The sequence below is a fragment of the Streptomyces sp. NPDC000941 genome, from assembly GCF_053599555.1.
This window is the reverse complement of sequence record NZ_JBSFMM010000001.1, coordinates 1-113,736: the sequence shown is the minus strand read 5'-3', so window position 1 is coordinate 113,736 and position 113,736 is coordinate 1. Positions and strand designations below refer to the sequence as shown.

The 113,736-nt window shown below is 70.4% G+C and carries 96 protein-coding genes, 6 pseudogenes and 1 riboswitch (1 of these 103 only partly in view); of the genes and pseudogenes, 54 read left to right on the top strand and 48 right to left on the bottom strand.

From position 1 onward, the window contains the following. Together ACWDSL_RS00510 and ACWDSL_RS00505 are read right to left on the bottom strand one after the other, a co-directional pair. Positions 1-1,529: the 5' portion of a M4 family metallopeptidase gene (locus tag ACWDSL_RS00510; RefSeq protein ID WP_450480291.1), read on the bottom strand. It extends 121 nt beyond the left edge of the window; only the first 1,529 of its 1,650 coding nucleotides appear in the window; the start codon lies at positions 1,527-1,529; its stop codon lies beyond the left edge, outside the window. Between the two features lie 319 nt (positions 1,530-1,848). Further along, complete coding sequence (locus ACWDSL_RS00505) at positions 1,849-4,083, bottom strand: M4 family metallopeptidase (RefSeq protein WP_450480290.1); 2,235 nt, start codon at positions 4,081-4,083, stop codon at positions 1,849-1,851. 411 nt (positions 4,084-4,494) lie between these two features. Between ACWDSL_RS00505 and ACWDSL_RS00500 the strand changes: the two are divergent. Then, a pseudogene (locus ACWDSL_RS00500) lies at positions 4,495-4,864 on the top strand (mycothiol transferase). A gap of 19 nt (positions 4,865-4,883) precedes the next feature. On the opposite strand, the gene pepE reads toward ACWDSL_RS00500, so the two are convergent. Continuing rightward, positions 4,884-5,612 (bottom strand): dipeptidase PepE, encoded by a 729-nt coding sequence (gene pepE / locus ACWDSL_RS00495; protein ID WP_450480177.1) that lies wholly within the window; start codon positions 5,610-5,612, stop codon positions 4,884-4,886. An 88-nt stretch (positions 5,613-5,700) separates the two neighbouring features. Beyond that, complete coding sequence (locus ACWDSL_RS00490; protein WP_450480175.1) at positions 5,701-6,528, bottom strand: IclR family transcriptional regulator; 828 nt, start codon at positions 6,526-6,528, stop codon at positions 5,701-5,703. Positions 6,529-6,770: 242 nt separating this feature from the next. Between ACWDSL_RS00490 and ACWDSL_RS00485 the strand changes: the two genes are divergently transcribed. Genes ACWDSL_RS00485 through ACWDSL_RS00470 form a run of 4 tightly spaced genes read left to right on the top strand, consistent with a single transcriptional unit; the run spans position 6,771 to position 10,860 of the window. Continuing rightward, positions 6,771-7,733 carry a DUF1177 domain-containing protein gene (locus ACWDSL_RS00485; protein ID WP_450480173.1) on the top strand — a complete coding sequence of 321 codons (963 nt, stop codon included), beginning with the start codon at positions 6,771-6,773 and terminating at the stop codon, positions 7,731-7,733. 22 nt (positions 7,734-7,755) lie between these two features. Next, entirely contained in the window at positions 7,756-9,426 is a 1,671-nt protein-coding gene (locus ACWDSL_RS00480; protein WP_450480171.1) for an OPT family oligopeptide transporter, read from the top strand. A gap of 43 nt (positions 9,427-9,469) precedes the next feature. Continuing rightward, positions 9,470-10,225, top strand: coding sequence for an AroM family protein (locus ACWDSL_RS00475; protein ID WP_450480169.1), 756 nt, complete (start codon positions 9,470-9,472; stop codon positions 10,223-10,225). After that, complete coding sequence (locus tag ACWDSL_RS00470) at positions 10,222-10,860, top strand: aspartate/glutamate racemase family protein (protein WP_450480167.1); 639 nt, start codon at positions 10,222-10,224, stop codon at positions 10,858-10,860. Before ACWDSL_RS00475 ends, ACWDSL_RS00470 begins: the two co-directional genes overlap by 4 nt. On the opposite strand, the gene ACWDSL_RS00465 is transcribed toward ACWDSL_RS00470, so the two are convergent. The 3 genes from ACWDSL_RS00465 to ACWDSL_RS00455 form a co-directional block, all read right to left on the bottom strand. Next, positions 10,857-12,551 carry an ATP-binding protein gene (locus tag ACWDSL_RS00465; RefSeq protein WP_450480165.1) on the bottom strand — a complete coding sequence of 565 codons (1,695 nt, stop codon included), beginning with the start codon at positions 12,549-12,551 and terminating at the stop codon, positions 10,857-10,859. The two genes, ACWDSL_RS00470 and ACWDSL_RS00465, sit on opposite strands and share 4 nt — an antisense overlap. Positions 12,552-12,995: 444 nt before the next feature. Beyond that, complete coding sequence (locus ACWDSL_RS00460; RefSeq protein ID WP_450480163.1) at positions 12,996-13,526, bottom strand: hypothetical protein; 531 nt, start codon at positions 13,524-13,526, stop codon at positions 12,996-12,998. Positions 13,527-14,047: 521 nt separating this feature from the next. Next, entirely contained in the window at positions 14,048-14,698 is a 651-nt protein-coding gene (locus ACWDSL_RS00455; RefSeq protein WP_450480161.1) for a TetR/AcrR family transcriptional regulator, read from the bottom strand. Positions 14,699-14,892: 194 nt separating this feature from the next. On the opposite strand from ACWDSL_RS00455, the gene ACWDSL_RS00450 reads away from it, so the two are divergent. Further along, a complete protein-coding gene (locus ACWDSL_RS00450; protein WP_450480159.1) occupies positions 14,893-15,663 on the top strand; it encodes an NADPH-dependent F420 reductase in 771 nt (256 codons plus the stop codon). Between the two features lie 60 nt (positions 15,664-15,723). On the opposite strand, the gene ACWDSL_RS00445 is transcribed toward ACWDSL_RS00450, so the two are convergent. Genes ACWDSL_RS00445 through glgX form a run of 3 tightly spaced genes read right to left on the bottom strand, consistent with a single transcriptional unit; the run spans position 15,724 to position 21,943 of the window. Then, on the bottom strand, positions 15,724-17,598 hold the full coding sequence (locus tag ACWDSL_RS00445) for an ABC transporter ATP-binding protein (RefSeq protein WP_450480157.1): 1,875 nt from the start codon (positions 17,596-17,598) through the stop codon (positions 15,724-15,726). Beyond that, the gene (locus ACWDSL_RS00440) at positions 17,595-19,427 is read right to left on the bottom strand and encodes an ABC transporter ATP-binding protein (protein ID WP_450480288.1); all 1,833 of its coding nucleotides are present in this window, start codon (positions 19,425-19,427) and stop codon (positions 17,595-17,597) included. The genes ACWDSL_RS00445 and ACWDSL_RS00440 overlap by 4 nt, the downstream gene beginning before the upstream one ends. A gap of 35 nt (positions 19,428-19,462) precedes the next feature. Next, complete coding sequence (gene glgX, locus ACWDSL_RS00435; RefSeq protein WP_450480155.1) at positions 19,463-21,943, bottom strand: glycogen debranching protein GlgX; 2,481 nt, start codon at positions 21,941-21,943, stop codon at positions 19,463-19,465. A gap of 358 nt (positions 21,944-22,301) precedes the next feature. On the opposite strand from glgX, the gene ACWDSL_RS00430 reads away from it, so the two are divergent. From ACWDSL_RS00430 to ACWDSL_RS00410, 5 genes are all read left to right on the top strand, one after another. Further along, a complete protein-coding gene (locus tag ACWDSL_RS00430) occupies positions 22,302-23,555 on the top strand; it encodes a L,D-transpeptidase (protein WP_450480153.1) in 1,254 nt (417 codons plus the stop codon). Between the two features lie 109 nt (positions 23,556-23,664). Beyond that, on the top strand, positions 23,665-24,432 hold the full coding sequence (locus tag ACWDSL_RS00425) for an enoyl-CoA hydratase/isomerase family protein (RefSeq protein WP_450480151.1): 768 nt from the start codon (positions 23,665-23,667) through the stop codon (positions 24,430-24,432). A 369-nt stretch (positions 24,433-24,801) separates the two neighbouring features. Further along, positions 24,802-25,302, top strand: coding sequence for an ATP-binding protein (locus ACWDSL_RS00420; protein WP_450480149.1), 501 nt, complete (start codon positions 24,802-24,804; stop codon positions 25,300-25,302). 456 nt (positions 25,303-25,758) lie between these two features. Then, positions 25,759-26,388 (top strand): N-acetylmuramoyl-L-alanine amidase, encoded by a 630-nt coding sequence (locus ACWDSL_RS00415; protein ID WP_450480147.1) that lies wholly within the window; start codon positions 25,759-25,761, stop codon positions 26,386-26,388. 64 nt (positions 26,389-26,452) lie between these two features. After that, positions 26,453-26,668, top strand: coding sequence for an EF-hand domain-containing protein (locus ACWDSL_RS00410; RefSeq protein ID WP_089511039.1), 216 nt, complete (start codon positions 26,453-26,455; stop codon positions 26,666-26,668). Between the two features lie 60 nt (positions 26,669-26,728). Here the strand turns inward: ACWDSL_RS00410 and ACWDSL_RS00405 are convergent, their stop codons facing one another. The 3 genes from ACWDSL_RS00405 to ACWDSL_RS00395 all read right to left on the bottom strand — a co-directional run bounded on the left by ACWDSL_RS00405 (position 26,729) and on the right by ACWDSL_RS00395 (position 28,793). Further along, complete coding sequence (locus ACWDSL_RS00405; protein ID WP_450480145.1) at positions 26,729-27,037, bottom strand: hypothetical protein; 309 nt, start codon at positions 27,035-27,037, stop codon at positions 26,729-26,731. 45 nt (positions 27,038-27,082) lie between these two features. Beyond that, a complete protein-coding gene (locus ACWDSL_RS00400; RefSeq protein ID WP_450480144.1) occupies positions 27,083-27,637 on the bottom strand; it encodes a glycoside hydrolase family 25 protein in 555 nt (184 codons plus the stop codon). Positions 27,638-27,854: 217 nt separating this feature from the next. Continuing rightward, positions 27,855-28,793 (bottom strand): UbiA family prenyltransferase, encoded by a 939-nt coding sequence (locus ACWDSL_RS00395; protein WP_450480142.1) that lies wholly within the window; start codon positions 28,791-28,793, stop codon positions 27,855-27,857. Positions 28,794-29,663: 870 nt separating this feature from the next. On the opposite strand from ACWDSL_RS00395, the gene ACWDSL_RS00390 reads away from it, so the two are divergent. Together ACWDSL_RS00390 and ACWDSL_RS00385 are read left to right on the top strand one after the other, a co-directional pair. Then, positions 29,664-29,912: a hypothetical protein gene (locus ACWDSL_RS00390; protein WP_450480140.1), complete on the top strand. Its 249-nt coding sequence runs from the start codon at positions 29,664-29,666 to the stop codon at positions 29,910-29,912. A 336-nt stretch (positions 29,913-30,248) separates the two neighbouring features. Then, a complete protein-coding gene (locus tag ACWDSL_RS00385; RefSeq protein ID WP_450480138.1) occupies positions 30,249-30,446 on the top strand; it encodes a hypothetical protein in 198 nt (65 codons plus the stop codon). 282 nt (positions 30,447-30,728) lie between these two features. Here ACWDSL_RS00385 and ACWDSL_RS00380 read toward each other — a convergent pair whose 3' ends face one another. After that, on the bottom strand, positions 30,729-30,953 hold the full coding sequence (locus tag ACWDSL_RS00380) for a hypothetical protein (protein WP_450480136.1): 225 nt from the start codon (positions 30,951-30,953) through the stop codon (positions 30,729-30,731). After that, the gene (locus ACWDSL_RS00375) at positions 30,950-31,111 is read right to left on the bottom strand and encodes a hypothetical protein (protein WP_450480134.1); all 162 of its coding nucleotides are present in this window, start codon (positions 31,109-31,111) and stop codon (positions 30,950-30,952) included. The genes ACWDSL_RS00380 and ACWDSL_RS00375 overlap by 4 nt, the downstream gene beginning before the upstream one ends. A gap of 162 nt (positions 31,112-31,273) precedes the next feature. On the opposite strand from ACWDSL_RS00375, the gene ACWDSL_RS00370 reads away from it, so the two are divergent. Both ACWDSL_RS00370 and ACWDSL_RS00365 read left to right on the top strand, forming a co-directional pair. Beyond that, positions 31,274-32,110 carry a helix-turn-helix domain-containing protein gene (locus ACWDSL_RS00370; RefSeq protein ID WP_450480132.1) on the top strand — a complete coding sequence of 279 codons (837 nt, stop codon included), beginning with the start codon at positions 31,274-31,276 and terminating at the stop codon, positions 32,108-32,110. Beyond that, positions 32,094-32,318 carry a DUF397 domain-containing protein gene (locus ACWDSL_RS00365; RefSeq protein ID WP_450480130.1) on the top strand — a complete coding sequence of 75 codons (225 nt, stop codon included), beginning with the start codon at positions 32,094-32,096 and terminating at the stop codon, positions 32,316-32,318. The genes ACWDSL_RS00370 and ACWDSL_RS00365 overlap by 17 nt, the downstream gene beginning before the upstream one ends. A 120-nt stretch (positions 32,319-32,438) precedes the next feature. Here ACWDSL_RS00365 and ACWDSL_RS00360 read toward each other — a convergent pair. Beyond that, positions 32,439-32,624, bottom strand: a pseudogene (locus ACWDSL_RS00360) (tetratricopeptide repeat protein); the annotation flags it as partial. Positions 32,625-32,943: 319 nt separating this feature from the next. On the opposite strand from ACWDSL_RS00360, the gene ACWDSL_RS00355 reads away from it, so the two are divergent. From ACWDSL_RS00355 to ACWDSL_RS00345, 3 genes are read left to right on the top strand one after another with little or no spacing between them, the layout of a single operon-like run. After that, the gene (locus tag ACWDSL_RS00355; RefSeq protein ID WP_450480128.1) at positions 32,944-34,197 is read left to right on the top strand and encodes an RNA-guided endonuclease InsQ/TnpB family protein; all 1,254 of its coding nucleotides are present in this window, start codon (positions 32,944-32,946) and stop codon (positions 34,195-34,197) included. A gap of 33 nt (positions 34,198-34,230) precedes the next feature. Continuing rightward, a complete protein-coding gene (locus tag ACWDSL_RS00350) occupies positions 34,231-34,431 on the top strand; it encodes a Scr1 family TA system antitoxin-like transcriptional regulator (protein WP_450480126.1) in 201 nt (66 codons plus the stop codon). Then, on the top strand, positions 34,428-34,517 hold the full coding sequence (locus ACWDSL_RS00345; protein WP_450480286.1) for a DUF397 domain-containing protein: 90 nt from the start codon (positions 34,428-34,430) through the stop codon (positions 34,515-34,517). The genes ACWDSL_RS00350 and ACWDSL_RS00345 overlap by 4 nt, the downstream gene beginning before the upstream one ends. A 78-nt stretch (positions 34,518-34,595) precedes the next feature. Here the strand turns inward: ACWDSL_RS00345 and ACWDSL_RS00340 are convergent, their stop codons facing one another. Then, on the bottom strand, positions 34,596-36,581 hold the full coding sequence (locus tag ACWDSL_RS00340; protein ID WP_450480124.1) for a heavy metal translocating P-type ATPase: 1,986 nt from the start codon (positions 36,579-36,581) through the stop codon (positions 34,596-34,598). Positions 36,582-36,694: 113 nt separating this feature from the next. On the opposite strand from ACWDSL_RS00340, the gene ACWDSL_RS00335 reads away from it, so the two are divergent. Together ACWDSL_RS00335 and ACWDSL_RS00330 are read left to right on the top strand one after the other, a co-directional pair. After that, on the top strand, positions 36,695-37,099 hold the full coding sequence (locus tag ACWDSL_RS00335; protein ID WP_450480122.1) for an ArsR/SmtB family transcription factor: 405 nt from the start codon (positions 36,695-36,697) through the stop codon (positions 37,097-37,099). 116 nt (positions 37,100-37,215) lie between these two features. Then, the gene (locus tag ACWDSL_RS00330; RefSeq protein ID WP_450480120.1) at positions 37,216-37,782 is read left to right on the top strand and encodes a Uma2 family endonuclease; all 567 of its coding nucleotides are present in this window, start codon (positions 37,216-37,218) and stop codon (positions 37,780-37,782) included. Between the two features lie 8 nt (positions 37,783-37,790). On the opposite strand, the gene ACWDSL_RS00325 is transcribed toward ACWDSL_RS00330, so the two are convergent. After that, on the bottom strand, positions 37,791-38,168 hold the full coding sequence (locus tag ACWDSL_RS00325) for a TraR/DksA family transcriptional regulator (protein ID WP_450480118.1): 378 nt from the start codon (positions 38,166-38,168) through the stop codon (positions 37,791-37,793). A 347-nt stretch (positions 38,169-38,515) separates the two neighbouring features. Here ACWDSL_RS00325 and ACWDSL_RS00320 point away from each other — a divergent pair, with 347 nt between their 5' ends. After that, entirely contained in the window at positions 38,516-39,019 is a 504-nt protein-coding gene (locus ACWDSL_RS00320; RefSeq protein WP_450480116.1) for a hypothetical protein, read from the top strand. 8 nt (positions 39,020-39,027) lie between these two features. Here ACWDSL_RS00320 and ACWDSL_RS00315 read toward each other — a convergent pair whose 3' ends face one another. Beyond that, positions 39,028-41,004, bottom strand: a complete 1,977-nt coding sequence (locus ACWDSL_RS00315; RefSeq protein WP_450480114.1) for a heparinase II/III domain-containing protein — start codon at positions 41,002-41,004, stop codon at positions 39,028-39,030. Positions 41,005-41,120: 116 nt separating this feature from the next. Between ACWDSL_RS00315 and ACWDSL_RS00310 the strand changes: the two genes are divergently transcribed. Then, positions 41,121-43,187, top strand: a complete 2,067-nt coding sequence (locus ACWDSL_RS00310) for a DUF2264 domain-containing protein (RefSeq protein WP_450480112.1) — start codon at positions 41,121-41,123, stop codon at positions 43,185-43,187. Between the two features lie 83 nt (positions 43,188-43,270). Here the strand turns inward: ACWDSL_RS00310 and ACWDSL_RS00305 are convergent, their stop codons facing one another. Beyond that, a complete protein-coding gene (locus ACWDSL_RS00305; protein WP_450480110.1) occupies positions 43,271-44,374 on the bottom strand; it encodes a substrate-binding domain-containing protein in 1,104 nt (367 codons plus the stop codon). 251 nt (positions 44,375-44,625) lie between these two features. Between ACWDSL_RS00305 and ACWDSL_RS00300 the strand changes: the two genes are divergently transcribed. From ACWDSL_RS00300 to ACWDSL_RS00275, 6 genes are all read left to right on the top strand, one after another. Then, complete coding sequence (locus ACWDSL_RS00300; protein ID WP_450480108.1) at positions 44,626-45,645, top strand: hydroxyacid dehydrogenase; 1,020 nt, start codon at positions 44,626-44,628, stop codon at positions 45,643-45,645. Between the two features lie 196 nt (positions 45,646-45,841). After that, on the top strand, positions 45,842-47,083 hold the full coding sequence (locus ACWDSL_RS00295; RefSeq protein ID WP_450480106.1) for an ABC transporter substrate-binding protein: 1,242 nt from the start codon (positions 45,842-45,844) through the stop codon (positions 47,081-47,083). Continuing rightward, positions 47,080-48,105, top strand: a complete 1,026-nt coding sequence (locus ACWDSL_RS00290) for a carbohydrate ABC transporter permease (RefSeq protein ID WP_450480104.1) — start codon at positions 47,080-47,082, stop codon at positions 48,103-48,105. Before ACWDSL_RS00295 ends, ACWDSL_RS00290 begins: the two co-directional genes overlap by 4 nt. Then, complete coding sequence (locus ACWDSL_RS00285; RefSeq protein WP_450480102.1) at positions 48,102-48,947, top strand: carbohydrate ABC transporter permease; 846 nt, start codon at positions 48,102-48,104, stop codon at positions 48,945-48,947. The genes ACWDSL_RS00290 and ACWDSL_RS00285 overlap by 4 nt, the downstream gene beginning before the upstream one ends. A gap of 10 nt (positions 48,948-48,957) precedes the next feature. Then, positions 48,958-49,692 carry a YesL family protein gene (locus ACWDSL_RS00280; protein ID WP_450480100.1) on the top strand — a complete coding sequence of 245 codons (735 nt, stop codon included), beginning with the start codon at positions 48,958-48,960 and terminating at the stop codon, positions 49,690-49,692. A 661-nt stretch (positions 49,693-50,353) separates the two neighbouring features. Next, a complete protein-coding gene (locus tag ACWDSL_RS00275) occupies positions 50,354-51,970 on the top strand; it encodes a hypothetical protein (RefSeq protein WP_450480284.1) in 1,617 nt (538 codons plus the stop codon). Between the two features lie 12 nt (positions 51,971-51,982). Here the strand turns inward: ACWDSL_RS00275 and ACWDSL_RS00270 are convergent, their stop codons facing one another. The 8 genes from ACWDSL_RS00270 to ACWDSL_RS00235 form a co-directional block, all read right to left on the bottom strand. Further along, complete coding sequence (locus ACWDSL_RS00270; RefSeq protein ID WP_450480098.1) at positions 51,983-54,121, bottom strand: hypothetical protein; 2,139 nt, start codon at positions 54,119-54,121, stop codon at positions 51,983-51,985. Positions 54,122-54,495: 374 nt separating this feature from the next. Further along, positions 54,496-55,596 (bottom strand): hypothetical protein, encoded by a 1,101-nt coding sequence (locus ACWDSL_RS00265; protein ID WP_450480096.1) that lies wholly within the window; start codon positions 55,594-55,596, stop codon positions 54,496-54,498. Further along, positions 55,589-56,020, bottom strand: a complete 432-nt coding sequence (locus tag ACWDSL_RS00260) for a hypothetical protein (protein WP_450480095.1) — start codon at positions 56,018-56,020, stop codon at positions 55,589-55,591. Before ACWDSL_RS00260 ends, ACWDSL_RS00265 begins: the two co-directional genes overlap by 8 nt. Then, positions 56,017-57,402 carry an RAMP superfamily CRISPR-associated protein gene (locus ACWDSL_RS00255; RefSeq protein ID WP_450480093.1) on the bottom strand — a complete coding sequence of 462 codons (1,386 nt, stop codon included), beginning with the start codon at positions 57,400-57,402 and terminating at the stop codon, positions 56,017-56,019. Before ACWDSL_RS00255 ends, ACWDSL_RS00260 begins: the two co-directional genes overlap by 4 nt. Then, on the bottom strand, positions 57,399-58,736 hold the full coding sequence (locus ACWDSL_RS00250; protein ID WP_450480091.1) for a type III-B CRISPR module-associated Cmr3 family protein: 1,338 nt from the start codon (positions 58,734-58,736) through the stop codon (positions 57,399-57,401). The genes ACWDSL_RS00255 and ACWDSL_RS00250 overlap by 4 nt, the downstream gene beginning before the upstream one ends. A 17-nt stretch (positions 58,737-58,753) precedes the next feature. Next, positions 58,754-59,338 (bottom strand): RAMP superfamily CRISPR-associated protein, encoded by a 585-nt coding sequence (locus ACWDSL_RS00245; RefSeq protein WP_450480089.1) that lies wholly within the window; start codon positions 59,336-59,338, stop codon positions 58,754-58,756. Beyond that, complete coding sequence (locus ACWDSL_RS00240; protein ID WP_450480087.1) at positions 59,335-60,825, bottom strand: Cas10/Cmr2 second palm domain-containing protein; 1,491 nt, start codon at positions 60,823-60,825, stop codon at positions 59,335-59,337. Before ACWDSL_RS00240 ends, ACWDSL_RS00245 begins: the two co-directional genes overlap by 4 nt. Beyond that, complete coding sequence (locus ACWDSL_RS00235; protein WP_450480085.1) at positions 60,822-62,843, bottom strand: hypothetical protein; 2,022 nt, start codon at positions 62,841-62,843, stop codon at positions 60,822-60,824. Before ACWDSL_RS00235 ends, ACWDSL_RS00240 begins: the two co-directional genes overlap by 4 nt. A 652-nt stretch (positions 62,844-63,495) precedes the next feature. Here ACWDSL_RS00235 and cas6e point away from each other — a divergent pair. Next, positions 63,496-64,158, top strand: a complete 663-nt coding sequence (cas6e, locus tag ACWDSL_RS00230; RefSeq protein WP_450480083.1) for a type I-E CRISPR-associated protein Cas6/Cse3/CasE — start codon at positions 63,496-63,498, stop codon at positions 64,156-64,158. Between the two features lie 326 nt (positions 64,159-64,484). On the opposite strand, the gene ACWDSL_RS00225 is transcribed toward cas6e, so the two are convergent. From ACWDSL_RS00225 to gcvT, 6 genes are all read right to left on the bottom strand, one after another. Further along, positions 64,485-65,039 (bottom strand): Uma2 family endonuclease, encoded by a 555-nt coding sequence (locus ACWDSL_RS00225; protein ID WP_450480081.1) that lies wholly within the window; start codon positions 65,037-65,039, stop codon positions 64,485-64,487. A gap of 312 nt (positions 65,040-65,351) precedes the next feature. Next, positions 65,352-65,642 carry a hypothetical protein gene (locus tag ACWDSL_RS00220; protein WP_450480079.1) on the bottom strand — a complete coding sequence of 97 codons (291 nt, stop codon included), beginning with the start codon at positions 65,640-65,642 and terminating at the stop codon, positions 65,352-65,354. Positions 65,643-65,991: 349 nt separating this feature from the next. Next, the gene (locus tag ACWDSL_RS00215; protein WP_450480077.1) at positions 65,992-67,386 is read right to left on the bottom strand and encodes an L-serine ammonia-lyase; all 1,395 of its coding nucleotides are present in this window, start codon (positions 67,384-67,386) and stop codon (positions 65,992-65,994) included. A gap of 93 nt (positions 67,387-67,479) precedes the next feature. Further along, on the bottom strand, positions 67,480-68,745 hold the full coding sequence (gene glyA, locus ACWDSL_RS00210; RefSeq protein ID WP_450480075.1) for a serine hydroxymethyltransferase: 1,266 nt from the start codon (positions 68,743-68,745) through the stop codon (positions 67,480-67,482). A 24-nt stretch (positions 68,746-68,769) separates the two neighbouring features. Next, entirely contained in the window at positions 68,770-69,150 is a 381-nt protein-coding gene (gene gcvH, locus ACWDSL_RS00205) for a glycine cleavage system protein GcvH (protein ID WP_450480073.1), read from the bottom strand. A 137-nt stretch (positions 69,151-69,287) separates the two neighbouring features. After that, complete coding sequence (gcvT, locus tag ACWDSL_RS00200) at positions 69,288-70,409, bottom strand: glycine cleavage system aminomethyltransferase GcvT (RefSeq protein WP_450480071.1); 1,122 nt, start codon at positions 70,407-70,409, stop codon at positions 69,288-69,290. 159 nt (positions 70,410-70,568) lie between these two features. After that, a riboswitch (glycine riboswitch) is annotated at positions 70,569-70,679 on the bottom strand. Between the two features lie 262 nt (positions 70,680-70,941). Between gcvT and ACWDSL_RS00195 the strand changes: the two genes are divergently transcribed. Then, positions 70,942-71,634: an AAA family ATPase gene (locus ACWDSL_RS00195; RefSeq protein ID WP_450480069.1), complete on the top strand. Its 693-nt coding sequence runs from the start codon at positions 70,942-70,944 to the stop codon at positions 71,632-71,634. A gap of 28 nt (positions 71,635-71,662) precedes the next feature. Here the strand turns inward: ACWDSL_RS00195 and ACWDSL_RS00190 are convergent, their stop codons facing one another. Further along, positions 71,663-73,000, bottom strand: a complete 1,338-nt coding sequence (locus ACWDSL_RS00190) for a hypothetical protein (protein WP_450480067.1) — start codon at positions 72,998-73,000, stop codon at positions 71,663-71,665. A 237-nt stretch (positions 73,001-73,237) separates the two neighbouring features. Here ACWDSL_RS00190 and ACWDSL_RS00185 point away from each other — a divergent pair, with 237 nt between their 5' ends. The 9 genes from ACWDSL_RS00185 (at position 73,238) to ACWDSL_RS00145 (ending at position 83,382) form a co-directional block, all read left to right on the top strand. After that, the gene (locus tag ACWDSL_RS00185) at positions 73,238-74,059 is read left to right on the top strand and encodes an enhanced serine sensitivity protein SseB (RefSeq protein ID WP_450480065.1); all 822 of its coding nucleotides are present in this window, start codon (positions 73,238-73,240) and stop codon (positions 74,057-74,059) included. 144 nt (positions 74,060-74,203) lie between these two features. Then, positions 74,204-74,980 carry an enhanced serine sensitivity protein SseB C-terminal domain-containing protein gene (locus ACWDSL_RS00180; protein ID WP_450480282.1) on the top strand — a complete coding sequence of 259 codons (777 nt, stop codon included), beginning with the start codon at positions 74,204-74,206 and terminating at the stop codon, positions 74,978-74,980. Positions 74,981-75,295: 315 nt separating this feature from the next. After that, positions 75,296-76,300 carry an ABC transporter permease gene (locus tag ACWDSL_RS00175; RefSeq protein ID WP_358628632.1) on the top strand — a complete coding sequence of 335 codons (1,005 nt, stop codon included), beginning with the start codon at positions 75,296-75,298 and terminating at the stop codon, positions 76,298-76,300. Positions 76,301-76,434: 134 nt separating this feature from the next. Next, a complete protein-coding gene (locus ACWDSL_RS00170; RefSeq protein WP_450480063.1) occupies positions 76,435-78,201 on the top strand; it encodes an ABC transporter substrate-binding protein in 1,767 nt (588 codons plus the stop codon). Between the two features lie 155 nt (positions 78,202-78,356). Beyond that, entirely contained in the window at positions 78,357-79,331 is a 975-nt protein-coding gene (locus ACWDSL_RS00165; protein ID WP_450480061.1) for an ABC transporter permease, read from the top strand. Further along, on the top strand, positions 79,328-80,545 hold the full coding sequence (locus ACWDSL_RS00160; protein WP_450480059.1) for an ABC transporter ATP-binding protein: 1,218 nt from the start codon (positions 79,328-79,330) through the stop codon (positions 80,543-80,545). The genes ACWDSL_RS00165 and ACWDSL_RS00160 overlap by 4 nt, the downstream gene beginning before the upstream one ends. 20 nt (positions 80,546-80,565) lie before the next feature. After that, the gene (locus ACWDSL_RS00155; RefSeq protein WP_450480057.1) at positions 80,566-81,639 is read left to right on the top strand and encodes an ABC transporter ATP-binding protein; all 1,074 of its coding nucleotides are present in this window, start codon (positions 80,566-80,568) and stop codon (positions 81,637-81,639) included. Between the two features lie 87 nt (positions 81,640-81,726). Continuing rightward, the gene (locus ACWDSL_RS00150) at positions 81,727-82,386 is read left to right on the top strand and encodes a trimeric intracellular cation channel family protein (RefSeq protein WP_385615663.1); all 660 of its coding nucleotides are present in this window, start codon (positions 81,727-81,729) and stop codon (positions 82,384-82,386) included. A gap of 120 nt (positions 82,387-82,506) precedes the next feature. Further along, positions 82,507-83,382 (top strand): SRPBCC family protein, encoded by an 876-nt coding sequence (locus ACWDSL_RS00145; protein WP_450480054.1) that lies wholly within the window; start codon positions 82,507-82,509, stop codon positions 83,380-83,382. A 75-nt stretch (positions 83,383-83,457) separates the two neighbouring features. Here ACWDSL_RS00145 and ACWDSL_RS00140 read toward each other — a convergent pair whose 3' ends face one another. After that, entirely contained in the window at positions 83,458-83,733 is a 276-nt protein-coding gene (locus ACWDSL_RS00140; RefSeq protein WP_385631973.1) for a heavy-metal-associated domain-containing protein, read from the bottom strand. 226 nt (positions 83,734-83,959) lie between these two features. On the opposite strand from ACWDSL_RS00140, the gene ACWDSL_RS00135 reads away from it, so the two are divergent. Together ACWDSL_RS00135 and ACWDSL_RS00130 are read left to right on the top strand one after the other, a co-directional pair. Beyond that, entirely contained in the window at positions 83,960-84,907 is a 948-nt protein-coding gene (locus ACWDSL_RS00135; protein WP_450480052.1) for a hypothetical protein, read from the top strand. Between the two features lie 231 nt (positions 84,908-85,138). Next, positions 85,139-86,998: pseudogene (locus ACWDSL_RS00130) on the top strand (glycoside hydrolase family 9 protein); the annotation flags it as partial. A gap of 116 nt (positions 86,999-87,114) precedes the next feature. Here ACWDSL_RS00130 and ACWDSL_RS00125 read toward each other — a convergent pair. Continuing rightward, positions 87,115-88,902, bottom strand: a complete 1,788-nt coding sequence (locus ACWDSL_RS00125; RefSeq protein WP_450480050.1) for a DUF6055 domain-containing protein — start codon at positions 88,900-88,902, stop codon at positions 87,115-87,117. Between the two features lie 133 nt (positions 88,903-89,035). Between ACWDSL_RS00125 and ACWDSL_RS00120 the strand changes: the two genes are divergently transcribed. From ACWDSL_RS00120 to ACWDSL_RS00090, 7 genes are read left to right on the top strand one after another with little or no spacing between them, the layout of a single operon-like run. Beyond that, positions 89,036-89,476 (top strand): S26 family signal peptidase, encoded by a 441-nt coding sequence (locus tag ACWDSL_RS00120; protein ID WP_450480048.1) that lies wholly within the window; start codon positions 89,036-89,038, stop codon positions 89,474-89,476. Next, positions 89,473-91,305: a BTAD domain-containing putative transcriptional regulator gene (locus ACWDSL_RS00115; protein WP_450480046.1), complete on the top strand. Its 1,833-nt coding sequence runs from the start codon at positions 89,473-89,475 to the stop codon at positions 91,303-91,305. The genes ACWDSL_RS00120 and ACWDSL_RS00115 overlap by 4 nt, the downstream gene beginning before the upstream one ends. Positions 91,306-91,365: 60 nt before the next feature. Beyond that, on the top strand, positions 91,366-91,566 hold the full coding sequence (locus tag ACWDSL_RS00110; RefSeq protein ID WP_450480044.1) for a hypothetical protein: 201 nt from the start codon (positions 91,366-91,368) through the stop codon (positions 91,564-91,566). Positions 91,567-91,569: 3 nt separating this feature from the next. Beyond that, positions 91,570-92,112 carry a MauE/DoxX family redox-associated membrane protein gene (locus ACWDSL_RS00105; protein ID WP_450480042.1) on the top strand — a complete coding sequence of 181 codons (543 nt, stop codon included), beginning with the start codon at positions 91,570-91,572 and terminating at the stop codon, positions 92,110-92,112. Next, positions 92,109-92,618, top strand: a complete 510-nt coding sequence (locus tag ACWDSL_RS00100; RefSeq protein ID WP_450480040.1) for a hypothetical protein — start codon at positions 92,109-92,111, stop codon at positions 92,616-92,618. Before ACWDSL_RS00105 ends, ACWDSL_RS00100 begins: the two co-directional genes overlap by 4 nt. Then, the gene (locus ACWDSL_RS00095) at positions 92,615-94,459 is read left to right on the top strand and encodes an ABC transporter ATP-binding protein (protein WP_450480038.1); all 1,845 of its coding nucleotides are present in this window, start codon (positions 92,615-92,617) and stop codon (positions 94,457-94,459) included. Before ACWDSL_RS00100 ends, ACWDSL_RS00095 begins: the two co-directional genes overlap by 4 nt. A gap of 38 nt (positions 94,460-94,497) precedes the next feature. After that, entirely contained in the window at positions 94,498-94,941 is a 444-nt protein-coding gene (locus ACWDSL_RS00090; protein WP_450480037.1) for a spore-associated protein A, read from the top strand. 96 nt (positions 94,942-95,037) lie between these two features. Here the strand turns inward: ACWDSL_RS00090 and ACWDSL_RS00085 are convergent, their stop codons facing one another. Continuing rightward, positions 95,038-95,610: a rhodanese-like domain-containing protein gene (locus ACWDSL_RS00085; RefSeq protein ID WP_450480035.1), complete on the bottom strand. Its 573-nt coding sequence runs from the start codon at positions 95,608-95,610 to the stop codon at positions 95,038-95,040. Between the two features lie 83 nt (positions 95,611-95,693). Between ACWDSL_RS00085 and ACWDSL_RS00080 the strand changes: the two genes are divergently transcribed. Continuing rightward, positions 95,694-95,981, top strand: coding sequence for a metal-sensitive transcriptional regulator (locus tag ACWDSL_RS00080; RefSeq protein ID WP_014174404.1), 288 nt, complete (start codon positions 95,694-95,696; stop codon positions 95,979-95,981). Between the two features lie 18 nt (positions 95,982-95,999). On the opposite strand, the gene ACWDSL_RS00075 is transcribed toward ACWDSL_RS00080, so the two are convergent. The 3 genes and pseudogenes from ACWDSL_RS00075 to ACWDSL_RS00065 all read right to left on the bottom strand — a co-directional run. Continuing rightward, a complete protein-coding gene (locus ACWDSL_RS00075) occupies positions 96,000-96,746 on the bottom strand; it encodes a sulfite exporter TauE/SafE family protein (RefSeq protein ID WP_450480032.1) in 747 nt (248 codons plus the stop codon). Continuing rightward, positions 96,743-97,012 (bottom strand): annotated as a pseudogene (locus ACWDSL_RS00070) (rhodanese-like domain-containing protein); the annotation flags it as partial. The gene ACWDSL_RS00075 and the pseudogene ACWDSL_RS00070, both read right to left, overlap by 4 nt. A 123-nt stretch (positions 97,013-97,135) precedes the next feature. After that, positions 97,136-98,491, bottom strand: a pseudogene (locus ACWDSL_RS00065) (MBL fold metallo-hydrolase); the annotation flags it as partial. A gap of 225 nt (positions 98,492-98,716) precedes the next feature. On the opposite strand from ACWDSL_RS00065, the gene ACWDSL_RS00060 reads away from it, so the two are divergent. Continuing rightward, positions 98,717-100,444, top strand: coding sequence for a right-handed parallel beta-helix repeat-containing protein (locus tag ACWDSL_RS00060; RefSeq protein ID WP_450480030.1), 1,728 nt, complete (start codon positions 98,717-98,719; stop codon positions 100,442-100,444). A 94-nt stretch (positions 100,445-100,538) separates the two neighbouring features. Further along, positions 100,539-101,744 carry a helix-turn-helix domain-containing protein gene (locus ACWDSL_RS00055; protein WP_450480029.1) on the top strand — a complete coding sequence of 402 codons (1,206 nt, stop codon included), beginning with the start codon at positions 100,539-100,541 and terminating at the stop codon, positions 101,742-101,744. Between the two features lie 38 nt (positions 101,745-101,782). Here ACWDSL_RS00055 and ACWDSL_RS00050 read toward each other — a convergent pair whose 3' ends face one another. From ACWDSL_RS00050 to ACWDSL_RS00030, 5 genes are read right to left on the bottom strand one after another with little or no spacing between them, the layout of a single operon-like run. Then, positions 101,783-104,491 (bottom strand): carbohydrate-binding protein, encoded by a 2,709-nt coding sequence (locus tag ACWDSL_RS00050; protein ID WP_450480027.1) that lies wholly within the window; start codon positions 104,489-104,491, stop codon positions 101,783-101,785. Next, positions 104,488-106,236, bottom strand: coding sequence for a DUF2264 domain-containing protein (locus ACWDSL_RS00045; RefSeq protein WP_450480025.1), 1,749 nt, complete (start codon positions 106,234-106,236; stop codon positions 104,488-104,490). Before ACWDSL_RS00045 ends, ACWDSL_RS00050 begins: the two co-directional genes overlap by 4 nt. Beyond that, complete coding sequence (locus tag ACWDSL_RS00040; RefSeq protein ID WP_450480023.1) at positions 106,233-107,099, bottom strand: carbohydrate ABC transporter permease; 867 nt, start codon at positions 107,097-107,099, stop codon at positions 106,233-106,235. The genes ACWDSL_RS00045 and ACWDSL_RS00040 overlap by 4 nt, the downstream gene beginning before the upstream one ends. Positions 107,100-107,112: 13 nt before the next feature. Then, positions 107,113-107,979, bottom strand: a complete 867-nt coding sequence (locus ACWDSL_RS00035) for a carbohydrate ABC transporter permease (RefSeq protein WP_450480021.1) — start codon at positions 107,977-107,979, stop codon at positions 107,113-107,115. Then, complete coding sequence (locus ACWDSL_RS00030; protein WP_450480019.1) at positions 107,976-109,286, bottom strand: extracellular solute-binding protein; 1,311 nt, start codon at positions 109,284-109,286, stop codon at positions 107,976-107,978. Before ACWDSL_RS00030 ends, ACWDSL_RS00035 begins: the two co-directional genes overlap by 4 nt. Positions 109,287-109,395: 109 nt before the next feature. Here ACWDSL_RS00030 and ACWDSL_RS00025 point away from each other — a divergent pair, with 109 nt between their 5' ends. After that, positions 109,396-110,424, top strand: a complete 1,029-nt coding sequence (locus ACWDSL_RS00025) for a LacI family DNA-binding transcriptional regulator (RefSeq protein WP_450480280.1) — start codon at positions 109,396-109,398, stop codon at positions 110,422-110,424. Here the strand turns inward: ACWDSL_RS00025 and ACWDSL_RS00020 are convergent. Both ACWDSL_RS00020 and ACWDSL_RS00015 read right to left on the bottom strand, forming a co-directional pair. Next, the gene (locus ACWDSL_RS00020; RefSeq protein ID WP_450480017.1) at positions 110,403-110,897 is read right to left on the bottom strand and encodes a hypothetical protein; all 495 of its coding nucleotides are present in this window, start codon (positions 110,895-110,897) and stop codon (positions 110,403-110,405) included. The two genes, ACWDSL_RS00025 and ACWDSL_RS00020, sit on opposite strands and share 22 nt — an antisense overlap. Before the next feature lie 53 nt (positions 110,898-110,950). Further along, entirely contained in the window at positions 110,951-112,159 is a 1,209-nt protein-coding gene (locus tag ACWDSL_RS00015; protein ID WP_450480015.1) for an ROK family protein, read from the bottom strand. 150 nt (positions 112,160-112,309) lie between these two features. Between ACWDSL_RS00015 and ACWDSL_RS00010 the strand changes: the two genes are divergently transcribed. Both ACWDSL_RS00010 and ACWDSL_RS00005 read left to right on the top strand, forming a co-directional pair. Further along, positions 112,310-113,323, top strand: a complete 1,014-nt coding sequence (locus ACWDSL_RS00010) for a sugar ABC transporter substrate-binding protein (RefSeq protein ID WP_450480013.1) — start codon at positions 112,310-112,312, stop codon at positions 113,321-113,323. Positions 113,324-113,406: 83 nt separating this feature from the next. Next, a pseudogene (locus ACWDSL_RS00005) lies at positions 113,407-113,736 on the top strand (ABC transporter permease); the annotation flags it as partial.

Sequence of the window (113,736 nt, the reverse complement as noted above, 5' to 3'; positions counted from 1 at the left end):
GTCGAGGTCATGTACGTGGTGAGCGCCTTGTACCAGATCTTCTCGGCCTTGTCGCGGCCGATGCCCTCGACCTTGGAGCCGTCGGCGGTCGGGCTGTCGTACTCGACGCCGTTCACCTCCTTGGCGCCGCTGCCCTCGGACAGCAGGTAGAAGAAGTGGTTGGCGACGCCGGAGGAGTAGTGCACATCGACGTTGCCGACGCCGGAGTACCAGCTGTCCTTGGACGCGCCGTCCTTGCTGGGCTTGTCCATGTAGCGCAGCGGGGTGCCGTCGCCGTTGATGTCGATCTTCTCGCCGACCAGGTAGTCGCCCGGGTCACTGGCGTTCTTCGCGTTGAACTCGACGGCCGCGGCGAAGATGTCCGAGGTGCCCTCGTTGAGACCGCCGGACTCACCGCTGTAATTCAGGTTGGCGGTGGCCGACGTGACGCCGTGGGACATCTCGTGGGCCGCGACGTCGATCGAGGTGAGCGGGGCCTTGTCGCCCTGGCCGTCGCCGTACGTCATGCAGAAGCAGCTGTCGTCCCAGAAGGCGTTGACGTAGTCGTGGCCGTAGTGCACCCGGGAGTACGCGCCCTTGCCGTCGCCCGCGATGCCGTCGCGGCCGTGCACGCTCTTGTAGTAGTCCCAGGTCAGAGCCGCGCCGTAGTGGGCGTCGACGGCCGCGGTCTGCGCGTCGTCGGGCTTTCCGGTGCCCCACTTGTCATCGTCGTCCGTGAACGCTGAGCCCTCGCCGGACTCGCTGCCCTTGAGGTCGGTGGTCCGGTGGCCGCCGCGGTCGGCGTCGGTCAGGGTGTAGCCGCTGCCTTCCTTGGTGGTGCCGAGCTCCACCGAGCCGCTGTACTGGCTGGTGCCGCTGCCGGTCTCGATGCCCTGGTACTCGAAGAGCTTCGCGCCGGTGTTGGCGTCGGTGATGACGTGCAGCTGGTTGGGCGTGCCGTCCTTCTGTATGCCGCCGACGACGGTCTCGTACGCGAGGACGGGCTTGCCGGAGGCGGCCCAGATCACCTTGCGCGGGGCGCCGTCGGCCGCCGCCCGCCGGGCGTCGTCCGCCTGGGCGCGCTTCACCGCGGCCCGCTCGGCGGCGGCCGGGGCCACCTTGGCGGTTGTGGAGGGGACCGCGAGGGTGGCCTTGACGGCCTTGGTGACGCTCTTGATCTTGTTGTTCGCGGACTCGTGGACGATCAAGTCGCCGCCGAGGACGGGCAGTCCGTCGTAGGTGCGCTCGTAGCGGGTGTGGACGGTCCCGTCGGCATCCCGTACGACGTCCTTGACGACCAGCTTCTCCTTGGCGCCGAGGCCCAGCGCCTTGGCGGTGTCGGCCTTGGTGGCGCTGGCGTCGCGCAGCAGTTCCGCGCGGGCCGAGGCGGAGAGGACGGTGGGGCGTGCGTCCGCCTTGGTGTCGGTGTTCGTGGTGGCGGCGCCGGCCTGGCCCGTGGTGACGCCGGTGGCCAGCAGGGCCGCTGCCGCGACCGCGGCACCGGTGGCGGCCGCCGTGCGGCGCTTCCTGCGGGCAGGGGAAACGGACATGTTCGAGGTCTTGCTCACGCGAACTCCTCATTGCTGTGGGGGGTCAGGTCCGGGCGGCGGGGAAGTGCCGCCCGGACCTGAACAAGAGGTACGGTGCGATCGCGTTGGGCAGACTGTCACACAAGGCGCGTACATGTCACGAGCTTTGGGGCAGGTAGGCGGCAAAATGTTCGTTTAATGTTGATCAAACTTCGCTATTCGGAGCCGAGTTGTGCTCAGAGAGCGACAAAAGAGGCGCCGCCAGGGGGAGTCGGGTCACCCCTGGCGGCGCCTGCCGATGTCCGGATGGCTCAGCACCTCATCCGGATGTGCGCATCGTTCAGAACGTCAGCTTCCAGCTGTTGATGTAGCCGGTGTCCAGCGAGGCGACGTCCTGCACCTTCAACTTCCAGGTGCCGACGGCCACCTCGGACGAGGCGTCGACCGTGTAGGTGGTCTTCACGTCGTCCGCCGAGTCCGAGGAACTGGAGTTCTTCAGCCGGTACGCCGTACCGTCCGGCGCCACCAGGTCGATCACCAGGTCACCCCGCCAGGTGTGCACGATGTCCACGCCCACCTGAAGGTTGGACGGCGCGTTGCCGGCCCGGCTCACCGTGATCGAAGAGGTGACCGCGTCGCCCGCGTCCGGGATGGCGACGTCAGCGGTGTTCTCGAAGACGCTGCCGCCGGTGGTGTTCACGGTCCAGGTGAAGGAGGTGGTGGCCGACTTGCCGGTCGAGTCGGTCACGGTGACCGTCACGGTGCCGGAGCCGAGCGTGGTCGGGGTGCCGGAGACCACGCCGGTCGAGGAGTCGATCGACAGCCCGGCGGGCAGCCCGGTGGCGGCGTAGGTGAGCGCGCCCGGGTTGGAGCTGGTCGCCGCGATCTGCAGGCTGACGGCCTGGTCGACGATGCTGGTCTGGTCGCCGGGCGCGGTGATGGAGACGCCCTCGACGATCCGGGACCCGACGTTGACCGCGGCCCAGGTGTTGGCCACCGTGTTGTACTCGGGGCTGGCCTGGCCGAAGAGCTCGCTCGCCGCCCACAGCGTGGCGTCCCGCGCCCCCGCGTAGTTGGTGTTGGAGGTCATGCGCTGGGTCAGCGCCTTGAACCAGATCTTCTCGGCGTTGGCCCGCCCGATGCCGGGGACCGGCAGGTTGTCGTAGGTCGGGCTGTCGTAGCTGACGCCGTTGATCACCTTGGCGCCGCTGCCCTCGGAGAGCAGGTAGAAGAAGTGGTTGGCGACGCCGGAGGAGTAGTGCACATCGACGTTGCCGACGCCGGAGTACCAGCTGTCCTTGGACGCGCCGTCCTTGCTGGGCTTGTCCATGTAGCGCAGCGGGGTGCCGTCGCCGTTGATGTCGATCTTCTCGCCGACCAGGTAGTCGCCGGGGTCGTTCGCGTTGTTGGCGTTGAACTCGACGGCGGCGGCGAAGATGTCCGAGGTGCCCTCGTTGAGGCCGCCGGACTCACCGCTGTAGGTGAGGTTGGCGGTCGCGGCGGTGACGCCGTGGGACATCTCGTGGGCCGCCACGTCGATCGAGGTCAGCGGCTTGGCGTTGCCGGACCCGTCGCCGTACGTCATGCAGAAGCAGGAGTCCTGCCAGAACGCGTTGACGTAGCCGCTGCTGTAGTGGACCCGGGAGTACGCCCCGACGCCATCGCCCCGGATACCCGTGCGGCCGTGCACGTCCTTGTAGTAGTCCCAGGTCAGCGCGGCGCCGTAGGCCGCGTCCACACCGGCGGTCGCGGCGTCGCCGGTCGTCCCGTTGCCCCAGACGTCGTCGGCGTCGGTGAAGAGCGTGCCCGTCCCCGAGGTGCCCCGGTTGAGGTTGTACGTCTTGTGGCCGCCGCGCCCGCCGTCGGTCAGGTTGTACGAGCCCGAGCTGCCCGACGTACCGAGGGCGACCTGCCCGCTGTACTGGCTGTTGCCGGTGCCCTCCTTGACGCCCTGGAACTCGAAGAGTTTGGCGCCGGTGTTCGCGTCGGTGATGACGTGCAGCTCGTTCGGCGTGCCGTCCTCCTGGAGACCGCCGACGACCGTCTCGTACGCGAGCGTGGGCGTGCCCTTGGCCGCCCAGATCACCTTGCGCGGCGCCCGCTCGGCCTCCGTCTTGCGCGAACCCTGCGCGTTCGCCGCCTGCACCGCCGCCTTCTCGACCGTGGCGGGTGCGACGGCGGCGCTGGTGGAAGCGACCTTCACCTGCGCCTTGGTCGCCTTGGCGACCGACTTCACGGCGCCGCTCTTGGCCTCGTCGACGACCAAGTCGCCGCCGAGGACCGGCAGTCCGTCGTAGGTGCGCTCGTAGCGGGTGTGGACGGTGCCGTCGGCGTCCTTGGTGACGTCCTTGACGACCAGCTTCTCCTTGGCGCCGAGGCCGATTGTCCTGGCGGTGGCGGCCTTGGCGGCGTCGGCTTCCCGGATCAGCCCGGCGCGCTTGGCGGGGGAGAGGGCCACCGGCAGGGCGCCGGGGTCCGGCTTGGCGAAGACCGTGCCGGCGGCCGGGGCGGAGGTGTTCGGGGAGCCGTCCGGGCGGGCGGCGGCGGGGCCGGTCTGCATCCCGACGGCGAGCATGGCCGCCGCGGCGACCAGGGCGCCGCTCGCGACGGCGCGGCGGCGGGATGCCTGGGATGCCTGGGGTCTGTGGGGGCGTTGGGAGGTCGATCTCACACTGACTCCTTCTGCGCTGGCCGCGCGGTGGCGCGACCGGTTACGACCGGACGGCCGGGTGAGGCCGCCCGGGCATGACGGGGCAGAGCGCGTGGGGGGAAGGTGCGAAGGTGTGCATGCGGGTGCCGACGGTGTCGAAGCTCAGCCGCGAGCTGTGGGGGAGCTGTGCGCCGAACGAGGGAAGAGTGTCATCGGTGGACTAGTCCTGTCAGGAGCGCGACAAGAACTTGGCCGGAAAGCGTTCGTTGACAAACGGCCCGCGTTCGCATTTCGGATGGGGCGGGGTGGGGCCGGGGCCGTCCGTAGCATCGCTCCATGCCGACGCCTGTGAATCCCATCGACGAGCCGCCGCATTCGCTCGCCGACACCCGCGAGATGCTCGACGCCTATCTCGACTACTACCGGAGCGTCGTGCTCCATAAGCTCGACGGGCTCAGCGAGAGCGAGCTGCGCACCTCCCGACTGCCCTCCGGCTGGAGCCCGTTGGAACTGCTCCATCACCTCACCCACGTCGAACGGCGCTGGCTGCGCTGGGGGTTCCTGGGCGAGTCGATGGAGTCGCCCTGGGGCGACCGGGGCCCCGACGCTCGGCCGGATCCTCTTCCACCTGCTCCAGGAGTACGCCCGGCACGCCGGGCAGCTCGATATCGTACGGGAGCTGGCCGACGGCACGGTCGGGGAGTGAGCCGAGGGGCGCGCGTGGATCAGGCGGGGCTGTCGAACTGCGGGCGTTCGTCCAGCAGGGCGCTCAGGTCCGCGCCCGGGCTGAGCTCCGTAGGCGCCGCGCCGCGCTGGAACAGGACGGCCCCGGCCTCGATCCCGCCGAGCGTCAGCCGGTCCGCGTCCCGGCGCAGCCAGGTGCCCTCCCGCAGCCCCACCACCGGCACGTCGTTCTCCTCCAGGAACTGCTCAAGCCGCTCGGCCCGCGTCTCGCCCATGTGGCCCAGGTCCGGCCGCGGGTCCAGGTAGTGCGGGTTGATCTGGAACGGCAGCAGGCCCAGGGCCTCGAAGCTGGGCGGCTGGACGATCGGCATGTCGTTGGTGGTGCGCAGGGTGGGGCAGGCCATGTTGGTGCCCGCGCTCGATCCGATGTACGGCATACCGGCCGCCACCCGCTCGCGGATGGCCCGTACCAGGCCGTGCTCGTGCAGGGCCTTGAGCAGCCGGAAGCTGTTGCCGCCGCCCACGAACACCGCCTCGGCGCCGCCGATCAGCCCGGCCGGGTCGGCGGCGGTGTGCGCGCCGGTCACCTCGATCCCCAGGGGCTCGAGGGCCTTGGCCACCTGCGCGGTGTAGCCGTCCCGGTCGGCGAGGGCGTACGGCACGAAGACCAGCCGCCGTACGCCGTCGAGCAGCGCGCCGATCTCCTCCCGCGCGTGGTCCAGATAGCCGCGCCCGGGGGCGGTGGAGTTGGACAGCAGCAGCAACCGCATGATGGATGGCCCTTCCTGGGACGGTCAGAACAAAGACGGTCAGAACAAAGACGGTCAGAACGAATGTGATGTAGCCCGATGTAGCCGCTCAGCGCCCGTCGCGGCGCGGCTCGTGGCGCGGCGGGACATGGCGCGGATGGGCCGGCATCAGCAGCCTGCCCAGGTCCGCCGCGGCCTGCTGCAGCGGGCCGGTCAGTTCCTCCCGGCGGCCCCGCAACTCCTCGAGAGCCGCGGCCAGGGACAGCGTGCCCACCGGCCGCCGGCCGACGAGCACGGGAACCGCGAGCGCCGCGGTCTGCGGATCGTACTCGCCCTCGGAGTACGCGTAGCCGAGGCGCCGCACCTCGGCGAACCGCTCCTCCAGCCGCACCGGATCGGTCAGCGTGTTCTCGCTGAACCGCGCCATCGGGCGGCCGTACAGCAGAACGGCCCGATCGCCGGGCGGCAGCATACCGAAGTAGGCGCGGGAGGTGGCCCCGGCGTGGGCCGGGTAGAGCTCGCCCGCCAGGGCGTAGTACCGCAGCGGCCCGGTCGCCCCGTCCGCGGCGGCGACACAGCGCATATGGACACCGTCCGGCACCGCGAACAGCGCGCCGACCCCGACCGCCTCGGCGAGCGACTCCAGCGTGGGCCGCACCAGGCTGGCCATGCCGCCGCCACGCTCCCACACCCGTGACAGATGCCACACCGCCGGGCCCAGCCGGTAGCGGCGGGTGCGCTGGTCGGAGACCAGGAAGCCGCGGTACGCCAGCGCGGCCAGCAGCCGCTGCGCGACCGACTTGTCCAGGCCGAACTCCGCGGCGATCTCGGTGACGCCCCACTCCGGGCGCTCCCGGTCGAAGGACAGCAGGACATTGAGGACGCGATCCGCGGTCTGCAGCGGTGGCGTGCCGGTTACGGGTGACTGCTCGGGCATGACGGAAGAATAAACATTCCCGCATATCGAGAAAACATTGCGCTCGGCGGGACGGTCGGCTGAGTCTGGGGCGACCGGAATCCGGGCCTCCCCATCGCCGCTCGCCCGGACCGGCGGTCTGATCGCGCCACCCGCAACAGCCGCGTCACCCGCAACAGCCGCAACGCTGGCAACACCAGCAACACCGGCAACGCCCGTAACACGCGCAACACCCGCAACCTCGTTCGTCCTGAGAGGCACCCGTGCTCAAACACGTCCTTGAGATCATCGAACTCCTCGACCGCCCGCAGACCAGCGGGAAACTGCTCGCCGACCACCTGCGCGCCGTCCAGGCCGCCGCCGGTGCCGACCCGGCCACCGCGCCGCGGATCGAGGTGCGCACGGTCGAGGGCGACAAGGGCAGCACGGACTTCGTCACCGTCACCGTCCCCGGCCGCCGCGGCCGGCTCAGCGGTGGCGACGCGCCGACCCTCGGTATCCTCGGCCGGCTCGGCGGCGTCGGCGCCCGCCCGGAGCGGATCGGGCTGGTCTCCGACGCCGACGGGGCGGTCGCGGCGCTGTCCGCCGCCGCGAAGCTGCTGGACATGCACGCCCGCGGCGACGTCCTGGACGGCGATGTGACGCTCTCCACACATGTCTGCGGGTGGGCCCCCACCCAGCCGCACGACCCGGTGCCCTTCATGGACTCCCCGGTGGACACCCTGGTGTGCAACCGTGAGGAGATCTCCCCCGCGATGGACGCCGTCGTCTCCATCGACACCACCAAGGGAAACCGGCTGCTCAACCACCGCGGCCTCGCCCTGTCGCCGACGGTCCGCGAGGGCTGGATCCTGCGGGTCAGCGAGGACCTGGTGTCCATCCTGGAGACTGTCACCGGGGAGCCCGCGCATGTGCTGCCCATCACCACGCAGGACATCACCCCGTACGGCAACGGGGTCCACCACCTCAACTCCATCCTCCAGCCCGCCGTCGCCACCGAGGCCCCCGTCGTCGGCCTCGCCATCACCGCCGCGACCGCCGTGGCCGGTTGCGCCACCGGCGCCAGCCACGAAACCGACATCGCGGCCGCCGCCCGGTTCGCGATCGAGACCGCCAAGGAGTTCGGCCGCGGTGCCGCGCGCTTCCTCGACGACGAGGAGTTCGCGCGCCTGGTCGAGCTGTACGGCCCCATGACCCATCTGCAGGCGCCCGTCCCCGTGCAGTGATTCCCCGCGCCCAGGAGTCCCCATGAACCACCCGAACACCCAGACCGACTCGGAGGCCACCTCCACGCCGGTCGAAGCGCACCCCAGAGCATTCGAACCGGTCACGCTCGTCATCACCGTCCTGATGTCGGTCCTCGGGGCCCTGATCGGCATGGTGCTGATCACCTCGCTCGGCGTGTCCCCCAACACGGCCGTGATCGGCGCCCTGGTCGCCATGCTGATCGGCCGCATCCCGGTCGGTGTGCTGACCCGGATGCGCTCCCAGCACCGGCAGAACCTGGTGCAGTCGGCGATCTCCGGCTCCACCTTCGCCGCGGCCAACTCCCTGCTCACCCCGATCGCCGTGCCCTTCGCCCTGGGCCGTACCGACCTGGTGTGGCCCATGCTGGGCGGCGCCGTCATCGGGCTGGCCGTCGACAGCTGGGTGCTGTACCGGGTGTTCGACTCCAAGCTGCTGCCCGCCACCGGCTCCTGGCCCGCGGGCATCGCCGCGGCCGAGACCATCAAGGCCGGGGACACCGGCGGGCGCAAGGCCGCGGTACTCGGCGTGGGCGCGGTCGTCGGCCTGGTGGGCGCGCTCTTCAAGTTCCCCACCAGCGCCGCGGGCGTCGGCTTCCTCGGCAACATCTGGGCGCTCGCGATGTTCGGCGTCGGGCTGGCCGCCGGCCAGTACGCCCCGGACTTCGGCTTCGACCTCGGCGCCGAGCGGGTGCCGCACGGCCTGATGGTCGGCGCCGGTCTCGTCGCGCTGGTCCAGGCGCTGCTGCTGATGCGTACCCGCAAGGGGGGTGGCGACGACCCGGCGTCCCATGACGCCGCTGACGCCGACGACGAGCGTACGGTCCAGGCTCCGCAGCTGCGCCGCGGCCTGCTGGAAGGCATGGGGCTCTTCGTATGCGGCGCGATCGTGGTCGCCATCGCCGGCGGAGTGGTCGGCCGGCTGTCCGTCCCCGCCCTGGTCGGCTGGGTGGCGCTGGCCGGGATCGCCGCCATCGTGCATCAGCTCATCGTGGGCCTCGCGGCGATGCACTCCGGGTGGTTCCCGGCCTTCGCCGTCACACTGATCTTCCTGATCATCGGCCTGGTCCTGCACATCCCCACCGTGCCGCTCGCCCTGATGGTGGGCTACACCGCCTCCACCGGCCCCGCCTTCGCCGACCTCGGCTACGACTTCAAGGCCGGCTGGCTGCTGCGGCGGAACGCCGTGCCGTGGCAGCCCTTCGAGATCGAGGGGCGGCGCCAGCAGTACCTCGCCCAGCTCGTCGGTTTCGGCGTCGCGCTCGTCGTGGTCGCCATCGCCTGGAAGTCGTTCTTCTCGGACGGGCGGGTGCCGCCGGTGTCCGAGGTGTACGTGGCCACCATCAAGGGCGGCCTCGAACCCGGCACCATGACGACCATGCTGCTGTGGGCGATCCCCGGAGCGCTCATCCAGTTCCTCGGCGGACCGTCCCGGCAGATGGGTGTTCTGCTGGCCACCGGGTTGTTGGTGGCCACGCCCGACGCCGGGTGGATGGTGCTCGGTGCCCTGGCCATCCGCCAGGCGTACACCATGTGGCGCCGCCGCGGGCTGACCGACCCCGAGGCGCGCAAGGAGTCCGATGAGCAGTCGGAGAACGATCTGTCGCTCGTGGGCGCCGGGCTGGTCGCCGGGAGCTCGCTGAACGACGTGGGTCAGCTGACCAAGGCCCTGTGACCGCGATTACCGCGATGACAAACTCATGAAGGAGCCACCACCCGTGACCACCCCGGCCCTCGGCCTCGTCACCATCGGCCAGGCCCCGCGTTCCGATCTGCGGCCGGACGCCGAACCGCTGCTGCCGGGCGTGCGCCTGGTGGAACACGGCGCGCTCGACGGCGAACGGTTCGACGGCCCTGCCGAGCGGGAGACCCGTCGGCTGCTGGCCCCCGAGCCCGGTGAGGCGCCGCTGGTGACCCGGCTGCGCGACGGCGGCTCGGTGGTGCTCGGCCATACGGCGCTGATCCCGCGCATCGAGCGGGCCGTGGCCCGAGCGGAGCAGGACGGTGCCGTCGCGACGCTGCTGCTGTGCACCGGCCACTTTCCCGCCGTACGGGCGAACCGGCCGCTGCTGTTCGCCGAACCCCTGGCGCTGCACGCGGTCGCGGCCGCCGTCGGCCCCGACCCGGTCGGTATCGTCTGCCCGCACCCGGATCAGGCCGAGGACGCGGTCCGCCGATGGTCCGACGTACTGCCCGGCAGTGTTCTCGCCGCCTCCGCCAATCCGTACGCACCGCCGGAGCAGGCCCTGGACGAGGTGGCGGCCGCAGCGCGGACCCTCGCCCAGGGCGGCAGCTCCTGGATCGTCCTGGACTGCATCGGCTACACCGAGCGGATGCGGGAGGCCGCGGTCCGCGCCGTCGGCCGCCCGGTCCTCCTGGCCAGGGCCATCGCGATCCGCATGGCGGGGGAGGTGGTGGCCGCCTTCGGCCACTCCGCCCAGGCGCCCGGAGGTCGGCCCGGGAGCGACTCATGATCTCGCACATCGGCGTGATCCGCGTCCTCACCAGCGATGGCCCTGCCGTGGCGGCCCACGGCAGGGCCATCGAGGAGCGGTACGGCATTCCGGCCGTCTCCCGGTGCATCCCCGGGCAGCCGCACGGCATCCACGACGACGACTCAGAGCGCCGTGCCGAACCGAAGATCGTCGCGCTGGCCCGCGAGCTGGCCGCCGACGGGGCCGCGGCCCTGGTCATCAGCTGCGCCGCCGACCCGGCGCTGGAGCGCACCCGCGAGGCGGTCGACGTGCCGGTGATCGGCGCGGGTTCGGCGGCCGCCGCCGTGGCGCTGGGCCTCGGCAGCCGCGTCGGCGTGCTGGGCATCAGGGACCAGGCGCCACCTGCCGTGCGCGCGGTCCTCGGTGAGCGCTTCGCCGGGGAGGTGAGGCCGCGGGGAGTGCACCGTACGACGGACCTGCTGGCCCCCGAGGGCCCCGCGGCGGTGCTGGGGGCCGCCGCGGGGCTCGTCGAGGCGGGCGCGGACACCCTGCTGCTGGCCTGCACCGGACTGAACACGATCGGGATCCGCCCGCTGCTGGAGGACCGGCTCGGGGTACCGGTCGTGGACCCTGTGCTCGCCGCCGGGCTGATGGCCTCGTACGGGCGTCGCTAACTGTGCAAACGGACCAGGAGCGGGGCGGCCATGTGTCGGTGGTCCGAAGGCATCGAGACAAGGCTGAGGTCCGAGGGGATGGAGGACATCAGATAAGGGGTGGGCCGCTTGTGGTTGATCCGCTGGGCATCCCTCGGGCTCAGACCCGGGCAACAGACCAGGCAGCCGACCGCTTCGAGCAGTGGAAAGCGCAAAGGCTCCGGAATGTCGTCGAGGAGCTGGAGGGTGAGGAGAACGCCGGAATGGGCGGAACGGAGACGCCGCACCCCGTGCAGGCTCCCTGGAGTGATGGCTCGTGCGGCTGCGTCGAGCACGAGGAAGGCGAAAGCCGTCTGTTCCGTGCGCGTGGCCGCGTAGGTGTTGAACTGGGTCAGGATGAGGCGGGCTGTGATGTCGGAGGCCTCGGCGAGGCCGGAGGCGGGCAGGTCGATGCGGATGCGCTGAGGCTGTCGCAGGGCTGAGCCGAGGAGGAACGGCCGCGCATGGGTACGGGGAGCGAGCAGCGGCTCCAGTATGGCGACCCGATCGCGCAGCAATGCCCTGACCATTTCACCGGCGCCGGTTTCTCGGCCTCTCTGGTCGAGGACGCGCAGTTGTGCGTCCTGACTGGCGGCTTCCAGAGCATTGCGGAGCGAGTCGATGGCGTCCTGGCTCCCGTTGAGGAGTTCGTGGAGCTCTGACACTTGGGGGAAGCGGTGATGAGCTGCCTGGAATGGTCCGAGGAGTTCGGCGAGTGCGGTCGCGGCGCGTGGGACAGCGTGAGCCAGGGGGCCGGCGGTAATGGTGAGGTCGCCGACCAGCGCCTCGGCGAGGATGGTCGCCGCTTGTTGGGAGTCGTCGGTGCCCCCGTATAAATCGAAGTCGTGGAGTGACCGGGGGTCGCCCGGCCTGATGACGATGTCGAAGGCATCGTCCGGCACGGCGGGCTCCGTTCCCGTTCCCACAGCGATGACGGTGGCCGTTCGGGCGAGTGCCTGCAGACACAGCGCTTCGGTGACGGGGCGCACCAGTTGAGACGTCTTTCCCGAGCGGGAAGGCCCGATCGCCAGAACAGAGGTCCCCAGCTCGGCAGGGCTCAGGGCGAGACCGAAGCCACCGCGCGCGGGCGTGCCGCCCGGCTCCTGGACCGCGCTGCCGATCCGCACCTGCCCGGTCATCAGGTCGTGCGCCGCGGTCCGCCGTGGCAGATCTCGTGCGCCCGAAGGGTGCGTCCACGCGGCGGCGCCGAGCCGGAGGACGGTGTCGGTGAAATCTGCCAACCGTATCCGGCCGATTCGTACCATGCTCCACGCGCGGGCGATGCGCGCGAAATCCACATCGTTCATCGACCCGGAGCGGGCATCGGAGACCAGCCGGTCCGCAGCGGCATGCGCACCTGCCGCACGAAGTTCGGCCCATGAGGCGGGGCCACCGGGCGATGTGGCCTCCGGCTGATCCCATAGGCGCTTCGAGGCCGGCAACACATAGCGGCGCCACGCCTGGCGCCAGCCCCCGAGCCAGCCGAAGAACATGGCCACCAAACCCAGGAGCAGAACGTCGTAAAGATAAACGAGCCATATCAGCTCATTCACGTTTGAGAAGTCGTCCAGCGCGTAGCTCAAAGAGGCGTACCAGCCGGCTCCGAGATACCCGTTATGGATCAGGCTCCACACGAACCAGGTGCACACGACGCCCGTGAACGCGCGCACCACGAGCCACCCCCCAGGCGCTGAGGGCGTTTTGGCATTCCACCCGTACCGCCACACGCCTGAAGGGGCCGCTGGCCGGGGCGACTCCAGCCAGGAGACAAAGCGCTCCCCAGCCGTCTGCGCCGGGCGATCGGGCGGCTGAGGGACAGGTCGCGGTGGCTGAGGGACAGGCCGCGGTGGCCACCCCGACATCTGATCGTCTTGCTCGGTACCCATCTGCGCCCCCCATGGACCGAACGCCAGGACCTGACCGAACGGGCTGATGCGCCAAAACCACCATACGGGCCCAACTGCCCGCTGCCCCCGGCGTTGCCGCTCCTGGCGCCGCTGTCCCGGCGCTGCCGCTGGGGACGACGTCGGCCGAGCCCCGGATGCACACGGGTCCTGGCCCTCAGGCCGGATCGGCCGGTCGGCGACCCCGGCACCGAGCGGCGTCAGCCAGGGCCGTCAGCGTCCCCGTCCCTGGGGGAACTGCCCGAGGTGAACCGCACGATGGACGACCACCGCCAGGCCCCGGATGTCCTCAGTGAAGGCATCGACGCGGATCCGGCGTCCGCTGTGCAGCCGGATCTCGCACGTAGAGCCCATGCCGCGGGCGTCGGCGAGCGGCCGGCCGTCGCCGCCGGTGGTACTCACCTGCGCGACGTCCTCCCAGGGGATCACGGTGGCGGTGCCCGCCACCCGGTGGGTGAACCCCCGCTCGTGAATGTCGAAGCACTGCTCGCGGGTACGGAACGCCTGCACCAGGCGCCAGATCCCCAGCCCCCACCCCACCAGGCCGACCCCGAGCAGTAGCCCCGCCAGCCCCGGGGCCCCCTCCGTGGTGCCCACCGATGCGATCGCCACCGGCACCCCGAAGGCCATGCCCACAGCCCCGGCCATCAGCCAGATACCAGCCTGCCGCAGGCGTCGCCCGCCATCGGTACGGTGCTCCCGCACAAACCTCCCCAACTGCCTGGCCGCTTCCGTACGCCTCATCGGGGCCCTCCCGGGTCGTGGATGTCTCAAACCATGCCCCGCCACCGGGCGATTTACCCTAACCTCGCGCTTTCACGAGGCGGGCTGTCCGACTGGTGGTCAAGAAAGCACAAAATGCCTCTGACCAGCGAGAATGAGGATTGCTGAGGTCCTTGTTCCCGCCACCGTCGGAGGCACTTTCTAGACGAAGAAGCGTATCGGGCCCCACCCGCGTGTCCGCGTTGAGGGCGTTGAGGGCGGTGCGAGCCGACCGTCTTCGGCCCGGTCGCCTCCGACCCGACGGTCTCCCGCCTGATCGACGTTGGCCGTACGGTGCGGGGTCTCCGAGGGCTTTCCTGGCCGTGGGTGGGCAGTCGCATCACCTGGTTCAGGTGAGCATGCGCTGGCCGGTTGCGGTCTACAGGGCGATGACGTCGGCGGTTGTGACCGTGCTTCCGTGATGGCTGGCTGATGCGTCGTCGGGCTGTGCCCCATCCGCTCGATCCTTTGCCCAGCCGTGGCGGGCGGGCAGATTTTCCCGGTCAATCGTTCCTGGGCGGGTCCGCGTGGGGTGCGGGCTCGGGCAGGGGTTCGGTGTTGCGGCTGTTGAGGCCGTCGAGGGAGATGCGCAGGAGGCGGCGCCACTGGCCCGGTTGACTGTCGCCGGCGGTCAGGACGGTCTGGCTCAGAGAGGTGCTGAGCAGGACCAGATCAGCGGTCGTGAGGTCGAAGCGCACGAGGCCGGCGTTCAGACAGCGGGTGCGCAGCTCGTCCATGACGGAGTAGCAGTGCCGGGCGCATGCCTCGGTGGGGCCACCGGCGGCGGCGTAGCTCTCGACGAGGGCGCGGTTGCGGCCCTGCTTGGCGAGCATCTGCTCGAAGAAGCCGGTCAGCGCCTGCCAGGGGTCTTCGGTGGCGGCGGCCTGCCGATGGGCGTCGGTGAGCCAGGAGGAGAACTCCTGCCCCAGGACGGTGGCGAGCAGGTCGTCCTTGGCCGGGAAGTGGCGGTAGAGCGTGCCCATGCCGACGCCGCTGCGCCGGGCGATCTCACGGACGTCGACGGTGCCGCCCTGCTCGGCGAAGACGACGCCGGCCGCCTCGATGATCGCGGCACGGTTGCGCTCGGCGTCGGCGCGGCGGCCGCGCGGGGCGGGCTGCCCGGGTGTGGCGGTGGGTTGGTCGGCGAGGGTCACGGCATCCAGGGTACAGCGAGCTCCAGCATTGCGGAGCAAGTGCTCCGGTTGTGCTACGTTCAATAGGAGCATGTGCTCCGGTTGGAGTGGGAGAAGCCTCTGGCCTTCGCCTGCATGTTCCCGCCTGAGCCCGGCTCCCCTGCACAACCCCCCCCGGCGGACGGCACGGTCCGCGAGATTGAGGAGATCCCCCCATGGCAACACTTGGCTTCATCGGCAGCGGCAACATCGGCACGGCTGTGGCCCGGCTCGCGGTCGCGGCGGGCATCGACGTCGTCCTGTCCAACTCCCGCGGTCCCCAGACCCTGGCCGAGACGGTGGCGGGGCTCGGTGAGCGGGCCCGCGCCGCGACCCCCGAGGAGGCGGCCCGGGCGGGTGACTGGGTGGTGGTGAGCGTCCCGCTGGCCGCCTACCGGAAGCTTCCGGCCGCCGCGCTGGCGGGCAAGGTCGTGCTCGACACGAGCAACTACTACCCGATGCGCGACGGGCACGTCGAAGTCCTCGACTCCGGCAAGACCACCACCAGCGAACTCGTCCAGGAACACCTGGCCGGCGCGAAGCTCGTCAAGGCGTTCAACAACATCATGGACATTCACATCCCCGCACTCGCCCGCCCCGCAGGCGCCGCCGACCGCACCGCCCTGCCCATCGCCGGCAACGACTCGCAGGCCAAGGCCAGTGCCGCCGACCTGATCAGCCGACTGGGCTTCGACACCGTCGACGCCGGCCCCCTGGCCGAAAGCTGGCGCTTCGAACCGGAGACCGACCCCTACACGGCGCCGTACTTCACCGACCCCGACGCCACGAGGGCCTCCTGGGTAAAGCTCGCCGAAGCCATCCGCTCCGGCTCCCCGATGCAGATGCCCCCCTCCGACGACCCGGGCGTCCCGCTGCCCGCGGCGCGGCTGCGCACCCTGCTCACCGAAACCCCCCGCAAGCTCACCGCCGACCGCGTGCTCGCCTGACGCCCTGACGAGTTCCGGCCGGTCCCGCGCACCGGCTCCGCCTGGAGAGGTCCCGGGAGGTCAAACCAGACTCTCCCGCCACGCCTGATGCAGCGCCGCGAACCGGCCCTCGCCCGCGATCAGCCGCTCCGGCGAACCGTCCTCGACGATCCGGCCGTCCGCCATCACCAGCACCCGGTCGGCGATCTCCACCGTCGACAGGCGGTGCGCGATGACGACCGCGGTGCGGCCGCGCAGCACCGTGTGCATGGCGCGCTGCACCGCGCGCTCGCCCGGGATGTCGAGCGAGGAGGTCGCCTCGTCGAGGATCAGTACGGACGGGTCCGCGAGCAGCGCCCGGGCGAAGGCCACGAGCTGTCGCTGGCCCGCGGAGATCCGCCCGCCGCGCTTGCGCACATCCGTGTCGTAGCCGTCGGGCAGGGCGGCGATGAAGTCGTGCGCGCCGATGGCCTTGGCGGCGTGCTCGATTTCGGCGCGGGTGGCGTCGGGGCGGCCGATGGCGATGTTGTCGGCGACCGTGCCGGAGAAGAGGAACGCCTCCTGGGTGACCATCACCACGCCGCGGCGCAGCTCGGGCGTGGCCAGTTCGCGCAGGTCCACGCCGTCGAGCAGGACGCGGCCGTCGGTGGGGTCGTAGAAGCGGGCGAGCAGTTTGGCGAGGGTGGACTTGCCCGCGCCGGTCGCGCCCACGACGGCCACGGTCTGCCCGGCCGGCAGCGTGAGGTCGAAGCGGGGCAGCACCTCGCCGCCCGTACGGTAGGCGAAGCGCACGCCGTCGAAGACCACTTCGCGGCCGGGCAGTTCGGAGGAGCGGGACGGCAGCGGCTTGGGGTCGGCGGGCTCGGCCACCGAGGGGCGCTGGGTGAGCAGACCGGCGATCTTCTCCAGCGACGCGGCGGCGGACTGGTACGAGTTCAGGAACATCCCCAGGCGGTCGATGGGGTCGAAGAGCCTGCGCAGATACAGCGCGGCCGCGGCCAGCACGCCCAGCGCCAGGTCTCCGGAGGCCACCCGGTAGGCGCCCCACAGGACGATCGCGGCCACCGCCGCGTTGGCCACCAGCCGGGAGCCGACCACATAGCGGGCCATCTCCAGGATCGCGTCCCCGTTCACCCGCTCATGGCGGTGGTTGAGCGCGTGGAAGTCCGCGTCGTTGACCCGCTCGCGGCGGAACGCCTGCACCGGCCGGATGCCGTTCATGGTCTCGGTGAACTTGACGATGACCGCGGCGATGGCTGTGGACCGCTTGCGGTAGACGAGCATCGAGCGCCGCTGGAAGCGACGGACCAGCAGATACAGCGGCCAGAAGGAGAGCACCGCCGCACCGCCCAGGCCCCAGTCCAGATACAGCAGGACCACGGAGATGTAGACACCGGAGAGTGCGACGCCCAGCAGCTCCTCCAGCCCCTCGCTGAGCAGTTCGCGCAGCGACTCGACGTCCGTGGTGGTGCGCGAGATCAGCCGGCCGGAGGTGTAGCGCTCATGGAAGTCGACGCTGAGCGCCTGCGCATGGCGGAAGATCCTGCCCCGCAGATCGAGCAGCACGTCCTGGCTGATCCGGGCCGAGGTGCGGATGAAGGCGTACTGGAGCGCCCCGGAGGCGAGCGCGCAGCCGAGGTAGGCGACGGCGACGGCGATGAGGGGGCCGTGGCCGCCGTCGCGGAACGCGGGTACGGCGGTGTCGATGGCGTACGCGACGAGGAGCGGGCCGGCCTGCACCGCGGCCTGCTGGAGGAGGAGCAGGACGGCCGCCACCCAGACCCGGCCGCGGCGCGGGGAGAGCAGCGAGCGCAGCAGCGTGAGGGAGGCGCCTTTGGGGGTGGGCAGCACATCCTGGTCGAAGGGGTCGCCGTCCGGCGCGGCCCCGGGCTTGTCCGCGGCTTCTTTTGCGTTGTCTTCTGCGTTGGTGCCGGTGCCGGTAGCGGTCTGGGTCATCGGGCCTCCTCCCGCTCGATACCGGACATCAGCGACCGGTACTCCGCGCTGTCGCCCAGCAGTTGATGATGGGTGCCGACCGCGGCGATCCGCCCGCCGGAGAGCAGCGCGACGCGGTCGGCGAGCAGCACGGTGGACGGGCGGTGGGCCACCACCAGCGCCGTCGTCGTCGCCAGCACCTGGCGCAGCGCGGCCTCCACCAGGGCCTCGGTGTGCACGTCCAGCGCGGACAGCGGATCGTCGAGGACGAGGAACCGGGGCTGCCCGACCACGGCCCGCGCCAGGGCGAGCCGCTGGCGCTGACCGCCCGACAGGCTCAGCCCCTGCTCGCCGACCTGGGTGTCGGCGCCCTGTGGCAGGGCGTGTACGAAGTCGGCCTGGGCCACCTGAAGCGCCCGTACGAGATCGGCCTGGCCCGCCCCGGCCGCGCCCATCAGCACGTTCTCCCCCGCCGTCGCGGAGAACAGCGTGGGCTCCTCGAACGCGACGGCGACCAGCTCGCGCAGCTCGTCCCGGGGGAGGGTGGTGATGTCCCGGCCGTCGAGGGTGATCCGGCCGCGCGTCGGCTCATGGAGGCGCGGCACCAGGGCGGTGAGCGTGGTCTTGCCCGAGCCGGTCGCTCCGACCAGGGCCATCGTCTCGCCGGAACGGATGTGCAGATCGACCCCGGCCAGTACGGGCGGGGCGTCCGGCGGCGCGTCCGCGTACCGGAACTCCAGGCCCTCGAAGCGCAGCCCGTCGTGGGGTGCGGTGGTGCGCAGGGCGTCGGCGCGCGGGGCCGCAGACCGCTGCTGCTCTGCCGTCGACTGCTCCGCCGTCGGCTCGTCCATCACCTCGAAGAACCGGTCCGTCGCCGTCGCAGCATCCTGGCTCATCGCCAGCAGGAAGCCCAGCGACTCCACCGGCCAGCGCAGCGTCAGCGCGGTGGAGAGGAAGGCGACGAGCGTACCGGCCGACAGATCGCCGTCGGCGACCTGCACCGTGCCGAGGACCAGGGCCGCGCCGATCGCCAGCTCGGGCAGCGTCATGATCAGCGCCCAGATCGTGGCCAGCAGGCCCGCCTTGTGCAGCTCCGTCGAGCGGACCCGCCCCGTCAGCGCCCGGAAGGCGCGCGCCTGGCTGCGGTGGCGCCCGAAGCCCTTGACGATACGGATGCCGAGGACGCCCTCCTCGACGACCGTGGTCAGATCGCCCGTCTGGTCCTGGACGGTGCGGGCGACGACCGCGTACCGCGTCTCGAAGACGGAGCACAGGATGATCAGCGGAATGGCCGGGAGCAGCAGGACCAGCCCCAGCGTCCACTGCTGCGCGAGCAGGATGGCGAACCCGACGAGGACCGTGACCCCGTTGACCACCAGGAAGGTGAGCGGGAACGCGAGGAACATCCGCAGCAGCATCAGGTCGGTCGTCGCGCGCGAGAGCAGCTGCCCGGACGCCCAGCGGTCGTGGAAGGAGACCGGCAGCCGCTGCAGATGTCGGTACAGGGCGGCGCGCATCGAGGCCTCCACGAAGGCCAGCGGCCGGGCCACCAGCCAGCGCCGCACCCCGAACAGCCCCGCCTCCGCGACGCCGAGCCCCAGCAGCAGGGCGCCGCCCAGCCACACCCCGCCCGGCTCCCGGTCGGCCACCGGGCCGTCCACCAGCCACTTGAGCACAAGCGGGATGACCAGGCCCATACAGGAGGCGACGGCCGCGACCCCGGCCGCCATCATGAAGCGCGTTTTGACAGGCCGTACATAGGGCCACAGGCGCGACAGCGAGCGCGTGGCCGAGCGTTTGATTCTCGGTTCCTTCTCCGGTTTCCTGAGTCGTTCATTTGTGGCAGCCATCACCTGCCGAGGTTACGGTCCGGCACTGACAGCGCTCACTCGGTTTTCCGGTCCTCCTCCACGGCCGTGACGGCGCGTAGGAGCAGCACCGAGCGCTCGCGCAGCACGATCCGTGAACCGGCGCGATGCCGGGCGCCCGGGGGCGCGTCCTGGTCCTCCCGCGAGGTGTCGACGAGGAGTTCGTACGCGGCGGCCCACGGCGGACCGGGGAGGGCGAAGTCCACCGGCGCGGGGCCCGAGTGCAGCAGCACCAGGAAGCTGTCGTCGGTGACCGGGGCGCCTCGCGCATCGCGCCGCGCGGTGTCGTGGCCGGACAGGTACAGGCCCACGGCGGCCGTCGGCGCGTACCAGTCCCGCTCGGTCATCTCCGTGCCGGCCGCGGTGAACCAGGCCAGGTCGCGCAGCCCGTCGGGGCCCTGCGCGCGGCCGGAGAAGAAGGCGGGCCGGCGCAGTACGGGGTGGTCGCGGCGCAGGTGGATCAGGCGGGCGGTGAGGTCGGTGAGCGCGCGCCAGCCCGGGTCCTCCAGCAGCGTCCAGTCAAGCCAGCCGGTCTCGTTGTCCTGGCAGTACGCGTTGTTGTTGCCGCCCTGGGTGCGGCCCATCTCGTCGCCGGCGACCAGCATCGGCACGCCGGTGGACAGCAGCAGCGTGCTGAGCAGATTGCGCAGCTGGCGGCGGCGCAGCGCCCGTACGGCCGGATCCTCGGTCTCGCCCTCGGCGCCGCAGTTCGAGGAGCGGTTGTCGCCCGTGCCGTCGCGGTTGCCCTCGCCGTTGGCCTCGTTGTGCTTGCGGTCGTAGCTGACCAGGTCGCGGAGGGTGAAGCCGTCGTGGGCGGTGATGAAGTTGACCGAGGCGTACGGCCCCCGGCCACCCCATCCGTACAGGTCGCTGGAGCCGGACAGCCGGGTGCCGAGGTCGCGCACGTCGGGCAGGGCGCCGCGCCAGAAGTCGCGCACCGCGTCGCGGTAGCGGTCGTTCCACTCCGACCAGAGCGGGGGGAACGCGCCGACCTGATAGCCGCCGGCGCCCACGTCCCACGGCTCGGCGATCAGCTTGACCCGGCGGCAGACCGGGTCCTGGGCGAGCACGGTCAGGAAGGGGGAGAGCATGTCCACGTCGTGAGTGGTGGCGCTGCGGGCGAGGGTGGCGGCGAGGTCGAAGCGGAAGCCGTCCACGCCCATCTCGGTCACCCAGTAGCGCAGCGAGTCCGTGATCAGCCGCAGCACATGGGGGTGCGGTACGTGCAGGGTGTTGCCGCAGCCCGTGTAGTCGGCGTAGCGGCGCGGGTCCTGCTGGAGGCGGTAGTAGGCGCGGTTGTCGATGCCGCGCAGCGAGAACGTGGGCCCCAGCTCGCCGCTCTCCGCGGTGTGGTTGTAGACCACGTCGAGGATCACCTCGATGCCCGCGTCGTGCAGCGCGCGCACCATCCGCCGGAACTCGCCGACCTGCCCGCCGCGGGTGCCGCTCGCCGCGTACGCGCCGTGCGGCGCGAAATAGCCGATGGAGTTGTAGCCCCAGTAGTTGCGCAGACCGCGCCGGAGCAGATGGTCCTCGTGCGCGAACTGGTGCACCGGCAGCAGCTCCACGGCCGTCACCCCGAGCCGGGTCAGATGCTCGATCGCGGCCGGATGCGCGAGCCCCGCGTAGGTGCCGCGCAGCTCGGGCGGGATGCCGGGGTGGCGCTTGGTGAAGCCGCGTACGTGGAGTTCGTAGATGACGGTGTCGGCCCAGGGGGTGTTGGGGCGCCGGTCGTCGGGCGGACAGTCGGGGCTGTCGGGGCTGTCGGGGCTGTCGGGGGCATCGTCACCGACGACCACGCCCTTGGGGACGTACGGAGCGGAGTCGCGGTCGTCGCGCACGGTGTCGGCGATGTGCTGCTGCGGCCAGTCCCGCACATGGCCGTACACCTCGGGCGGCAGCGCCCCGTGCCACGCGCGCGGGATCACCCCCGCGCCCCCGAAGTCGCCGTCCACGGCGCGGGCGTACGGATCGAGCAGCAGCTTGGCCGGGTTCCAGCGGGCGCCGGTCCACGGATCCCAGCGGCCGTGCACCCGGTAGCCGTACCGCTGCCCGGGGAGCACGCCGGGTACGAAGCCGTGCCAGATCTCATGGGTCCGCTCGGTGAGGGGATGGCGGGTCTCGGCCCCGTCGTCGTCGAACAGGCACACCTCCACGGCCTCCGCGCCCTGCGCCCACAGCGCGAAGTTGGTGCCGACCACCCCACCCGGCCCGGTCCGCACCCGCGCCCCGAGCGGCTGCGCGCTGCCCGGCCACGCCGGGACGCCTCCGTACGGGTCGCCGTACGGGGCGGGGAGGCGCGCGGGCGCGGCGGGCGGCGGGCCGGAGTCGGCGCGGCGGCCGTTGCGTAAGCCGTCCCGGTCGTCGCCTCGATCGTCTTCTCGTACGCCGCCTGGTCCGGCGGCCCGGTCGTCGTCCCCTCCGATGGCTGCCGCGCCCGTGCGCGGCCTCGGCAGCCCGTTGTGCGCTTTGCCCTGCTCGGCTGCATGCTGCGACACGTAGCGCCTCCGGCGTTCGCGGCTCCGGCCGTGGGGCTTGGACCGGCCGTGGGGCTTGGACCGCGCGGCGTCCCGTGCCGCTGCCGCCCTCTTCTGTTCTGCCCGCGATGGGGTCAACCCTCACGTTTCGCCCGGCGTGCCCGGGGTCAGGGCCCCCACCTGGGACTGAACCGTGACATAGAACCGGGAGTCCGCTGTCAGTGGCGTGTGATTTCCTGATCGCTACGCGCGCGTGCGCGACCGAACTCCCCGCCGTCCGGGTGGGTATGAGTTCCTGTCGAACGCGCGCGTGCGCGGGACACAGCGGGAGACAGCGGGGGTGCCGCGGGGCGCGGTGCGGGCGGAGGGGAGAGCCGTAGTGGAAGTACAGCCGATATCAGGGGCGTTGAGGGCGCGGGGCGCGCGGGGCCGTAAGGGGCTTCTCGCGCTGCTGACCGGGGGGATGCTGGTGTTCGCGACCGCCTGCGGTGGGGGCGGCGGGTCGGACGACGGGAAGAAGAACGGGAGCGGCGACAAGGGCGAGGGCGGCCGGAAGACCTCGCGCGCCGTCGTGGCGATCACGCCGCGGGACGGGGCGAAGGGCGTCAACACCCATGGGGCGCTCAAGGTGACGTCGGACAAGGGCAAGCTCACCTCCGTCAAGGTCAAGGACCCCAAGGGCAAGGAGATCGACGGGAAGATCACCGAGGACGGCGGCAGCTGGCGGCCCTCCCGGCAGCTGAGCTCCGCGACCACCTACACGGTCGACGCCGTCGCCAAGGACTCCCAGGGGCTGACCGCCTCCCAGCACTCCTCCTTCACCACGCTCCGGCCCAAGAAGACCTTCCTCGGGACCTACACACCGGAGGACGGCTCGAAGGTCGGCGTCGGCATGCCGGTCTCGATCCACTTCACCCGGGGCATCACCGACCCCGGGGCCGTGGAGAAGGGGATCAAGGTCTCGGCCTCCCCGTCGGTGCCGATCGAGGGCCACTGGTTCGGCAACGACCGGCTGGACTTCCGGCCGGAGAAGTACTGGGCGCCGGGCACCAAGGTCACCCTGAGCATGGACCTCGACGGCGTCGAGGGACGGCCGGGGGTGTACGGCGAGCAGAAGAAGACCGTGAAGTTCACCATCGGCCGCAGCCAGGTCTCCGTGGTCGACGCCAAGAGCAAGAAGATGGTGGTCAAGCGGGACGGCAAGACCATCAAGACCCTCCCCATCACCTCCGGCGCGCCCGGCTACGAGACGTACAACGGCAAGATGGTCATCAGCGAGCGGCTCGCGGTGACTCGGATGAACGGCGCCACGGTCGGTTACGACGGCCAGTACGACATCAAGGACGTGCCCCACGCGATGCGGCTGTCCACCTCGGGCACCTTCATCCACGGCAACTACTGGGCGGGCAAGCCGACCTTCGGCTCGGCGAACGTCAGCCACGGCTGCGTCGGCCTCTTCGACCAGCGGGGCGGTGGCGACAAGTCGACCCCGGCGGCCTGGTTCTTCCGTAACTCGATCATCGGTGACGTGGTCGTGGTGAAGAACTCGCACGACGACACCGTCCAGCCGGACAACGGGCTCAACGGGTGGAACATGTCGTGGGCGAAGTGGAAGGCCGACCAAAAGGGATGACAGGGATGACAGGGATGGCAGAGGTGGCCGGGAGAGGCGAGGAGCGGTAGGCGATCGGTGGACACGGGGAGGCTGTGGGCGGCGTGCTAACGGACGCTAACCTGCGCTCATGACTGTGAACCTCGAGGTCGCCGAGGGCGTCGGCACCATCCGGCTGGACCGTCCGCCCATGAACGCGCTGGACATCGCCACACAGGACCGGCTGCGGGAGCTCGCCGAGGAGGTGACCGGGCGCGACGACGTACGGGCCGTGGTGATCTGGGGCGGCGAGAAGGTGTTCGCGGCCGGCGCGGACATCAAGGAGATGCGGGACATGGACCACGCCGGAATGGTGGCCCGGTCCCGCGCCCTCCAGGACTCCTTCACCGCCGTCGCCCGGATCCCCAAGCCCGTCGTCGCCGCCGTCACCGGTTACGCCCTCGGCGGCGGCTGCGAGCTGGCGCTGTGCGCCGACTACCGGATCGCCGGCGAGAACGCCAAGCTCGGCCAGCCGGAGATCCTGCTCGGTCTGATCCCGGGCGCGGGCGGCACCCAGCGGCTGTCCCGGCTGATCGGCCCGTCCCGCGCCAAGGACCTCATCTTCACGGGCCGTCAGGTCAAGGCCGACGAGGCGCTGACGCTCGGGCTCGTGGACCGCGTCGTACCGGCGGAGGAGGTCTACGAGCAGGCGCACGCATGGGCGGCCCGGCTCGCGCGGGGTCCGGCGATCGCGCTGCGCGCGGCCAAGGAAGCGGTGGACGCGGGCCTGGAGACCGATCTGGAGACCGGTCTCGCCATTGAACGCAGCTGGTTCGCGGGGCTGTTCGCCACCGAGGACCGCGAGATCGGGATGCGGAGCTTTGTCGAGGACGGGCCGGGTAAGGCCAAGTTCCGGTGAGCGGTGGCCCGGGCGGCGGCGGCCGTCGCCGCCCGGGTTTCCGACGGCGTTGCTGCGGGGGATTCCGTGGGGGATTCCGTGGGGGCTTTCGTGGGGGATTCCGTGGGGGTTTCCGTGAGGGCCTCTGCTCGGTGAGCGATGCCCCGTGCGAGCGAATTTGTTTGGCCACTCGCGAGTCCCTGGACAACCCGCTCCGGTACGCTGGGTGATCGCGCAGATGCGCCGTGAGATCGCTGGTCAGGCGGGGTATTTGGGATATATGCCTGCCGCTGGCATATGTTGGGGCTGGTTTGTGGCGCCTGGGGTCCGGGTGTTCCGAATCCCATGGTTCGGCCCCGGACGGCCAGTCGGGCGGCCATGATGGGGGGCATGGCGGGCTTGGAGGGTATGGAGCAGCCGCAGCGCACCGGTACGGCCGCGGCTCGGCGGGTGCCGTCCATCAATGACGAGTCGGTCGCCAAGGCGGTCGATCTGTTCGGGAACCCCGCGGTCGACGAGGTACAGCTGCCCTCCCGCCCGGAGTCGGCAGGCACCGCCCGCCGGCTGGCCGAATGTGTCGTGCTGCGTGACTGGGGCCTGACCCCTCAGCTGGCCGAACACACCGTGCTACTGGTGTCGGAGTTGGTGGGCAACGCCGTCCGGCACACCGGCGCCCGTACGTTCGGGCTGCGGATGCTGCGGCGGCGTGGCTGGATCCGGGTGGAGGTGCGGGACCCGTCGCGCGGTCTGCCGTGTCTGATGCCGGTGGCCCTGCTCGATACGAGCGGGCGGGGGCTGTGGCTGGTGGATCAGCTCGCCCAGCGGTGGGGGGCGGATCTGCTGCCGCGCGGTAAGACGACGTGGTTCGAGATGCGGGTGACCGAGCCCTGAGCGCCCCGGCGGGCCCCTGAGCGCCCCGGCGGGGCGGCGCCTGCTGTATGCCACATGCGGCATATGCCGAAGAGGCCCCCACCGTCGGTTCGCGACGATGTGGGACCTCTTGCGGATCCGCCGCGGATGGTGAAAGGGGTGTCATCCGTGGCAGAGGGGTGAACGACCTGGCCCGGGTCGATGGGGGTCGCATGCCTCACTATCGCAGAGGCCGCAGGCCGCGACCAACCCAATCCAAGGTGAGGTATGACACTTGCCTTGCTAATGGCGGGTATCAGCTGCACGTTTCCTTTATAGCGTCTTTCCGGCTGCTGAATTTCCAGTGGTCCATACCGTGACGCGAATTCTTTCTTTGCCTCTCAATCCTTGGCATGGCCCTGCCGACACCTCACCATGGAACCGCGCTACGCGCGTCACACCCCCACTGTCACGGCTATGGATTCCGGGAGACCCCCCATGGAAACGCACGGCCGCACCCCCACCCCCACCCCCTCCCGCCGTACCCTGCTGCGTTCCGGCGCCTATCTCGCCGCCGCCGCGGGACTCACTACCGCCGCCACGACCCCCGCACATGCCGACGCCAGACGCGATCGAGCCGCCGTCGCCTATCCACCCACCCACTGGATCCCGGCCAGCACCTCGAACTACCGGGTGTCCAGCCGCCCCACCTCGTATCCGATCGACTTCGTCGTCATCCATGTGACGCAGGAGACGTTCCAGGACGCGATGAAGATCTTCCAGGACCCGGCCAAGCAGGTCTCCGCGCATTACATGGTCGCCTCGGCCGACGGCTACATCGGGCAGTTCGTCCGCGAGAAGGACGTCGCCTGGCACGCGGGAAACCGGGACTACAACAACCGCAGCATCGGCATCGAGCACGAGGGCTGGGTGGACAAGCCGGAGTACTTCACGGACGAGCTGTACGCCTCCTCCGCGGCCCTGACCGCGGCCGTCTGTGACCGCTACGGCGTGCCCAAGACCCGGGCCCACATCATCGGCCACAGCGAGGTCCCGAGCGCCGACCACACCGACCCCGGCAAGTACTGGGACTGGGACCGCTACATCGACCTGGTCAAGGCTGCCTGACGCGGCGCCGCGCGGGCCCCGCTAATCTGTGCGGGTCAGAGAAATGTACAGAAGGGGCGGTCACGTGGCGGACATCGAGGCGGCGCGGAAGGCGTTCGAGCGGTACGACCTCAACGGGGACGGACTGATCAGCGCGGCCGAGTACAAGAGCGTGATGGCTCAGCTGGGGGACCCGTATGTCACGGAGCCGGTCGCCCAGGCTGTGATCAACTCTCATGACTCGAACGGCGACGGACTGCTTTCCTTCGAGGAGTTCTGGGCCGCCCAGAACGGCGGCTGAACGGCTCCCGAGCACGACAGAACGAGCGAGCGAGCGAGCGCATGCGGCGCGGCCGGCGGATCACCGCCCGCCGCGCCGCTGTGCGCCGGCCCGCCGCCGGCGGTCGTTGCACAGCAGACAGCGCCCGTATCCCGGCGGCAGCGGGTCGTCCTTGTCCCCGTACAGCGGGTCGACGGCGCCGCGCGGATGCTCAGAACAGCCCGTCGCACCGTGCTCCGCCCCCAGCGCGTTGGCCGCCGCGAGCGCCCGGCGCAGGGCGTCGGTCAGCAGCTCGCTCTCCTGGCCGGAGGGTGTGGCGTCCAGGGAGAAGGCGATGTCCGACGCGGTGGTGAGCGCGCTGCGGAGTTCGCGCAGGTCTGCGTAGCTCATACCGGAAGGGTAGGCCCACCCACCGACAGCGCCGCCGGCTGGCTGCTACTCCTTCCGCGCCCAGGCGCGCAGATCGGCCTTGCTGTCGAAGCGCGCCACGTCCTTGTCCAGCGGGCGCTCGGCGTACTGGTGGATCCGCCAGGTCGCCTTGATGCGCGGCTTGCCCGCCTCCACGTAGTCGGCGATCCACAGCCCGTCCCCGGCGTACGACGTGGTGTCGATGTTCAGCCAGAAGGTGCGGTTGCAGTAGAGCAGCACCCGGTGCCCGGGGCGGAGCTTCTTGACCTCTCGTATGAACCGGTCCTTCTCGGCGTTGCTCGCGTGGGTGCCTTCAGATGTGGTCTCCCAGTCCACGGCGAGCAGGTCATGCGACTGGGAGGCGCACTTCTCGACGAAATAGCCGGCCTGCGCCGCGATATTGCCGGGCCACAGGAAGTGGTAGAAGCCGACCACGCACCCCGCCTCGCGGGCGCGGGCCGCCTGTGAGGACTGGCGTGGGTTGATGTACGAGCGGCCCTCGGTCGCCTTGACGAAGACGAAGGCGAGCCCGTCCGGGTCGAAGGAGGTCTGGTGTGAGCTGACGTCGATGCCGCGCAGCATGCTGCCTGCCTTGGGGGGAGAGAAGGAGTCGAGGGGGGAGGGAAGCGGAGTGGGGGGAGGCGAGGGAGAACCCTGTTCTTGTCATGCCCGGTACACCAGCCCGTACGCTCCTCCGGTCGATGGGCACTGCCGACTGCGCAGGTTAACGAGGCGTCAGGCGCAGCTCAACCGGTTTGCGGGATTTGCCCGTTGCGGCCGGGCGTGTCTGGCCCGTCTGCTACAGCTTGAGGAGAAGAACGGCCGCGATCGCCAGATGAGTGGCGTACTGGCAGACCATGAAGGCGCGGTAGGGAGCGCGTTCCCGCCCGGGGGCGGGATGTCGGCACAGCCAGGAGATCCAGCAGGCACCGCACAACAGCACCAGGGCGGCGGCCAGCAGCGGCGGATCGTAGGCCAAGGCGCCCACAACGAACACCAGCCCCACCGCCGGGGCGCAGACCGCCGTGACCGTACGGGCCGCCTTCTCGCCGCGCACCACCGCGAGCGTACGGCGGCCGCCCTCCCGGTCCCCGGGGATGTCGCCCAGATCCTTCGCGAACGCCCCGACCAGCCCCATCCACGCCGACATCACGGCCGCGAACAGCCAAAGGCCCGCCCGTGGTTCACCTCCCGCGGCCTGCGCCCCGGCCCCATAGGCGCACAGGCCCGTGACGGTCACGGACAACGACGAGGACCAACTGCGCCGCTTGGCGCTGAGCGGGGGAGCGGAGTACGCCCAGCCGAGGAACAGCATTACGCCCACACAAAGAAAAAGCCCCAGGTCGAAGACGCTGAGGAGAAGGGCGGCCGGGGCCAGGAGGCCAATGGCCCAGCGGGCGGCGCGGGCCGACAGCGCGCCGGAGGCCAGCGGCCGCCGCGAGCCGTTGGCCCGGTCCTCCGGCAGGTCCATCACGCCGTTGAGCAGATAGGCGGAGGCGGTGGCACAGAACCAGGCGAGGGCGCCGGCAGCGACCCGCGCCGCGGGTAAGTGCTCGCCCGGCCAGGCCCCGAGGGCCCCCACGGTGAAGCGCGCCAGGAAGACCACCTGGACCACGGGGCGCGCCTCACGCAGACACAGCCAGGCCGCCTGCGCGGCGGCGGTGGCGGTGTGCGGTGGCAGTCGGCAGGGGGACGAAGAGCCGGGGGCAGCTTGTGGGGCCTTTGAGGCTCGTGGCATGGGCAAAAACTAGTGGTTCGACCAGTGACTCGAACAGCGGTAGGCCGCCACCTCGCCCGAAAACCAGTGGAGCCGCACTCCCGCGTGCCGTTACCGTGCTGTCGCCCGCAGTCACCCTGTCAAGGACGTGCCGTTGTACACCAGGTGAGCCCCCAAGCGCTGATCCGTCGCGCGTCGCACCTGTGCGCCGCGCTCCTTTTCGCTGCGGTCTTCTCACTGGAAGTGGTGTAACTCTGTGTCCAAAAACTGGGCGGTCGCGCCCACCTGCCTGCCGATCCTTCTCCGCCGTTGCCACAGGTGCGCCCCCGGTCCGGGTCCGGTAGCCGAACTGTTCCAGGGCCCGGTCGTACGGCGCCGCGACGTGGGCGGCTCGGGCCGAACCGATCGGCCGGCCTGGCAGTCGCCGTACGGTCCGCCGCCGCACCGGACGCACCGCGGCCGGTGGGTGCCTGAGCCGGGGTTGGGCAGGTCCGGGTCCGCTTTGCGGCGTGGATACCCGTGCGGCCGGTGCGACTGATCGCCGAAGGCTTCGCTGAGTCCTTCCGGCCTCGGGCCCGTCCGGCGGTATCCGATCCGCCGGACGGGCCCTGGCGTTCGCCCCCCAGACCTCCCGCGCGCACTGTCGTTTCCCTTCGGCAGGCAGGTGAACAGAGTTTGCGCGGATCGTGTCACCTAATGACAAGTCAGTCCTGTTAATCTCGCACTCCCGATCGGGATAGATGTCCTCGGAGGGCGAGTGGACCCGCTTTCTGCTGGCGTCGATCGCGCGTTGTCCGCGCCTTCCATGAATATCCCGTTCGGCCCGATGGGGCGATCTCGCGAGAATTCTGGAATGCCTGATCTCAGGCATCGAAAAGGGTGGAGAGAAAAGTGAACTCAGTTTCCCGTAAGGCCACACTTGTCGTCGGCACCATAGCGGCGGCCGTGGGCCTGTCCATGTTCGGCGCCGGGACGGCCTCGGCCGCCCGGCACCCGGTCCTGCCGTACCAGGGGACCGTGTACGCCAGCCTGGGCAAGTGCCTGACCGTCGGGAACACTCTGGCCCAGCAGGGCGAGGTGTCCTGGTTCAACTGTGAGCCGCGTTCGGGCGGCCGCTACGCCTTCTACTACTCGCGCTGAGCGGCGGTACCGGTCAGACCTGAAGCGGGTCGATTCGGGCCGAACCGATCGGCCGGCCTGGCAGTCGCCGTACGGTCCGGGCTTCGGGCTATGTCACCTAATGACAAGTCAGTCCTGCTAATCTCGCACTCCCGATCGGGATAGATGCCCTCGGAAGGCGAGCGAACCCGCTTTCCACTGGCGTCGATCGCGCGTTGTCCGCGCCTTCTATGAATATCCCGTTCAGTCCGATGGGGCGATCTCGCGAGAATTTCGGAATGCCTGACCGCAGGCATCGAAAAGAGTGGAGAGACAGTGAACTCAGTTTCCCGTAAGGCCGCACTTGTCGTCGGCTCCATGGCAGCGGCCGTGGGCCTGTCCATGTTCGGCGCCGGGACCGCCTCGGCCAGCCCGCTCCTGCCGTACGAGGGGACCGTGTACGGCAGCCTGGGCAAGTGCCTGACGGTGGGGAACACGCTGGCCCAGAAGGGTGCGATAACCACGTTCAACTGTGTGGAGACCAAGGACGGCTACGCCTTCTACTACACGACCTGAGCGGCGAAGGAGGCCGGTTCGGAGCGCGTTGAGGAAGGCATCGCGCGGAGAATCGCGGCCTCCTGAGCGCGGCGTACGAAGGGGTGGTGCACGAACCGATACGGGCGTGCACCGCCCCTTCGCCCGTTCTGGCCTCTTCTGCCTTCATCCACGCGCCCCGCCTCCGGCCGGGCCGATCTCCATCTCCTTGAGCCGCGTGGCGAACGCGTGCCGCCAGTCATGCACCCGAGGTCACCACTCCAAGCGATACTCGCGGCCCGGACGCCACCGATCGCGATGGTTTCATGGCCGGGGTTTGGTTACCGGAGGGAAGCGGAGGGTGGCGGCGTCGGCCGTCCACTCGACGCCGCCCCGGGCGGGGCGCAGGAAGGCGACGCGGCTGCCTGTTGTCTTGTGGTCGAAGAGCAGTTCCGTGGTGGCGTGAATCGCCTGGACCACGCCTGTGCGGTCGCTGATCGGGTCGTACGCCTCCTGGCCCGGGCCGGGGGCAGTCCTTCCGGTGTTCATGCGCGTGGCCCTCCGGACTGCTGAGGCACCTGGACGGTGTGGGTGGGGTGACGTCGGCGCAGCACCTCGTAGTCGGTCGCCTTGCTGTAGTCCCCGGCCTGTTTGGCCTGTTCGCGCAGCGTGCGGAAGTGGTGGCAGGTGGGGCATTGGTCGTTCATTCGGTCACCTGTTCGGTGTTAGCTACTTTGGGTGGTTCTTTCTGGCTTGGATGCGCCTTGCGGCTTTAATTACTGTGTGTACTCCAAGCGTTGCGCTGAGGGGCGGCAGGCAACAGGGGTGGGGGCACACCAAGTCGGCCTGGCGTGAGGGAGGTTCATGTGATGAGCGAGACGATCGAAGAGCAGCAGCCGGTCAGTGGGCTCGCGTATTTCGGTAGGGAGGTACGGATCTGGCGGACGCGGGCGGGGATGAGCCAGCGAGTGCTGGGCCTGGAGGCCAACTACGGGCAGCAGTACGTGGCGAAGGTGGAGGCGGGGGAGAGGCTGGCCAGTCAGGCGTTCGCGAAGGCTTGCGATCGGGTCTTCGGCACGGAGGGCATGTTCGCGCGGCTTCGGGCGCAGGCCAGCCAGCACGGTTATCCGGCGTGGTTCGTGCCGTACGTGCAGTTGGAGCGGCAAGCGACGGTAATCCTGGACTACTCGGCCACGCTCATCATGGGCTTGCTTCAGACGGCCGACTACGCGCGGGCCGTTTTCCAGGCTGCGCACCCCCGGGAGGGCGCGGACAAGATCGACGCGATGGTGGACCGGCGGCTGCAGCGGCGGGAGGTGTTGCAGCGCGACGCTCCGCCGCTCCTGTGGTGTGTCATCGACGAGTCGTGCTTGAGGCGCGAGGTGGGCGGGCCCCAAGTGTTGCGCGCGCAGTTGGCCCACCTGATCCACGAGGCGGCATCACCGCACGTCACCATCCAGGTGCTGCCTTACGCGTCGGGAGCGCCTGCCCTGCATATGGCGTTCACTCTGCTGAAGTTCGATGATGACCCGGACCTTCTCTACGTGGAGAACCCCGTATCCGGGACGGTGATCGACTCACAGGCCGTGGTTGAGGACAGCGCCGCAGCCTATGATCGGCTCCGCGCTGACGCTCTCTCCCCGGAGGCGTCGATTGCCCTGATTCGTAAGGTGATGGAGGAACTAGCGGATGAGCAGCATCCCTGACCTGTCTCGCGCCACATGGGTGAAGTCCAGCTACAGCGGGGGTAACGAAGGCCAGTGCCTTGAGTTCGCGCCTGACATATCCGTGACCGCCGGTGTCGTCCCCGTCCGGGACAGCAAGAACCCGGCAGGTCCAGCCCTGGTCTTCTCGGGTGATGCGTGGGGTTCGTTCACGGCCGCCGTGCAGGCCGGAGAATTCCCCGTCTCCTGAGGTCCAGCGCTCCGCGGCCCCGCCGCGCCGCTCAAGCCGAGGCGTCATCGTTCCGATCGCCGCGAGAACGCATCGCAGCGTGGTGAGGTTGTTCAGGGAAGCGGCAGTGTCGGGGTGGTCGGGGCCCAGGGGTGATTGCCTGATGGCCAGCGCACGTTCCGCGAGCGGTAGGGCTTCAGCGTGTCGGCCCAGGTCGCTGAGTGTGGTGGCGAAGTTGCCCAGTCGGAGGGCCGTGGTGGGGTGGTTGGGGCCGAGGGTTGCCTTGGTGATGGCCACTGCTCGCGCGGCGGCGGTGTGCGGAGGCATTTGCGGGGACTTGGAGCCGGGGGTGGCTGGTGGGGTTTGAGGCTCGCCGCATGGGGAGAAAGCCAGTGGTTCCACTAGCGACTCGAACAGCACGAGATACGTCAAGCTCCGCCTGTCACTTCAGTCACTTCAGCGTGATCTTGCGAGGAACCCCGGGGCTGCAGCAGCCCCGGGAGGAATCGCATCCTCGGGTGAGCGGTGCGGAGCGCCGCCGCGTCGTGCCGCGCGGAGCGCGGCCGGGTGAACCGGCTCGCAGGGCTTGGTGAGAAAAGCCGGTGTTCGAATGCCGGAGTGTTCGGCGGCCGGTAGCGTCGCAGATGTGAAGCTGGTGGTGCGCGTGAAGCTGCTGCCGACGCCTGTGCAGGCGGCGGCACTTGAGGCGACCCTGCATGCGTGCAACGAGGCGGCGACGTGGGTGTCGTCGGTGGCGTTCGAGAAGGACGTGAAGCGGAACTTCGCCCTGCGCGAGCTCACCTATGGCGAGGTCAAACAGCGGTGGGGCCTGGGTGCGCAGGCCGCCCAGCATGTGATCAAGAAGACGTGTGACGCGTATACGACACTGACGGCGAACCTGAAAGCCGGAAACCTCGGCAAGCCCTGGTCGAAACGCTACCGGCAGGCTGTCGGGAAACCGGTCGCCTTCCGGCCCGACGGCGCCCAGCCCTTCGACGACCGGATGCTGTCCTGGCAGATCGACCAGCGGACGGTGTCCGTCTGGACCGTGTCGGGCCGGGTGAAGGAGGTGGCGTTCACCGCCTCGCCCGAGCAGTTGGCCCGGCTCGCGCTGTACCGCAAGGGCGAGTCCGACCTCGTCTTCCGTGACGGCATGTGGTTCTTCCTGGCCACCTGCGAGGTCCCCGAAGCGCCGTCGAACACCGGCCCGGACGGCTTCCTCGGCATCGACCTGGGCATCGTCAACATCGCCACCACCAGCGACGGTCAGATCATGGCCGGACGCCAACTCAACCGGGGCCGCTTACACGAACGCGCCCTGCGAGCCAAGCTCCAGAAGAAGAACACTCCGTCCGCCAAGCGCCGCCTGAAGAAGCGGCGCCGCAAGGAGGCGCGGCGGGCCAAGGACATCAATCACAAGATCGCGAAACATGTGGTGGCCGAGGCTGAACGCACCGGTCGCGGGATCGCCCTGGAAGATCTGACGGGCATCCGCGAGCGGGTACGGCTTCGCAAGCCCCAACGGGCCACCCACTCCAGCTGGGCCTTCGCTCAGCTGGGGCAGTTCATCGCGTACAAGGCCCGCAAGGCGGGGGTACCGGTGGTCTACGTTGATCCGGCGTACACCTCCCGCACCTGCGCCGAGTGCGGGCACATCGACAGGGCGAACCGGGTCTCCCAGGCCTGGTTCGCGTGCCGGTCCTGCGGATTCGTTGATCACGCGGACCGGAACGGCTCCCGCAACATCCGCGCCAGAGCGGAAGAGTTGTGGCGACGCGGGGTGCAGTCAGCCACCCCAGACCCACCCCCGAATCCCGGGCGTGGGACAGGACGCAAATGCAGCGCTACAGCCAGTGGCGCCCGTTGTGCAAGCCCGGGACTCCCAGTCCCGGGTCGTTGACGTACTACCGTTCGGGGTGGGGGCGCCCCGGCAGTGGAGAGTTTCACTCTTCTGGCGTTCGACGAAGGGCCGAACATCGTCTACGCGGATACGGCGATGGCAGGTCAGGTGATCGATGCACCGGAAGAGGTGGAACGCACGACTGCTGCGTACGACCGGCTACGGGATGCTGCCCTGAACCCGGATGAGTCGCTGGCCATGATCCGCATAGTGATGGAGGAGGACACCCGATAAGGAGCGCCCTCGACCTGTCCCGCGCCGAATGGGTCAAGTCCACCTACAGCAACGGCAACGAAGGTCAGTGCGTTGAAGTCACCTGACGCCCCCTCACGCCCGTAGAGACCTTCCATACTGGCACGCCATAGCGTGCGGGGACGGCTTCGCGGCTTGCGCGTCGGCTATCCGCCGTCCCCAGCGCCGCGCGCGCGGCGCCACGCGCCATCGGCCAGCAGCCGCAGACCGTTGAGGCCGACGATCACTGTGGAGCCCTCGTGGCCCGCGACACCCAGCGGTAGCGGCAAAGTCCCCACCAGGTCCCAGATCACCAGGCCGGTGATGAAGGTCCCGGCGATGACCAGGTTCTGCACCACCAGGCGACGGGCGCGGCGGGAGAGCGCGACCACAGTCGGAATCGTGGCCAGTTCGTCGCGTACGACGACGGCGTCGGCGGTCTCCAGGGCGAGGTCGGAGCCGGCGCGGCCCATGGCGATGCCGGTGTGGGCGGCGGCCAGGGCGGGGGCGTCGTTGACGCCGTCGCCGACGACCAGGACCTTTCGCCCAGCGGCCTCCAACTCCCGCACCGCCGCGACCTTGTCCTGTGGCAGCAGTCCCGCCCGTACGTCCGCGATGCCGACTTCGTCGGCCAGACGCGCGGCGGCGCGCGGGTTGTCGCCGGTGACGAGGACCGGCGCGGTGCCGGTGAGCGCGGCGAGGGAGGCGACCGTGGCGGTGGCCTCGTCGCGGAGGCGGTCGGCGATGCCCAGTACGCCGACCGGGGCGCCGTCCACCAACACCAGGACGGTGGTGCGGCCCTCGCGCTCCAGCCGCTCGGCGAGCGCCGCAGCCGGGTGGTCGGCCCGGTCGGCCAGGAGCCGGGCCGGGCTGCCGACCGCGACGGCCTGGCCGTCGACGCGGGCGGTCACACCCGTACCGGGCGCGGAGGCGAAGTCCTCGGCGGGCGGGAGGTCGAGGTCGCGGTCACGCGCGGCGTCCACGATGGCGCGGGCCAGGGGGTGTTCGCTGGGGTGCTCGGCCGCTGCTGCGAGCCGTAGCAGCGCCTCCTCGGCGAGGCCTGAGGCGGGCAGTGGGCGGATGTCGGTCACCTTCGGGGTGCCCTCGGTGAGGGTGCCGGTCTTGTCGAGCGCCACGGCGTCGATCTGGCCGAGGCGTTCCATCACCACCGCGGACTTGACCAGTACGCCGTGGCGCCCGGCGTTGGCGATGGCCGACAGCAGCGGGGGCATGGTGGCCAGCACCACCGCACACGGGGACGCGACGATCATGAAGGTCATCGCCCGCAGCAGCGTCGGCTGCAGAGCGGCGCCGAAGACAAGAGGGAGCGTGAACAGTGCGAGGGTGGCGGCGACCATGCCGAGGCTGTAGCGCTGTTCGACCTTCTCGATGAACAGCTGGGTGGGGGCCTTGGTCTCGGCGGCCTCCTCGACCATGGCCACGATGCGGGCGATCACCGAGTCCGACGGGTCGCGTTCGACCTTCACCCGCAGCGCGCCGGTGCCGTTGAGGGTGCCGGCGAACACCTCGTCGCCCGTCTCCTTGGCCACTGGCAGCGGCTCGCCGGTGATGGTGGCCTGGTCGACGTCGCTCGCCCCGTCCAGCACCCGGCCGTCGGCGCCGATGCGCTCCCCGGGGCGCACCAAAAGCGTGTCGCCCACGCGCAGCCGCTCGGTGGGCACCGTCTCCTCCCCGCCGTCGTCGGCGAGGCGCGTGGCGGTGGCCGGGGCGAGGTCGAGGAGGCCGCGGACGGAGTCGGCGGTGCGGGCGGTGGCGATGGCCTCCAGCGCGCCGGAGGTGGCGAAGATGACGATCAGCAGGGCGCCGTCCAGCACCTGCCCGATCGCCGCCGCGCCGAGTGCGGCGACGACCATGAGCAGGTCGACGTCGAGGGTCTTCTCCTTGAGCGCTTGAAGGCCCGCCCAGCCGGGCTCCCAGCCGCCCGTCACGTACACGAGCGCGAACAGCGGACCCCAGGCCCACCCCGGCGCGTCCAGCAGATACAGCGGCAGGCCGACCAGGAACAGCACCAGCGCGGCAGCCGCCCAGCGGGCCTCGGGTAGGGCGAAGATCCGCGTACGGCGCCTGGGCGGCGCCGCCGCGTCGCGAGCGGCGCCGGGGGGTGGGGCGGAGCGGGTGAGAGTGGACGACATCGCGGCAGTGGTCCTTACGCGGGCGGGGGGAATCGCATCCGACGTCACCACCGTAACAGGAATGAATGAACAATGATTCATGTGTTCATGGGGTGGCGGCGTACGATGTGCGCATGGGTCATGGAGCCGCATCCCCCGCCAGCGCCGTCCCCCGTGCGCGCTTGGACGCGGCCGGTGCCGCCAAGGTCGCCACGACCTTGCAGGCCCTGGCCACCCCCTCCCGACTGTTGATCCTCGCCCGGCTGCGCGAGGGTCCCCTCGCGGCCACCGAACTGGCCGCCGAGGTCGGCATGGAGCAGTCAGCCTGCTCCCACCAGCTCCGCCTGCTGCGCAACCTCGGGCTGGTGACCGGCACCCGCAAGGGGCGCTCCGTGGTGTACGCGCTGTACGACAACCACGTCGCCGAACTCCTCGACCAGGCGCTCTATCACGTGGAGCACCTGCGCCTCGGGCTGAGCGACACGCCTGCCGGTGCGGCGGAGTCCGAGGGTGACGCGGTGGCCGGTCCGAGCGCCTGACGACGTGGCTGCACTACGCCTCGGCAGGGGCTGACTCCGGCTGATCGGCCGAGTCGGTTCCAGTACGCTGAGCCCAGCACTGCCAGGCCCGTCGCGCAGGTTCAGGGAGGTGAGTCATGACCGCCGAGATGGTCGCTCCCTCGTGGATGCATGAGCAGATCACGGCCGAGCAGTACGACTCCTGGTCCGAGGAGCAGTGTGCGGGCGTCGAGATCGTGGACGGGATGGTCGTCGTGAGCCCCAGCGCGTCCAAGCGGCACAACCGCCTGGCTCGTATCCTCGCGAACGCCCTGGAGGCTGCCGCGGGGCCTGACTGGAACGCTGACACGGACTTCGACGTCCGGCTGCAGGACGTGCCGCTCACCAATCGCCGACCGGACGTGGTCGTGTACCGCGCGGCGACGATCGACATCACGCCCACCCGCCCCGAGCATGTGCTGCTGGTCGCCGAGGTCGTGTCCCCCGGGTCGGAGACCACCGACCGGATCGTGAAGGTGGACCAGTACGCCAAGGCCGGGATCGGCTTTTACTGGCGGATCGAGCAGACCGCGACCGGCGTCCCGCTGGTGTACACCTACGTTCTCGACCCGGCGACCAGGGCCTATCGGGACGGGGACGTGTTCACCGGCGTGGTAAAGGTCGCGGCTCCGTTCCCGGTGGAGATCGACCTCGGCGAGATCTAGCGCCTCGCTCAGCGCCCACTCTGCTGCTCGGTACAGGCGACGCACCGCTCGGCGTGCGGCATGGTCATCACTCGTTCCCGGGCGATGGGGACGCCACAGGTGGCGCAGGTGCCGAAGGTGCCGTCCTGGATGTGGGTGAGCGCGGCGAGGGTCCGTTCCAGGAGGGCGGTGGCGGCGTCGGTACGGGTGTGCAGTTCCTCGATGGCGAGGGTGGTCGCGCCGACGTCCGCGGCGTCCAGGGCGCAGTCGCGGCGGAGGGCCGACTCGGTTTCCCGTGCGGTGGCGATCTCCACGCGGAGGCGGTCCCGCTGATCGGACAGCTTGGCGGCAGCCTCCTCGAGGTCGTCTGGCCCGAGTGGGCTTTCGTGCGGGGGCATGCCGTTCATTGCTGAGCCGCTCCCGCCGTCAGCCTGGCGTTCAGTGCTTGCGGGGTTTCGTACTGCTGGACAAGGTTGCGCAGGACTGCGGGGTGCACATCAGCATGAGGCCTCCTTCGAGCGCGGAATCGGTACAGCAATGAGCGGCCCCTCGGATACCCGCACGGCGAGGGCGTATGCCCTCGCGTTTCGTGTTACGGGAGTCCTGGATTGTGTTACAGCCGGAGAATGGCGGGACGTGAAGTGTGGTGTGCAGGGGGCCGCAGGTGCCGTGGTCCCGCAGGGGAGGGGGATAACCGTGCCCTTACGATCCGGCAGTAGGCGTAAACGAACCCGTTGACCCGATAGGGGCGTTGGTGAGCTTTTATATCCAATCTGGATGTCCCGAGGTTCTGAAGGTTGAAACCGCTGATGACATGGCCGATGCGGTGGGTCAGCTCTATCCTCTGGAGACCGAGCATGCGGTCTTGGTCTGGAACTGGATTCCGGTGCTGCTGGAGTATCGCTACGATATTCCGGTGTTGCTCGACGACCTAGTGCCGCTGCTTGAGGAGATTCAGCGTGCGGAGTTCTCCGAAACGCGGGTCTATTGGGGTTCGGACACCTTCTCCACTGAATGGCAGATCCGTCGGGAGGGAGAATTGCTGAGAATCGATTCCCGCTGGATGGCCGTGTCCGGAAGTTATGAGTCCCTTCTCAACGACAGAAGTCAATTGACGGTCGAGATCCGCTCGTTCGTCGCCGAGTGGCTGAAGGTTCTGCGACGGATTGCGTACGATCTCGGCGCCCAGCCCTCCGTACGTCTTGAGGATCACGACATAGCGGTCCGGGTGAACGCTCTGCTGACGCCATCGCACTGACCGCCTTCTCACCGTGACCGCTCCATCCGGACGGTGAACGGCTCCCCAGCAGAAGGAGCCGCGACAGTCAGGGTGAGCCTCGTCAGCCGCTCGCCCCACGACTCGCGCAGCAACGGGTCGTCGAGGTCGCGGTGTTCGAGCCGGGCGGTGGCGCGCTCCGGGGCCCAGGTGATCAGCAACGAGTGGCCGTCGGCGGTGACCTGTGCCTGTCCCTCGGCCAGTTCGACGTCTCCCGCTAGGAGGTGCCGTAGCAGTACGGGGGTGGCGAGGTCCGGCGTCCAGTGGTCCTCGATCAGGACGTGGGCCGGGGTGTCCGCCGTGGCGCGTATCAGGCGTACGGACCGGCGCCAGGTGTGCAGCAGGTCCGGCGGGTACGCGGCGGCGAGGTCGGCGTGCAGGGTGGCCGCGGCGGGGGTGAGGTCGACGCGTACGTCCTCCGCCCGGTGGTTGGCGCCCGGCTGCTGGGCGGCGCCTGGGTCGGGGACGTTGTGCCAGGCGCTCTGGAGGGGCCAGGCCTGGTAGCGGTCGGGGCCGAAGCTGGCGGCGGTGTAGGTCGGTTGGCCGATGTCGACGACCAGGGGGCGGCCGTTCAGGGCGACCCAGTACGAGCCCACGTCGAGGTGGTTGTGCCGCTCGCCGTTGTGGCCCGCCTTCGCCGCCAGGGTCAGGCCGGCGGCCGTGCCCGGCGTCTCCCTGGCGACGAGGACCTGGACCCGGGGCAGCCAGGTTTCCCGTGCCGCCCAGGCAGCGGGCCCTTCGGCGGTAGTGGTGGCCAGGGCGTGGCGCCAGCGTGGGGCGCAGAGTCCGGCGAGTGCTCGGCCGAGGCCCGCCCGGGGGCGTACGGTCGGTCCTCCGCGTGCGCATGCCAGGGCGTGGGCGCGGACGTCGGGGTCGGACAGCCGCTCGCCCCACTGGAAGAGCAGGTGCCAGGGCTGGTCGGGCCACAGCCGGGCGGGGGCGTCGCCGGCGTTGACGTACCAGTCGCCGGCGAGATGCATACGGTGCGGGAACTTGCTGAGCGGGCCGAATACGGGCAGGTCGCGGGCGTCGAGCGCGGGGCCGCCGGCGTCGGAGAGCAGGTCGAGGGCTTCCAGGAGCCGGCCGGCGCCCTGCCACCAGTACGCGACGCCTTCGTCGATCCCGCCGTCGTCGGGGAGCACCGCGACGTAGTGGTCCAGGCCCTCGACGACGAGCCGTACGAGCCGCGCCCGCCGTTCCTCGTCGTCGGCCAGCAGGAGGGCAGCGGCGAGAACCGCCCCATGGATCCAGGGGTTCCAGTTGTGGGCGTCCCCGTCGAGCCCGATCCAGTGCCAGTCCCGGGTACGCTCGAACGGCGTCAGCACCCGCAGGTCCACCTCCCGCCTGAGCCGCCTGCGCAGCCCGGGGACGCGGGTGTCCAGATGCGGGCCGAGTACGTGGTCGGCCCAGGCCAGCAGGGACGCCACCTCGGCGGCCCCCAGGTCGAGGAACGGCTCGTCCGGGTCCGGCAGCACCTCGTCGCTGGCCTTGGCGTAGCGGTCGTGGGGCGCCCAGCACCAGGTGCTGGTCTCGGCCAGAGCCATCAGGGCGTCGGCCGCGGCGTCGAGGTACGGGGCGGCACCGGGTGGGGCGTCGGCCGGGGCCACCTCGCCGGTGAGTGTGGCGGCGAGTACGAAGAGCGTGGCCCGCTCGCGCAGCCGCCGGGCGGAGTCCTCGTACGCGGTCCGCACCCCGTCCCGGAACGTCCGGGCCCAGTCGGATGCGGTCAAGACCGGTGCGTTCCGGCGGAGTTCAGCCGCGGCCTCCTCCAGCAGCCCTCCGCGCGTGCCGGCGTCCACCGCCTCCCACACCGAGCGCGCGGTGACCGTGGGGACGGGGAGCCGCATAGGGGCATCGCGTAGGAGTTCGACCAGCGGATCGGGGCTCAGGGTCGTCAGGGTCGGGGTCAGGCGGCTCCGTAGGGAGCGGCACGCGGGGGACTCCGGCTCCGGCTCTACCAGGCCCATTATCTCTCCTGATCGATTCTGTTCGAAATCGTTGACTCGGGACTATGCCACGGGATGAGGTGGCAACGCCATGCATCCATCCACCCATCACCCACCACCGCCTTCCGGAGGAAGCAGTGTCGCCTGACGAGGACCGGGACCTCGCCCCGTACACCGGCTGGACCAGGGCGCACTGGACCGCGCTCGCCGACCGGATGCTCGCCGCCGCCCAGCCGTACGCCTCCCCGGCGGGAGCCCGGATCGACCTGCCCGGCCCGGCGAGCGCGAACGGCGCGGTCTCCGACGGGCTTGAGGGTTTCGCCCGCACCTTCCTGCTCGCCGGTTTCCGTATCGCGGGGGAGCGGGGCGCGGACCCCGGCGGGCCGCTCGGCGGTCTGCTGGAGCGGTACGCGGGCGGGCTCGCGGCGGGCACCGATCCGCATTCGCCCGAGGCGTGGCCCCGCCCCGACCAGCTCGGCCAGGCCAAGGTCGAGGCCGCCTCCATCGCCCTGGTGCTGCAGCTGACCAAGCCCTGGCTGTGGGACCGGCTCGACGACGGGGTGCGCGAGCGGGTCGTCGACTGGCTGGGGACCGTCGTCGGACAGCCCTATCCGCCCATCAACTGGGTCTGGTTCAGGATCGTCGTCGAGTCGTTCCTGCGGGAGGCCGGCGGACCGTGGTCGGCCGCCGATATCGAGGAGGACCTGGCCGTCCACGCCTCGCTGCGCCGGGCGGGCGGCTGGCTCAGCGACGGGCAGGAGCGGGCCTTCGACCACTACACGGGCTGGGCGCTGCACCTGTACCCGCTGCTGTGGACCCATCTGTTCGACGTCACCGGCACGCTGTGCCCGCCGGCCCTCCGGGAGACCTGGGCCGCGGACCTTACGCGCTACCTCGACGATGCGGTGTGCCTGGTCGGCGCGGACGGCTCGCCGCTGCTGCAAGGACGCAGTCTCACCTACCGCTTCGCCGCCGCCGCGCCCTTCTGGGTAGGCGCGATCACCGGGGCGGGCGGGCAACCGCCGGGACTCGTACGCCGCGCGGCCAGTGGCATCGTCCGGCACTTCGCCGAACGCGGAGCCCCCGACGGGGACGGACTGCTGGGCCTCGGCTGGCACGCCGCCTGGCCCGCGATGCGGCAGTCCTACTCCGGGCCGGCATCGCCGTACTGGGCGGCCAAGGGCATGCTCGGGCTGATGCTGCCCGAGGACCACCCCGTATGGACGGAGCCGGAACTCCCGCTGCCGGTGGAGACCGGGGACGTCGTACGGGTCGTCGAGGCGCCCGGCTGGCTGGTCTCCGCGCGGCGCAGCGACGGCATCGCGGTGGTGCTCAACCACGGCACCGACCACGCGCTCCCCGGCGACACCAGCGCGGACTCGCCGCTGTACGCACGGCTCGGCTACTCCACCGCCACCGTGCCCTCGTTGACCGCCGCGTCGGCGGCCGACCCGGTCGACAACGCGGTCGTACTGCTCGACGGGGACGGCCGGGCCAGCCACCGCACCGGGTTCGAGACGCTGTTCGTCCGCGAGCTTCCCGGCGGTGTGCTCGCCGCCGCCTCCCGGGGGCCGGTGCGCTGGGTCGACAGCGGCGGCGACGACTCGCCCGACCACGGCTCCGGCCGGACCGGGCCGACGACGCCGGGGCCCGTGGTCACCGTCGCCTCGGTGCTGCGCTCGGGGGTTGAGGTCCGGCTCGTCAGGGTGGACGCCCCGGCATCGGCGGCGGCATCGGCGGCGGGCGGGAGCGGGGGCTCTGTGCGGATGGGCGGTTGGCCGGTCGCGGCCGACACCCCGCCCGAGACGTGGGCGGGCACGGGCCGCACGGGCGCCGGGCCGTACGCGGAGGCGGGCACCGCGTCCCTGCGTTCGTCGCTGCGCGGCCTGCGGGGGCTGCACCGCGGCGGAGTCGCCACCGGGAAGGACGACAGCCCGCTCGGCGCCCGGACCGCGACGCCGTGGCTGGCCACGGACGGTGTGCCGTACGGCGATGTGCTCGCTGCCGTGGTGACCCTCGACGGTGGTGGCCAGAGCGACGGTGGTGGCCAGAGCGACCAGGGCGGGCCCGATCCCGCCGTCTCCGTTCACCCGGGCCCCGACGGTGGCCACCGGGCCCGGCTGACCTGGCCGGACGGTCTCACCACCGACGTCGAGCTGTCTGCGGTGCCCCCGCTGCCCCCGCTGCCCCCGGTGACCCCCTGACCGGCTCGGTCCGCTCCGACCCGCCGGTGCGTCGACGGCCCGTACAACAACGGCCGTACGTCACCGGCGGGTCCGCCGCGCCCTCACAGCGCCCGGGCCCGCCTGACCGACGAGTCACGGAGGATCAGCTCCGGCAGGATGAGCACGCGCTGCGCCGGGCGGCGCTTGCCCTCCATGAGCCTGGACACCATCATCTCGACCGCGACCCGGCCGACCCGGGCCTTGGGCGGGCGTACGGCCGTCATCGCCGGTTCCGCGAGATGGGCCACCTCGTCGTCGTAGCTGACCAGGGCCATGTCGTCGGGGATGGAGTACCCCTGTTCGGCGAGGTATTGGGCGACCGACATCGCGTCGGGGTCGCTGTGCACGATCAGCGCGGTGATCCGGGACCCTCGGCACCGGTCGAGGATGCCCTCGATGATCTGCCGGTGGCCCGGCTGGTCGAGGGCGACGCTTTCGCGGACCACGAACTCGCTGGGCAGGTCGAGCTCCGTGCACGCCTTCAGCCAGCCCTGGGCGAGATGGGACGAGTGCGGGCTGCCCTTGGACAGCACCAGACCGATCCGGCGGTGGCCGTGCTCGTGGAGGTGGCGTACGGCCAGCTCCAGGCCGACCGCGTGGTCGCTGCGCACCCACTCCAGCTGGCGCGGGGTCGGCGTCCACTGCGAGGTCTGCCGCTCCACCAGGATGGTCGGCACCGGCAGATTGCTGATCCAGCCGATCAGCTCGTCGACGCCGCTGCCCTCCAGATTGGGCGCCAGCAGCAGCCCCTGGACCTGCTTGGCCTCGATCAGCCGGCTGATCTGGCGGCGGTCCTCGGCCTGGTTGTAGCTCGATCCGCGCAGTTGGAGCTGGACGCCGAGCCCGGCCGCCGCCGAGCGGGCGCCGCTGACGATCGAAGGCCAGTAGAAGTCCAGGGAGGGTACGACCATGCCGATCGTGAAGGGCACGGGCGTGGGGCGGGGCCGGCGGGCCGGGGCCTGGTCGAGATCGGTCGGCAGGGTGGCGCCGCCGTGCACTTTGGTGAGCAGGCCGCGGGCGGCGAGGGCGGTGATATCGCGCCGTACGGTCAGTTCGCTGACGTCGAGCAGCCGGGCGAGGTCGCGGACCCGCACGGTGCCGTGCCGGCGCAACTCGTCCATCAGGCGTTCCCTGCGCTGAAGGGCGAAAGGTCGGTCTGCGCTCATCGGGCCCCCTCGGCCATTCGGTCAACGGCCTGATGGCCTGTTCGAGTCTGAACGAATCGCTTCGATTGTGTTCGATCTATAGCGGATATGTGCTGCTGCCCACTATCCCTGTTCCAACGTGTTCGGCGGGTCCCAATGTGTTCTACGCAACACGGGATTTAGCAGGACATAGCAACTTCGCGATTTCACGACTTCGCGTCAGATGGCAACGGTGCCGGTCCAGACCGGCCTAGGGAAGGACTCGACGCCCGATGCAGACGAAGCCCAACGCGCTGGTCGTCATGAGCAGGCCGAGCTTCGACGCGCACTTCGACTCCGCCCGGCTCGCGCGGCTGGCGGATCTGGTGGCCCTGGGCGACCCGGTCTGGACCGACGACCTCGACCATCCGGCGGTGCGGGCGCGCCTGGCGGAGGTGGAGGTCATGCTCACGTCCTGGGGCGCGCCCAAACTGACACCGGAGCGGATCGCCGCGGCCCCCGCGCTGCGGGCGGTGCTGCACTGCGCCGGCAGCGTACGGGGGCTGGTGGACGAGGAGGTGTGGCGCCGTGGGATCCAGGTGACCAGCGGCGCGGACGCCAATGCGATTCCCGTCGCCGAGTACACCCTGGCGGCCATCATCTTCGCCGGCAAGAAGGCCCCGTTCCTCGCCGCCGACGAGGAACGCGCCTACCAGGGCTGGGGCACGGTGTCGGGATACGGCGACCTGTCCAACTTCGGCCGGACCGTGGGGGTCGTCGGCTTCTCGCGGATCGGCCGCCGGGTGGTCGACCTGCTCAAGATCCTCGGGGACACCACCTGCCTGGTCGCCGATCCGTACGCGGACGCGGAGGAGGTGAAGCGGGCGGGCGCCACCCTGGTCCCGCTGGAGGAACTGCTTCCGCGCGTCGATGTGCTGTCCCTGCACGCTCCGGAACTGCGGGAGACCCGCCACCTCATCGGCGCCGACCAGCTCAGCCTGCTTCCCGATCACGCGACCGTGATCAACACGGCGCGCGGCAGTCTCATCGACTCCGACGCGCTTGCCGCCGAATGCGCCTCCGGACGCCTCTTCGCCATCCTCGACGTCACCGACCCCGAACCCCTGCCCATCGACTCGCCACTGAGACACCAGGCCAGCGTGATGATCACCCCGCATATCGCGGGCTCGCTCGGCACGGAGATCGGGCGTCTCACCGACCACGCCATGGACGAGCTGGCCCGGTGGACCGCGCGCGAACCCCTGCAGTCCGAGATCACCGCGGAGGCGCTGGCGCTCGGCCTGAGCGCCTGACCGCCGCACCGTCTGACCGCCGCACCGCCTGAGCCCCCCGGGCGCCCAAACCCCCCGGGCGCCCCCCGAGCCTCGCTCACCCCACCAGGCGCCACCCCCCGCGACACGCACCACCCGCAACGCCCCTCCCGCAACACACCCCTCATCACAAGGAGCCGCTCCCGTGATACGCACCCTCAAAGGACCCGCCAGAGGCGTGACCGCCGCCGTCGCGCTGTCCCTGCTAGCCGTCGGCTGCGGCAGCGACGGGGGCAGCGGCAAGACCGCCGACGGCAAGACCATCGTCAAGGTCGCGGTGTGGGACTACGAGAAGACCCCCGAGTTCAAGGCGCTGATCGACGGATTCGAGGCCGAGAACCCGAAAATCGACGTACAGCCGGTCGACATCCTCTCCGCCGACTACTCCAACAAGGTCACCACCATGCTCTCCGGCGGTGACAACACCGACGTGCTGACCATGAAGAACGTCACCGACTACGCCCGCTACGGCACCCGCGGCCAGCTCCAGTCGCTCACCACCGACGTCAACAAGCTCGACAAGGCCAAGTACTCCGGCCTCGACGCCTTCGACCTCAAGGGCGAGTACTACGCCGCGCCGTACCGGCAGGACTTCTGGGTGCTCTTCTACAACAAGGACCTCCTCAAGAAGAGCGGCGCGGACCTGTCCGAGCTCACCTGGTCCGACTACGCCGACCTGGCCAAGAAGCTCACCACCGGTTCGGGCTCGTCCAAGGTCTACGGCAGCTACCACGAGACCTGGCGCTCGGTGGTGCAGGCGATCGCTGCCGCGCAGACCGGTGGGGACCAGCTGAGCGGCGACTACGGATTCTTCAAGAAGCAGTACGAGCTGGCGCTGGACCTGCAGAAGTCCGGAGCCGTGCTGCCGTTCGCCACGGCCAAGACCCAGCAGACCAAGTACGACGCGGAGTTCTCCACCGGCAAGGCCGCGATGGTGCCCATGGGCACCTGGCTCGCGGCCCGTCTGCTGCAGCTGAAGGCCGAGGGCAAGAACGACGTCGACTGGGGCATGGCACCGCTGCCGCAGACCGATGCGAACGGTAAGACGGTCACCTTCGGCTCCCCGACCGCGTTCGCCGTGAACAAGAAGGCCAGGAACTCCGAGGCGGCCAAGAAGTTCGTACTGTGGGCCTCCGGCCCCAAGGGAGCGGCCGCGATCGCCAAGGTCGGCGTCGTTCCGTCGTACACGGATGACGCAGTCATGAAGAACTTCTTCGGCGTCAAGGGCATGCCGAACGACGACCTGTCCAAGAAGGCCATGAGCCCGGACAAGGTCGCGCTGGAGATGCCGGTCAGCCCGAAGTCCTCCGACATCGACCAGATCCTCAAGGAGGAGCACGAGCTGGTGATGTCCGGTGAGAAGTCCATCGACAAGGGCATCGATGAGATGGAATCCCGCGTGAAGTCCGAAGTCGAATGAGCGAGCTCTCCGGCGCCACGGCCGCGGCTGCGGCCACAACCACAACCGCAGCCACGGCCACGGCCACAACGACGGCCAGGACGACGGGCGGCCTCGACAAGACCTCCGGCGCCGGCGGCCCCGGCAAGACCTCCAACGCCGCTGCCCTCAAGCGGCGCCGCCGCCGCACCGCGCTGGTGGGCTGGAGCTTCATCCTGCCGAACCTGCTGGGCTTCGCCGCCCTGACCCTGGTTCCGGTGGTCTTCACGCTGCTGTTGTCGTTCACCGACTGGAACTCGTACAACACCCCCCAGTGGATCGGGTTCGACAACTTCCGCCGGATGTGGGACAACGACAACTTCTGGACAGCGCTGACCAACACCTCCTGGTACGCGGCCGGGCACATCCCGCTCACCATGGCGGCCTCCCTCGGCCTGGCGGTGCTGCTCAACCAGAAGCTGCGCGGTGTCGCCTTCTTCCGTACGGCCTTCTTCTTCCCCTACATCACCTCGCTCGTCGCGGTGGCCGTGGTGTGGAACATGCTGTTCAGCCCGGACACCGGTCCGGTGAACCAGCTGCTGAAGGCCGTCGGGGTGGCCCATCCGCCGGGGTGGACCACCGACACCGACTGGGCGCTGCCCGCGGTGATCATCACCAGCGTGTGGCGGGACATGGGCTACTACATGGTGCTGTATCTGGCCGGGCTCCAGGCCATCCCGGCGGAGCTGTACGAGGCGGCCAGGGTGGACGGCGCCGGTGCGTGGAAGCGGTTCTGGCATGTCACGGTGCCGTCGCTGCGGCCGACGACGTTCTTCGTCCTGGTCATGCTGACGGTCTCCAGCTTCAAGGTCTTCGACCTGGTGCAGGTCATGACCGAGGGCGGCCCCGGCCGCTCCACGCTGGTGCTGTCCCAGCTCATCTTCAGGGAGGGCATCACCCAGGGCCGGTTCGGCTACTCCTCGGCCATCTCCCTGGTGTTGTTCCTCATCGTCCTGATCATCACCGTGACCCAGTTCCGATTCCAGCGGAGGAACGAACGATGAAGACGACCGCGCGGCCGGGCGGGCCGGGGCGGATCATCGGCCGGGCTCTGCTGTACGTGGTGCTGACGGTGCTGTCGGCGGCGGTCCTGGTGCCGTTCGTATGGATGCTGGTGTCCTCGCTGAAGACCGACAACGAGGTCTTCACGGTCCCGATCCAGTGGATCCCGAAGTCCTTCCACTGGGAGAACTTCTCCGACATCTGGACCGCGATCCCGCTGTGGACCTACCTGGGCAACTCGCTGTTCCTCAGCGTCGTCATCACCGCACTACAGGTCCTGACCGGCAGCTTCGCGGCCTACGGCTTCGCCAAGATGAGCTTTCCCGGGCGCGACGCCGTCTTCCTCGCCTACATCGCCACCATCGCGGTGCCGTGGCAGGCGTACATGGTGCCGCAGTACATCATGATGCAGAAGCTGGGCCTGGTGAACACGCATCTGTCGCTGATCCTGCTCCAGGCGTTCGGCGCGTTCGGCGTCTTCCTGATGCGCCAGTTCTACCTGACCATTCCGGACGAGCTCAGCGAGGCGGCGCGTCTTGACGGGCTGAGCGAGTACGGCATCTGGGCGCGGATCGTGCTGCCGCTGTCGAAGCCCGCGCTGGCCAGCCTCGCCCTGCTGACCTTCGTCAGCACCTGGAACGACTACATGGGTCCGTTCATCTATCTGACGGACAACAACCTCTGGACAGTGCAGCTCGGCCTGCGGTCGTTCGTGGGCATGTACAGCTCCCAGCACGCGATGATCATGACCGGCTCGGTGCTGTCCGTGCTGCCGATCCTGGTGGTCTTCCTGCTCGGCCAGCGGTACTTCGTCCAGGGCATCTCCACCAGCGGGATGAAGTGAGGCGGCCGGGATGAGCACACCGAGTACGCAGGTGACCGGCCGCAGGCTCCGGCTGAACGTCGGCCACGACTCGTGGGACCTCATCTGGTCCCATGTCCACCGGGTCCTGGTGGTCAACCTCGGCGTGGCGGTCACCAACCTGCCGCTGCTGCTGGCCCTGGCCGCCGAGCACCAACCCTGGCGGTACCCGGTCTTCTTCGGCCTGCTCTCGCTCGGGGCAGGCCCGTCCCTCGCCGCGGTGTTCGCCTACCTCAGGCGCACCGCCGACGACGAACGGGCGCCGGTGACCGACCTGTTCCGCGGCTACCGGCGCCTGTTCACCCGGGCGCTCCTCGGCTGGACCCCCTTCGTACTGCTGATCGCCGTGGCGGCCACCGACCTGGCCGCCCTCTGGGGGTCCGCGCTCGGGTCGGCCCTGGCGCCGCTGCTGACCGTGGTGATCCTCCTGGCGCTGAGCTCCGGAGTCGTCGCGATGGCAGGCCTGGCCCAGGACCCGGCCGAAAACCCGACCGTATCCCGGCACACCCTGCTGGCGGCCTGCTACGCCTCGGTGCGCCGCTGGCCGCTCGCGCTGCTGAACCTCGGCCTGCTGGGCGTCTCCCTGGCGCTCGTCAACCAGGCTCCGCTGCTGGGGCTTGCCGTGGTGCCGGGCTGCGCGCTGTTCGTCGTATGGCGCGACTGCGGCGCGATGCTGGAGTCGGTGCGGGGCGGCGGCCACGTCGCTCCGGCGGAGGAACACACCTGAGAACCGGCCTTTCCGCGCCGCCGTCGTTACGCGTCGCGGACTCACGGAATCGCGGAATCGCGGGATTCCTTGTCTTCACCTTGTCTCCGGCTTGTTACGGAGGCTGCGCAAGTCGGAATCGCGCTAGCCTCCCGTACGTCAGTCATTCTCATTGAATTCGGCGGTAGCGCACTGCCGCCCGGGCCCCGCACTGGACCGCGTCCTACCTCGAATGCCAGACCCTGGGTAACAAGCTCGCCCAGCAGGGTCGTCTCACCGGGTTCAATTGCGTTGCCAAGGGCAATGGAATCTGGATGATGCCTTGGTAGATCGCGAATATCGCGATGAATTAATCAAGGCTGCCGGCACCGCACTGCGTACCCGCTCTGCGGGAAATCCGCGCCAATAACCGGCACCCGGCGAACCGCCCCGCCGTTGACAGCACCGGACCCCCGCCGCTGCTGTCAACGGCGGAGGTGCGTCTGCGTGCGGGTGGAGGGTGGAGTCGCGCGACCGACACAGGCCGTGCGAAACCTCCCTGAGCGGGGAGTTGTTGAGTACGATCACCTCGTCCCATTGCCCCGTGTTGCCCCGTGCACAGCCGTCCGGAGAATTCTTGTTGCGGTCCCGCAGACGTCGTCGGTCCTCCCGGTGGGACACCTGGGAGACGCGGGCGACGGTCCTGGGCGTGGCGCGCACCCTGACGTCGGCCACCCGCCTGCTGGATGTGCTGCCCCTGCTGCGGCCGGACGACATCGAGATCTATCTGACGATCGACCCCGGCTCGGCTTTCGACGCCGGTCTGGTGGACTATCTGGCGTCGCTCGGCCCCACGGTCCTGCCCTGGCGGGAAGCGCGGCGGCGGCGCTTCGACCTCGCGGTGGCGTGTACGGTCCACCGGTCGATGTGGCACCTGGACGCGCCGCTGATGGTGCTGCCACATGGCGCCGGATACAACCGCCTGATCGCCGAGTCGACCGGGAACACCGTCTCGGCGGTGGGGCTCTCCCGGCGGGAGCTCACCCGCTTCGGACGCGTGATCCCCCGGATCATCGGGGTGTCCCACGAGGAGCAGATCGGGCGTCTGGCCAAGTCGTGCCCTGCGGCGGTGAGCCGTGCGCTGCTGGTCGGCGACCCGTGTTTCGACCGGATGGAGCGGAGCCTGTCCCTGCGTGACGAGTACCGCAAGGCACTCGGCGTGGTGGGCGGCCGTCGGCTCGTCGTGGTCAACAGCACCTGGAGCGAACATTCGCTGATCGGTACCTGCCCGGACCTCCCGCTGCGGCTGGTACGGGCGCTGCCGACAGATGAGTTCGCCGTCGCCGTCGTGCTGCACCCCAACGTATGGACCAAGCACGGCACGCCACGCGTCCTGGGCCGGCTGGCGTCGGCCATGGACGCCGGTCTGCTGGTCATCCCGCCGGAACAGGGCTGGCAGGCCACGCTGGTCGCGGCCGACTGCGTCGTCGGCGACCACGGCTCCACCACCTTCTACGGCGCGGCCCTCGACCGCGCCACCGCGGTGCTGGGCACCGGGGAGGAAGAGCTGGACCCGGCGTCTCCCACCGCCGCGTTCGTACGGGCCGCACCACGCCTGGACCCCGACGGCGACCTGCACCAGCAGCTGCGTCACGCGCTCGACCAGCACGTTCCGGGCAGTCTCAGCCACCTCACGGACCGGACGCTGGGCGCCCGTGGCGAGGCCGCGCGGATCCTCCAGCGCGAGATGTACCGGCTGCTGCCGGACCATGTACGCGCCCCCGAGGAAGCCCCGCGGCCGGAGCCGCTTCCCGCGCCCGAGCCGCGCCGGTCCGCTTCCGCGCGGCGCACGGCGACCTTCGACGTCCAGGGCCAGGTCGTCGATGGAGTGGTGGAGGTACGGCGGTTCCCGGTGCTGCCCGGCCACCAGGGGACGAGGGGGTTCTTCGCCGTCACCGCGGAGGAGACCAACCTGCTGTGGCTCCAGACCGCCGAGGTCAGCGTGCGCGCCGCCCCGCACGCCGCCGTCCCGCCCGAGCGCTGGGTGGCGGAGCAGGCCGTACGGCTCCCCGGTGTGGCCGTCACCGTCGCCGCGCTCGGCCACGGACGGCATCTGGTGCGGCTGCGCGACGGCCGGGCGTGGGAGGCCGCCGCCGAGCGGGCGTGGGGGGAGGCGGACCCGGAGCTGGACCCGGTGGTGCTCGGCTGCGCGGTGAACGTGTGGCTCACCAGCGGCGGCGCGGCCGCCGACCTGGGCCAGGGCCTGACGGTGCGTACGGGCGCCCAGGAGACGAGGGTGCGCCTGGACCCCCGGCCCTGACTCACTCATCGCTCACTCATCAGCGGTGACGCGGACCGTCCTCAGCAGCGCCTGCCGCTGCTGACGGCAGAACTCCGCCAGCCGCTCGTCGTGCGCCTCGGCCGCGATCCCGATGAGCTGGTCCAGCGCCTCCTCCCACTTGGTGTGCTGGCCCAGCCTCGCGGCCCATGTCACGGCGTCGGCCAGAGCGCTCATGGCCTCGTCCACCGTCCCCTCGGCCCGGTGCACCCGGCCGAGGACGATGCCGATCCGCGACCGCATCGGGTCGTCGTCCGTCTCCTCCACGATGCCCCGCGCCTCGGTCAGCACCGTACGCGCCTGCTCGTACCGGCCGGCGTGGAACAGCGCCTGGCCGACGTTGTAGCTCTGGACGACCACCCCGTGCAGGTCCCCGGCGGCCTCGTTGGCCTCCTTGGCCCGCTGGAACAGGTCCAGCGCCTCCAGCGGCCGGCCGTGCGCCAGGCGCAGCAGCCCGTCGGTCTCCCAGATCACCCCGGGCAGCCGGGGGTCGCTCACCAGGCCGAGCAGTTCCCCGGCCCGGGCCAGCTCGTCCGCCGCCCGGTCCAGCTCCTTCAACTCGTAGTAGGCGCGCGCCAGCTGGTTGCGCATCCGCACCTCGGCGTCGACGCGCCCCTCCCACTGCGCGGCCTCCACGCCGAGGCGGTGCGACTCGATCCAGTCCCCGTAGTGCTTACGGGTGTGGTACAGCGTCCACAGCGACTGGCACAGCCGCCACACCGCGTCGTGCCAGCCGTGCTCGGCCGCCGCGCGGAGCACGGGCAGCAGATTGGTCCGCTCCGTGTCCAGCCACTCCAGCGCCTCGGTCCGGCCGGCGAAGGTGGGCGCCGCGGCCCGCAGCGCTGCCTCGTCGTCGCCGACTGACGGAGCGAGCCGGAACCGGTCGCCCGCCGCGGCACGGTCGGCGGCGTCCGCCGCCACCCGGTAGTACGCCACGACGCGGCCCAGCAGGGCCGTACGGACCGACTCGGCCTCATGAGCCTCGGCGCGCTCCCGGGCATGCAGCCGCACCAGGTCGTGCAGCCGGAACCACTCGCCGCGCTCGTCCACACGCGTGGCCATGTGGGCGGCCAGCAGATCACCCAGCGCGTCCGCGACCCGGGCGCCGCCGACGGCCCGGGCCAGGGACTCGGTGAACGTCGGGCCCGGATGGACGCCCAGCAGGTGGTACAGCCACCGCGTATGCGCCGGAAACGTCTCGTACACCGCGTCGAACACCGGCCCGACCCCGGCCGCGTCCGGATCCCCACCCGCCGGGTCCGTACGCCGCAGCCGCTGCCGCTCGTCGGCCAGCTCCGCCAGCACCCGGTCCACGCTCAACCGGCCCGAGCTGACCAGCCGCGCCCCCACCGCACGCAGCGCCAACGGCAGCCCGCCGCACATCCGCACCAGTTCGGCCAGCGCGGTCTCCGCCCCGTGCGGCCCACTCAGCCAGCTGCGCACCAGACGCGTCCCGGCCTCCTGCGTCAGCGGCTCGACCTCGACGTCCTCCGCGCCGTCCAGCACAAGACCGGGCAGCTGGGTCCGGCTGGTGATCACCGTCATCCCGCCGGTCGCGGCCAGGGGCCGTACCTCGGCCGCGTGCTGCGCGTTGTCCACGACGACCAGCAGCCGACGGCCCGCGGTGACCGACCGGAACATCGCCGTACGGTCGGCGAGGGACGCCGGTACGTAGCTCTCGTGCACTCCCAGCGCCCGCAGGAACCCGCCCAGCACCCCGCCGACATCCACGCCCCCGTCACGGCGCACCGCCGCCAGATCCGTGTACAACTGCCCGTCCGGGAACTGATCCACCACCTGCCAGGCCCAACGGCACACCAGCGCCGTCTTCCCCACCCCGCCGAGCCCGCTGACCACCACCACGGGCGGCGCCGGATCCGACCGCGCGCGGTCGACCAGCGCATGCAGAACGGCCAGCTTCTCCTCGCGGTTCACAAACCCGCGCGGCGCGGGCGGCACTTGCCGGGGCACCGGGGGCGGCGGAGGGGGTGCCTGGTAGAGGTTCATCGCCTCGATCAGCCGCGCCTGGATCAACCCACCGTGCACGGTCCCGCCGTACACGGCGTTGTGCCCGTCGCCGTCGCCGTCGCCGTCGCCGTCACCGCCACGGCCCTCGCCGTCCCTGCCGCCCACGTGTAGCGTCTCCCTCCGCCTCAGCAGCCCCCGCAGACGGTGGCTGGGCGGCCGCTGACCGCCGGACGACGCTACCAGCGCGGGGTGGTTGGCGGCAGCGATCATCCCCGCGTGCGCGGGGCGGGCCCGCTGCCGGGAGGCTACGGGACGTATGACGAGGAGCTATCCCCGCCGACGCGGGGCGGACGTCGACTCCATCCTCGCCGAGACGTTGACGGCTGAGCTATCCCCGCCTGCGCGGGGCAGACCTGGCAAACATGAGCCAGTCAACCCTCTACCACGAGCTATCCCCGCCTGCGCGGGGCAGACTCTTCATGAGCTGTGACGCTACCACGGTCGTTGGGCGAATTGGCCCGGGCGGCGTTATCGGTAGCTCATCCCCCGCCGCTCTCCGGAAGCGCATGTGCCACGAACGTCGGCGGCGCGTCATTGAGGGACCAGCCGAGGGCGATGGCAAGGGTCAGCGGGCCGTTGAAGAAGAGGAGGCCCTCCGCCGGGATACCGGTTTCGGCGGACCAGGTATTGCGGGCGGTATGCCATTGGGCGCGAATGTGGGTGGTGATCGCTGTGAAGTGGTCGGGGTCCTCGGGGATGTTGCCGTCCGCCTCGACGATGACGACCGCGCCGCACGGAGCGGTGGGGGCTGTGCGGTTGTCGGGGTCGAAGAAGTAGCCGGTGGGGCGGCCGTCGGGGAGGAGAGGGTTGCCGGTTTCGGCGACGTGGCGGGCTTGGCTGATCATCTGGTCGCGTCCGGCGAGGCGGACGATGAGGGCGAGGCGTTGGTGGCCAGGGTGGCCGGGCCCTATCGCTGGGTTGTGGATGATCAGGGGGTCGGTTGGGGGTCTGAGGGCAGCGGCGGCGAGGGCTTGTGATGCGGGTGTGGGTGCGTGACGGAGGGCGCCGTGCAGGCGGATGCCCGGGACGACCTGCTCGGTGGTCGGGGAGTAGTGGGCGATGGCGGGGCCGCCGCCCAGGGGCTGGAGGGCCTGGCCAAGACGGTAGCCGTCGTGGAGGGACATCAGCGAGTAGAGGCCGACGTCGGCGAGGTCTCCTCCGGTGCTGAGAACTTCGGCGCAGCGGGCGTCGATGAGGCGGCCGAGCAGCGTGATCTGCTCCGGCGACATGACGGGGGTGTGGTCGCTGGGCCACAGTTGGCCACGGTCGAGGACGAGCAGGGCCGCGTGTTGGTCGCGCGCGGCGTTGCGCATTGCCATGGCGCGGGTGTCTGAGGGGGACGTGGGGTAGAGGGCGAGCAGGATGCCGAGACCGCGGTCGCGAGTCATGGACCAGCCGGTCAGGACTCCGGTCACGCCGATGACGAAGGCCACGTAGAGGAGCCAGACGTTCGGGGTCCAGCTCTCCAAGACGTTGGGCACGACACCGAGGGCGACAGAGGCCGCCACGGTCATCAGCAGCGTGCCCGCCCCTTTGCGCGTGCTGAGCAGGTCCGCCAGTCGGCGCCAGGTCTCACGCACGTATCAGAGCTTCCTGCCGTACGAAGACGGCGGGCGACGGACCGGTGATTTCCAGGAGCGTGAACTCCTGGTCGGGCAGCGGGTTGTCGGGGCGGCCCATGGCAGGATCGTCCGCGGTCCACAGGCGGCCGGTGCGTACCTGGACCTCGACCGGGGTCAAGGGGCCTGTCACCGGTTCGAGGGGCGGCGTGGTGTGGAGTGCCGCCGCCAGGACTCGATCGACGTCGATGCGGGCGCGTATGGCTCGGGTGGCGTCCCAGGCCCAGAGGTGTGTGGTGGCGGGGATGGCTTTGGGCAGGAGAGCTGCGGGGGCGAGATGGAAGCCGCCGAAGTCCGACCACGCGCAGTGGCCTTCCGCCTCCCGCAGTTGCTTGCGCAGGGCGTCCCATTCGACGACGCCGAGGCGTTCAAGTGTCATCCTCATCGGCCGGTCACTTCTTTGGAGAGGGCGGGGAGCGCCTGGCCGAGGCGTTCCCGTGCCGTGGGGACCTCACGTTCCAGGAACGCTGCGGTGTCGGCGGTGCCGTGGAGGGTGCCGCACCCGCGTGTGGTGCGTCCACCGATGCCGAGTGCGCCGGTGTGCAGGTCGTACAGTGCGAGCAGCAGGACGTCGCGCAGAAGCGGATCGAGTGGGCCGGCGTGCGGGTCGCTGGGCTCGTCAAGGATGGTCAGGGCGACCTGGCCCCGCTCGACGACCTCGTCAGTGAACAGCAGCCCTGCCGCCGCGCCGCCGGTGAAGCGGTCGAGCGCGACGTGGTCGCGGCTGGCGGTCCCGGCCGGCGTGCCGTCGGGCCGTAGGACGGGGGAGTCGAGGAAGACGAGCCTCCCGCGCAGCCCGCTCTCGGACACCCCCGGCACGGCACTGTGTCCGAAGGCCGCGCAGACCGGGCAGGCGCCACAGCCGGTGAGGGTGGTGCATGCTGCGTGTTCCGCGAGGCTGCGCAGGATGAATGCGCACCGACTACGGAGCAGGCCCTTCCACGTCGTGCCGGGGACGAGCGGGCGACCGAGGTGGTCGCGCAGGTGCTCATTGCGGTCCGTGGCATGGTGGCCGCTCTCGATGCGGCGACCGCTGCCGATGTGGAGGGCGTCGTTGATCGCGAAGCTGAGCTGGGTGCCGAAGACCAGGGGTGCGTCGTGCGGCTGCGCGGGGTGGGCAGGGCCGGGGAAGATGACCTGGCCTCCCTCGAAGAGGGCGGGGCCGCCACGGGTGAGCCAGGCGCGGCGGCCCTGCGGTGTCGCGAGGTCCAGGACGCGCCGCGTCACGCGGGTGAGCCGGGCCTGTCCGTGGCCGGTGCTCTGGGCGCCGCCGATGCGTACGGGCCAGGACGGCAACACTGCTTCCAGTTCGGCGGCGAGCAGGCCGGAGCCGAGAGTGTCGTCGAGCCGCAGCCAGGCGGTGACGGTGGTGCCTGGCGGCAGGAGTTCCCGTTCCCGCAACGTGGCGGGGGCGGCGGCTCCTCGGGAACGGTCGATCGCGGTACTCGCCCGCCGCAGCGTGTCGGCGTCCTTGGGAAGGTCCGTCCTCGTGCCGAGGATACGGACTGGGGAGGCCGTGGCGACGGTGCGGTCCGTCTCGCGGCGTAGTTCGCCGAAGAGCCGGGCCGCTGCGCCGCCAGTGGTCTTCTCTGCGTGGGCGCGCAGCGAGCCGGCGAGGGATGTCGCCGGTATATGGGGTTGGCCGGCGGCGCCACGGGCGAGGGGGAGAGCGGGGGCATGGGCGGAGTCGATCCGTCGGCTTTCGGGGGCGGACACGCCGCCGGGGGTGTCGAGCACCAAGGTCAGTTGATAGAGGTGGATTTTCATGCCTCCGGCTCCTCGCTTCTGACCAGCGGGTTGAGGTGGCGCAGCACCTCTCCCAGAAGGTCTGGGTCCGGATCCAGCAGGAGTCGTTCCAGGGCGGCCCGGTCACTGGGGCGTAGATCGCGCAGCGTGGTCGCGGCGAGCAGGTCGGTGTGCGAGGGGCGCTGACCTGTGGCCCGTTGCTGGGCGTACGTACGGAGGTGGGTCAGCAGCCACGGCCCGTGTCCGGTGGCATGGAGCACCGCGGCGATCCTCGTGGCGACGCTGCTGCCGGGCGCGGTGGCGATGCTGCTGGGCGGGTCCGGGGTGTGCGTGGGGGCGGACCACGGCTCGGTGTCGACGCGCAGCAAGCCGAAGCCCTCGTTACGGCGCAGGCCCAGGCCACGGTCACACAGCGCCCGTATCCGCTTCAGGGCTGGAGGCTGGGCGCAGTCCAGGAGGAAGGTGCTCCCCGCGCTGACAGCCAATTCCTCCGGCTTCGGCAGGTTGGCCGCCGTGTTCCACCCGCCGATGCGTTCGTGGCGCACCCAGGATCTTTCGATCGTCACGTCGGTGCCGAGCAGCGCCGCGAGTTCGGACTTCTGAGGGCGCAGCGCAGGCAGGCCGCAGTCGTCCGTAAGCAAGGCGGGGGCCGTGAAGCGCAGCGCCAACCGCTGTCCGGTGGCGACGGAGGCCGGAGCCGCGGGGCTGCTGGTGACGAGGGCCAGACCGCTGGTGCTGCGTCGCCCGCCGATGCGCACATGGTGCTCGGCTCTGAGCCACTCATCCGCCTGTGCCGACAGGTCATCAGGCAGGATGAGGTGCCCTCGGAAGCGCGTCGGCTGATTGTTGTCGTCCTGGGGGCGGATGGCCTCCCGGGTGAACAGCTGTCCCTCGGCGGCGACGCCGTCCTCGGTCAGCTCGACATGGGTGGACTGCCTCACCAGCCGTCCCGCCGACGGGTCAAAGGGCTCCACTTGGCCCTTGGACAGTTCGGCCGGGCCCGCGCACACCGCGCATTCCTCGGCAGCGGCGCCCAGCGCCTCGTCCACGCTCCACTGTGAACAGGCCGCAGTGTGCCGGTACTTGCAGCGGCGCACCGAGAGAGGCACCAGTGACCAGCCGTATGGAAGCAGAGCGCCGTATCGTACGTGCCGCTCGAACAGCTCCACAAAGTGCGCGAGCAGCGACGGGTCGGAATGGGCCAGTTCATCGGGCTTGCCATGGGCGGCGATCCAGACTTGGGCGAGCGCTCCCCGCAGGACCGTCCCGGGGATGTGCCGGTGGGTGCGCAGCAGGGCGGTGCCCGGATTGGGACGGGTGCCCAGGGAGAGGGGCTGGCGAGCGGTAAGCGTCACGGTGCGCAGGTGCGGCATCAGCCCGTCCCGCCTTCGGGTGTTGGTTGGGCGAGCAGGCCTTCCAGCACGTCCAGGGTCTCGTCGTCCATGGTCGGGTCGGCGGTGGTGCAGCTGATCCAACCGAGACCGCGACTGCGGCCCGCTCCCAGTTCGTGTACGCCGGCCGCCGCGCACGCGAGTACGGCCAGGTGAGCGCCCTCGTCCAGACCTGCGGGCAGTACGTCGAACCGTTCGACGGCGAAGCGCGCGGTGGCCGACGGAACGGTGACCTCTTCGGCGACGACCAGATGGGACGGGATGGCGGTGCCGGTTTGCGGATCGAGCTCGACCCGCGCCCGGGACGATATGCCAGGCTCCTCGGGGCCGCCCGCGTACTCCACCGGACCCCAGTGCCACGGCGAAGGCTGCCGGAGTGCCCCGAAGACCGCCCGTACGACATCCGGGCGCTTCGGAAGCAACAGGCGCTCGGCGCTGGCCCGCATGACGCCTTTGAGTGAGGTCGTGGGGACCAGTTCCGTGCGGTCCACGGTCGTGCCGAGCCCGGGACGCGAGTCTCCTGTCCCGATACGGAACGGCCCGTGGAAGTGGATTGTGACGATCACCAGCCGCTCCCCGCCAGTACGGTCCCCGTACGCCACCAGCTGGTGATGCGCAGTGCGTGCCGCAGCGTTATGCCACAGCGCGGCGTTCGCCCGTCCGGCCCCGTCAGAAATGGTTCGACCGCCTTGAAGGTGCCGAGCCGCTGAGCCTGTCCCCTGGCCGAGACGTCGTCGGCGTGATCGCGCAGTGCTTCGGCCAGCCGGGCCCGGTGACTCTGCCCGAGCGCGGCGAGCCTGTCCAGGGCGCGCCGCGTCTCCGGAGCGGCGATGACGGACAACGGCAGCGGCGGATCCCCGGCGCCCTGAAGCCCGTCGGCTGTCAGGTCCAGGAAGTCCAGACTGGACGCCCGCCCGCCGGTCCCCTGCTTGGCCGCGCGCAGCCGCTCCTCCGCCAGATCCACGAGCAGATACATCGGCTCGCTGTGCCGGGCGAACACCATCCCCGCCGAGGCGGACGGCACCGGCAGGTCGAGCCGGTGCCGTTCATTGATCGGTGTCACCAGATCGCGCATCTCCTCGTCGAAGACCCGCAGGTACGCCACGGTGAATGCCCAGGCGTACGAGGCCGGCACGCTCACCAGCACGTCGTCTCCGCCAAGCACATGGGGGACGACCGGAAGGCGGCCGGTGTCCTCGGCACCCATCGACTCGACCACGGCCAGCGTGCCGTACTGCAGTGCGCATTCGGTGAGGTCGGACAGCTTCTTGGACAGGTCCCGCTTCACATCCCTCAGCTCGGCCCGATCAGACGCGGCGGCCACCAGCCGCTTGAAGAACAGCCCCACCGCGTTGCCATCGATGTGGATGGTGGCGAGGTGGTTGCGCTTGGTGTCGCCTGCGCCCAGTGGGGCCAAGTCCTCCAACATGTCCGGGGCGTCGCTCAGTTCGAGGGCCGCTTGCAGCCGCTGCTCCGCCGATATGCCTGCCCGGCCGCCACGGCGGTGCAGCCTGCGTGCGCAGTCAGCGCACACCATCTGTGGCTCGCCGGGCGCCTCCGGTAGCCGGGCCGACTCCGTCGCCGGATCGGTGCGGCACAAGGGACACAGCCGTGTCGCCGGGAACTCCGGCAGCACCGGAAGGTCGTATCGCACCTCTCCCCGGTGCGTCCGGGGCCCGATCTGCCGGACGTACGCGCTCACGTACGACTCACCGATGCCCCACACGGCCTGTAACTCGGCGGCCGGGAACTCGGTGCGCAACTCGGCGAGCACGGCGGTCATCACCTGCTCCACCCGCTCCTCCCGGCCCTCTGGGCGCGGGTCGCCGAGCCGGAGGTTCACGACCCCGTCCGCGACGCCCGCCTCCTCGTTCGCCAGGGCCAATCCGTCCGGCAGACGGGCCGCGATCGCCTCGCTCTTGGTCGCCTCGGCCATGCCCGCGCTGGCGGATCGGCGCCCGCGCAGCTTGGTGGTCCGGGCGAGGTAGCGCTGGATACGGAGGAAACCGACGTCGATGTAGACCTGTTCCACCGCGAGGGCGTTGCCGTTCACCGGTCGACCCGCCGTTTCACAGCCTTGAGGTCGGCGACCACAGGAAGCGTCTGGTCGCCGACACCGAGCAGAGGCAGCGGTAGCAGCGCATCGTCGTCCCGGTTCTTGCCCTGATGCCTGAACCCCCGAGTGGACTGCCAGAAAGCCGTGCTCGAGCGCAGGTGCTCAAGGACGAGCCCATCACCGTCCTCGCTGAGTTCCCCAGCGGGCGGATACCACACGTGGTGAGGCGAGACCCGGTCCAGGCAGAACGCGTGACCCAGGGCCCGCCAGATCCGCTTGCGCTGGTCCTGAGGCACCGACCGGCGGAAAGCATCCACCGCCTCGTGTAGCGAGAAATCCTCGGAGTCGCTGCCCGGGGCGGTGGCGTAACGGCAGCGAGTTGTGTACGCCTCCAGCCGCAGGATCTCGGCCGTGCAACTGCCGAAGCCGAGCGGACGCCCACCACCCATGGCGAAGCCGATCGGCCCGCCATGGCCGTCCGGCGTCGGCAGCACACTTTGCGGAGCGAGGGACGCCAAGACGCCTCCGAGTTCGGCCGTGGACAGGTTCTCGAAGCGCACCCTGTAGCGGAAGCTGATTCCGGCCGGAACCGCCTCGGCCTGGGACAGCATGGCGTTCTTCGTGCCGCCTGGCTGCTCGTACAGAGCATGGAAGGCGTCCGCGCGATCCCGGGTCGCACGGAAGAATGGACGCTTCGACGGCTCTGCCGTCAACCAGTAGACCTTCCGTCCGCGCAGCCGACGGGGCTGCGCGTCCAGAGCGGATCCCCACTCACGCTGCGGATCGGCCATCGGCACCGGATCAGGCACCTTCTTCTGCGGCTGCCGCAGATAGAACTGTCCCGCCCCCGGGCGGGGTCCGGACAGCGGCGGCAGCAAATACGTCTCCAGGGCAGGCGGCTCGATACCGGGCGCCAACACGGCGTCCAAGAAGCGCACATGCCCCCGGTACGCCTTCTGCGTCGCGGCACCTGTATCCGTACCCTCCGTCTCCGCGGAGCCGAAGATCCGGCACGTCGGACACAACCCGTTCGCGACGTCCTGACAGGGAAGCAGCTCATCCGGCACCCGGTCGCGGGCACGCAGTTCGCCACCACTGTGCCGCCAGATCTGCGCCAGTGCGATTGCCTCAACGCGCACCGGAGCCGGAGCCGACGCCTGGCCCTGCTCCTGGTACCGCTCGGCGAGCCGCACCCACACCACTTGCTCACCCGGAAAGAGCCTGCGGCGCCCGGCGATACGGCGGCCCACCAGGACATCCGGCCGCTTCGGGTTGGCCGCCACATCGATCCACGTGGGCTCGGCCTCCTCCTGACCGGACGCGCCTGCCTTGCGTGCGCGCCGCAGATCGTCACTGCCCTCGACCGCGGCCAGGAAGTCATCCCACACCGCCTTGCGCCCCCAGACCACCGGGCGCGGGCCGGCGCCGAGCTTGCCGACCGCGCAGAAGTACGTGGCGTCCGGCCCCGTCTTACGGACACCGCTGTCCGTCAGCAGCAGGACGCTGTCGTCGCCCCGCTCGACATCGCGCGGATCTGAGAGCTGCAGGCGGGAGACCGGCTTGCCCAGATGCGTGCCGAATGAGGTCGAACGGCCCATGCTCCGTAGGCGCACCGTCGCCCCCGTACACACCTCCTGCCAGCCTCCGAGCACCTCACCGAGCCAGCTGGCCGGCACCCACGTGGTCTGCGGACAGACCGTCAGCTCCGTCGGCCGCCCATCGGCGTCCACCCGCTCCACCCGTGCCATGTACCAGTAGCCGGTCCGCGGCTTGGGTACATCCCGGTAACCAGGACGGAAGCGGCCGTCGAACACCCGCAGACAGCCACCCGCGATGTTCTCGTGTAGACCTCGCACCACCCCGGCGACGGTCGACCCCGGTATGAACGGCTGCTCGGCGTCTCCCTCAGCCCCGACCCGGCGCCGAGGGAACCGGCTCCGCTTGACAGTGCCGTCCACACCGCGCCCGTTTACCGCATCGCGGATCAGCAGCGGACTGCGCAAGGTGATCTCCACGTCGACCGCCCCGCTGAGCCGGCCAGGCCCGACCCGGTCATGCCCAGCAGGCTGCTGCCGCCAGGGATTGTCATCCGGCCACTCGCCGGGTTTCGGGAACGGCACGAACGTGTACGGATTGACGAATCGCCCGGTCCCTGATCCGTACTGATTGGGCCTCACTCTGCTCCCCCCGAGCACAAGCCTCTGCTTCCCCGCGCCCGCGTGAGATTACCGGGCCGGGATGCTTGCCGGTATCAGCCTCGCCGCACTGCGGCCGCGGTGACGGGACCAATAGGGCGGGCCGCGGGGACGGCCGACGCCGAGAGAAGGTCCACACTGAGCTATCCCCGCACGTGCGGGGCGGACGCTTGCGGGTACTTCTCCACCCGCAAGGTGCTGGAGCTATCCCCGCATGCGCGGGGCGGATGGAAGATCGCAATCGCGCGTTATTAATTGTGCGGAGCTATCCCCGCATGCGCGGGGCGAACACTTCCTGACCAGCGAGATTACAGTATGGACGGGCGCGAATTGGCCTTGCGAGCCATGGCGCATCGATGGCTGAGCCGGTTACTTCTCGGTTACCCTCTGCGGCTGTGGTGGTTGGCCGAGTGCAGAGTTTGACGACGCGCTGTTCCTGCTTACTGGACATGGTTGCTGAGCGGGGGTGGCTATGACGTATTTCTCTACGGTCCGGATCAACCCACTGCGGGCCGCTAGCCGGAAGCTCCTGACGAGCCCACGCGCCATGCACGGTGCCGTCATTGGTGGCCTCGCCGACTATTCTGCCGCCGAACGGACGCTATGGCGGGTGGACACATCGAACCCTCGCCGTCCTACGCTGCTCGTGGTGACCGAGTCGAAGCCGGACTGGACGCATGTCGTCGAGCAGGCAGGCTGGCCTGATGCCGACGGCGCCCACTGCGATGTCTACGACTACGAGCCGGTGCTCAATTCTCTCAAGCCGGGACAGAATTTCGCCTTCCTGGTGACCACCAACCCCGTACACAGCGTCCTTCGACAACGCGCCAACACGGAACGTCGCACTACCCGTACCGGGCTGCGCACCGCCGACGCGCAGTTGGCCTGGTTCGCACAGCGTGCGGGCGGTTGGGGCTTTGAACTCGCCGCCGACTCGCTACGTGTCAGCGCCAGCGAACGCCTCAGTTTCGCCAAGAACGGTCGTGGCCCCAAAGTCACCCTCACTACGGCGACCTTCGAGGGCTCCCTCCGCGTTACCGACCCGGACGCTCTGGCTCAGGCACTTCGCTCGGGCCTCGGCCCAGCAAAGGCATACGGCTGCGGTCTTCTGACCCTCTCGCCTGCAACTGCCTGAAGAGGCCCATCGGAGGTTCCATCCTGGAACTATCCCCGCGATGTGCGGGGCGGACGGCGCGATGGCTGCAACACCCGCGCCGAGGTGGAGCTATCCCCGCGTGAGCGGGGAGGACGCCGTATGCCTGACGGCGGAGGGGCCCAACACGGAGCTATCCCCGCATGCGCGGGGCAGACCACTACCGGTTGTACGACCAGCGCACCCGCAAGGAGCTATCCCCGCATGCGCGGGGCGGACCCTTTGTGAGCTGCGACGTTAGCAGACGCGGCTGCCGTATTCGCTCACTTCATGTTGTGGGTACGACCCTCAGGGGAGCACGGGTGCCCTCAGCGGGCATTTGCCTCCGGCTCCAGTGGAGGAAGTTCGTCGAGGTCGAGGGTGAAGGTGCGGCCGTCGGCCAGTGGGATGGGGAGCTTGCCCGTGCCGTATGCGCGTGTGTGGGCCGTGCTGTAGCCGCTCGCGGTGGGCTCGGTGTGCAGGACGACTTCCCGAGCGTAGGGGTCCACGACCAAGTAGATGGGGATGCCGTAGCGGCCGTACTTCGCGGTGCAGTCGTCGTAGTCCTTGCGCGCAGAGGAGGTCGAGACGACCTCCGAAATCAGAAGGACGTCTTCGAAGCTGTAGCGCTTACCCTCTCGGCGTGCGTCCTCGCGCAGGATGGCCAGGTCGGGGGCGGAGTTCTCGTCGGCGGGGAAATCGATGTAGACGTCGGAGGTGACCTTCGCGTGACGGCCGAGGGCGAGTGCCGAGTCGATCTGCATCGACCTGATGGTGCTCGAGTGCTCCTCACTCTGGGGGGTCATGATCACCTTTCCATCGGCCCCGAACAGGACCGTGTAACCCTTGGGGAACTCGGTGCGCACGATCGCGTCGACACTCATGGACGGTGCTCCTTCCCGTGTGCCGTCATAATACGGCGATCAGCGCTGTGTAACCGGGCATACGGTCAAGGGTGACAGTCCGCAGGCTGCGTAGAAGTCGTCGGCTGAGTCGTCTTCGCGGATGCCTGCGGCCACGAGCAACGGACATGGTCCGGACTTCCAGACCGCGCCTCGCTGTCATTGGACTTCGACCTTGAACAGGACCTGGTCGTCGATGGCGCGGACGCGTTCGTGCGGTAGCTCTTCGGTGCCGTCGAACTGTTTCTGGGCTTTGTTCAGCGCAGAGTGGGGCGCGTTCGGTCCATCGGGGCGTTACCTCTCCTCGCCGATCCCACCGAGCCGGTCGATGTCCTCGGCGGAAATGCCCGTCAGCAGTGCGACGCGGGACTTCGTGGTCCCGTCCAGTACGCGCATGGACTCGGCCATGCCTCGTCGGATCTCCTCGCGGCGATGCTCTATGTACAAGCGCACCGCTTCCGCCACCAGATCCTTCTTTGTCACCCCGAGGAAGTGCGCGCCCTCGGTGATCAACTGGTCGGTCTCGAGATCCACCTTCAGAGGAGCTGCCGTGCGTGGCTTCGATTCCGCGGGCTGCGTCGTCATGTCCGAACCTCCAGTACCCCAGGGTACTCCGATACTCGCCAGTGGCGCGGCGGCCAGGCTGCCCGGTGTCGAGGAGGCCGGCGCCCACTTGTCGTCAGCTATTCGGCGAGGCGTCACGGCTGGCTGCGCTGTCGCCGTCCAGCCGACCGGTGAGCTGGTCGGCGTCGTATGCCCCCGACAGCGCTCACCGCCAGGGCCGAGGAAGGCTACTGCCCGAGGCTCCCCGTACTACGGGGGACAGTGCGACCCTGACTCGCGCAAGGGCAGAAGCAACTGCCCGCTGCACCGCAGCCGGAAGGCCGCGGTGAGTGTGACGAACCTCCAGGTCAGGCGCCCGTAGCCCATCCCCTCAGCACTCGATGACGTTGACCGCGAGCCCGCCCCGCGCCGTCTCCTTGTACTTGACCTTCATATCGGCGCCCGTCTCCTTCATGGTCTTGATGACCTTGTCGAGGGAGACGTGGTGCCGTCCGTCTCCGCGCAGTGCCATCCGGGCCGCCGTGACGGCCTTCACCGAGGCCATGCCGTTGCGCTCGATGCAGGGGATCTGGACGAGGCCGCCGACCGGGTCGCAGGTGAGGCCGAGGTTGTGTTCCATGCCGATCTCGGCGGCGTTCTCGACCTGTTCGGGGGAGCCGCCCAGGACCTCGGCGAGGCCGCCGGCGGCCATGGAGCAGGCGGAGCCGACCTCGCCCTGGCAGCCGACCTCGGCGCCGGAGATGGAGGCGTTCTCCTTGAAGAGCATGCCGATGGCGCCCGCGGCGAGGAGGAAGCGGACGATGCCGTCCTCGTCGGAGTCGGGGTCGGAGCCTGGCACGAAGTGCGTGTAGTAGTGGAGGACGGCGGGGATGATGCCGGCCGCGCCGTTGGTGGGGGCGGTGACCACGCGGCCGCCCGCGGCGTTCTCCTCGTTGACGGCCATGGCGTAGAGGGTGACCCACTCCATGGCGCGGGTGGCCGGGTCGCCCTCGGCGCGCAGGGCGCGGGCGGCGGTGGCGGCGCGGCGGCGGACCTTGAGGCCGCCGGGGAGGATGCCCTCGCGGGACATGCCGCGTTCGACGCAGCCGCGCATGACCTGCCAGATCTCCAGCAGACCCGCGCGGATCTCGGCCTCGGTGCGCCAGGCCTTCTCGTTCTCCAGCATCAGGGCCGAGATGGACAGGCCGGTCTCGTGGGACAGCCGCAGCAGCTCGTCGCCGGTGCGGAAGGGGTACTTCAGCACGGTGTCGTCGAGCTTGATGCGGTCCGCGCCGACCGCGTCCTCGTCCACGACGAAGCCGCCGCCGACGGAGTAGTACGTCTTCTCCAGGAGGGGGAGACCTTCGGCGTCGTACGCGAAGAGGGTCATGCCGTTGGCGTGGTACGGCAGCGAGCGGCGGCGGTGCAGGACCAGCTCGGCGGACTCGTCGAAGTCGATCTCGTGCTCGGTGCCGATCTCCGCGCCGAGCAGCCGCAGCCGCTTGCTGGTGCGGATGCGTTCCACCTCGTCGTCGGCGGTCTCGACGTTCACGGTGCGCGGGGAGTGGCCTTCGAGGCCGAGGAGTACGGCCTTGGGGGTGCCGTGGCCGTGGCCGGTGGCGCCGAGGGAGCCGAAGAGCTCGGTGCGTACGGCGGTGGTGTGGGCGAGCAGGCCGTCGTTCTTCAGCCGGCGGACGAATATCCTCGCGGCCCGCATCGGGCCGACCGTATGGGAACTGGACGGGCCGATGCCGATCGAGAAGAGATCGAAGACGGAGATGGCCACCGGTGAACTCCTTGCGTCTGCACGGTGGGTGCGTGCGTGGTGCGGGGTGGGCGGGGGTGCGGGGTGTGCGCCCCCGCCCACCTTCCGGGCCCGTTACTTCTTCAGGTCCGGGTACAGCGGGTGCTTGTCGGCGAGCGCGGTGACGCGCGCCTTCAGCGCCTTCGTGTCGTGGGACGGCAGCAACGCCTCGGCGATGATGTCGGCGACCTCGCGGAAGTCGTCGGCGGTGAAGCCGCGGGTGGCCAGCGCCGGGGTGCCGATGCGCAGACCGGAGGTGACCATCGGGGGGCGCGGGTCGTTCGGGATGGCGTTGCGGTTGACCGTGATGCCGATCTCGTGGAGGCGGTCCTCGGCCTGCCGGCCGTCCAGCTCCGAGTCGCGCAGGTCGACCAGGACGAGGTGGACGTCGGTGCCGCCGGACAGCACGGCCACCCCGGCCTTGGCCACATCGGGCTGGGTGAGCCGGTCGGCCAGGAGCCGCGCGCCTTCGAGGGTGCGCTGCTGGCGCTCCTTGAACTCCTCGCCCGCCGCGATCTTGAAGGCCACGGCCTTCGCCGCGACCACATGCTCCAGCGGACCGCCCTGCTGACCCGGGAAGACCGCGGAGTTGATCTTCTTGGCCAGTTCGGCCGTGGAGAGGATCACGCCACCGCGCGGGCCGCCGAGGGTCTTGTGGGTGGTGGTGGTCACCACATGGGCGTGCGGCACCGGGGAGGGGTGCAGCCCGGCCGCCACCAGACCGGCGAAGTGGGCCATGTCCACCATCAGGTACGCGCCGACCTCGTCCGCGATCCGGCGGAAGGCCGCGAAGTCCAGCTGGCGCGGGTACGCCGACCAGCCCGCGATCACCAGCTTCGGGCGGTGCTCCTTGGCCAGCCGCTCGACCTCGTCCATGTCGACCAGGCCGGTCTCGACGTCCACGTGGTAGGGCACCACGTTGTAGAGCTTGCCGGAGAAGTTGATCTTCATCCCGTGGGTGAGATGACCACCGTGCGCCAGGTTCAGGCCCAGGATGGTGTCACCGGGGGAGAGCAGGGCGAACATCGCGGCCGCGTTCGCCTGGGCGCCGGAGTGCGGCTGGACGTTGGCGGCCTCGGCGCCGAAGAGCGCCTTGACGCGGTCGATGGCGATCTGCTCGACCACGTCGACGTGCTCACAGCCGCCGTAGTAGCGGCGGCCCGGGTAGCCCTCGGCGTACTTGTTGGTCAGGACCGAGCCCTGGGCCTCCATGACCGCGACCGGAGCGAAGTTCTCCGAAGCGATCATCTCCAGGGTGGACTGCTGGCGGTGGAGTTCGGCGTCGACCGCGGCGGCTACGTCCGGGTCGAGCTCGTGCAGGGAGCTGTTGAGAATCGACATCAGGGTCCCGATCGAAGGAGAGGGTCAGTTTTCGGTGAAGGCGGTGTACTCGTCGGCGGAGAGCAGCTCGTCCGGCTCGCCCGTCACCCTCACCTTGAACAGCCAGCCGCCCTCGAAGGGGGCGGAATTCACCAGCGCCGGGTCGTTCACCACGTCCTCGTTGATCTCCGTGACCTCGCCGGTGACCGGCGCGTAAAGATCGCTGACGGACTTCGTGGACTCCAGCTCACCGCAGGTCTCACCCGCGGTGACCGCCGTGCCGACCTCCGGAAGCTGGACGAAGACGACATCGCCGAGCGAGTTGGCCGCGAACTCGGTGATACCGACCGTCGACACACCGTCCTCGCCGGCGGCCGACAGCCACTCGTGCTCCTTGCTGTAACGCAGCTGCTGGGGGTTGTTCATAGGTCCGATTCTCCTGGATATGGGGGAGTGCTTGGGAAACGCGTCTTGCCTGATGGGACAGGCGGTGCGGGCGGGGGCACCGCCCAGCGGTAGCTGGGGGCATGCGCGGGATGGCGCGCCGCCGGCAGGTGACGGGCTCAGCGCCGCTTGTAAAAGGGGAGGGCCACGACCTCGTACGGCTCATGGGTACCGCGGATGTCCACCGACACCCCCGCCGTCCCCGGCGCGGCATGCCCGGCGTCCACGTACGCGATCGCGATCGGCTTGCCGAGGGTCGGCGAGGGCGCGCCCGAGGTGACCTCGCCGATCACCGCGCCGTCCGCGCCGACCACCGCGTACCCGGCGCGCGGGACCCGGCGGCCCGCCGCGACCAGGCCGACCAGCACCCGCGGCGGGTCGGTCTCGGCCCGCCGCGCCGCCGCCTCCAGGGTCTGGCGTCCGACGAAGTCACCGGGCTTGTCGAACTTCACCACCCGGCCGAGCCCCGCGTCGAAGGGCGTGGTGGCGCGGGTCAGCTCATGCCCGTACAGCGGCATCCCGGCCTCCAGGCGCAGCGTGTCCCGGCAGGAAAGACCGCACGGGACCAGCCCGGCCGGGGCCCCCGCCTCGGCCAGCGCCTGCCACAGCCGCTCGGCGTCGCCCGGCGAGACGAACAGCTCGAAGCCGTCCTCGCCCGTGTAGCCGGTACGGGCGATCAGCGCCGGGACGCCCGCGACCGTGCCGGGCAGGCCCGCGTAGTACTTGAGGCCGTCCAGATCGGCGTCGGTCAGGCCCGCCAGGATCGTCGCGGACGCCGGGCCCTGGACGGCGATCAGCGCGTACGCCTCCCGGTCGTCCCGTACGGCCGCGTCCAGGCCCTCGGCGCGCTCGGTGAGCACGTCAAGCACGACCTGGGCGTTCGAGGCGTTGGCGACCACCAGGAACTCCTGCTCGCCGAGGCGGTAGACGATCAGATCGTCCAGGATGCCGCCGTCGGCGTCGCAGATCATGGTGTAGCGGGCGCGGCCGACGGCGAGCGCCGACAGATGGCCCACCAGCGCCCGGTCCAGGGCGGCGCCGGCCTGCGGACCGGTCAGTGTGATCTCGCCCATATGGGAGAGGTCGAAGAGGCCGGCGCGGGTGCGCACCGCGGTGTGCTCATCGCGCTCGCTGCCGTAGCGCAGCGGCATGTCCCAGCCGGCGAAGTCGGTCATGGTGGCGCCCAGCGCGCGGTGCACCGCGTCCAGGGCGGTGCGGCGGGGGCTTGAGGCATGGGGCATGGGTGCTGGCTCCAGGGCGGGACGGCTACGAGGACGACGGGGAACGTGTCCTCCCCATCTGTCATCGGAACCTGAGAGGTTCGCCGTGACCCACTCCTTCGAGCGGTCCGGCTTGCACCGTGGGTGGAGCCACGCCAGCGGCTCGCTTTTCAGATCTGCCTCGTCCACGCGGTATCGGGGCCTGAGAGATTCAAGGGAGGACTTGCTCCTTCGGCGCCCCGGACGGCCGGCACTGCTGCCGGTGGCCGAGGACTCTCCCGCGCGGATTCAAGCGGCCGGTATGGAGTTGCGCGCAACATCATCGCACGTACGCCCGAGAAGGGAAGAGCCGAGCGGGCAGAACCGGTTTCACCCCGGGACACCCGGACTCACAGGGCATGAAGGCCCAGCCCACAGGAATACCACCTTGCTGGACATTACCTTTTCTTGACACTCTTCGGGAACGAGCCGCAGTGACCGACCTAGGAGGACGATCACGGTGCACGGGCAGGGGCAGGGTACGTACGCGACGACGACATGGGGGCCCCTGCCGGTGAGGCAGGGCACGGCGCCGACCGCAGGTGCGCTCAGGCCGGGGCGCAGGGCGCCCGTGCACGATCTGCGCCGCGGCGACGGCGACGGCGACAGCGACGACGGCGGCGGCGGCGGCACGGCCGCGACCGGGCCCGGCGCGCGCGAGCTGCGCTACCGCGCGGGGGACGTGGTGGTCGCCTCCGGGCTGCCCGGCAGCGGCAAGACCACCATGATCGGTCGGGCCGTGCCCCGCCTGGACCAGAGCGGGCACGCCGTACTGCGAGTGGACTCACAGGACACCCGCGAGCGCTGGGAGCGGCGGCTGCCCCGCTGGCTGCCGTACGCCCTCTACCGCCCGCTGGTGCGCTACGCCCACTACGCCGGGCTGCGCCGGGCGCTGCGCTCCGGCGCGAGCGTCGTGGTGCACGACTGCGGCACGCTCTCCTGGGTCCGCCGCTGGCTGGCCCGCGACGCCCGGCGCACCGGCCGCCGGCTGCACATGGTGCTGCTGGACGTGGAGGCCGCGGTGGCCCTGGACGGGCAGGCCGCCCGCGGCCGCGGGGTCTCCCGCTACGCCTTCGGACGGCACCGCCGCGCGGTGGGGCGGCTGGTCGCCGCCGCCGAACGCGGACGGCCGCCCGAAGGCTGCGCCTCGGTGGCGCTGCTGGATCGGGCGGCCGTGAGCGCGCTGCGCCGTATCGGCTTCGAGTGACGCGCGGCGGGATGGTGGAGCGCTGCCGTCAAGGAGCCTCGACGGTCGCCTCGACCGGGTGGGGCAGCGGCATGGGGAGCACGGAGTCGTCCTCGGCCAGCTTGGGCGTGGTGGGCTCGAGAGCGGACAGGGGGCTGGGGGCCGTCGTGCTGGGGCGCTGCGTACCGGGCTTCTTCATGTCCGGTTTCGTGGCGGGCTTCTGAGCGCCGGGCTTGTCGGTGCCGGGCTTCTGGGCGCCGGGCTCGTCGGTTCCGGGCTTGGCGGTGCCGGGGTCCGCGGGGGCGGCGGGCTCGTCGGTGCCGGGCTTGGTGTCGCTGGGCTTGGTGTCGCGCTTCCCCGCCTCCACCTTCTTGGCGTCCTGCTTCTTGCCGTGGTCGTTCTTGGCGTGGTCGTCCTTGGCGTGGTCGTTCTTTCCGTGGTCCTTCTTGCCGTGCTCGTCGTCGCCGGGCTCGGGGGTGGTGTGCTCCGTGGCGGCCGCCATCGTGATGGGCCGGGAGGCGAGCGCGGACGCGTCGTCGGCGAGGGTCGACGCCTCGTCCGGCAGCGGCAGCATCGGGGGCGTCATCGGCTCGCCCATCCCCGGGAGCGGGCCGACGAGGGAGCTGATCAGCTCGATGATGGCGTCGGCGATACGGGGGAGCGCCGCGGCGGCCGCGGCCTCGTCGCCGGCGGCGATGGCGTCCAGCAGGTCGTCGATCGCCCGCTGCAGCGCGTCCAGCGGGTCGGTCGAGACGTCCGTGGGCTGGGCCTGGGGGGTGAGCGGCGGCATCTGGGCCTGTCCCTGCCCGGCGGCCTGCCCCTGTCCGGCCTGCCCCTGTCCGGCCTGTTCCTGATCGGCGGCCTGCGGCGGCACGGTGATCTGGCCCTGGTCCTGACCCTGGCCCTGGTTCTGCCCCTGGTCCTGGTCCTGGCCCTGGTTCTGGCCTTGCTTCTGGCCCTCGTTGGGGTCGTCCGACGGCATCCGGTCGCGAACGTGCTCCCGGCCCTTCTCCTGGACGCGCGCAGACGCCCGCGGAGTCATGGCCGCCTCGGCCGACTTGCGGGCGGCCTTCACCGCGCTGTCGATCGCCGCCGCGTGCTTGACCAGATCGGCCTCGGAGAGCATCCCGTTGGGGGCCTCCTCCACCGCCTTGGCCAGGTCCGTCACCCGCTCGAGGAGGGCCCGCAGATCGTGCATGGCCTGGACCTGGGCGGGACTCATCCGGGTGTCGGCGAGCGCCGCTGGGGTGGGGGCCGGGGCCTTGGAGCCGGCCGAACCCCCGGACCCGGCGGCCGCGGCCGCGGACAGACCTGCGGTGCCGAACAGAAGGGAGCCGGCCATGACGGAGGTGACGAGTACTTCGGCCTTGCGGGACGCGCGGATCATGAGACCTTCCTTCGCTGTGGGTGACGTACGGGCGTACTCGACACCACGGTGCGAAGAGCGCAAACCGTACGCAACTCGACGATTACTGTCCGAAGCGGTCGCAAGTCGCCTGTCTTCGGTCATCGCCCACCTCTCGACCTGGGGATTTGCTGTGGAGATCGACGGCCCCCGATGCCGCCCGGCGATGCAGCCGTTAGGGTGCCTGTGCAGGTCCGACGAGATGGCGGTTGAGCGGAAATGAACATCCCGGAGCAGCACGGTCCAGCACCGGCTCACGGCGGGTTTTCTGACGGTGTGTCCTCTGGAATTCCGGCGTCTCCGGCGTTTGCGGCGTTTCCGGGCAATGAGCTGGAAGAGGTGCTGGTCGCCGCGGTCGACATCCCCGGCGCCGGCGCCCGCATCGTCGAGACCCTGGCCCGCAGCCGGATCTGGGTGCCGCTGCCCAACGGGGGCGGCCCGGACAGCAACGGCCTGGACCTGCCCACCATGGAGATCGAAGGCGGCGCGTATGTGCCGGTGTTCAGCTCCGAACAGCAGTTCCTGCAGATCGTCGGCGCCCATATGGCGTTCACCGTCGCCCCGGCCGTCGAATTCGCCCGCGGTCTGCCGCCCCAGCTCGGTATCGCGGTGAACCCCGGCGGCCCGGTGGGCGTCCCGCTTCCGCCGCTGGCCGTGGCCGAGCTGTGCCGGGCCGGGCGCAGCGAGCTGGACGGTCCGGCCACCGGCGGCCGGGTGCGCCTCTTCGAACCGGACTGGCAGGACGAACCGGTCGACTTCCTGGCCGCCGCCGGGCTCGAGTTCGGCAAGGTGGCCGGGTTGCGGACCGCCCGGCGCGCGCTGGCCAGTGTCGAGGGGGAGCCGCCCGCGCTGTTCGTCGGCGTCGAGCTGGACGTTCCGGGCCCGGAGGGCCAGGCCACCGCCGTGGAAGCGCTCGGCCGCGCGCTCGGCGCCGTGCCGTTGCCGTGGACGGTCCAGCTCGTTCTGCTGGACATCGCGCAGGATCCGGTGACGGACTGGATACGGGAACGGGTGCGACCGTTCTACGACCGTGACCGCTGAGTCGCCCGGGAGACCACTGCAAGGGCCCGTAAGCTGGTTGGATTACTGGTGTCGGGGCGCGGTCGCGCGCCCCTGACCAAGTGTGTGGACAGGCCGAGAGAGGGGCGGACCCAGGTGAGCGCGGGAGGCGGCCACGTCGAGCGGATGCTGCAGCAGGTCGCTCCCGGCCGGTACGACGCCTACGAGTCACTGCTGTACGCGCTCGCCGAAGGCCAGGTCTGGATGCTGCTGTGGCACGGCAGCCCCGGCTCGCCCGACGCGCAGTACGGAAACATGGACGTCGCCGGGCTCGGCTACGCCCCCTGTGTGACCTCCGCCCAGGAGCTCGCCGCCAGCGGCTGGAACCGCGCCCATGAGGTCGTGGGCGGGCGCCAGATCGCGTCCTCCCTCTTCCCCGACCGCTACGGCCTGTGGCTCAACCCGCATGCCCCCGGCGGCGGCGTCGGCATCCCCTGGCTCGATCTGCGCCGAATCGCCCGCGGCCTGGAGCTGTTGCCCGCGGGGCCGCTGCGGCTCAGCGAGCCCGCCATTGAAATCCCCCAGTTCTACGCCCTGTTGGGGCAGAACGCGCACCGCACGGCCGCGGTGCGGTCGCTGCGCCGCGCCTGGGTGCAGCCCGCGCTCGGCGCTCCGTATCTGGCGATCGGGCTCGACCTGTTCGACACCGGCGCCGCCGGGGTGGAGGCGGCGCGGACGATGATGAGCCAGTCGGTCGGCGCGGTGCCCGACGGGCTGCCGGTCTCCACGGTCGCGATGTCCGACGAGTACGACCCCGTGGCCCTGTGGATGCGGGCCAACGCCAGCCCGTTCTTCAACCGTGACGCCTTCGGCGCGGCCCAGCCCGGCCCGCCCGCCCCCTCGTACGGCTATCCGCCGCAGCAGGGCGGCCGTCAGTCCGGGCCCGCCCCGAGCACCTGGTAACACCCCTGTCATACCCCCGTCATCGGCCCCGCCCACCGGACGGCTTGCACCGCTGAGCGGAGTTGCGGTCCGGATAACGGAACACCTCTCGCCACATCACGGTTAGGCATCCATTGCCCGGATGCACTGGCGGGTGATCACGAGCGCGATGAAGACTCCCGCAACGGGAAGTGTCTGTACCTGCGGGTAGTGCGTGCTTCCCCTTCACTAAACTTCCGCACCACGAGCACCATATTCACCTGCGTTTGTGAACCACGCCGCTACAGCGGCAGGTCGTGGGCCGGTCACCACCGGTCGAGAGGGGTCCCCACCACGATGACGGCACCAGTGCACGGCACGAGCACGGATGCGGAACCGGCCGCGCCCGTCGATGTCGCCGCGGATGTAGTCAAGGCCTCGGTCGAGGGCAGGTCGCTGCGCCAGATCGCCTGGATGCGCCTGAAGCGGGACAAGCTGGCGCTGGCCGGCGGGGCCGTGGTTCTCTTCCTGGTGCTGGTGGCCGTCTTCGCGCCGCTGATCGTGAGCCTGCTGGGGCACCCGCCCAACGAGTTCCACCAGGAGGAGATCGACCCGCTGTTCGGCACCCCGAAGGGCTCCTGGGGCGGTATCAGCTCCGACTTCCTCTTCGGTGTCGAACCGTCCAACGGCCGCGATGTGTTCAGCCGGGTTGTCTACGGCGCGCGGATCTCGCTGCTGGTGGCCTTCCTCGCGGCGGTCGTCGCCGTGGTGCTGGGGACTGTCTTCGGCGTCATCGCGGGGTATTTCGGCGGCTGGGTTGACACCGTTATCAGCCGGGTGATGGACATGCTGCTGGCCTTCCCGCAGCTGCTGTTCATCATCTCCCTGGTCTCGGTGCTGCCGAACGATCTGCTGGGGCTGTCCGGCAGCGGGGTGCGCATCGCGATCCTGGTCTCCGTGATCGGCTTCTTCGGCTGGCCGTACGTCGGCCGCATCGTGCGCGGCCAGACGCTGTCGCTGCGCGAGAAGGAGTACGTCGAGGCGGCGCGCAGCCTGGGCGCGGGCCGGCGCTACATCCTCTTCCGGGAACTGCTGCCCAACCTGGTGGCGCCCATCACCGTCTACGCCACGCTGATGATCCCCACCAACATTCTCACCGAGGCGGCGCTCAGCTTCCTGGGCGCGGGCGTGAAGCCACCGACCGCGTCCTGGGGGCAGATGCTCTCCGATGCCGTCGGCACCTACAAGGACGACCCGATGTTCATGATCATTCCGGGTCTGGCGATCTTCATCACCGTGCTGGCGTTCAACCTCTTCGGCGACGGCGTCCGAGACGCCCTCGACCCGAAGGGAACGCGTTGATGGCGCCCCGCGCGACCGCGGCCCAGCCGCACCGAAACGAATCTGCCCCTGCCGCACCGTCAGTCAGGCGGCGGTCACCCGATGGTTCTCCGGCGCCATGCCAAGGACCGATATCCCGGAGGTTGCACGAAACAATGAAACCCCTACGTTCCTCGAGAAGTAGGCGGATCGCCGGTGCGGCGGTCGTCGTCGGGGCCCTGATGGCCACTGCGGCCTGCGGCGGTGACAAGAACGACGACAAGAGCGAGGGCGCCGGGTTCAACGCCGCGACGAAGGGCATCGCCAACGCGTCGACCAAAACGGGCGGCACGCTCAAGTTCATCAACAAGCAGGACTTCGACTCGCTCGACCCGCAGCGGCAGTACTACGGCTTCGCCTGGGACTTCTCGCGCTTCTACGCGCGCCAACTGATCACCTACGCGCCCAAGCCGGGCAAGGCGAGCAACGAGCTGGTCCCCGACCTGGCCACGTCCAACGCCAAGATCAGCGACGGCGGCAAGACGTACACCTACACCCTGCGTGACGGGATCACCTGGGAGGACGGCTCGCCGATCACCTCCCAGGACATCAAGTACGGCATCGAGCGCATCTGGGCCAAGGAACTCATCTCCGGTGGTCCGGCCTATCTGCGCCAGGTCCTGGACCCCGATGGCAAGTACAAGGGCCCGTACAAGGACAAGACCAAGGACAAGCTGGGCCTGAAGGCGATCGAGACGCCGGACGCGAAGACCATCATCTTCCGCCTGCCCAAGCCCAACGGTGACTTCGAGCAGATGCTGGCGATGCCCACCGGCTCGCCCGTGAAGGCGTCCAAGGACACCGGCGCCCAGTACACCAACCAGCCCTTCTCCTCCGGCCCGTACAAGGTCCAGTCGTACAAGCCGGGCAAGGGCGCGGTCCTGGTCCGCAACGACAAGTGGAAGAAGGAGTCCGACCCGATCCGCCCGGCTCTGCCGGACAAGGTCACGGTGGACCTCAACTCCAACCTCGACGCCGTCGACGAGCGGCTGATCAAGGGCGACTACGACGTCTTCCTCAGCGCCACCGGCATGGGCCAGGCCGGCCGCAGCGAGGCGCTCAAGCAGCACAAGGGCAACGTCGACAACCTCGAGACGAGCTTCGTCCGGTACGTGGACTTCGCCACCAAGGTCAAGCCGTTCGACAACATCCACTGCCGCAAGGCGGTCTTCTACGGCGCCGACTACACGTCGCTGCAGACCATCCGCGGTGGCCCGCAGGCCGCCGGTGACATCGCCACCACCATGCTCCCCAAGAGCATCGCGGGCGCGGACGACTACGACCCGTACGGCATCCTGTCGCGCAAGGGCAAGCCGGACGCGGCCAAGGCCAAGGACGAGCTGAAGCAGTGCGGCAAGCCGGGCGGCTTCTCCGCCAACATCGTCGCTCGAACCGACCAGCCGAACGAGGTCAAGGCCGCCGAGGCGCTGCAGGAGTCGCTGGGCAAGGTCGGCATCAAGCTCCAGGTCGAGCCGATCGACGGTGCCTCCTCGGCGAGCATCACCGGCTCCCCCTCGGTGATGAAGAAGCGCAACCTGGGCCTGTCCATGACCGGCTGGGGCCCCGACTTCCCGACCGGTCAGGGCTTCGAGCAGCCGCTGATCGACGGCCGCTTCATCCAGCAGACCGGTAACTACAACGTCTCCGAGACCAACGACCCGAAGATCAACGGACTCTTCGACACGGCGCTCAAGGAGACGGACCCCGCCAAGGCCGGCGAGTCCTACAAGGAGATCAACCACAAGATCGCCGACCTCGCCGTGCAGATGCCCTTCCTCTACGAGAAGAACATCACCTGGCGCAGCTCCCGGCTGACGAACGCCTTCTCTTCGGCGGCCTACAACGGCCGTTACGACTACTCCCAGCTCGGCGTCGTCAAGTGATGGTTCGCCAAGCGACCGTCACACCCCACCATCGCCGAACCGTATAGGCCCGAAGGGCAGGTGATGGCCGCGGGTGGTGGTCCGGGAGTCCCCTGATCGGGGGCTCCCGGGCCGCCGCCGGGCCGCGCACAGTGCTTGCATATGTCATCCGGCGCTTGTTCGCCGTCATCATGATGCTGTTGGTCGTCACACTCACGACCTTCGCCATCTTCTTCATGATCCCGAAGTGGGCCGGTTCCGATCCCGCGCTCCTCTTCGTCGGCAAACAGTCCGACCCGGAGGCCATCGAGGGCATCAGACAGAAGCTGAGTCTCGACGATCCGCTGCTGGTGCAGTTCTGGCACTTCGTCGAGGGTCTGTTCGCCGGTCGTGACTATGCCAACGGCAACGATGTCACCCACTGCCCCGCGCCATGCTTCGGCTACTCCTTCCGCACCGAGCAGGCGGTGTGGCCGCAGCTGACCGACGCCATGCCGGTCACCCTCTCGCTCGCCGCGGGCGCCTGTGTGCTGTGGCTGGTCGGCGGCGTCAGCGCCGGCGTCGTCTCCGCGCTGCGCCGGGGCACCCTGTGGGACCGCGCGGCGATGGGCGTCGCCCTTGCCGGTGTCTCGCTCCCGATCTACTTCACCGGTCTGCTCTCCCTGGCCATCTTCAGTTACCAGTTGAACTGGGTCGACGTGGACTACAAGGGGCTCACCGAGGATCCGGCCATGTGGTTCCAGAGTCTGATCCTCCCCTGGATCACCCTCGCGTTCCTCTACGCCGCGACGTACGCCCGGCTCACCCGGGCCACCATGCTGGAGATCATGGGCGAGGACTACATCCGCACGGCCCGCGCCAAGGGTCTACGGGAGCGGGTCGTCATCGGACGGCACGCCATGCGCTCCACCTGGACGCCGATCCTCACCCTGCTCGGCCTGGACCTCGGCGCCCTGCTCGGCGGTGCGGTGCTGACCGAATCCACCTACAACCTGCCGGGCCTCGGCCGACTCGCGGTGACCGCGATCAGCAACAAGGACCTGCCGGTCATCCTCGGCGTCACCTTGATGGCGGCCCTGTTCATCGTGGTGGCCAACCTCATCGTGGACCTCCTGTACGCCGTCGTCGACCCGCGAGTGAGGCTCGGATGACCGATATCGAAAAGTCCGGGTCCGACAAGCCCGCCGAGCTCGACAAGCCCGAGAAGACCGGGAAGCCCGAGGAGACCGGGAAGCCCGAGGAGACCGGGAAGCCCGGGAAGACCGGCGATCTGCCGGCCACCGGCACCGCGCTCGGGGAGGTCGCCGCGGCCGGCTCCCCGGCCCCCACCACCTTCCTCGAGGTGCGCGACCTCAAGGTCCACTTCCCGACGGACGACGGTCTGGTCAAGTCGGTGGACGGGCTCAGCTTCCGGCTGGAGAAGGGCAAGACGCTCGGCATCGTCGGCGAGTCCGGCTCCGGCAAGTCCGTCACCTCGCTGGGCATCATGGGTCTGCACACCGCCGGGCAGTACGGCCGGCGCAAGGCGCAGATCTCCGGCGAGATCTGGCTGAACGGGCAGGAGCTGCTGGGCGCCGACCCGGACGAGGTGCGCAAGCTGCGCGGCCGTGAGATCGCGATGATCTTCCAGGATCCGCTGTCGGCGCTGCACCCCTACTACACCATCGGCCGCCAGATCAGCGAGGCGTACCGGGTCCACCACGACGTCACCAAGGACGTGGCCCGCAAGCGCGCCATCGAGATGCTGGACCGCGTCGGCATCCCGCAGCCGGACAAGCGGGTGGACAGCTATCCGCATGAGTTCTCCGGCGGTATGCGGCAGCGCGCGATGATCGCGATGTCGCTGGTCAACAACCCCGAGCTGCTGATCGCCGACGAGCCGACCACCGCCCTGGACGTCACCGTGCAGGCGCAGATCCTCGACCTCATCCGGGATCTGCAGAAGGAGTTCGGCTCCGCGGTCATCATCATCACCCACGACCTGGGCGTCGTCGCCGAGCTCGCCGACGACCTCCTGGTGATGTACGGCGGCCGCTGCGTCGAGCGCGGTCCGGCCGAGAAGGTCTTCTACGAGCCCCAGCACCCCTACACCTGGGGCCTGCTCGGCTCGATGCCGCGTATCGACCGCGACCAGACCGAGCGCCTCATCCCGGTCAAGGGCTCCCCGCCCAGCCTGATCAACGTGCCGTCCGGCTGTGCCTTCCACCCGCGCTGCCCGTACGCCGATGTGCCCAAGGACAACATCACGCGCACGGAGCGGCCGGAGCTGCGTGTGGCCGGAAGCGGCGACCACTTCTCCGCGTGCCATATGGCGCAGGAGGAGCGCACGCGGATCTGGACCGAAGAGATTGCGCCGAAGCTGTGACGGACACGAAGGATCCGAAGATGACGGTCCCGGAGCAGGCGACCACCACCCCCGAACCGCTGCTCAAGGTGTCCGGCCTGGTCAAGCACTTCCCCCTCAAGAAGGGGCTGCTGCAGCGGCAGGCCGGCGCGGTGCAGGCGGTGGACGGCCTGGACTTCGACGTACGGCCAGGGGAAACCCTGGGCGTGGTGGGCGAATCGGGCTGCGGCAAGTCCACCATGGGGCGGCTGATCACCCGGCTGCTGGAACCCACCAGCGGGAAGATCGAGTTCCAGGGCAAGGACATCACACACCTCGGCACCGCCGGGATGCGGCCGATGCGCCGCGATGTGCAGATGATCTTCCAGGACCCGTACTCCTCGCTGAACCCCCGGCACACGATCGGCACCATCGTCTCGGCGCCGTTCCGGCTCCAGGGGGTCAAGCCGGAGGGCGGCATCAAGGCCGAGGTGCAGCGGCTGCTGTCGGTGGTCGGCCTCAACCCCGAGCACTACAACCGCTATCCGCACGAGTTCTCCGGCGGCCAGCGCCAGCGCATCGGCATCGCCCGGGCGCTCGCGCTCAAGCCCAAGCTGGTGGTGGCGGACGAGCCGGTCTCGGCGCTGGACGTCTCGATCCAGGCCCAGGTGGTCAACCTGCTGGACGACCTCCAGGAGGAGCTCGGCCTCACGTATGTGATCATCGCGCACGACCTGTCGGTCATCCGGCATGTCTCGGACCGGATCGCGGTGATGTACCTCGGCAAGATCGTCGAGCTGGCGGACCGCCAGGACCTGTACGAGCGGCCGATGCACCCGTACACCAAGGCGCTGCTCTCGGCGGTGCCGGTGCCGGACCCCAGGCGGCGCGCGAAGCGTGAGCGGATCCTGCTCAAGGGCGATGTCCCCTCACCGATCTCGCCGCCGTCCGGCTGCCGCTTCCACACCCGGTGCTGGAAGGCGACCGAGGTGTGCAAGCAGCAGGAGCCGCCGCTGATCGCGCTGGCGACCGGGCACCAGGTGGCCTGCCACCACCCGGAGAACGCTCCGGACCAGGCGCCGGGGGAGAAGGCCGGGCCCGCGGCGGCGGCGAAGGTGGAGAAGAAGGCGGAGTAGCCGGGCGAGGGCTGGGAAGGGCCGGGCGGGGGCAGCCCCTGGGGGAGCGGCCCGAGGGCGAGAACACCCGATGAGTAAAAATGTCGGGTGTTCATCGATCTGTTCAGCCCGTCCGTCCAGCACTCGCTCGACCTCGTCGGAATCTTCGTCTTCGCGATATCCGGCGCCCTGCTCGCCGTGCGCAAGAACTTCGACGTCGTCGGCATGGCGATGCTCGCCGAGGTCACCGCGCTGGGCGGCGGGGTGTTCCGCGACCTGGTCATCGGCGCCGTACCGCCGGCCGCCTTCACTGATCTCGGCTACTTCATCACCCCGCTCATCGCCACCGTCATCGTCTTCTTCCTGCACCCCGAGGTGGAGCGGATCATGGCGGCGGTGGGCGTCTTCGACGCGGCCGGCCTCGGGCTCTTCTGCGTCACCGGCACCATGAAGGCGTACGACCACGGGCTCGGCCTCACCTTCTGCGCCGTCCTCGGCATGACCACGGCGATCGGCGGCGGCGTGCTGCGCGACCTCCTCGCCCACGAGGTGCCCTCACTGCTGCGCTGGGACCGCGGCCTGTACGCGGTCCCGGCCATCGTGGGCGCCACGATCGCGGCGCTGCTCATCCACTACGACGCGCTGACGGGCGGCACCAGCGCCCTCGCGGCCACCGTGGCGTTCCTGGTCCGGCTGATGGCGATGCGGTTCGGATGGCGCGCGCCGCGCGCCTGGAACCGGCGCAGCACGGCGGCGGAGGAGGTCTGACCGAGCGGGCCGGTCGGGGCGCGGTCGGCGGCAGTAGCGTTCACCGTGGTTGTATGGCGACCGTCGGGGCTGCTGCGCCCCGGAGGCGAAGCGAGCCCCGAAAAAAAGGGGAGATGTGTGGTGAAGGACACCCTGAGCTCGACCGAGGGCGGCCGCTCCGCCCTGCGTCTGGAGCGGCGGATCGGCCATCCGCCCGAGGAGGTCTGGCGGGCCCTGACCGAGCCCGCCCTGATGGCCCACTGGTTCCCCGCCGAGGTCCGGCTGGAGCCCCGGGTCGGCGGGCGGATCGACTTCGTCTTCCCCGGGCATGACGTACCGGACACCCACGGGGCCGTCACGGAGCTCGACCCACCGCGCGTCTTCGTCTTCACCTGGGGCGACGATCTGCTCCGCTGGGAGCTGCGCCCCGAGGCCGAAGGCAGCGCGCTGACCCTCACCCACACCTTCCGCGACCGCTTCGGCGCGGCCAGCTTCGCCTCCGGCTGGCACACCTGCATCTCGGCGCTGGCCACCCTGCTGGACGGCGAGAAGAGCGGGATCGCGGCGGACACGGCCGAGCTGCACGAGCGCTATGTCGAGGCGTTCGGACTGGCCGAGGGGGTCGTCGAGACCACCGAGGACGGCTGGCGGCTGCGGTTCGAGCGGCAGCTGGTCCGTCCGGCCGAGACGGTGTGGCAGGCGCTGACCGGACCGGCCGGCGCCGAGGAGCCCGTGGTGGGCGGCGCGGTGCCGATCGGGTTCCGTACGGACGCGGTCCCGCCCGGCCCGGTCGCGGATGTGACCGCGCCGCGCGAGCTCTCGTACGACTGGCTCCTCGGCGGCCGCCCGGTCGGCCGGGTCCGGTGGCAGCTGACCGTCGGCACGGGCCACGGCGCGCGCCTCATCCTCACCCAGACCGGCCCGGCCGAGGCCGCCGAGGAGCGGGACGCGGCGCTCGCGGAGTGGCGTAAGCACCTCGCGCTGCTGGCCACGAAGCTGCTGCACATGCGGGGCTGAGCCCCCCGAGGAGGAGCCCGCCGGGGGGGGGGGGCGGCCCCGCGGGGGGGGCGGCCCCGCCCGGGGTGGGACAGATCAGGCGTTCGCGGCGGCCACGCGGCCGGCGAAGCCGTAGCCCGCCTCGTCGACGGTCTTGGCGAGCAGCTGGTCGAACGCCGCATCGGGCTTGGTGGCGGTCGTCACGGTCACCAGTCCGGTGCCGATCTCGACCTCGACGTCCTTGACGTCGTCCAGGGCACCGACGGCCTTGGCGACGACGCCCTGGCAGTGGGCGCTGCCGACGCCCTCGACCCGGTAGCTGGTCGTGGACGTGGTGTGGCAGCTTCCGCCGGGGGTGCAGCAGTCCGACATGGGTGGTCCTCCGTCATCGATCGGTGGATACCCCAGCAGGGTATCGGTGACGCCTTTATGTATACCCCCCACCCGTATCGACCACAAGGCCGACCCGGGGTTGACTTGATACCCCCAGGGGGTAACTTGGGGTGTCGATATGCGGCTCCGCCGCGTGGTCGATATGCGGCTCCGCCGCGTGACGTGAAGGCCGCAGGACCAGCGGCCAGGAGACAAGGGATGTGTCATGAAGACCGGACTGCGGATCGCCGCATTCGCCGCCGCGCTGGCCGCCACCTTCGGCACCGCGTACGGCGTGGGCAGCGGAGTCGGCGAGATCTCGCCCGAGCCGGCGAGCGCGGCTCACCAGGGGCATACGGACAGCGCGCGGGGTGAGGGGAGCGAGCACGGCGGAGGAGATGAGCACGGCGGAGAAGATGAGGCCGGAGGCCAGGAGCTCTCCCCGCCCGGGGGCCTGCAGATATCCGAAGGGGGCTACACCCTCGATCTGAAGACCCCGCGGCTCCAGCCGGGCAAGCGCGCCGAGCTGCGCTTCGCCATCGTGCGGGAGGCGACCGGACGCCCGCTCACCGCCTACGACCGCGAGCACGACAAGGAACTGCACCTGATCGTCGCCTCACGCGACCTGGCGACCTTCCGTCATCTGCACCCGACCCGGGCGGCCGACGGCACCTGGTCCACGTCCGTGGCTCTGCCCGAGGCCGGCCCGTACCGGGTCTTCGCCGACTTCACGCCCAAGGGCGGGGAAGGGCTCACCCTCGGCACCGACCTGGCCGTGCCCGGAGCGTACGAGTCGGCGAAGCTGCCCGTGAGCGACACCACGGCCCGCGTCGACGGGTACCAGGTCGAGCTGGCCGGCGGCCTCACCCCGGGCAAGAGCAGCGAGCTGACGCTCACCGTCAGCAAGGACGGCAAGCCGGTGCGGGATCTCCAGCCCTACCTCGGCGCCTACGGCCACCTGGTCGCCCTGCGCTCCGGCGACCTCGCCTATCTGCACGTCCACCCCGGTGGCGAGCCCGGAGACGGCAGGACGGAGCCCGGCCCCGAGATCTCCTTCATGGCGACGGCACCGAGCCCGGGCGCGTACCGCCTGTTCCTGGACTTCAAGCACCAGGGCCAGGTCCACACCGCGGCCTTTACCGTCCAGGCCGGCCGGAATACCTCAATTGGATGAGGAGGAATTCGGTCGACTGATGTACTCGGATTTCGGCTAAGCGTACGAAGCTGCAGGCCAGGGCGGCTTCCTAGGCTCTGAGGCATGGAAATTCGCGGCCGCGACCCCAAATCGCGCCGCCGTGTTGCCCCTGTCCCCTCCGGAAGAGCTGAAGCCTTGATGCCTGCTGCCCCCCGAGTACGTCCCGCCACCGACCGGACCGGCCGCCGCCGCCGGCGCATGCTGGGCGCGGCGGTCGCCACGGCCATTGCCGCGGGTGCCCTGGCGGCACCTGCGGCAATGGCCGCGGACCGCGGCACCCCGCGCGGCGCCGAGGCGGCCGGTGCGGAGAAGCCCGGCCCCAAGCTCAACACCGGCTCCCCGGTGCGAGTGAACCAGGTCGGCTATCTGACCCACGGCCCCAAGAAGGGCACCGTCGTCACCGACGCCACCAAGCCCCTGAGGTGGACCCTCCGGGCCGCCGACGGCACCAAGCGGGCCAGCGGCACCACCACCCCCGCGGGCATCGACCCGAGCTCCGGGCAGAACGTCCAGACCTTCGACTTCAGCAAGGTCACGGACAAGGGCAAGGGGTACACCGTCAACGTCGACGGGAAGCAGAGCGAGCCGTTCTCCATCAGCGACGATCTCTACAGCTCGCTGCGCCGCGACTCGCTGGAGTACTTCTACCAGAACCGCAGCGGCATCAAGATCGACGCTGATCTCGTCGGCGGCAAGTACGCCCGCCCCGCGGGTCATGACAAGGCCGGTCCGCACCGGGGCGACACCGACGTCCCGTGCCAGCAGGGTGTGTGCGACTACCGCCGCAATGTCTCCGGCGGCTGGTACGACGCCGGCGACCAGGGCAAGTACGTCGTCAACGGCGGTATCTCCGTGGCCCAGCTGATGTCGGAGTTCGAACGCACCAAGACCATCAAGGGCGCCGACGCCAAGCCGCTGGGCGACGGCAAGCTCCGGGTGCCCGAGCACGGCAACGGCATCCCGGACATCCTCGACGAGGCCCGCTGGGAGATGGACTTCCTGATGCGTATGCAGGTGCCTCAGGGCAAGCCGCTGGCCGGTATGGCCTTCCATAAGGTGCACGACAAGGAGTGGACCGGCTTCCCGACGCGGCCGGACCAGGACAAGCAGCAGCGCGAGCTGCACACGCCGTCCACCGCCGCCACGCTCAACCTCGCGGCCACCGCCGCCCAGAGCGCCCGCCTCTTCAAGCCGTACGACCCGCAGTTCGCCGCCCGGAGCCTGAAGGTGGCCAAGACCGCGTGGGCCGCGGCCAAGGCACATCCGAACATGCTCGCCGGCGACCAGGACTCCACGGGCGGTGGCGCGTACGGCGACAGCAACGTCAGCGACGAGTTCTACTGGGCCGCGTCCGAGCTGTTCATCACCACCGGTGACAACACCTACCGCAAGGCCGTCCTCAACTCTCCGCTGTACGGCGACGTCGACCAGATCTTCCCGCGCACCAGCGCCCTGTCCTGGGCACAGACCGCGGGCCTCGGACAGCTCGACCTGGCCACCGTACCCAACAAGCTCACCGCCAAGCAGCGCGCCGAGGTGCGCAAGACGGTGATCCGGGCCGCCGACCGCTACGCCTCGTTCTCCGCGAAGTCGGCGTACGGAGTGCCGTACGCGCCGAAGAGCGGCAAGTACGAGTGGGGTTCCAACAGCCAGGTGCTGAACAACATGGTCGTGCTCGCCACGGCACACGAACTGACCGGTAAGACCCGCTACCGTGTCGCGGTGCTGCACGGCATGGACTATCTGCTGGGCGGTAACCCGCTCAACCAGTCCTATGTCACGGGCTACGGCGAACGGGACTCGCACCGCCAGCACCACCGCTTCTGGGCGCACCAGCTCGACGCCAAGCTGCCGAGCCCCTCGCCCGGCACGCTGGCCGGTGGCCCGAACTCCGGTCTTGAGGACCCGGTCGCCCAGAAGAAGCTCAAGGGCTGCGCCCCGGCGATGTGCTACACCGACGACATCATGGCGTTCTCCACCAACGAGGTGACCATCAACTGGAACGCCCCGCTGGCCTGGATCTCGTCGTATGTCGACGATCTGGGCAAGGGCATGGCCTACAAGGGCTGAGCCGGTAAGGGCTGAGCCGGCGAAGACTGAGCCGGCAAGGGCTCGGTCGACCACACCACGCCGCCGAGGGCGGTCGCGCAGAGTGCGCGGCCGCCCTCGACGCATGAGCGGGGGCGTCAGGAGATGGTGATGGCCAGTTCGTCGTCGGTGAAGGTGCCGTGCGCGGGGTTGATGTCCGTCTCCCCGCCGCGGCCGTCGCAGTTTCGGTCCGGGTTGAACAGCAGATAGGTGCCCGAGGAGCAGCTGATGGCCATCTCGGCGTCGCCGCCCAGGACCACGCTGCCCGACAGATTGGCCCCGCCCTGGACGATGGCGTTGTCCTTGACCACGACGTTGCCGCCGACGGTGGCGCCCGAGTTCACCCAGGACAGGCCCTCGATACGGGCGTTGCCGGTGACGGTGGAGCTGCCGTACACCGCGGCGCGCGGCCCGACGTAGGCGCTGGCGGCGACATTGGCGCGGTTGTCGACCCAGCCACCACCGTTGGAGTGCCAGTGTCCGCCACCGGTGGCGGCCGGCTTCTGGTAGCCCGGCTCAAAGCCGGACGGGATGGCGCCGCTGATCCGGAACTCGTACGGATAGCGGTAGTTCTTGGTGTAGCCGTCGAGGTAGGCGTAGTGGTGCACGGTGCTCGGGGCACCGGTGACCACCAGGTACACCTCCTTCTCGCCGGGCTGGGTCTGGAAGCTGAGCTGGCCGTCGGCGCTCGTGGAGACGGGACCGTAGCGCGGGGTGCCGTTCTTCACCGCGACAAAGCCGTAGGACCAGCCGGACCCGGCGGCCGTGTTGACATGACCCTTGAGGTGCAGCTTGATCAGCGCCCCGTCGCTGCTGGGCACCAGCTTGATCTTGTTGTAGCCGTAGTCGGACGGGGCGAGCGGGTCCGGGATGGCGTAGTGGCCGGCGGACTGGTTGACGGCGTTCACCGGGACGCCGTTGTAGGCGTTGATGAAGCCCGCGCCGTAGACGTTGTTGATGAACGGCATGATGTGGGACCGGTTGGAGTAGTCGTAGGTGACCTGGCGCTGCGCGTACTCCGCGATCCGCGTGTTCAGCTGGGCCTGGCTGAGGTTGTTGATCCGCCGGTAGACCTCCAGCGGGTGTTCGTTGTTCTTGGCCTGGTTCCAGATGTCGGTGAAGGTCTTCATCCCGCCGTAGCGGTCGACCAGGTACTGCACCAGCATCCAGTTGCCGTAGTGGTGGCGGCTGGAGGAGTAGGCGAGGTTCTCGGTGCGCAGGAATCTGGTCAGATCGCCCGCGCCCCCGTCCGGGTACACCTGCATCGCCATGTACTCGGCGCCGGTCTCCCAGAACGTCCCGGCCGACGGGTCGGTCAGCCCGGCGCCGCCGCCCTTGCCCATGAAGGTGTAGTTCTGGAACACATGGCCCAGCTCATGGGCCAGTCCCCAGGAGCCGGGCTGGGCCGCGCCGGGGGCGATGTTGATCACGCCGACCTTGCCGTCGGCCTGGCCGCCCGAGGCCCAGGCGTTGAGGTTGCTGTTGTTCCAGGTCTGGGTGACGATCACATCGATCTTGTACTGGGACAGCAGACCGGTCTCCGGCGTGAACTGCAGCGAGTTGACGTAGAAGGTGTACAGCCGCTCCAGCTGGCTGAGGATGTCATCGGGGTCGAACCGGTACTGTCCCGAGGCGTTCTTGGGGTCGGTGCCCGACTTCTCTCCCCACAGCAGGATGAAATTGTTGGACTCCTTGGTCCGGTTCTGGGCCCATGGCACCTCGCCGGTCGCCGCCCAACTCGGCGGGATGTACACCGTCTTGGCCGCGGCTGCCGTCGGTGCGTGCGTGCGGGCGGTCGCGGGTGTCACGCCCAGGGCGACGGTGAGCGCCAGCAGCGCCGCCGCCGCGATCAATCGTCGCGGCCATGTCAATAATGGGGATCTCATGCCCGATCCTCCGTTTCCGATGGGGTTCCCGTGGGGTGTGAGGAAATAGTGTCACGGGAGCGCTCCCACGGCCATGGCTGTGCTCATCGGTCAAACCGCTCAACTTTCCTGTGGCCGTGAATAAGATGCCGACATGATCCTGACGGGGGTGACGTCGGGGGCCTTGGCCATCTGTGTGGCGCTGTTGTGGGCGCGCAGGAAGCTGGTCGTGGTCACCGTCGACGGTATGAGCATGGCGCCCACGATGACGCACGGCGACCGCGTCCTCGTCAGGCGAAGGCGGCCGCGGCAGGTGAGGGTCGGCGACATCGTCGTGCTGGAACCTCCGTCGGAGGGGCCCTGGCGCACGGCCGCCACGGCCGGTGCCGACGGCCGGATCTGGAACGTGAAACGCGTCGTTGCCGTTCCGGGTGACCCCGTGCCGCCCGAGGTGCCCGGTGAGGGGCGGGTGGGGGCGGGAGCCCTCGCGGTGCTCGGCGACAACCGCGCCGACAGCATCGATTCCCGGCATCGAGGCTTGTATCCGGCCGAGCGGCTGATGGGAGTCGTGGTCCGCAGGCTTGCCCCACGATGAGATTCCGGCTCCTTGGCCCGCTCGAGATCCGAGCCGAAGATCGTCGAATCCATGTCGCGGGGGGCAAACAGCGAACGATCGCCGCTGCGCTGCTGGCCTCCGCCGGTCAGGTGGCCGCGGTCTCCACGCTGATCAACGAGATCTGGGGCGACCGGGCGCCGTCCTCCGCCGTGCCCAATCTCCGCACCTACGTCATGCGGATACGGCGCAGTGATCAGGCGTTCGGCGAGCGCCTGACGACCTCGCCGTCCGGCTACTCGCTGCGGGTCGAGCCGGGTGAACTGGATGTGTGGACCTTCGAGGAAACGGCGGAGCAGGGGCGCAAGGCGCTTGCGAAGGGGGATGCTCGCACCGCCGCCGCGGCGTTCGACCACGCCCTGGCGCAGTGGCGGGGGCGCCCGTTGGAGGACATCCCCTTGGGTTCCGCCCTGAACGAGATCGCGCAGGTCCTCGCCGAGCACTACGCGCAGGCGGTCGAGGACCGCGCGGAAGCCGGTCTCGCGCTCGGGGACCATCGAAACGTGGCGGACCGGCTCCGTCCGTTCCTCGAACGCCATCCGCTGCGGGAACGCGCCTATGGCCACCTGATGCTGGCGCTCTACCGCGGCGGAGACGTCCAGGCCGCGGTGAGCGTCTTCCACCGGGCGCGCGCACTCCTGAGCGAGGAACTTGGCGTCGACCCGGGCCGCGAGCTCTGCCGACTCCTTCAGTCGATGCTCGCCCGCGATCCGGAGCTTGAGGCTCCGCCGCCGGGCCCCGGTCCCTCCGTGTCCGTCACGGTGTCCGGACCCCCGCTCGCCCGGCCCATGCCGCGGCAACTGCCGCCGAAACCGCCGATCTTCGAGGGGCGCGCGGCGGAACTGGCCCGCATGACCCACGCGTTACGCGCGGACGCGGGCCCGCCCGTGGTCGCGATCCACGGGCCGGGCGGCATCGGGAAGTCGGCCCTCGGGCTCCGCGCCGCCTACGATGTCGCCGACCACTACCCCGACGGACAGCTGTATGTGGACCTCCAGGGGGCGACCTCAGGCCTGGAGCCGCTGCCTCCCGGCGAGGTGCTCGGCCGGTTCCTGCGCGCCCTGGGCGTCGACCGGCAGGAACTCCCGGTTGTCGAGGCGGAGGCGGCCGCGCTGCTCCAGTCGCTGCTCGCCGAACGGCGGGTGCTGCTCCTCCTGGACAACGCGACGAGCGCCGCGCAGGTGAGACCGCTGTTACCGGCCGGCCGAGGGTGCGCCACCATCGTCACCGGCCGGGCGGTGCTCGCCACCCTGGACGCCGAGCAGATCGTCCTCGGCGAGCTCGCCCATGCGGAAGCCGTGGCGGCATTGGCCCTGCACGCGGGCGAGGGCAGGGCCGCGGAGGACCCGGAGGCGATCGGCGCGGTCGCCAGGGCGTGCGCGGGGCACCCCCTGGCCGTCCGGATCGCGGGCGCGCGGCTCGCGGCGCGCCCCGACCTGCCGCCTGCCTGGCTGCGGCGGCGGCTGGAACGGCGGACGCTCAACGAGTGGTCCACGGGCGACCTGGACCTTCGCGCCTGCTTCGCGGCCAGCTATCAGACGCTGTCCGACGACACCGCGGCCCGGGCGTTCCAGCTGCTGGGCGCGGTGTGCCCCGCCGACATCAGCGCCGGGCTCGCCGCGGCGCTGCTGGGCGGCGATGCCTCCACCACGGAGGCCACGCTGGACCAACTGGTGCGGGCCCGTCTCCTGGAGGCCGTGGGGGAGGGGCACTTCCGCATGCACCGGCTGATCCGGCTGTACGCCACGGAGTTACCGGCCGCGGCCGCGCGTACGGCACGCACGGCGGCGCGGTCTCGCCGCGGTGTATGAGCCCGTATATGGCCCGTCCGTAGCCTCGGCAAAGATCGTCCTCGAGAGAAGGGAACATTCATGTTCGCTTTGATGGACAAGGTGCTGGAGCGCCTGGTGCCGAAGGCCACGGCGAGCGCCGATGTCTCGTACTACAAGAAGTGCGGCTCCTGCGGGTGGGTCGACGCCTTCGGGAACTACGCACAGCTCAAGCGGCTGTGTCACGTCGTGGGCGGGACCTCCAGCTGCGGGCCGTGCGAGTACTGGGACATCCCCTGCTGATTGATGTCCTATCTGTTTCTCGGGTGCCGCGCGCTGCTCTTCGCGGTCTTCCTCGTCGCCCTGACGGGCAAGGTCCGCGACCGCGCGGCATTCGCCGAATTCACGTCCTCGATCGTCGCCTTGCGGCTGCTGTCCCGGAGAACATCCGCGGGGGCCGCGGGGGCGATCGTGGCCGGTGAAGTCGCGGCGACGGCACTACTCGCGGTCACCGGCACCGCGCTCGTCGGTCTCGTGGTGGCGATCGGTCTGCTCGTGGCCTTCACCACGGGCATCGTCATGGCGCTGCGCGGCGGCCGGCCGGCCCCGTGCCGCTGCTTCGGCGCCTCGGCCACTCCGATGGGCCCGATCCACGTCGTGCGCAATCTGACCCTCGCCGTCATCGGCGGCGTCGGCCTGACCGCGGGGTTCACGGATGCGGCCTGGCCGCCGCAGCCGGCCGGAATCGCCCTCACCCTCGCCATGGCGCTGATCGGCGCGCTCCTCGTGGTCCGCCTCGACGACCTGGCCTTTTTGTTCACCGACCCGAAGCGAGACTTGCCTTCATGATCTTCCTTGTCGCCGCAGTGGTGCTGATCGGCCTGCTCTGCCTGTTCGACCTGCTGCTCACCTTCGCCGTGCTGCGCAGGCTCCGCGAACACACCGCCGAGTTGGGCAGGCTCGGCGCGCAGCCCACGTTCACGGCATACGACCCGCAGGTCCTCGTGGGCATCAAGGCCCCGGATCTCGCAGCGGAGTCCGGCACCCGGCTCGTGGCGTTCTTCGACGCGGACTGCGAGGCGTGCCACGAACACGCCCCGGAGTTCGCGGGCACGGTCGCCCGCGCCTTCGACAACGTCCTGGCCGTCGTCTCCGGTAAGGGCCGGGAGGCGGAGGAGCTCCTGGCCGTGGTGGGCCCCGACATCCCCGTCGTGCGGGAGGCGGCGGCGCGGGCGCTGGTCCAGAGCGTCGGTCTCAAGGCGTTCCCGACCTTCCTCCTCGTCCAGGCCGACGGAACGATCACTCAGGCGGTCAACGAGCCGGGTGAGCTGACCCAGCCGGTGCCAACCGCGTGAAACGCCTGCGGGAGTCCATGCGGCCGGTGGGCATCGCCCTGGGGCTGTGCTGGCGTGCGGGGCGGGCACGTTTCCTGGCCTACCTCGCGGCCACCGTGATCGGCGGGCTGCTGCCCACCGGCACGGCGTGGATCACCAAATTCGTGGTGGACGACCTCACCTCCCGACATACGGCGGGCGCCCTGCGCTGGTCGGCGGCGCTCGCCGGGGTGGGGCTGGCCACCGGGCTGCTGCCGTATCTGACCCGCTTCCTGCGGAGCGAGCTGGACCGCAAGCTCGACCGGCTCATGCAGGATCGGCTGTACACCGCGCTCAACGGGCTTCAGGGGCTGGCGCGGTTCGAGGACCCGAAGTTCCGCAACGACCTCACCATGGCGTCGCAGGCGTCCGGCGGCGCGATGGGGTCCGCCACCGCCGGCCTGTTCGACATCGGACGCAGCATGATCACCGTGGTCAGCCTGCTGGCGACGCTGGCCGCCCTGAGCCCGGTCATGGCGGCCCTGGTGGCAGCCGCCGCGGTGCCCGCCCTCCTGGGCCATCTGGCCCTGTCGCGCGGACGCGTCTCCATGCTCGCCACGATCTCCCCGGCCACCCGGCGGCAGCTCTTCTACTCGTCGCTGATCACCGATCTCAACGCGGTGAAGGAGACCCGTCTGTTCGGCCTCGGCGACTTCCTCAAGGGGCGCATGCTGGACGAGCTTGCCACCATGCACCAGGGCGAACGACGCGTCGACCGGCAGGAGTTCCGCACCCACGGCCTGCTCGCCCTGCTGTCCTCCGCGGTGTCCGGGGGAGGGCTGGTGTGGGCCGTCTTCGCGGCCACCGACGGCACTCTGAGCGTCGGCGCCGTCATGGCCTTCGTCGCCGCCGTGGCCGGTGCGCAGGGGGCGCTGATCGGTCTGGCGACCGGCCTCGCCGCCGCCCACCAGGCACTGCTCCTGTTCGGCTACCACCAGAAGATCACCTCCACCCCCGAGGACCTTCCGGCCGCCACCGCGCCGGCGCTCTCCCCCCTCCGCGCGGGGATCGAGCTGCGGGACGTGTGGTTCCGCTACGACGAAGGCCACCCCTGGGTGTTGCGCGGCGTCAGTTTCACGCTGCCGCACGGGTCGTCGGTCGCGCTCGTCGGGCTCAACGGGGCGGGCAAGAGCACCCTCATCAAGCTGCTCTGCCGGTTCTACGACCCCACCCGCGGCGCCATCCTCTGGGACGGTGTCGACATCAGGACGATTCCCCCGGCGGAGCTGCGCCGCAGGATGGGCGTCCTGTCCCAGGACTTCATGTGCTACGACCTCACGGCGGCCGAGAACATCGGGGTCGGAGACCTGTCCCTGCTGAACGACCTCCCGCGCGTCAGGGCCGCCGCCCGGCTGGCCGACATCGACACCAAGCTGGGGCAACTCCCGCAGGGCTACGACACGCTGCTCAGCCGGATCTTCTTCGAGAGCGCCGACCAGGACGACCCGCGGACTGGAGTCGTGCTGTCCGGCGGCCAGTGGCAGCGCGTCGCGCTGGCCCGCACCCTCCTGCGCGAGGACAGCGACCTGCTCATCCTCGACGAGCCCAGCGCCGGGCTCGACGCCGACGCGGAGCACGAGATCCACCGCCGCCTGCGCCACCACCGGTCGGGACGCACCAGCCTGCTGGTCTCCCACCGCCTCGGGGCGGTCAGGGAGTCGGACACCATCCTCGTCCTGGAAGACGGCCGCATCGTCGAACAGGGCACTCACGGGGAGCTCATGGCCGCCGCGGGGGAGTACGCCCGCCTGTTCGCACTCCAGGCCGAGGGCTACCGAGCCCCGGAGGACTACAACCATCCAGCCCCCTCACATGTCTCCTAGATGACGCAAACAGCGTCCAGGGGTAATAAGGGGGATACATGAAGCTTTCTCGCTATATGGCCGCCACTGCGGTCCTGGCCTCCGCCGTCGCGGGCACCGCGGCCCTGGCCCCGCAGGCCACGGCCGCCACCAGGGCCGCGTACAACGGGGTCTGCGGCAGCGGCTACAAGGTGGTGAACTCGGCGCCGATCGGCCAGAAGGGCACCGTCTACCTGACGTACAACTCCGCGAAGGGCAAGAACTGCGTGGTCACCGTGCGGAACGCCACGGGTGCCCCACTCCCGATGTTCGCCTACCTCTATGCGAACGACGGCGAGTACCAGGAGGACGTCGGCGACTACACGTCCTACGCGGGCCCGGTGTACGTCTCCGCGCGCGGCAAGTGCGTGGACTGGGCCGGCGGCATCGACAACCAGGCGACCTGGACGTACGGGAGCAACTGCGGATCGCTGAAAGAGCACCGGGTGACCAAGAGCTGGTGACCGGTGGCCGGTTACGGGCCGGCTCTGAACCACCGCCCCCCGCGTCCCGCCGAGCGGCCCGATGCCGCTTCGGCGGGCGCGGGGGTGTTCCCGCGCTCAGCGTCCCCGCAGGGCGGCCAGTGTGGCGTCGAGGTCGGCGGGGCGGGGCCGGTTATGGGGGAGTCTGGCGAGAAGCGCGGCCATGCCACAGGTGTTGGTGAGCGCCGAGAACACCAGCCCTCCCGCGACACCCGCCGAAACCAGCTGCCAGGCCGGGTGCAGCAGACCGAGGCCCAGACCGGTCAGCACGACGGCCCCGGCGGTGAAGCGGACCTGGCGCTCCATGCTCCAGGTGGCGCGGGAGGCGGTCTCGGGGCGGTGCAGCTCATGGCCGCGGTCCGCCCAGGCGCTGGTCCCTCCGGTCAGGGTCGCGGCGGCCACCCCCTGCTCGGCGAGCGTCCGGCACGCCTGCGCGGAGCGTGTGCCGGACGCGCAGACCAGGAGTATGCCGCCCCTCCCGGCGGCCTCCTCGATCGCGGGCAGGGCGCGGCCGAGTTGGTCCAGGGGGATGTTGTGGGCGCCGGGCAGATGTCCCGTGGCGTACTCGCCCGGTGTGCGGACATCGATGACCGTCAGGTCGTGCAGACTGGCACGGGCCTGGTCGGCGGTGCAGGTGTCGGGAGCGTTCATGGTGGTGCACATCCTGAGGGTTGTCGACGGTGCCCCATGCGGGGGGTAAATTACCCCTAGGGGTATTGTGTGGAGGTGTTCTCGTGGAACTGGATCTCGCCGGCGCGGAGCTGAAGGCCGTACTGAACCGGCTGCGGCGTGCTCAGGGGCAGATCTCCGGTGTGATCCGGATGATCGAGGAGGGGCGGGACTGCGAGGACGTTGTCACTCAGCTCGCCGCCGCGTCGCGCGCCTTGGACCGGGCGGGCTTCGCCATCATCGCCACCGGTCTGCAGCAGTGTCTGACCGACGTCGAGGCGCGGGGAAACGCGGACGAGGACCGGGATCAGATGCGCGCCAGGCTGGAGAAGCTGTTTCTCTCCCTCGCATGACGCTGATCGACGTGACGCTCATACGATCACGTCGATCAGCATGAGCGCCGCCACGGCCAGCAGCACCGAGGCGAAGGCCCGCCGGAGCGCATCGCCGGAGACCTTGGCCGCGAGGCGTTTCCCGTCCCAGGCGCCGAGGATCGCGGTCCCGGCGAAGGGCGCGAGGACCGCCCAGTCGATGCCGTGGGCGCTTCCGCCGCGGGCGAACAGCGCGGCCAGCGAGTTGGCGGTGATGACCAGCAGGCTGGTGCCGACCGCGGCCCGCATCCGCAGGCCGAGCGCGCCCACCAGGGCCGGTACGGCGAGAAAGCCGCCGCCCACGCCCAGGACGCCCGTCACGGCGCCGAGCCCGGCCCCGGCCCCGGCGGCCCGGCCCGGTCGCACCGGTCGGCTGCCCTCCTCTTGGGGCGCGTGCCGGAACATGCGCAGCGCGGCGACGGCCGCGACGAGGGCGAACGCCCCGGTCAGCAGGGAGGGCGGCAGCCGGCCGGCGGCCAGTCCGCCCAGGGCCGCGGGCAGCAGGCCCGCGGCCGCGAAGAGCGCCCCCGTACGCCAGCGGACGTTGCCGTCGCGCGCGTGTGCGTACAGCGCGGTGGCGGAGGTGGCGGTGACGATGATCAGGCTCGCGGTGGTGGCCGCGGCGGGGGTGAAGCCGAGCAGATAGATCAGAGCGGGGACTGCCAGCACGCTGCCGCCACCCCCGAGGGCACCCAGCGCGAGGCCGATGACGGCCCCGGCGGGCAGGGCGAGAAGCGCGGTGCTCACGCTGTCCGGCCGCCGTCGCCCGCGCCGCCCGCCACCGCGTTGTTGTTGTCGCCCGGGCCGGCCACCACCGGCAGGCCCGCCTCGGCCCACGCCCCCATCCCACCGGTGACGTCCACCGCGTCGATGCGGCGCCCGACGAGCAGTTCGACCGCCTGCCGGGAGCGGTTGCCGGTACGGCAGATCACCACGAGCGGGCGGCCCTGGAGGCCCTGGGGCAGTGGCGCCCCGGCCGTCAGCGCGGACAGCGGCGCGTGCACCGCGCCGAGCGCGTGTCCGGCGGCCCACTCCTCCGGCTCGCGCACATCCAGCAGCACCGCGCCGCCGTCCACCGCGGTGCGGGTCCGGGCCTGCTCGGCGGTGATCCGCTCAGGGGCACCGCCGGGGACACTTGAGACGACCGGCAGACCCGCCTCGCGCGCGGCGTCGAAACCGTCGTCCACGGCGACGACGGACCGGCCGGCGGCGTCCAGCAGCGAGGCGGCGATGGCGGCCCGCATCCCCCCGGCACAGTGCACCCACACGGTGCCCGCCGGGATCTCCGCGAGCCGGTCCCGCAGCTGGTGTACGGGGATGTGCAGCGAACCCGCGATGTGCTCCCGGGTGCGCTCGGACTCCCGGCGGACATCGACGACGACCGTCCCCCGGTCCGCGGCCCGGGCGGCGAGCCCGGCGAAGGTGGCGCGCGGGAAGGAGCGTGGCCGCTCCCTGTCCCGCAGCCATGCCGCGAGTGGGCCGGTGGCGGCGGCAGCGGGCCGGTCGATGCCGACGCGGACGAGTTCGCGCTGGGCGGCGGCCAGTTGCTCGGGCGACTCGGCGAGCAGGGTGACCGGCTTGCCCCAGGGGAGCAACCAGGCCAGATAGGTGGCGAGTTGACCGTCGGCCGCGAAGTTGAAGGTGCCGCCGACATGGCCCTCGGCGAAGGCGACGCGGTTGCGGAGGTCGACGACCCATTCGCCGGCCGCCAGGCGCGCGGCTATCTCGTCGGCGTCCGCGCGTGCGGGCGGGGTCAGATCGACGGGCGCCGGTCCGCCGGCGTTGGCCGGGCCCATGTGCGCGTAGTACGCGGGTATGTCGTCGAGGCCGGACAGCAGTCGGGCGACAAAGGTGTCGGCGTCCTCGGTGACCGCCTCGTTGGCGGCGCGTTGCTCGCCGATCGTCGTCGCGTCGCCCGCGGCCGGCCCGGAGGAGCAGAAGCTCCCGAAGCCATGGGTGGGCAGTACGGCGGTCTCGTCCGGCAGCTCGGCGGTGAGCCTGTGGACGGACGCGTGCTGGGCTCGGGCCAGCCGCTCGGTCAGCCGCGGTTCGACCAGATCCGGGCGCCCGACCGTACCGATGAGCAGCGACCCCCCGGTGAAGACGGCCACCGCCCGCCCGGCCTCCTCCAGCACGTACGCGGTGTGGTGCGGGGTGTGGCCGGGCGTGGCCAGTGCGCGCAGCGCCAGCCCGTCGCCGATGCCTATGGTGTCCCCGTCGCCGACCGGCACCCGCTCATAGGCCACCCGGGCCCCGGCGGGGACCAGGTAGGCGGCGCCGGTGAGCCGCGCGAGCTCCAGGCCGCCGGTCACGTAGTCGTTGTGCACATGCGTCTCGACCACATGGGAGATGCGCACTCCCCGTCGAGCGGCCATGGCGATGATCCGGTCGATGTCACGTGGCGGGTCGACCACCACGGCCGCTTCGCGGCCGCCGGCCAGATAGCCGCGGTTTCCCAGCCCTGGCACGTCCACGGTGTCGATGAAGAACACGAGCATGCTCCCTTCGTCTCTTATTTACCCCCGGGGGTATATGGCCGACCCTAGCAGAATTACCCCCGGGGGTATCTGGGAGAGATGTGGGAGCTCAGAAAGCGCTGTCTCTTCCCTGGGTGATGAGATCCAAGAAGGCATGCGTGATGCCTTGACAGAGGCGGCTGAGAGCGCTTTCTATGACTCGGCCGCAGCGCGGCAACCATCCCGAGGAAGGGGTCGACGATGGCACCTACGCACTCAGCCAGACGCGCCAGACGCGCCGGACGCGGCCGGCTGTTCGGCCCGCTCGTCGCGGTCGCCCTGGGCGCGCTCCCGCTGCTCGGGCCGCCCGCCACCGCCCGGGCCGACGACCAGCCGGGCGGCACCACGTACTACGTGGACTCGCGCGCGGGGAACGACAGCGCTTCGGGCACCAGCGCTGCCACGCCCTGGCGGAGCCTCGACCAGGTCAACCGGACGACGTTCCGGGCCGGCGACCGGATCCTGCTCAAGGCCGGTGGCTCATGGCAGGGGCAGCTGTGGCCCAAGGGGTCGGGCGAGGAGCACCGGCCGATCGTGATCGGCGACTACGGCAAGGGGCCGAAGCCGAGGATCGCGGGGGAGGGGCGCGTCGATGACGCGGTCCGCCTGTTCAACCAGGAGTACTGGGAGATCCGCGACCTCGACGTCAGCAACGCCGTCCCCGCCACCGGCACACCCGGCGAGAACCTGCGCGATCTGCGCGGCATCCATGTGTCGGGGGACGACTCGCGGCGGCTCGACCACTTCGTCGTCGAGCGGGTCGACGTCCACGACGTCACGGGTGAGGTGAACTGGATCAGCGGCAGCGTCTCGGACAACGCCCCGGGAATCCACTTCAAGACGGGCTGGGACGGCTCGAAGAAGACCGGCGGCATCGTCTTCGACACCACCGTGCCCGACATCACCGCGCCGCCCGCCACCCCGACCGTCCTGGGCGACATCCAGGTGCGGCACTCCACGGTGCGGAACACCTCGTTCGCCGGGATCGTGGTGAAGCAGTACACGGGTGACGGGAAGGACGCGAACGGCAACACCATCGCCACCCCGACCGGCTGGGGCACCCGCACCTCGGCCGCCGACACCACCTTCACCCCGCACACCAAGGTGACCCTCCGGGACAACTACATCACCCAGGCCGGCACGGCCTATGGATGCAACGGGATCTATCTGACCAATGTGCGGGGCGCCCTGGTCGATCACAACGTGGTCGACGCGACGGGGACCTCGGGCATCGAGACGTACTACTCCGACGATGTGGTGATCCAGCGCAACGAGGTGTACCGGACGCAAGCGAAGGCCGGAGGCGCCGACTCCAACGGCATCGACGCGGACAAGGGCACCACACGGGTCGTCATCCAGTACAACTTCGTGCACGACAACGGAGACGGCTTCCTGCTCTGCCAGTTCGCGTTCGGCGATGTCGTGGTCCGCTACAACATCGTCAGCGGAAACTCCCGGTACCCCATCTATCTGCACTCCGACAAGGCGGCCACCGCGGAGGTCCACAACAACACCGTGTACAACGCGAAGAGCCGCTACGTGGTGTACGGCTACGGGTCCTCCCTCGCCGCCCGGTACGACCTCCACGACAACGCCTTCTACTCGTCGGTCGCCGACGCGTCCCTGACCACCAGCCCGACCATCACCTACGGCCGGAACTTCTACGGCGGCGCCACGCTGCCCGTCCCCGCGACCGACACCGCCGCCCGCACGGGCGACCCGCTGTTCCGCGACCCGGCCGTCTCGGGCCCGTACGGCACGGCCGCCACCGGACCGCAGCTCAGCACGGCCCTGGGCTTCGGCCCGGCCAAGGGGTCACCGCTGATCGACGGCGGCGCGGCCACCCCGGACAACGGCGGCCGTGACTACATCGGCACCCGGCTGTACCAGGGCGCCCCGGACACCGGCGCCGTCGAGTACCGGCAGTGACGACCGTGCCCGGCCGGTGGCGGAACCGCCGGCCGGGCACGCCGCACCGGGTACTGGCGAACACGCCGCACCGGGTGCTGGTAAAGAGGGGAAGGTGACCCATGACCACCCCGCATCCGCCCCGCGCGTGCAGCCCGGCCGAACCCGCGACCAGTGGCGCTCCGTACGAGCGGATCTGAACCGGCGCCGGTCCGAGCTGACCGCCCGCGCCGCCGAAGCCTTCCCCGCCCACCGGCGGGTGGCCGGCACCCCCCTGCTCGCCCGGCCGGGGTGGATCCCCGACCGGCCCGTACCGCTGGAGCGGGTGCGGCTGGTGTGGACCGGCGAGACCCCCGCCACTCCGGTGGACGGGCACAGCCCCGCGCTCGACCCCATCCGGCCGCTGCGCGACGACGGCACACCGTACGCCTCGTACGCCGAGGCCGTCGGTGAGCTGGCGCGCCCCCGCCTGTTCGAAAACCGCGCGTGTTACCGGCTGCTCCAGGTGAGGGGCGATGACGCGGCCACGCTCACCTTCGGCCGCGGACACTACTTCGATGTCATCGACATCTGCGAGGCCGCAGCGCATGAATTCGCCGCGGCGAACCCTGCTGGCGCCGACCAAGCCCCGGACCTCACCCGTACGCCGTTCCGCGCTCTCATCGGCGACCCGACCGATCTGACCGCCCGCCCGGTCATGGCGGGCATCAGCACCCTCGTCCTGCGCCACGACCCGGGCCCCGCCCCGGGGCGCGGCACCGCCGAATTCATCCTCCACTGGCGCGATCCGGCGAAGGTCGCCACCGCGGGCGGGCTCCACCAGGTGACGCCGGTCGGCATGTTCCAGCCGTCCCACGACGCCCCCTGGAACGAGGCCAACGACTTCGGTCTGTGGCGCGCGATCGTCCGGGAGCTCAGCGAGGAACTGCTGGGCACGAGCGAGGACTACGGCAGCGACACCGCGCCCTTCGACTACGACGCATGGCCCTTCGACCGAGCCCTGGACGAGGCCCGCGACTCGGGCGCGGCGAGTGTTCACTGGCTGGGGCTCGGCGTGGACCCGCTCACGTTCGTCATCGACATGCTCACCGTGCTCGTCCTGGACGCCGAGGTCTTCGACGAGCTCTTCCAGGACCTGGCCGCGACGAACGACGAAGGTCATCTGGTCGGCGTCGAGGACGGCACGGGCCGCTCGATGGGGGTGCCCTTCCGGGCCGACCACATCGAACGGCTCACGACGGTGGAACCCATGCAGCCCGCCGGGGCCGCCCTGCTCAGGCTCGCCTGGCTGCACCGGGACGCGTTGCTGGGACGGGCCTGACCCGACCCGCCCCAGCAGACCTCAACTCCCGGCGGGTATCAGCGGCGCAGCGTCAGCCAGTCGAGGGCGGCGACCCGGGGGCCGCCGGTGGCCACGAGATAGACATCATGCGTGCCGGTGACGGTGCGGGGGAGTGCCACCGACCGCTCCTGCCAGGTGTCGGTGGAGCCGGTGTCCGGCACCGGCAGCGTGGCGGCCACCCGGCCGTCCGGGGCGTCGAGCCGCAGTTGCAGCGAGCAGCCCCGGCCGCAGCCGGCGGAGGCCAGCCGTACGGTCAGCTTGTCCGCGCCCGCGCCGAACCGCACCCCGCGGAAGCCGATCCGGTCGCCCGAGCCGAGCACTCCGGTGGCCGCCTCGCCCCGCTCGGCCCCGCGTACGGAAGTGGCCTGCTCGGCCTGGAGGGTGGCCGCGGCGTCCGGGCCGTCCGCGTAGAGCCGGATCTCGTTGACCGCCCAAGGGACCTCGCCGGGGGCTGTCAGCTCGACGCGCAGATAGCGGGCGGTCTGCTGCTCGAACACCGCGTCCTGGGTGAAGGAGCGGCCGCCGACCCGGGCGACGGGCGTGCCCCAGTGGCTGCCGTCGTCGCTGACGGACACGGCGAAGCCGTACGGATGGCCGGTGGCGTCCATACCGGCGTCGATCGACAGCCGGTCGAAGGTCTTGGCCGCGCCGAGGTCGAGCGTGAGCGACTGGCCCGTAGCCTGTGCGGCCGTCCCCTTCCACTGGGTGGTCTGGACGCCGTCCACGGCGGCCGACGCGTCGGTGCCGTCAGAACCAGGGGAAGCAGTCGCCTTCCAGCCGTCGTTGCGGACCCGCGACTGGCAGCCCGGCAGACTGCAGCCGGACGACCAGATCGGCGCGCCGTACTCATACGCCCCCTGGTCGGGGCCCGCGCCCCGGACGCCGGTGGTCACGCCGTCCACGGTCTCGCCCGCGTCGATGGCGGGCGAGCCCTCGCGCGGCCACAGCTCGCCGTTGCGCGCGTCGGTGTAGCCGGGATCGGCGGGCGGCAGCAGGTTGCTGCGCACCACCGGGGCCGGGTCGCCCGGCCCGGTGATGTCCATCGGCGCGAGCGCCACGTCGTTGCTGACGTAGGTGCCCGAGGCGTCGGTCGCGCCGCTCAGCCTGACGGCGGTGGAGACCCCGAGGCCGTAGGTGGAGTGGTGGTCGCGGTTGCCGAGGCTGACGCTGCTGTGGCCGTTGAAGAAGGTGCCGCGGGAGCCGGTGTTGTACGCCACGTTGTGGTGCAGCAGGAAGTTGCCCGATGAGTTGTCGATGTAGTAGCCGACCTGGCCGTCGGCGTCGTGGACGGTGTTGTGGTCGACGCTGGTGCCCTTGGCGTCCAGGTTGCAGCACACATAGAACGGGCTGCCGTCACGCGAGGTGCGCATGGCCTCGGACAGGTCGTTGTAGGCGATGCGGTTGTCGTGGAAGGGCACCCCGTTGAGCTGCCAGGCGGTGTCGATGCTGGCCCGGCCGGTGCGCCGGATCGTGTTGTGGGTGACGGTCTGCCCACTGCCGTTGATCTCGATACCGGGCGTGTAGCTGCCCATCCAGCCGACGTCGTGGACATAGGTGTTGGTCACGGTGTTCCCACTGCCGCGCAGCAGCACGCCGGTGCCCGCGGAGTACCCGATATCGCTGTCGCGCAGGGTGTTCCCGCTGCCGCGGATCTGCACCCCGGAGCCCAGCACCCGGGCGGCGACGATATGCCCCTCGAAGGGCGGGATGGCCAGCTCGTCGTCGCGCGGCATGGGCAGGGTCGAGAACTCGGAGATGTAGCGGGCCCGCAACCCCTCGACGAGCACGCCCGTGCTGGTGTCGCCGGTGCGCAGCGAGGTGCCCCACAGCTCGAGCCCCCGGACGGTGACATACGAGCTGCCGGCCAGGTCCACGCCCCAGCTCTCGTACTTCGCGGTCACGGTGTGGCCCGCGAGGCCGCCCTTGGGCGGGACCAGATACAGCCGCTTGGCGCCCTTGTCGTAGTACCACTCGCCCGGCCGGTCGAGGGTGGACTTGGCGCCGACCAGGTAGTAGTTGCGGTAGTTCTGGTCGCCCATGCACAGCGGGGTGCAGCGGTAGTTGCCGCCCTTGAAGTCGAGCGCGCCGGTGGCGGTGGCGGTCACCGTGCCGGTCTGCTGGCTCCAGGGGTTGGATCCGGCCCACAGATGGACGGTGGCGCCGGTGAAGTCGCCGGCCGGCAGGTCGGGGTCGTCGATGTGCTGATCGGTGGAGGTCCGCTCGGCCACGGCCCAGGACGGATTGAGCGGATCCGGCCCCGAGTTGGGCCAGCGCCCCTCCATGGCCCGCTCGCCGTCGACGAACAGGGCGTTCTCGCTGGGGTCGAGCGGCAGGTCCAGCTCGGTGGCGACCAGCCCGTCGCCCGCGTCCCGCCAGCTCGTCACGGTCCTGGTGCCGTCGACGGTGACGGCGCCGTCCCCGTACGCGGCGATGGTGATCGGCGCGTCCTTGGTGCCCGAGGGCGGGGCGACGCGCTCGCGGTAGCGGCCGCGGTGGATCAGACAGGTGTCGCCGGGCCGGACCAGTTCGGTGCAGCGGCCGATGGTGCGCAGCGGATGCGCCGCGCTGCCGTCCGCCCGGTCGGCGCCCCAGGTGGCGACGTGGTACGTATGGCCCCGGGACGCGCCGGTCGCGGTGTCGGCCGCCGCGGCCCCGGGGAACGATGTCGTGGCCAGGACCGCCGCTGCCGCGGCGACCATGGACACGATCCTGAACGCGGATCTCATGTACTGCCTCCCATGGTGGGGTGTGCGGGTGGACGCCTCCAGGCGGCCTCGCCCTCCGGTCCCGCGGCGGTGCCGAGGACGACACACCGCAGCCAGTGCTCACCGGGCGTCAGTTGTCCGATGAGCGTGGGCAGGGCGGTGCGCCGGGCGAGCACATTGGTGCCGGGCAGAGCGTCGACGACCCGTCCGGTGCGCTGCCCGTCGCTGTCGATCAGACCGGTCAGCCCGGCCGGCCCCCAGGCCCTGGCCCGCCCGGCGCAGGCCTGCCGGGTAAGGCCCGGGTCGCGGTCGATGGCGAAGCCGCCCTCGGCGGTGTGCAGCGCGCGCCCGGTGCGGATGCGATGGGTGCGCAGATGCCAGGGTGCGGCGGCGGTCAGCCAGGTGGTGATCTCGACGTCCGGCCAGGGGTGCCAGGTGCAGCGGATGGTGTCCCCGGCCAGCTGTGTGGCGCCGGGCTCCTCGCGGACGCGGTAGTGGTTGCCGTCGTCGCTCAGGGCGAGCATCGAGTCGTACGCCCCCTGCTCCAGGCCCAGCGGACCCGAGGGCAGGCTGAAGCCGAACCGGGTCGAGTACGCGAACTTGGCGTACTTCTCCGCGCCGTGCCGCACCCATGCGTGGTGCTGCCGGCCGGCCAGCAGTGTGACCTCGCCGTCCGCGCGCATCAGCACCGCGCCCGCGTGCGGCTGGGCGCTGACGGGGGCGAGGGCCGGGGCGGGCAGCTCCGACGCGGTCCAGAACGGATGGTTCGCGGGGAGCGCGAGGGGCAGTAAGGACTTCATCGCCCAGTACGGGGAGCCGGGGGCGTTGTACTGCTCGGCGAGCGCGGGCTGCGGATAGCCGTAGCCGATGGACAGCAGCCCCTCGCCCACGGCCTCCGGGCGCCGCTGCCACCAGCGCAGATGGCGCAGCAGATGCCCCTTGACCACGCCCCACGGCAGCGCCTCGACACCGGCGTACGGCAGCGCGGCCCAGAACGCGGCCTGCGCGAAGCGGTAGGTGAGGCTGCGGCCGTACGGGACGGCGGCCCCGTCGTCCGCGAACCAGTGCTGGAAGTCCCCCGCGAACAGCGAGGCGCGCATCCGGAAGCGCACCGCGCGCTCGGGGTCGCGCTCACCGGCGAGCGCCGCGTACAGCAGCCCGTAGAAGTGCATCGCCCACGGCACGTAGTAGTCGCGGCGCTCGGTGGGCCCGTCCGCGTACCAGCCGTCGCCGAGCGCGAAGGACTCCAGCCGGTCCAGCCTGGCCCGGATCGGGGCGGGGTCGTAGGACACGCCGACCCGGTCGAGGCCGAGGCCGATCAGGATGGGGAAGAACAGCCAGTTGTTCTCCGTGGTGGGGCGGTCGAGGGCGGAGCGCAGCCAGCGCGCGACCCGGTCCCGCTCGGGCCCCTTGAGCGGGTCCCACAGCCGGTCGGGGGCGAGCGCCAGGGCGAAGCCGATCGCGGCCATCTCGACGATCCGCTGGTCGTGGGGGCCGGGTTCGCCCCAGTACTCGGGGTGGTCCGGGTCCGTGCCGGTGGCCAGGCCCTGCGCCCAGTGGCCCCAGTGCTCGAAGGCCCCGCCGCCCGCGGCGAGCGGCGCGAGCCCCCACAGGGGCCGGGCGAAGGACTCCAGTTCGGCGGCCGTGTCATCGTGGATGGCGGTGTTGACGCCGAGCCTGAGCCTGGCCCGGCCCTCGCTGAAGTGCGGCAGCAGCGGCTCGGTGAGACGGCGTGCGAACCCCTGCAACGCGTTGCGGTCGGTCATCCCTTCTCGGCTCCCGCCATGAGTCCTGAGCGCAGAAAGCGCTGGGCGAATACGAATGCGACCAGGGTGGGCGCGGCGGCGACCAGTCCGGCCAGGGCCGCTTCCGGCTGATGGATGTCCAGGTCGCTGAAGCCGCTGCCCGCGTTGACCGCGCCGGTCGACTGCAGCAGCGACATCAGCCCGAGCTGCAGGGTGAAGGTCCGGTCGTCGGCGAGCATCACGAACGGCAGGAAGAAGTCCGTCCAGGAGCGGACGAAGGAGAAGAAGGCGATCAGCCCGATCGCGGGCTTGGCGAGCGGCACCGCGACCGACCAGAACAGCCGCAGCTCCCCGGCCCCGTCCACCCGCCCCGCGTCCAGCAGGGTGTTGGGAAGGTTGGCGGCGAAGTGCAGATAGGCGAGATAGACCCCGAAGGGATAGAAGGACAGCGGCAGGATCACCGAGGCCGGAGTGCCGACCAGGCCGAAGGCGTCCATCTCCAGATACAGGGGGAGCACCAGCGCGGCCGGCGGCAGGATCATGCAGACGATCGAGAGCGTCAGCAGCGTGCGCCGCCCGCCGAACTCGTGCTTGGCCAGGACATATCCGGCCGGTACGCACAGCGCGAGCGACAGCGCGACGCTCGCCGCCGCGTACAGGACCGAATTGCCGATCCAGATCGTGAGCTCACCGTCGTTGTACTTCAGCAGATGGCTCCACGCGGCGCCCACATTGCCCAGCGAGCCGAAGCCGAGCGGCGAACCGGTGGTCAGGTCGTCGGCGGTGCGGGTGGGGGCGAGGGCCAGCCACAGCAGCGGCAGCCCGAAGAAGACGGCCGCGCCGAGCAGGAAGAGCGCCCGCGCGGTACGGGATATGGCGTTCATCCGGCTGTCCCCCTCATCTGTCGTCCGTCGCGTACATCCGGGTGCGCCTGATCACGATCCAGGCGGCGACCAGACCGACCGCGAGCATGGCCAGGGAGAGCGCGGCGGCCTTGCCGAAGTCGCCTTCCTGGGTCGCGTAGGCGTACGCGAGCTGGTTGACCGACCAGGTGGGGCTGATCTGGCCGGGCGCCCCGGTGGTCAGCACGGTCGGCTCCACGAACACCTGACTGCCGGAGGCGAAGCTGGAGATGAGCACGAACGCGACATAGGTGCGCACCATCGGCAGCTTGATATGCCAGGTGGTGCGCCAGGTGGACGCCCCGTCGACCTGCGCGGCCTCCAGCACATCCCGGGGCAGCGCGTTGAGCGCCCCGTACAGCACGACGATCCAGCCGCCCGCGTGCACCGCGACGCCCATCACCGTCAGGATGCCGATCAGGGTGGAGCCGGAGAGCGCGTCCGTGACGCTGGTGATGTCGAACAGGTCGAGCAGCGGGCTGAAGGGGCTGGCATCCGGGCTGAACATGAACAGCCACAGCAGGGCCGCCGCCGAGCCGGTGACCGCCCCTGGCAGGTAGTAGACGAACTGCATGGTGGACGAGAAGCGGCCCGGCCGCGCGTGCAGGGTGAGCGCGAGCGAGAGCACCAGCAGGACCAGCACCGGCAGCCACAGCAGCAGATACGTCCCGACGTGCCACGCCGCGTCGGAGAGCCGGTAGTCGTCGAAGACGGCGCTCCAGTTGCGTGCGCCGGAGAACGCGCCGTCGTGCACGAAGGACGTCCACAGGGCGTAGCCGGCCGGCGCCAGCCCGAAGACGGCCAGGAACAGGGCGTACGGGCCGATCAGCGCCCAGGCCGCGAGGGATCGGGAGCGCTTCATCCGGCGGTCTGGTCAACGGAGTAGTTGTTGGTCTCGGCGGCCTGGATGAGCTTCTTCTGCCAGTCGGACAGGGCGTCGGTCAGCGACTTTCCGCTCCCGGTGGCGGCGCCGACGGTCTGGTTGAAGCTGTTCTGCCACTCCGCCTCGTAACGGATGGCGCCGAAGCCGGGGCGCAGACCGGCCGCGGCCTTCGTCAGCACGGGTACCGGATTCGCGGCGTAGTAGGGGTCCTTCGCCTTGGTCTTGCCCCATTCGGCAGCGGCGGCGGTGAAGGCGGGATACGTCGGCTGCTTTGCCTGGAGTGCGGTGTCGGTGGTCATCCAGGTGGCCATGGCGGCCGCGGCCTTGGCGCGGTTGCCCGCGTGTTTCGAGATCAGGAAGGCCCCGCCGCCGACCTGTCCGGCGTACGGCCTGTCCTCGCCGTCCCAGGTGGGCATGGGGGCTGCGGCGATCCTGCCGTCGGGCACCTTGAAGGCTGGCTTGAACATGAAGTCGCCGAACCAGGCGGGTCCGGGCAGCATCAGGATCTTGTCCTGGGAGCCGAGCTTCGCGAACGCCGGATCGGTGGGGACGACGGTGGTCACCGCCTTCTTCTCGGCGAGCGGCTGCAGCATCGCGGCCACCCGGGTGCAGGCGGCCTGCGCGGTGTCGATCCGCACCTTGGTCAGGCTGAGGGTGTCGCGGGTGGGACAGCCGCTGCTGCCGAAGTAGGTGCCCGCCCCGTACTTGCCGTTGACCGCGCCGACGATGGTGCCGGGGTGTTCGGCGGCGGCCTTCAGGCCGAGCTTCTGGTAGTCCTTCCAGGTGGTGGGCGCCCGGTAGTGGTACTTCTCCATCAGCTTCGCGTCGTACCACAGCACCGTCGGCGCGATGTCGTTGCGCAGGCAGTACACCTTGTTGTCGAAGGTGCAGGTGTCGAGGGAGCCCGGCGCGAAGCCGTCCAGGGTCTTCCCCGGCACCAGGCCCTCCAGCGGGGCCGCGTACGCGAACCTGTCGGCGGCCAGGGTCGCGGCCTCGGCCGGGTTGGCGAGGAAGACGAGGTCGGGCCAGCCGCGCTTGGTGCGGTTGGCGAGGGAGATCTTCGTGGGGACATAGCCCGCGTCGGGCGGGATGGTCACGATCCGGATCTTCTGGTCCGGGTGTTCCTTCTCGTACTGCTGCGCCGCGGCGGTACGGGTGTTGTCCACCCACACCAGCAGCTCGTCCTTGTCCCCGCCGCCCGCGCCCGAGCCGCAGCCGCCGAGCAGCAGCGCTCCGCACAGGACCAGTGCCGCGTAGGTGGGAAAGCCGGGACCCCATCGGTTCATCGAAGACCACCTCAATGCCGGGGAGCTGATGTTGCGATAGTTTTCGCAACACCGAGACCGTCCCGAAAGGTAGGAGAAACATCGGATGGGGTCAACGGCTGGGGACGAAATGGCGGGGGCGACTTTGGCCGAGATAGCGAAGGAGGCGGGTGTTTCGGTCTCTACCGTCTCAAAGGTGCTGCATAACAGATCCGATGTCTCCTCGAAGACCAGAGCGAAGGTCCAACGGCTTCTGGAGCGGTACGGCTATCTCGCCCGGCACCGCCCCGCGGCCTCGGCGGTGCTGCGCGGCGGGCTGATCGACTTCGTCATCAACGAACTGGACAGCCCCTGGGCGGTCGAGCTGATCCGCGGCGCGGAGGAGGTTCTGCACGGCGTCGGCATGAGCCTGGTCGTCTCGGCCACCCACGGCCGCACTCGGCTGGCCCGCCAGTGGCTGGACTCCCTGGCCACCCGGCCCACCCTCGGCGCGATCCTGGTCGTACCCGAGTTGACCGCCGCGCAACACGAGGAGCTGCGCCGGCTCCGTATTCCCTTCGCGTTGGTCGCCCCCGTCGATGAGCCCGCGCCCGGTGTACCGTGGGTGGGCGCCACCAACTGGCCCGGCGGGCTGGCCGCCACCCGCCATCTGATCGAGCTCGGCCACCGCCGCATCGCCATCATCAGCGGCCCGCAACGCCGCCTCACCTCACGCGCCCGCGCCGACGGCTACCGCTCGGCGCTGGAGGAGGCCGGGCTGCCCTTCGACCCGGAGCTCGTACGATACGGCGACTTCACCCATGACCTCGCCCACCGGCACGCCCTGGACCTGCTCGCGCTGGACCGGCGGCCAACCGCCATCTTCGCGGGCAGCGACCACCAGGCCCTCGGCACCTTCCGCGCGGCCGCCACCCTCGGTCTGCGCATCCCCGAGGACCTGAGCGTGGTCGGCTTCGACGATCTGCCCTTCGCCGACTGGGTCACCCCGCGGCTGACGACCGTGCGCACCCCGCTCGCCGATATGACCGCGCTCGCCGCCCGGATGGTCCTCCAACTGCTTGCCGGTGAACAGCCCGAGACCACACGGGTCGAGGTCGCCACGGAACTCGTCGTCCGCGAGAGCAGCGGGCCGCCTGCTCAGTTGTCGGACAGTTTGTAGTCGTAGTAGTCGGTCGGACCGGTCAACGCCGCCTGGAAGTACAGCGGTTCGCCATCGGTGTCCAGTGGGACCTCATGACCGGCCACCCGGGTGAAGCCGAGGGAGAGTCCGGGCAGATACGCGTACAAGGTCTCGTCCAGGACCGTCAGGCCCATCGCCGCCAGCCGCCCCAGCAACTCCCGGGCCGGGGTGCGGAAGACGTCGATACCGCGGAAGCGGACGGTGATGTCCTCGGGGCCGGGGCGGGGGATCCACACCTCCGCGGCGCCGAGGGTCTTGCCGTCCTCGAGATGGAAGACGATCTCGAACTGCGGGTGCAGCGCGAGCACCTTCATCGAGCGGAACCGCGCCGCGGAGCCGTCGTTGGAGACCTTGATCCTGCCCAGCTCCGCGGCCGCGGCCTTGAGGTCGTCCGCCGGCATGCCGAGGGGAAAGCCCGTGATGCCGTGCGGCGGGTCCAGCTCGATGTCCATGGCCCGCATCCTAAGAGGCGGGCTTCGCATGCTACGAGGCAGCGCCCCGCATCCTACGAGGCGGTGCCCTCGACGAGTTGCCTGACCCGCTCCGGTGCGTAGATGCCGTCGGTCAGCAGCTGGGACAGACCGAGGATGCCGGCGTGCGGATCCAGTTCGCTGCGCACGATCTGGAGGTTGCGGGTGGCCAGCGGCAGCGAGCGGCCGTACACGACCTCGCGGATACCGGCGAACAACTGCTCGTCGGTGTGCGCGAGTTGACCGCCGATGGCGATGACCCGGGGGTTGAACATATTGACCGCGTCGGCGATGGCGCCCCCCAGAATGCGGGCGGCGCGGCGCGCGAGCCGTACGGCGGTGATGTCGCCGGAGCGGATGAGTCGCACGGCGTCGTCGACGGTGGCCACCTCGTAACCGGCCTCCCTCAGGTCCCGGACCAGGGCCCAGCCGCCGGCGTGGGCCTCCACACAGCCGGTGTTTCCGCAGCGGCACAGCGGGGGCTCGGCGACGTCCTCGACGGTGACCTGGATATGGCCCACGTCCCCGGCCGCGCCGTCGGCCCCCCGGTGGATCCGGCCACTGGCGATGATGCCGGTGCCCACGCCGGTGCCGATCTTGACCATGAGCAGATGCGCGGTGTCGGGATAGCGCAGCCGGTGTTCGCCGTACGCCATGGCGTTGACGTCCTTGTCCACCAGCACCGGGCAGTCGTAGCGCGGGGCGAACCAGCCGGGGATGTCATACCGGTCCCAGCCGGTCATGATCGGCGGGCTGACCACGCGCCCGGTGCCGAAGTCCACCGGGCCGGGCACCCCGAGGCCCACGCCGAGGACGTCCGACTCCTCGTACCGGGTCTCCTTGAGCAGCCGGCCGAACAGCTCGTCGACGAGGGCCAGAACGGCCGACGGCCCGGCGGTCACATCCGAGGGGGCCTCGCGCTCCGCCCGTACCTCCCCGCCCAGGTCGCATACGGCGGTGCGCAGCCCGGTCGCGCCGATGTCGGCCACCAGCAGTACCCCGCGGTGGCGGTTGACGACGAATCGGCTCGCGGGGCGGCCGCGGGTGCGCGCGTCCTCCGGTGCGGGGACGAGGAGTTGGGCGCCGAGGAGGCTGTCGAGACGCTGGTTGACGGTGGTCCGTGAGAGCCCCGTAAGACGCACCACATCCGCCTTGGTCAGGCCCTCGTCGACATCGCGGAACAGGGCGAGAACATCGCCGAGAGCGATCCCGGTCCGGAGAGCCCCTGCGTTGATGGTGTCCACTCGCACACTCTAGCCATGGGTGTGAGTGGACGGAAGATGGCAATCTTGTGACGGAAAAAGTTGAAAGAGGGGTTGCTCGATCTCATAAATGGGAGCTACTTTCAGCCGCATCACCATCGGAAGGGACGCCTGATGCGGAGAAAAGCCACCGTGAGAAGAGGGAGCGTTGTCGCCACCGCTGCCGCCGTCGTGGCCGGGGCCCTGGTCCTGAGCGGCTGCGGATCCGGCGACACGGGCGCGTCGGGCAGCACCAAGGTCGCCGCCGTGATCAAGGGGCTGGACAACCCGTTCTTCCAGAGCATGCGCCAGGGCATCGAGACACAGGCCAAGTCGGAGAAGCTGTCGACGACCGTGCAGGCCGCGAACTCGATCACCGACACCACCGGCCAGGCCGACAAGTTGAACGGGCTGGCCGGCCAGGACTACGGCTGCTTCATCGTCAACCCGATCTCCGGCTCCAACCTGGTCCAGGGGCTGGCCAAGCTCGCCGCGAAGAAGAAGACCATCGTCAACATCGACAACCCAGTCGACACCAAGGCGGCCAAGGCCGCCGGCGCCACCCCGGCCACCTACATCGGCACCGACAACGTGGCGGCCGGCGAGATGGCCGGCAAGCGGATGGCGGAACTGCTGCCCAAGGGCGGCAAGGTCGCCGTCATAGGCGGCATCGCCGGCGATGTCACCAGCGCGGCCCGCGTCGAGGGGTTCAAGAAGGGCGTGAGCGGCAAGCTGGAGGTGGTCCAGACGGTGGCCGCCGACTGGGACCGGCAGACCGCCCTCACCAAGGCCACTGATGTGATGCGCGCCAACAAGGACCTGTCCGGCTTCTTCGTGGCCAACGACGACATGGGCCTCGGCGTCTCCCGCGCCATCGCCAACGCGGGCAAGACCGGCAAGGTCAAGGTCATCAGCGTGGACGGGGTCAAGGACGCGCTGAAGGCCGTCGAGTCCGGCACCCTGGACGCCACCGTGGCCCAGTACCCGTACGCCATCGGCCTGATGGGCGTCGAGGCGTGCCAGGCGGCCGCCAAGGGCAAGAAGCTGCCCGCCGACGTCAAGGCCCCGGTGGAACTCGTGACCAAGGACAACGCGGGCAAGGCCCTGGCCGCCACGCCCAAGCCCTTCGGCACCTACGACGACCCGTTCAAGCAGCTCCTGCGCTAGGGCCGTCCTCAACAGCCCCAACAGCGACGCATCCGGCGGGCGGGTGGCGTACCACGCCACCCGCCATCGCCAGGAGGACACACATGGCAAACGCAACGCTCGCGGCACCCGACCGTGACACTTGGCCCACGCGCCTGCGTGACATCGGTTTCTGGGCCGACTGGGCGGCCCTGGTCGGGCTCATCGTGCTCGTGGTGGTCTTCCAGGCCGCCAACCCGACCTTTCTGAGCACCGGCAACATCCAGTCCATGCTGGAGGCCGCCGCGATCCTGATCATTCTGGGGGTCGGACAGACCTTCGTCATCGCCACCGCGGGCATCGACCTGTCCATCGCCTCCGTCATGACCCTGGGCGCGGTCGGCTTCGGCCAGGCGTACTCGGCCGGCTGGGGGCTCGCGGCCTCCTGCGCCGTC

Coding starts and splice junctions, on each gene's coding strand:
- ACWDSL_RS00370 (WP_450480132.1), top strand. CDS start 31,274: ATGAGCGAGACGATCGAAGAGCAGCAGCCGGTCAGTGGGCTCGCGTAT.
- ACWDSL_RS00450 (WP_450480159.1), top strand. CDS start 14,893: ATGGCAACACTTGGCTTCATCGGCAGCGGCAACATCGGCACGGCTGTG.
- ACWDSL_RS00185 (WP_450480065.1), top strand. CDS start 73,238: ATGAACATCCCGGAGCAGCACGGTCCAGCACCGGCTCACGGCGGGTTT.
- ACWDSL_RS00420 (WP_450480149.1), top strand. CDS start 24,802: ATGGCGGGCTTGGAGGGTATGGAGCAGCCGCAGCGCACCGGTACGGCC.
- ACWDSL_RS00035 (WP_450480021.1), bottom strand. CDS start 107,979: ATGAAGCGCTCCCGATCCCTCGCGGCCTGGGCGCTGATCGGCCCGTAC.
- ACWDSL_RS00340 (WP_450480124.1), bottom strand. CDS start 36,581: ATGTCGTCCACTCTCACCCGCTCCGCCCCACCCCCCGGCGCCGCTCGC.
- gcvT (WP_450480071.1), bottom strand. CDS start 70,409: ATGCCCCATGCCTCAAGCCCCCGCCGCACCGCCCTGGACGCGGTGCAC.
- ACWDSL_RS00085 (WP_450480035.1), bottom strand. CDS start 95,610: ATGAACGCTCCCGACACCTGCACCGCCGACCAGGCCCGTGCCAGTCTG.
- ACWDSL_RS00020 (WP_450480017.1), bottom strand. CDS start 110,897: ATGGACATCGAGCTGGACCCGCCGCACGGCATCACGGGCTTTCCCCTC.
- ACWDSL_RS00380 (WP_450480136.1), bottom strand. CDS start 30,953: ATGAACACCGGAAGGACTGCCCCCGGCCCGGGCCAGGAGGCGTACGAC.
- ACWDSL_RS00105 (WP_450480042.1), top strand. CDS start 91,570: ATGTCCTATCTGTTTCTCGGGTGCCGCGCGCTGCTCTTCGCGGTCTTC.
- ACWDSL_RS00025 (WP_450480280.1), top strand. CDS start 109,396: ATGGCGGGGGCGACTTTGGCCGAGATAGCGAAGGAGGCGGGTGTTTCG.
- ACWDSL_RS00400 (WP_450480144.1), bottom strand. CDS start 27,637: ATGCTGCGCGGCATCGACGTCAGCTCACACCAGACCTCCTTCGACCCG.
- ACWDSL_RS00190 (WP_450480067.1), bottom strand. CDS start 73,000: ATGATCCGCGCGTCCCGCAAGGCCGAAGTACTCGTCACCTCCGTCATG.
- ACWDSL_RS00100 (WP_450480040.1), top strand. CDS start 92,109: ATGATCTTCCTTGTCGCCGCAGTGGTGCTGATCGGCCTGCTCTGCCTG.
- ACWDSL_RS00280 (WP_450480100.1), top strand. CDS start 48,958: ATGAGCACACCGAGTACGCAGGTGACCGGCCGCAGGCTCCGGCTGAAC.
- ACWDSL_RS00315 (WP_450480114.1), bottom strand. CDS start 41,004: ATGGGCCTGGTAGAGCCGGAGCCGGAGTCCCCCGCGTGCCGCTCCCTA.
- ACWDSL_RS00335 (WP_450480122.1), top strand. CDS start 36,695: ATGGGTCATGGAGCCGCATCCCCCGCCAGCGCCGTCCCCCGTGCGCGC.
- ACWDSL_RS00505 (WP_450480290.1), bottom strand. CDS start 4,083: ATGCTCGCCGTCGGGATGCAGACCGGCCCCGCCGCCGCCCGCCCGGAC.
- ACWDSL_RS00300 (WP_450480108.1), top strand. CDS start 44,626: ATGCAGACGAAGCCCAACGCGCTGGTCGTCATGAGCAGGCCGAGCTTC.
- ACWDSL_RS00110 (WP_450480044.1), top strand. CDS start 91,366: ATGTTCGCTTTGATGGACAAGGTGCTGGAGCGCCTGGTGCCGAAGGCC.
- ACWDSL_RS00045 (WP_450480025.1), bottom strand. CDS start 106,236: ATGACCGACCGCAACGCGTTGCAGGGGTTCGCACGCCGTCTCACCGAG.
- ACWDSL_RS00260 (WP_450480095.1), bottom strand. CDS start 56,020: ATGAGGATGACACTTGAACGCCTCGGCGTCGTCGAATGGGACGCCCTG.
- ACWDSL_RS00175 (WP_358628632.1), top strand. CDS start 75,296: ATGACGGCACCAGTGCACGGCACGAGCACGGATGCGGAACCGGCCGCG.
- ACWDSL_RS00290 (WP_450480104.1), top strand. CDS start 47,080: ATGAGCGAGCTCTCCGGCGCCACGGCCGCGGCTGCGGCCACAACCACA.
- ACWDSL_RS00395 (WP_450480142.1), bottom strand. CDS start 28,793: ATGCCACGAGCCTCAAAGGCCCCACAAGCTGCCCCCGGCTCTTCGTCC.
- pepE (WP_450480177.1), bottom strand. CDS start 5,612: ATGCGGTTGCTGCTGCTGTCCAACTCCACCGCCCCCGGGCGCGGCTAT.
- ACWDSL_RS00440 (WP_450480288.1), bottom strand. CDS start 19,427: ATGGCTGCCACAAATGAACGACTCAGGAAACCGGAGAAGGAACCGAGA.
- ACWDSL_RS00480 (WP_450480171.1), top strand. CDS start 7,756: ATGAACCACCCGAACACCCAGACCGACTCGGAGGCCACCTCCACGCCG.
- ACWDSL_RS00135 (WP_450480052.1), top strand. CDS start 83,960: ATGAAGACCGGACTGCGGATCGCCGCATTCGCCGCCGCGCTGGCCGCC.
- ACWDSL_RS00445 (WP_450480157.1), bottom strand. CDS start 17,598: ATGACCCAGACCGCTACCGGCACCGGCACCAACGCAGAAGACAACGCA.
- ACWDSL_RS00050 (WP_450480027.1), bottom strand. CDS start 104,491: ATGAGATCCGCGTTCAGGATCGTGTCCATGGTCGCCGCGGCAGCGGCG.
- ACWDSL_RS00490 (WP_450480175.1), bottom strand. CDS start 6,528: ATGCCCGAGCAGTCACCCGTAACCGGCACGCCACCGCTGCAGACCGCG.
- ACWDSL_RS00115 (WP_450480046.1), top strand. CDS start 89,473: ATGAGATTCCGGCTCCTTGGCCCGCTCGAGATCCGAGCCGAAGATCGT.
- ACWDSL_RS00425 (WP_450480151.1), top strand. CDS start 23,665: ATGACTGTGAACCTCGAGGTCGCCGAGGGCGTCGGCACCATCCGGCTG.
- ACWDSL_RS00120 (WP_450480048.1), top strand. CDS start 89,036: ATGATCCTGACGGGGGTGACGTCGGGGGCCTTGGCCATCTGTGTGGCG.
- ACWDSL_RS00325 (WP_450480118.1), bottom strand. CDS start 38,168: ATGAACGGCATGCCCCCGCACGAAAGCCCACTCGGGCCAGACGACCTC.
- ACWDSL_RS00220 (WP_450480079.1), bottom strand. CDS start 65,642: ATGACGACGCAGCCCGCGGAATCGAAGCCACGCACGGCAGCTCCTCTG.
- ACWDSL_RS00060 (WP_450480030.1), top strand. CDS start 98,717: ATGGCACCTACGCACTCAGCCAGACGCGCCAGACGCGCCGGACGCGGC.
- cas6e (WP_450480083.1), top strand. CDS start 63,496: ATGACGTATTTCTCTACGGTCCGGATCAACCCACTGCGGGCCGCTAGC.
- ACWDSL_RS00180 (WP_450480282.1), top strand. CDS start 74,204: ATGCTGCAGCAGGTCGCTCCCGGCCGGTACGACGCCTACGAGTCACTG.
- ACWDSL_RS00375 (WP_450480134.1), bottom strand. CDS start 31,111: ATGAACGACCAATGCCCCACCTGCCACCACTTCCGCACGCTGCGCGAA.
- ACWDSL_RS00160 (WP_450480059.1), top strand. CDS start 79,328: ATGACCGATATCGAAAAGTCCGGGTCCGACAAGCCCGCCGAGCTCGAC.
- ACWDSL_RS00140 (WP_385631973.1), bottom strand. CDS start 83,733: ATGTCGGACTGCTGCACCCCCGGCGGAAGCTGCCACACCACGTCCACG.
- ACWDSL_RS00090 (WP_450480037.1), top strand. CDS start 94,498: ATGAAGCTTTCTCGCTATATGGCCGCCACTGCGGTCCTGGCCTCCGCC.
- ACWDSL_RS00385 (WP_450480138.1), top strand. CDS start 30,249: ATGGCAGCGGCCGTGGGCCTGTCCATGTTCGGCGCCGGGACCGCCTCG.
- ACWDSL_RS00330 (WP_450480120.1), top strand. CDS start 37,216: ATGACCGCCGAGATGGTCGCTCCCTCGTGGATGCATGAGCAGATCACG.
- ACWDSL_RS00305 (WP_450480110.1), bottom strand. CDS start 44,374: ATGAGCGCAGACCGACCTTTCGCCCTTCAGCGCAGGGAACGCCTGATG.
- ACWDSL_RS00415 (WP_450480147.1), top strand. CDS start 25,759: ATGGAAACGCACGGCCGCACCCCCACCCCCACCCCCTCCCGCCGTACC.
- ACWDSL_RS00460 (WP_450480163.1), bottom strand. CDS start 13,526: ATGAGGCGTACGGAAGCGGCCAGGCAGTTGGGGAGGTTTGTGCGGGAG.
- ACWDSL_RS00225 (WP_450480081.1), bottom strand. CDS start 65,039: ATGAGTGTCGACGCGATCGTGCGCACCGAGTTCCCCAAGGGTTACACG.
- ACWDSL_RS00470 (WP_450480167.1), top strand. CDS start 10,222: ATGATCTCGCACATCGGCGTGATCCGCGTCCTCACCAGCGATGGCCCT.
- gcvH (WP_450480073.1), bottom strand. CDS start 69,150: ATGAACAACCCCCAGCAGCTGCGTTACAGCAAGGAGCACGAGTGGCTG.
- ACWDSL_RS00155 (WP_450480057.1), top strand. CDS start 80,566: ATGACGGTCCCGGAGCAGGCGACCACCACCCCCGAACCGCTGCTCAAG.
- ACWDSL_RS00365 (WP_450480130.1), top strand. CDS start 32,094: ATGAGCAGCATCCCTGACCTGTCTCGCGCCACATGGGTGAAGTCCAGC.
- ACWDSL_RS00255 (WP_450480093.1), bottom strand. CDS start 57,402: ATGAAAATCCACCTCTATCAACTGACCTTGGTGCTCGACACCCCCGGC.
- ACWDSL_RS00285 (WP_450480102.1), top strand. CDS start 48,102: ATGAAGACGACCGCGCGGCCGGGCGGGCCGGGGCGGATCATCGGCCGG.
- ACWDSL_RS00040 (WP_450480023.1), bottom strand. CDS start 107,099: ATGAACGCCATATCCCGTACCGCGCGGGCGCTCTTCCTGCTCGGCGCG.
- glyA (WP_450480075.1), bottom strand. CDS start 68,745: ATGTCGATTCTCAACAGCTCCCTGCACGAGCTCGACCCGGACGTAGCC.
- ACWDSL_RS00030 (WP_450480019.1), bottom strand. CDS start 109,286: ATGAACCGATGGGGTCCCGGCTTTCCCACCTACGCGGCACTGGTCCTG.
- ACWDSL_RS00170 (WP_450480063.1), top strand. CDS start 76,435: ATGAAACCCCTACGTTCCTCGAGAAGTAGGCGGATCGCCGGTGCGGCG.
- ACWDSL_RS00125 (WP_450480050.1), bottom strand. CDS start 88,902: ATGAGATCCCCATTATTGACATGGCCGCGACGATTGATCGCGGCGGCG.
- ACWDSL_RS00405 (WP_450480145.1), bottom strand. CDS start 27,037: ATGAGCTACGCAGACCTGCGCGAACTCCGCAGCGCGCTCACCACCGCG.